This window comes from Bradyrhizobium sp. 132 (genome assembly GCF_023074185.1).
GTDB lineage: Bacteria > Pseudomonadota > Alphaproteobacteria > Rhizobiales > Xanthobacteraceae > Bradyrhizobium.
Genome location: NZ_JADPKY010000078.1, coordinates 56,408 through 169,659 on the forward strand (window position 1 = coordinate 56,408; position 113,252 = coordinate 169,659).

General features: G+C 63.7%; 104 protein-coding genes and 1 pseudogene (1 of these 105 cut by a window edge). 61 read left to right on the forward strand and 44 right to left on the reverse strand.

From position 1 onward, the window contains the following. Positions 1–25: 25 nt before the first annotated feature. The 4 genes from IVA74_RS12880 to IVA74_RS12895 all read right to left on the reverse strand — a co-directional run bounded on the left by IVA74_RS12880 (position 26) and on the right by IVA74_RS12895 (position 2,936). Positions 26–643 carry a TadE/TadG family type IV pilus assembly protein gene (locus IVA74_RS12880; protein ID WP_247343825.1) on the reverse strand — a complete coding sequence of 206 codons (618 nt, stop codon included), beginning with the start codon at positions 641–643 and terminating at the stop codon, positions 26–28. Between the two features lie 23 nt (positions 644–666). Beyond that, the gene (locus tag IVA74_RS12885; RefSeq protein WP_247343827.1) at positions 667–1,239 is read right to left on the reverse strand and encodes a TadE/TadG family type IV pilus assembly protein; all 573 of its coding nucleotides are present in this window, start codon (positions 1,237–1,239) and stop codon (positions 667–669) included. A 217-nt stretch (positions 1,240–1,456) separates the two neighbouring features. Beyond that, the gene (locus tag IVA74_RS12890) at positions 1,457–1,954 is read right to left on the reverse strand and encodes a pilus assembly protein N-terminal domain-containing protein (protein ID WP_247343830.1); all 498 of its coding nucleotides are present in this window, start codon (positions 1,952–1,954) and stop codon (positions 1,457–1,459) included. A gap of 154 nt (positions 1,955–2,108) precedes the next feature. Next, positions 2,109–2,936, reverse strand: coding sequence for a sterol desaturase family protein (locus tag IVA74_RS12895; RefSeq protein ID WP_247343833.1), 828 nt, complete (start codon positions 2,934–2,936; stop codon positions 2,109–2,111). 260 nt (positions 2,937–3,196) lie between these two features. Here IVA74_RS12895 and IVA74_RS12900 point away from each other — a divergent pair, with 260 nt between their 5' ends. The 10 genes from IVA74_RS12900 to IVA74_RS12945 all read left to right on the forward strand — a co-directional run bounded on the left by IVA74_RS12900 (position 3,197) and on the right by IVA74_RS12945 (position 12,116). After that, the gene (locus IVA74_RS12900) at positions 3,197–3,361 is read left to right on the forward strand and encodes a Flp family type IVb pilin (protein ID WP_011084259.1); all 165 of its coding nucleotides are present in this window, start codon (positions 3,197–3,199) and stop codon (positions 3,359–3,361) included. A 68-nt stretch (positions 3,362–3,429) separates the two neighbouring features. Next, the gene (locus IVA74_RS12905) at positions 3,430–3,576 is read left to right on the forward strand and encodes a hypothetical protein (protein WP_247343835.1); all 147 of its coding nucleotides are present in this window, start codon (positions 3,430–3,432) and stop codon (positions 3,574–3,576) included. Positions 3,577–3,698: 122 nt separating this feature from the next. Further along, a complete protein-coding gene (locus IVA74_RS12910) occupies positions 3,699–4,223 on the forward strand; it encodes a prepilin peptidase (RefSeq protein WP_247343838.1) in 525 nt (174 codons plus the stop codon). Positions 4,224–4,350: 127 nt separating this feature from the next. Beyond that, entirely contained in the window at positions 4,351–5,148 is a 798-nt protein-coding gene (cpaB, locus tag IVA74_RS12915) for a Flp pilus assembly protein CpaB (protein WP_247343841.1), read from the forward strand. Positions 5,149–5,159: 11 nt separating this feature from the next. After that, positions 5,160–6,635: a type II and III secretion system protein family protein gene (locus tag IVA74_RS12920; RefSeq protein WP_247344340.1), complete on the forward strand. Its 1,476-nt coding sequence runs from the start codon at positions 5,160–5,162 to the stop codon at positions 6,633–6,635. 17 nt (positions 6,636–6,652) lie between these two features. Next, complete coding sequence (locus IVA74_RS12925) at positions 6,653–7,390, forward strand: CpaD family pilus assembly protein (protein ID WP_247343843.1); 738 nt, start codon at positions 6,653–6,655, stop codon at positions 7,388–7,390. Continuing rightward, on the forward strand, positions 7,387–8,655 hold the full coding sequence (locus tag IVA74_RS12930) for an AAA family ATPase (protein WP_247343845.1): 1,269 nt from the start codon (positions 7,387–7,389) through the stop codon (positions 8,653–8,655). The genes IVA74_RS12925 and IVA74_RS12930 overlap by 4 nt, the downstream gene beginning before the upstream one ends. A 19-nt stretch (positions 8,656–8,674) precedes the next feature. Further along, the gene (locus IVA74_RS12935) at positions 8,675–10,138 is read left to right on the forward strand and encodes a CpaF family protein (RefSeq protein ID WP_247343848.1); all 1,464 of its coding nucleotides are present in this window, start codon (positions 8,675–8,677) and stop codon (positions 10,136–10,138) included. A 16-nt stretch (positions 10,139–10,154) separates the two neighbouring features. Beyond that, positions 10,155–11,132, forward strand: a complete 978-nt coding sequence (locus IVA74_RS12940) for a type II secretion system F family protein (RefSeq protein ID WP_247343851.1) — start codon at positions 10,155–10,157, stop codon at positions 11,130–11,132. A gap of 9 nt (positions 11,133–11,141) precedes the next feature. After that, positions 11,142–12,116, forward strand: coding sequence for a type II secretion system F family protein (locus IVA74_RS12945; protein WP_247343853.1), 975 nt, complete (start codon positions 11,142–11,144; stop codon positions 12,114–12,116). A gap of 67 nt (positions 12,117–12,183) precedes the next feature. Here IVA74_RS12945 and IVA74_RS12950 read toward each other — a convergent pair whose 3' ends face one another. From IVA74_RS12950 to IVA74_RS12960, 3 genes are all read right to left on the reverse strand, one after another. Next, positions 12,184–13,011: a tetratricopeptide repeat protein gene (locus IVA74_RS12950; protein ID WP_247343856.1), complete on the reverse strand. Its 828-nt coding sequence runs from the start codon at positions 13,009–13,011 to the stop codon at positions 12,184–12,186. A gap of 93 nt (positions 13,012–13,104) precedes the next feature. Continuing rightward, positions 13,105–14,607, reverse strand: a complete 1,503-nt coding sequence (locus IVA74_RS12955) for a metallophosphoesterase (protein WP_247343859.1) — start codon at positions 14,605–14,607, stop codon at positions 13,105–13,107. Positions 14,608–14,871: 264 nt separating this feature from the next. Then, positions 14,872–15,075 carry a hypothetical protein gene (locus IVA74_RS12960; RefSeq protein ID WP_247343862.1) on the reverse strand — a complete coding sequence of 68 codons (204 nt, stop codon included), beginning with the start codon at positions 15,073–15,075 and terminating at the stop codon, positions 14,872–14,874. Between the two features lie 202 nt (positions 15,076–15,277). On the opposite strand from IVA74_RS12960, the gene IVA74_RS12965 reads away from it, so the two are divergent. Both IVA74_RS12965 and IVA74_RS12970 read left to right on the forward strand, forming a co-directional pair. Continuing rightward, a complete protein-coding gene (locus tag IVA74_RS12965) occupies positions 15,278–16,651 on the forward strand; it encodes a leucyl aminopeptidase family protein (protein WP_247343865.1) in 1,374 nt (457 codons plus the stop codon). Beyond that, entirely contained in the window at positions 16,644–17,486 is an 843-nt protein-coding gene (locus tag IVA74_RS12970) for a C40 family peptidase (protein WP_247343867.1), read from the forward strand. Before IVA74_RS12965 ends, IVA74_RS12970 begins: the two co-directional genes overlap by 8 nt. 6 nt (positions 17,487–17,492) lie before the next feature. Here IVA74_RS12970 and IVA74_RS12975 read toward each other — a convergent pair whose 3' ends face one another. From IVA74_RS12975 to IVA74_RS13000, 6 genes are all read right to left on the reverse strand, one after another. Beyond that, a complete protein-coding gene (locus tag IVA74_RS12975) occupies positions 17,493–19,130 on the reverse strand; it encodes an ABC transporter ATP-binding protein (RefSeq protein ID WP_247343870.1) in 1,638 nt (545 codons plus the stop codon). Between the two features lie 4 nt (positions 19,131–19,134). Beyond that, positions 19,135–20,316, reverse strand: coding sequence for an ABC transporter permease (locus IVA74_RS12980; RefSeq protein ID WP_247343872.1), 1,182 nt, complete (start codon positions 20,314–20,316; stop codon positions 19,135–19,137). Next, positions 20,316–21,425 (reverse strand): microcin C ABC transporter permease YejB, encoded by a 1,110-nt coding sequence (locus IVA74_RS12985; RefSeq protein WP_247343874.1) that lies wholly within the window; start codon positions 21,423–21,425, stop codon positions 20,316–20,318. The genes IVA74_RS12980 and IVA74_RS12985 overlap by 1 nt, the downstream gene beginning before the upstream one ends. Positions 21,426–21,427: 2 nt before the next feature. Further along, a complete protein-coding gene (locus IVA74_RS12990) occupies positions 21,428–23,302 on the reverse strand; it encodes an extracellular solute-binding protein (RefSeq protein ID WP_247343877.1) in 1,875 nt (624 codons plus the stop codon). Positions 23,303–23,316: 14 nt separating this feature from the next. Then, complete coding sequence (locus IVA74_RS12995; RefSeq protein ID WP_247343880.1) at positions 23,317–25,218, reverse strand: extracellular solute-binding protein; 1,902 nt, start codon at positions 25,216–25,218, stop codon at positions 23,317–23,319. Between the two features lie 211 nt (positions 25,219–25,429). Continuing rightward, the gene (locus IVA74_RS13000) at positions 25,430–25,981 is read right to left on the reverse strand and encodes a cytochrome c family protein (protein WP_247343882.1); all 552 of its coding nucleotides are present in this window, start codon (positions 25,979–25,981) and stop codon (positions 25,430–25,432) included. 218 nt (positions 25,982–26,199) lie between these two features. Between IVA74_RS13000 and IVA74_RS13005 the strand changes: the two genes are divergently transcribed. Both IVA74_RS13005 and IVA74_RS13010 read left to right on the forward strand, forming a co-directional pair. Further along, a complete protein-coding gene (locus IVA74_RS13005; protein WP_247343885.1) occupies positions 26,200–26,940 on the forward strand; it encodes a 3-deoxy-manno-octulosonate cytidylyltransferase in 741 nt (246 codons plus the stop codon). Positions 26,941–26,961: 21 nt separating this feature from the next. Then, complete coding sequence (locus IVA74_RS13010) at positions 26,962–27,807, forward strand: prephenate dehydratase (protein ID WP_247343888.1); 846 nt, start codon at positions 26,962–26,964, stop codon at positions 27,805–27,807. 122 nt (positions 27,808–27,929) lie between these two features. Here the strand turns inward: IVA74_RS13010 and IVA74_RS13015 are convergent, their stop codons facing one another. Further along, positions 27,930–28,943, reverse strand: a complete 1,014-nt coding sequence (locus tag IVA74_RS13015; RefSeq protein WP_247343891.1) for an LLM class flavin-dependent oxidoreductase — start codon at positions 28,941–28,943, stop codon at positions 27,930–27,932. 387 nt (positions 28,944–29,330) lie between these two features. Between IVA74_RS13015 and metF the strand changes: the two genes are divergently transcribed. The 5 genes from metF (at position 29,331) to IVA74_RS13035 (ending at position 36,467) form a co-directional block, all read left to right on the forward strand. Further along, positions 29,331–30,251, forward strand: a complete 921-nt coding sequence (gene metF, locus IVA74_RS13020; protein ID WP_247344344.1) for a methylenetetrahydrofolate reductase [NAD(P)H] — start codon at positions 29,331–29,333, stop codon at positions 30,249–30,251. A 6-nt stretch (positions 30,252–30,257) separates the two neighbouring features. Continuing rightward, a complete protein-coding gene (gene metH, locus IVA74_RS13025; protein WP_247343894.1) occupies positions 30,258–34,115 on the forward strand; it encodes a methionine synthase in 3,858 nt (1,285 codons plus the stop codon). Positions 34,116–34,496: 381 nt separating this feature from the next. After that, positions 34,497–34,628 (forward strand): hypothetical protein, encoded by a 132-nt coding sequence (locus IVA74_RS40940; protein WP_256467615.1) that lies wholly within the window; start codon positions 34,497–34,499, stop codon positions 34,626–34,628. 56 nt (positions 34,629–34,684) lie between these two features. Continuing rightward, the gene (locus IVA74_RS13030) at positions 34,685–35,377 is read left to right on the forward strand and encodes a hypothetical protein (protein ID WP_247344346.1); all 693 of its coding nucleotides are present in this window, start codon (positions 34,685–34,687) and stop codon (positions 35,375–35,377) included. Positions 35,378–35,459: 82 nt separating this feature from the next. Next, complete coding sequence (locus tag IVA74_RS13035; RefSeq protein ID WP_247343898.1) at positions 35,460–36,467, forward strand: DUF3592 domain-containing protein; 1,008 nt, start codon at positions 35,460–35,462, stop codon at positions 36,465–36,467. A gap of 354 nt (positions 36,468–36,821) precedes the next feature. Here IVA74_RS13035 and IVA74_RS13040 read toward each other — a convergent pair whose 3' ends face one another. The 8 genes from IVA74_RS13040 to IVA74_RS13075 all read right to left on the reverse strand — a co-directional run bounded on the left by IVA74_RS13040 (position 36,822) and on the right by IVA74_RS13075 (position 48,163). Further along, entirely contained in the window at positions 36,822–37,451 is a 630-nt protein-coding gene (locus tag IVA74_RS13040; protein WP_247344349.1) for a glutathione S-transferase family protein, read from the reverse strand. Positions 37,452–37,841: 390 nt separating this feature from the next. Next, positions 37,842–39,344, reverse strand: coding sequence for a glycerol kinase GlpK (gene glpK, locus IVA74_RS13045; RefSeq protein ID WP_247343901.1), 1,503 nt, complete (start codon positions 39,342–39,344; stop codon positions 37,842–37,844). 255 nt (positions 39,345–39,599) lie between these two features. Next, positions 39,600–40,373 carry a glucose 1-dehydrogenase gene (locus IVA74_RS13050; protein WP_247343903.1) on the reverse strand — a complete coding sequence of 258 codons (774 nt, stop codon included), beginning with the start codon at positions 40,371–40,373 and terminating at the stop codon, positions 39,600–39,602. Between the two features lie 125 nt (positions 40,374–40,498). Beyond that, a complete protein-coding gene (pimD, locus tag IVA74_RS13055; protein ID WP_247343906.1) occupies positions 40,499–41,641 on the reverse strand; it encodes a pimeloyl-CoA dehydrogenase small subunit in 1,143 nt (380 codons plus the stop codon). 131 nt (positions 41,642–41,772) lie between these two features. Further along, a complete protein-coding gene (pimC, locus tag IVA74_RS13060) occupies positions 41,773–42,963 on the reverse strand; it encodes a pimeloyl-CoA dehydrogenase large subunit (RefSeq protein ID WP_247343909.1) in 1,191 nt (396 codons plus the stop codon). A gap of 16 nt (positions 42,964–42,979) precedes the next feature. After that, positions 42,980–44,167, reverse strand: coding sequence for an acetyl-CoA C-acyltransferase (locus tag IVA74_RS13065; RefSeq protein ID WP_247343911.1), 1,188 nt, complete (start codon positions 44,165–44,167; stop codon positions 42,980–42,982). Further along, positions 44,164–45,849 (reverse strand): dicarboxylate--CoA ligase PimA, encoded by a 1,686-nt coding sequence (gene pimA / locus IVA74_RS13070; protein WP_247343914.1) that lies wholly within the window; start codon positions 45,847–45,849, stop codon positions 44,164–44,166. The genes IVA74_RS13065 and pimA overlap by 4 nt, the downstream gene beginning before the upstream one ends. A 217-nt stretch (positions 45,850–46,066) precedes the next feature. Then, positions 46,067–48,163 (reverse strand): 3-hydroxyacyl-CoA dehydrogenase NAD-binding domain-containing protein, encoded by a 2,097-nt coding sequence (locus tag IVA74_RS13075; RefSeq protein ID WP_247343917.1) that lies wholly within the window; start codon positions 48,161–48,163, stop codon positions 46,067–46,069. A gap of 127 nt (positions 48,164–48,290) precedes the next feature. On the opposite strand from IVA74_RS13075, the gene IVA74_RS13080 reads away from it, so the two are divergent. From IVA74_RS13080 to IVA74_RS13120, 9 genes are all read left to right on the forward strand, one after another. Further along, entirely contained in the window at positions 48,291–49,157 is an 867-nt protein-coding gene (locus tag IVA74_RS13080; protein ID WP_247343920.1) for an IclR family transcriptional regulator, read from the forward strand. 66 nt (positions 49,158–49,223) lie between these two features. Further along, the gene (locus IVA74_RS13085) at positions 49,224–50,021 is read left to right on the forward strand and encodes an ABC transporter ATP-binding protein (RefSeq protein WP_247343923.1); all 798 of its coding nucleotides are present in this window, start codon (positions 49,224–49,226) and stop codon (positions 50,019–50,021) included. Next, positions 50,018–50,731 carry an ABC transporter ATP-binding protein gene (locus IVA74_RS13090; protein WP_007599709.1) on the forward strand — a complete coding sequence of 238 codons (714 nt, stop codon included), beginning with the start codon at positions 50,018–50,020 and terminating at the stop codon, positions 50,729–50,731. Before IVA74_RS13085 ends, IVA74_RS13090 begins: the two co-directional genes overlap by 4 nt. A gap of 12 nt (positions 50,732–50,743) precedes the next feature. Then, the gene (locus tag IVA74_RS13095) at positions 50,744–51,622 is read left to right on the forward strand and encodes a branched-chain amino acid ABC transporter permease (protein ID WP_247343927.1); all 879 of its coding nucleotides are present in this window, start codon (positions 50,744–50,746) and stop codon (positions 51,620–51,622) included. A gap of 1 nt (position 51,623) precedes the next feature. Next, positions 51,624–52,640: a branched-chain amino acid ABC transporter permease gene (locus tag IVA74_RS13100; RefSeq protein ID WP_247343930.1), complete on the forward strand. Its 1,017-nt coding sequence runs from the start codon at positions 51,624–51,626 to the stop codon at positions 52,638–52,640. A 31-nt stretch (positions 52,641–52,671) separates the two neighbouring features. Beyond that, the gene (locus tag IVA74_RS13105) at positions 52,672–53,907 is read left to right on the forward strand and encodes an ABC transporter substrate-binding protein (RefSeq protein ID WP_247343932.1); all 1,236 of its coding nucleotides are present in this window, start codon (positions 52,672–52,674) and stop codon (positions 53,905–53,907) included. 121 nt (positions 53,908–54,028) lie between these two features. Beyond that, positions 54,029–55,255, forward strand: a complete 1,227-nt coding sequence (locus IVA74_RS13110) for an ABC transporter substrate-binding protein (protein ID WP_247343934.1) — start codon at positions 54,029–54,031, stop codon at positions 55,253–55,255. A gap of 239 nt (positions 55,256–55,494) precedes the next feature. Further along, positions 55,495–56,724, forward strand: a complete 1,230-nt coding sequence (locus IVA74_RS13115; RefSeq protein WP_247343937.1) for an ABC transporter substrate-binding protein — start codon at positions 55,495–55,497, stop codon at positions 56,722–56,724. A gap of 185 nt (positions 56,725–56,909) precedes the next feature. After that, positions 56,910–58,193, forward strand: a complete 1,284-nt coding sequence (locus IVA74_RS13120; protein WP_247343940.1) for a glycerate kinase — start codon at positions 56,910–56,912, stop codon at positions 58,191–58,193. A 140-nt stretch (positions 58,194–58,333) separates the two neighbouring features. Here IVA74_RS13120 and IVA74_RS13125 read toward each other — a convergent pair whose 3' ends face one another. Then, on the reverse strand, positions 58,334–58,867 hold the full coding sequence (locus IVA74_RS13125; RefSeq protein WP_247343942.1) for a MarR family transcriptional regulator: 534 nt from the start codon (positions 58,865–58,867) through the stop codon (positions 58,334–58,336). A gap of 177 nt (positions 58,868–59,044) precedes the next feature. On the opposite strand from IVA74_RS13125, the gene IVA74_RS13130 reads away from it, so the two are divergent. From IVA74_RS13130 to IVA74_RS13140, 3 genes are read left to right on the forward strand one after another with little or no spacing between them, the layout of a single operon-like run. Next, positions 59,045–60,085, forward strand: a complete 1,041-nt coding sequence (locus IVA74_RS13130; protein WP_247343946.1) for a branched-chain amino acid ABC transporter permease — start codon at positions 59,045–59,047, stop codon at positions 60,083–60,085. A gap of 7 nt (positions 60,086–60,092) precedes the next feature. After that, positions 60,093–61,862, forward strand: a complete 1,770-nt coding sequence (locus IVA74_RS13135) for a branched-chain amino acid ABC transporter ATP-binding protein/permease (protein ID WP_247343949.1) — start codon at positions 60,093–60,095, stop codon at positions 61,860–61,862. Next, a complete protein-coding gene (locus IVA74_RS13140; protein WP_247343952.1) occupies positions 61,859–62,590 on the forward strand; it encodes an ABC transporter ATP-binding protein in 732 nt (243 codons plus the stop codon). Before IVA74_RS13135 ends, IVA74_RS13140 begins: the two co-directional genes overlap by 4 nt. 181 nt (positions 62,591–62,771) lie before the next feature. Here the strand turns inward: IVA74_RS13140 and IVA74_RS13145 are convergent, their stop codons facing one another. Next, the gene (locus IVA74_RS13145) at positions 62,772–63,392 is read right to left on the reverse strand and encodes a pyridoxamine 5'-phosphate oxidase family protein (protein ID WP_247343956.1); all 621 of its coding nucleotides are present in this window, start codon (positions 63,390–63,392) and stop codon (positions 62,772–62,774) included. A 120-nt stretch (positions 63,393–63,512) separates the two neighbouring features. Between IVA74_RS13145 and IVA74_RS13150 the strand changes: the two are divergent. Next, positions 63,513–64,411 (forward strand): annotated as a pseudogene (locus tag IVA74_RS13150) (LysR family transcriptional regulator). 158 nt (positions 64,412–64,569) lie between these two features. On the opposite strand, the gene IVA74_RS13155 reads toward IVA74_RS13150, so the two are convergent. Together IVA74_RS13155 and pobA are read right to left on the reverse strand one after the other, a co-directional pair. After that, on the reverse strand, positions 64,570–64,989 hold the full coding sequence (locus IVA74_RS13155; RefSeq protein WP_247343960.1) for a PaaI family thioesterase: 420 nt from the start codon (positions 64,987–64,989) through the stop codon (positions 64,570–64,572). A gap of 232 nt (positions 64,990–65,221) precedes the next feature. Beyond that, the gene (gene pobA / locus IVA74_RS13160) at positions 65,222–66,391 is read right to left on the reverse strand and encodes a 4-hydroxybenzoate 3-monooxygenase (protein WP_247343962.1); all 1,170 of its coding nucleotides are present in this window, start codon (positions 66,389–66,391) and stop codon (positions 65,222–65,224) included. Between the two features lie 215 nt (positions 66,392–66,606). Here pobA and IVA74_RS13165 point away from each other — a divergent pair, with 215 nt between their 5' ends. The 11 genes from IVA74_RS13165 (at position 66,607) to IVA74_RS13215 (ending at position 76,039) form a co-directional block, all read left to right on the forward strand. After that, positions 66,607–67,623, forward strand: coding sequence for a TRAP transporter substrate-binding protein (locus tag IVA74_RS13165; RefSeq protein ID WP_247343965.1), 1,017 nt, complete (start codon positions 66,607–66,609; stop codon positions 67,621–67,623). Between the two features lie 205 nt (positions 67,624–67,828). Further along, complete coding sequence (locus tag IVA74_RS13170) at positions 67,829–68,338, forward strand: TRAP transporter small permease (RefSeq protein ID WP_007599673.1); 510 nt, start codon at positions 67,829–67,831, stop codon at positions 68,336–68,338. A 2-nt stretch (positions 68,339–68,340) separates the two neighbouring features. Next, the gene (locus tag IVA74_RS13175) at positions 68,341–69,660 is read left to right on the forward strand and encodes a TRAP transporter permease (RefSeq protein ID WP_247343970.1); all 1,320 of its coding nucleotides are present in this window, start codon (positions 68,341–68,343) and stop codon (positions 69,658–69,660) included. 11 nt (positions 69,661–69,671) lie between these two features. Beyond that, complete coding sequence (locus IVA74_RS13180) at positions 69,672–70,133, forward strand: DUF3237 domain-containing protein (RefSeq protein ID WP_247343973.1); 462 nt, start codon at positions 69,672–69,674, stop codon at positions 70,131–70,133. A 44-nt stretch (positions 70,134–70,177) separates the two neighbouring features. Beyond that, complete coding sequence (locus IVA74_RS13185) at positions 70,178–70,366, forward strand: type II toxin-antitoxin system HicA family toxin (RefSeq protein WP_247343975.1); 189 nt, start codon at positions 70,178–70,180, stop codon at positions 70,364–70,366. A 5-nt stretch (positions 70,367–70,371) separates the two neighbouring features. Further along, on the forward strand, positions 70,372–70,770 hold the full coding sequence (locus tag IVA74_RS13190; protein WP_247343978.1) for a type II toxin-antitoxin system HicB family antitoxin: 399 nt from the start codon (positions 70,372–70,374) through the stop codon (positions 70,768–70,770). A 119-nt stretch (positions 70,771–70,889) separates the two neighbouring features. After that, the gene (locus tag IVA74_RS13195) at positions 70,890–71,699 is read left to right on the forward strand and encodes a crotonase/enoyl-CoA hydratase family protein (protein WP_247343981.1); all 810 of its coding nucleotides are present in this window, start codon (positions 70,890–70,892) and stop codon (positions 71,697–71,699) included. Continuing rightward, positions 71,696–73,579, forward strand: a complete 1,884-nt coding sequence (locus tag IVA74_RS13200; protein WP_247343984.1) for a feruloyl-CoA synthase — start codon at positions 71,696–71,698, stop codon at positions 73,577–73,579. The genes IVA74_RS13195 and IVA74_RS13200 overlap by 4 nt, the downstream gene beginning before the upstream one ends. Before the next feature lie 26 nt (positions 73,580–73,605). Then, positions 73,606–74,367, forward strand: coding sequence for an SDR family NAD(P)-dependent oxidoreductase (locus tag IVA74_RS13205; RefSeq protein ID WP_247343988.1), 762 nt, complete (start codon positions 73,606–73,608; stop codon positions 74,365–74,367). A gap of 10 nt (positions 74,368–74,377) precedes the next feature. After that, the gene (locus IVA74_RS13210) at positions 74,378–74,797 is read left to right on the forward strand and encodes a thioesterase family protein (protein ID WP_247343991.1); all 420 of its coding nucleotides are present in this window, start codon (positions 74,378–74,380) and stop codon (positions 74,795–74,797) included. 90 nt (positions 74,798–74,887) lie between these two features. Beyond that, complete coding sequence (locus IVA74_RS13215; RefSeq protein ID WP_247343993.1) at positions 74,888–76,039, forward strand: ABC transporter substrate-binding protein; 1,152 nt, start codon at positions 74,888–74,890, stop codon at positions 76,037–76,039. A 74-nt stretch (positions 76,040–76,113) separates the two neighbouring features. On the opposite strand, the gene IVA74_RS13220 is transcribed toward IVA74_RS13215, so the two are convergent. Beyond that, positions 76,114–76,842 carry a glutathione S-transferase family protein gene (locus IVA74_RS13220; RefSeq protein ID WP_247343996.1) on the reverse strand — a complete coding sequence of 243 codons (729 nt, stop codon included), beginning with the start codon at positions 76,840–76,842 and terminating at the stop codon, positions 76,114–76,116. Between the two features lie 38 nt (positions 76,843–76,880). Next, positions 76,881–77,186, reverse strand: coding sequence for a hypothetical protein (locus IVA74_RS13225; RefSeq protein ID WP_247343999.1), 306 nt, complete (start codon positions 77,184–77,186; stop codon positions 76,881–76,883). Positions 77,187–77,298: 112 nt separating this feature from the next. On the opposite strand from IVA74_RS13225, the gene IVA74_RS13230 reads away from it, so the two are divergent. Both IVA74_RS13230 and IVA74_RS13235 read left to right on the forward strand, forming a co-directional pair. Beyond that, entirely contained in the window at positions 77,299–77,997 is a 699-nt protein-coding gene (locus tag IVA74_RS13230; RefSeq protein ID WP_247344002.1) for a YafY family protein, read from the forward strand. Between the two features lie 5 nt (positions 77,998–78,002). After that, positions 78,003–78,326, forward strand: a complete 324-nt coding sequence (locus IVA74_RS13235; RefSeq protein WP_247344004.1) for a YkgJ family cysteine cluster protein — start codon at positions 78,003–78,005, stop codon at positions 78,324–78,326. A gap of 54 nt (positions 78,327–78,380) precedes the next feature. Here the strand turns inward: IVA74_RS13235 and IVA74_RS13240 are convergent, their stop codons facing one another. After that, positions 78,381–78,776 carry a hypothetical protein gene (locus tag IVA74_RS13240; RefSeq protein WP_247344007.1) on the reverse strand — a complete coding sequence of 132 codons (396 nt, stop codon included), beginning with the start codon at positions 78,774–78,776 and terminating at the stop codon, positions 78,381–78,383. 275 nt (positions 78,777–79,051) lie between these two features. Beyond that, entirely contained in the window at positions 79,052–79,399 is a 348-nt protein-coding gene (locus IVA74_RS13245) for a DUF3307 domain-containing protein (protein WP_247344354.1), read from the reverse strand. 403 nt (positions 79,400–79,802) lie between these two features. Here IVA74_RS13245 and IVA74_RS13250 point away from each other — a divergent pair, with 403 nt between their 5' ends. The 4 genes from IVA74_RS13250 (at position 79,803) to IVA74_RS13265 (ending at position 83,747) form a co-directional block, all read left to right on the forward strand. Then, positions 79,803–81,248: a TAXI family TRAP transporter solute-binding subunit gene (locus tag IVA74_RS13250; protein ID WP_247344010.1), complete on the forward strand. Its 1,446-nt coding sequence runs from the start codon at positions 79,803–79,805 to the stop codon at positions 81,246–81,248. A 262-nt stretch (positions 81,249–81,510) separates the two neighbouring features. Then, positions 81,511–81,729 (forward strand): hypothetical protein, encoded by a 219-nt coding sequence (locus tag IVA74_RS13255; RefSeq protein WP_247344013.1) that lies wholly within the window; start codon positions 81,511–81,513, stop codon positions 81,727–81,729. Between the two features lie 110 nt (positions 81,730–81,839). Next, positions 81,840–82,949: a cyclic nucleotide-gated ion channel gene (locus tag IVA74_RS13260; protein ID WP_247344016.1), complete on the forward strand. Its 1,110-nt coding sequence runs from the start codon at positions 81,840–81,842 to the stop codon at positions 82,947–82,949. A 12-nt stretch (positions 82,950–82,961) separates the two neighbouring features. Further along, complete coding sequence (locus IVA74_RS13265) at positions 82,962–83,747, forward strand: enoyl-CoA hydratase/isomerase family protein (RefSeq protein ID WP_247344018.1); 786 nt, start codon at positions 82,962–82,964, stop codon at positions 83,745–83,747. On the opposite strand, the gene IVA74_RS13270 is transcribed toward IVA74_RS13265, so the two are convergent. After that, positions 83,748–84,182 carry a DUF6157 family protein gene (locus tag IVA74_RS13270; RefSeq protein ID WP_247344020.1) on the reverse strand — a complete coding sequence of 145 codons (435 nt, stop codon included), beginning with the start codon at positions 84,180–84,182 and terminating at the stop codon, positions 83,748–83,750. A 17-nt stretch (positions 84,183–84,199) separates the two neighbouring features. Further along, positions 84,200–84,847 carry a glutathione S-transferase family protein gene (locus tag IVA74_RS13275; protein WP_247344022.1) on the reverse strand — a complete coding sequence of 216 codons (648 nt, stop codon included), beginning with the start codon at positions 84,845–84,847 and terminating at the stop codon, positions 84,200–84,202. A gap of 83 nt (positions 84,848–84,930) precedes the next feature. Here IVA74_RS13275 and IVA74_RS13280 point away from each other — a divergent pair, with 83 nt between their 5' ends. Both IVA74_RS13280 and IVA74_RS13285 read left to right on the forward strand, forming a co-directional pair. Continuing rightward, entirely contained in the window at positions 84,931–85,911 is a 981-nt protein-coding gene (locus IVA74_RS13280; RefSeq protein WP_247344025.1) for a YafY family protein, read from the forward strand. Between the two features lie 138 nt (positions 85,912–86,049). Further along, complete coding sequence (locus IVA74_RS13285) at positions 86,050–86,283, forward strand: hypothetical protein (protein WP_247344027.1); 234 nt, start codon at positions 86,050–86,052, stop codon at positions 86,281–86,283. A gap of 57 nt (positions 86,284–86,340) precedes the next feature. Here the strand turns inward: IVA74_RS13285 and IVA74_RS13290 are convergent, their stop codons facing one another. From IVA74_RS13290 to IVA74_RS13300, 3 genes are all read right to left on the reverse strand, one after another. Continuing rightward, positions 86,341–87,288 (reverse strand): fatty acid desaturase, encoded by a 948-nt coding sequence (locus IVA74_RS13290; RefSeq protein WP_247344030.1) that lies wholly within the window; start codon positions 87,286–87,288, stop codon positions 86,341–86,343. A 15-nt stretch (positions 87,289–87,303) separates the two neighbouring features. After that, the gene (locus IVA74_RS13295; protein WP_247344033.1) at positions 87,304–88,320 is read right to left on the reverse strand and encodes an alpha/beta fold hydrolase; all 1,017 of its coding nucleotides are present in this window, start codon (positions 88,318–88,320) and stop codon (positions 87,304–87,306) included. Between the two features lie 154 nt (positions 88,321–88,474). Beyond that, complete coding sequence (locus IVA74_RS13300) at positions 88,475–89,278, reverse strand: MBL fold metallo-hydrolase (protein ID WP_247344358.1); 804 nt, start codon at positions 89,276–89,278, stop codon at positions 88,475–88,477. A 180-nt stretch (positions 89,279–89,458) separates the two neighbouring features. Between IVA74_RS13300 and IVA74_RS13305 the strand changes: the two genes are divergently transcribed. Continuing rightward, a complete protein-coding gene (locus IVA74_RS13305; protein ID WP_247344037.1) occupies positions 89,459–90,658 on the forward strand; it encodes an MFS transporter in 1,200 nt (399 codons plus the stop codon). 47 nt (positions 90,659–90,705) lie between these two features. On the opposite strand, the gene IVA74_RS13310 is transcribed toward IVA74_RS13305, so the two are convergent. From IVA74_RS13310 to IVA74_RS13320, 3 genes are all read right to left on the reverse strand, one after another. Then, positions 90,706–91,713 (reverse strand): NAD(P)-dependent alcohol dehydrogenase, encoded by a 1,008-nt coding sequence (locus tag IVA74_RS13310; protein ID WP_247344043.1) that lies wholly within the window; start codon positions 91,711–91,713, stop codon positions 90,706–90,708. Positions 91,714–91,728: 15 nt separating this feature from the next. Next, positions 91,729–93,342, reverse strand: coding sequence for an acyl-CoA synthetase (locus IVA74_RS13315; RefSeq protein WP_247344045.1), 1,614 nt, complete (start codon positions 93,340–93,342; stop codon positions 91,729–91,731). Positions 93,343–93,456: 114 nt separating this feature from the next. After that, on the reverse strand, positions 93,457–94,224 hold the full coding sequence (locus tag IVA74_RS13320; protein WP_247344048.1) for an FCD domain-containing protein: 768 nt from the start codon (positions 94,222–94,224) through the stop codon (positions 93,457–93,459). A gap of 164 nt (positions 94,225–94,388) precedes the next feature. Here IVA74_RS13320 and IVA74_RS13325 point away from each other — a divergent pair, with 164 nt between their 5' ends. Beyond that, entirely contained in the window at positions 94,389–95,594 is a 1,206-nt protein-coding gene (locus IVA74_RS13325; protein ID WP_247344051.1) for an ABC transporter substrate-binding protein, read from the forward strand. 47 nt (positions 95,595–95,641) lie between these two features. On the opposite strand, the gene IVA74_RS13330 is transcribed toward IVA74_RS13325, so the two are convergent. Next, entirely contained in the window at positions 95,642–96,586 is a 945-nt protein-coding gene (locus IVA74_RS13330) for a helix-turn-helix domain-containing protein (protein ID WP_247344054.1), read from the reverse strand. A gap of 268 nt (positions 96,587–96,854) precedes the next feature. Between IVA74_RS13330 and IVA74_RS13335 the strand changes: the two genes are divergently transcribed. The 6 genes from IVA74_RS13335 to IVA74_RS13360 all read left to right on the forward strand — a co-directional run bounded on the left by IVA74_RS13335 (position 96,855) and on the right by IVA74_RS13360 (position 105,616). Continuing rightward, complete coding sequence (locus IVA74_RS13335) at positions 96,855–98,747, forward strand: AMP-binding protein (protein ID WP_247344057.1); 1,893 nt, start codon at positions 96,855–96,857, stop codon at positions 98,745–98,747. 41 nt (positions 98,748–98,788) lie between these two features. After that, a complete protein-coding gene (locus tag IVA74_RS13340; RefSeq protein ID WP_247344060.1) occupies positions 98,789–99,760 on the forward strand; it encodes an ABC transporter permease in 972 nt (323 codons plus the stop codon). 53 nt (positions 99,761–99,813) lie between these two features. Continuing rightward, complete coding sequence (locus IVA74_RS13345; protein ID WP_247344062.1) at positions 99,814–100,830, forward strand: sugar ABC transporter substrate-binding protein; 1,017 nt, start codon at positions 99,814–99,816, stop codon at positions 100,828–100,830. A gap of 75 nt (positions 100,831–100,905) precedes the next feature. Next, positions 100,906–103,029 (forward strand): SMP-30/gluconolactonase/LRE family protein, encoded by a 2,124-nt coding sequence (locus IVA74_RS13350; protein WP_247344065.1) that lies wholly within the window; start codon positions 100,906–100,908, stop codon positions 103,027–103,029. Beyond that, on the forward strand, positions 103,026–104,123 hold the full coding sequence (locus IVA74_RS13355; RefSeq protein WP_247344068.1) for a strictosidine synthase family protein: 1,098 nt from the start codon (positions 103,026–103,028) through the stop codon (positions 104,121–104,123). Before IVA74_RS13350 ends, IVA74_RS13355 begins: the two co-directional genes overlap by 4 nt. Continuing rightward, the gene (locus IVA74_RS13360; protein ID WP_247344070.1) at positions 104,120–105,616 is read left to right on the forward strand and encodes a sugar ABC transporter ATP-binding protein; all 1,497 of its coding nucleotides are present in this window, start codon (positions 104,120–104,122) and stop codon (positions 105,614–105,616) included. Before IVA74_RS13355 ends, IVA74_RS13360 begins: the two co-directional genes overlap by 4 nt. Positions 105,617–105,625: 9 nt before the next feature. Here the strand turns inward: IVA74_RS13360 and IVA74_RS13365 are convergent, their stop codons facing one another. The 3 genes from IVA74_RS13365 to IVA74_RS13375 all read right to left on the reverse strand — a co-directional run bounded on the left by IVA74_RS13365 (position 105,626) and on the right by IVA74_RS13375 (position 110,717). After that, positions 105,626–106,114, reverse strand: a complete 489-nt coding sequence (locus IVA74_RS13365) for a DUF2059 domain-containing protein (protein ID WP_247344075.1) — start codon at positions 106,112–106,114, stop codon at positions 105,626–105,628. A 32-nt stretch (positions 106,115–106,146) separates the two neighbouring features. Further along, positions 106,147–107,349 (reverse strand): OpgC domain-containing protein, encoded by a 1,203-nt coding sequence (locus tag IVA74_RS13370; RefSeq protein ID WP_247344078.1) that lies wholly within the window; start codon positions 107,347–107,349, stop codon positions 106,147–106,149. Between the two features lie 311 nt (positions 107,350–107,660). Next, on the reverse strand, positions 107,661–110,717 hold the full coding sequence (locus tag IVA74_RS13375) for an adenylate/guanylate cyclase domain-containing protein (protein ID WP_247344081.1): 3,057 nt from the start codon (positions 110,715–110,717) through the stop codon (positions 107,661–107,663). 300 nt (positions 110,718–111,017) lie between these two features. Here IVA74_RS13375 and IVA74_RS13380 point away from each other — a divergent pair, with 300 nt between their 5' ends. Next, entirely contained in the window at positions 111,018–111,512 is a 495-nt protein-coding gene (locus tag IVA74_RS13380; protein ID WP_247344361.1) for a hypothetical protein, read from the forward strand. A gap of 218 nt (positions 111,513–111,730) precedes the next feature. Here IVA74_RS13380 and IVA74_RS13385 read toward each other — a convergent pair whose 3' ends face one another. After that, positions 111,731–112,483, reverse strand: coding sequence for a glucose 1-dehydrogenase (locus IVA74_RS13385; RefSeq protein WP_247344084.1), 753 nt, complete (start codon positions 112,481–112,483; stop codon positions 111,731–111,733). Between the two features lie 94 nt (positions 112,484–112,577). On the opposite strand from IVA74_RS13385, the gene IVA74_RS13390 reads away from it, so the two are divergent. Beyond that, positions 112,578–112,889 carry a helix-turn-helix domain-containing protein gene (locus IVA74_RS13390; protein WP_247344087.1) on the forward strand — a complete coding sequence of 104 codons (312 nt, stop codon included), beginning with the start codon at positions 112,578–112,580 and terminating at the stop codon, positions 112,887–112,889. 143 nt (positions 112,890–113,032) lie between these two features. On the opposite strand, the gene IVA74_RS13395 is transcribed toward IVA74_RS13390, so the two are convergent. Continuing rightward, positions 113,033–113,252, reverse strand: the 3' portion of a protein-coding gene (locus IVA74_RS13395) for a DUF2326 domain-containing protein (protein ID WP_247344090.1). 1,535 nt of this gene lie beyond the right edge of the window; the window shows 220 of its 1,755 coding nt (coding positions 1,536–1,755); the start codon falls outside the window, past its right edge — the gene reads right to left on this strand; the stop codon is at positions 113,033–113,035.

The window sequence follows — 113,252 nt, forward strand, 5'->3', positions numbered from 1 at the left end:
GGCGGAACGCCCGGCCTTTTTTTCATTACAGGCAGGACGACGGTACACCGTTGTAAGGAACGCAGGTGACCTGGCGCGGCCGCGTGTAGGAGACATCGGCCAGCGTTACGCCCGACTTCAACACGTAGCCCACCGAAGGTGTGTAAAGGTAGCTCACCTCGCTGAGAATGAGGTAGGTCGACGGGACCAAGAGCGTCGGGGGGATCATCGACGTGACAATGTCGCCTTTCTTGTGGGCCGAGACCGTCAGCGTCGCCTGCGTTGCACCGCTCGCAATGGTGCCGCCCGTGCTCCAGTCAACCGTGGCAATGCTGTTCTTATCGATATGGATCTGCGAGATCGCGCCCTTCACGAGCGTAGCGTCGTAAGGCATGATCACCGATATGCTTGCCGTGAACGTGTCCTGCATGTTGCTATCGGCGAGCGTCGTTGACTGCGACGTCAAATCGGACAGAGTCCGTGCAATCATCGTGACTTTGCTTTTGATGGCCACGGCCGATGAAAATTCGACGGTGCCGAAGAACATCGCCAGCATCAGCGGCACGATGACCGCGAATTCAGTCGCCGCAACCGCGCGCCCGTCGGCGACGAAGTCCCGCACGCAGCTACGGGCTTTTCTCCAGATATTCGCAATCATCTGCATCGGTCCGCTCGGATCCATCTGTCTCAGAAGGGTTCATTCTTGAAGGCCGCTGTCGCCACCAGCAGCCGCTTGTTGCTGCAGCCCATGTTGAAGCCGAGCCCGGTGACGAAGAGCGGCCACTGATAGAACAGCCGCACCACGACGACCTGGCCAGCGGTCCCGGCACCGTACTGCACGCCGGTTGGGTTGAAGCTGCAGGAATCGCCATAGCTGGTGAGGCTCAGCGATCCGAAGCTGTTCGTGCTCACGACGTCGACGTAGAGCTTGGCGCAATCGAACAGCGCCGGGATCTGGTTACAAACGTAAGTCTTGAACGTCGTTTGCGAGCAGGGTGTGCTCACGCCGGATACCGCGCAGGCCGTCACTGAACCGGATTGCGCCTGACCGGTCAGCAACACGCGCGCGGAATTCTGCGCGACGGTCTCGAGCACCTGGCTCGCGAAGAACATCAGCGCCGACTCGATGATGGCGAACAGCAGCGCGAAGAAAACCGGCGCGACGAGCGCGAACTCGACGGCTGCCGAGCCACGGCGGCTGCCGCGAAACCGGCGTAATGCGGCGAGGAGCGTGAACCTCTTAGGCGCGGGCGATGGCATCAAATTCCCCAGCAGCGGCGATCATCTGCCCCATTCAGTAGCGGAAACTGATTGTTTAAGTGTTCAGGCGATCCGCACTCGGCGGCCCGGGCCGTTAAAGGCGCGTTAACCGCGAACGACCCGAGGCTCGGAGAGAGGACCTCACTCGCACGCGCGTGTCCGAGCGGGACGATCTTGCCCGGGCACGCCCGCCAATCGGTCTTGCTAGTTCGTCTTGCTAGTTTGTCTTGGCGCCCGCACCGGCACTGCCGCTGGCCGTGCTGCTCAACGAACCGGCCTGGCTCATCGTGTTGTTGAAGTAGACGTCGCTGTCGCCGAGCGTCACGCGACGCTGGCAAAGCGGCGCGCAGCTGTAGGACTCGCGCTCGATCCCGCGATAGACGGTGACGAGCCGGTCGCTCGGACCTTCGACCTGGATCTGGCGGTCGACCAGGATCTCGCCGCCCCGGTCGAGCGCGATGAAATTGGTGGCGCCATAGCCCTTTCCGGTCACGACGATCATGCCGCCGGGCTGGAGCGTGACGTCGGCGATCATGGGATTGCCGACCACGATGGTCGCCACCTTGCCGGGCAGCCGCACCAGCTTGGCCTGGTCGACATTGACGGCGATCGTATCGGCGGTCGGCTCGGCAAGTCCGGCAGCCGGCGATGCCAGCACCGCGGCCGCAACCAGAAGACAGACGCGCGCATGACGGCGCAGCAGTTGTTTACGCATACTCTTACCCCCGGGACGTCACAAACCGGCAGAAGCGATCAGATAGCAGCGGAGCCGGTGCCCGACGCGGCTAACCTGCCCTCAATTCGTGAACGTTCCGCAAATTCGCCGACTATTGTTTGAACGGACTGGCGTTTTGCGGCCCTCGAGGGCCCTAGTGGCGGAACGGATAGGCAAGCTGCCCTCCGATCTCCTTCGGCATGGTGGCTTCGTCCTTGCCGTAATCCTGCGGCAGTTCCCCCGCGGGCATGCGGAAGGTGCCGAACAGCACGTCCCAGATCGGGAACGTGCCGGCAAAATTGGTGTCGCCGCCCTCTTCGAGAGAGGTGTGATGCCAGCGGTGGAACACCGGCGTCGCCAGCAGATATTTGAACGGCCCGAAGGTCCAGTTCAGGTTGGCGTGCACGAAGGCCGAATGGAAGGTCGTGAACGGGGCGACCCAGATCATGACGTTCGGGGAAATGCCGGCCATCAGCAGCACGACGTCGACCCCGATCGTGCCGAGCATGAGATTGACGGGATGGAAGCGGGCCGCCGAAATCCAGCTTATCTCCTCCGAGGAGTGATGGATCGCGTGGTACTTCCAGAACCCGCCGCCGTGGAACAACCGGTGCAGCCAGTACAGCATGAAGTCGGACAGGGCCAGGAACAGCACGGCCTGGACCCAGAGCGGTAATAGCGACAGCGGGCCGTGGCCATTGTCGTAAAAGGCGATGAGCTCGTCGGCATCGTGGATGTTGAAGACGAAGCTCGCGCCGACGATCAGAAGTCCGATCCGCATGACGCGTGCGAACACCGGAACGAAGAACCAGTAGCAGATGTCCGTAACGATCTCCCGCTTGCGCCACCACGGCACGCCGGGATTGCAGGCCCAGAAATACTCGAGCACGGTGAAGACCACCGCCAGCGCGAAGGTCGTGGGGACCACTTTCGCGATGGTCTCGCCGAGCATCAGGGCGACTTGCATGGGCAGGCTCGACATCGTCGTCTCTCTTGCGAATTGCTGGTCCCACCTACGCGTACTCTCCTAAATTTAAGGGACGGTGAAGCCGGCACTGCGCTTGCTGCACATCCGCTTCCGGGACGAATTGCAGCTGCCGCCTTAAGGTGAAATTCACTCTGGCCAGCGGGAAGCGGGTTTGCCCGATCGAATTAACTCTACCGAAAGAGCTCGGATCTCATGGTCAGCGCGTCAAGCACAGCGCCGAACGAGGCGATCCCACCCCAGATGGAGTTATGTTCATGAAGAACCTGATTGCGCGTTTCGCGAAAGATGAATCCGGCGCCACCGCCATCGAATACGGCCTGATCGCCGCCGGCATCGCGCTGGCCATCATCACCGTCGTCAACAATCTCGGCAGCACGCTGAACACCAAGTTCACCTCGATCAGCACCTCGCTGAAGTAAGTGACCGACGAACGACGGCAAATGCCCCGGACCTCCGGGGCCTTTGTTTTCTAAGACGGTGAGTTCCAGTGGCGTTGCGCAAGTACAGAACCGATGCCGCGGTCGCGGCGAACGAGGCGGAGACGGCGCAGACCGGCTCGCCGGCCTATTGGATCTGCCTTGCGCTGCTGCTTGCGACGACCGCGCTCGCCGCGCGCATCGCCAGTCTCTGGTGAGCACGCGTTCGGCGGGTTGCACCCTTCGGGACTACGGCCGCCGTTGTCGGTTTGTTTAGCACTGCCGGATAGCATCCGGCGACGCCAGCTCCGCGCCAAAACCCAGGCCTCAAGACGCAGCCATGATCCTCGACCTTGCGCGCCTTCTGCTCTTCCCTGCCCTGATGGCGTTTGCGGCCGCGAGCGATCTCTTCACGATGACGATCTCGAACCGCGTGTCGCTGGCGCTGGTCGCCGGCTTTTTCGCGCTCGCTCTCGCCGGTGGCATGGCACCTTACGAGATACTGAACCATGTCGGCGCCGGCGCGCTTCTCCTGGTCGTGGCCTTCACCTGTTTTGCAATGGGCTGGATGGGCGGCGGCGACGCCAAGGTCGCCGCGTCGGTCGCGCTCTGGTTCGGCTTCGCGCAATTGATGGATTTTCTGCTCTACGCTTCGCTGTTCGGCGGAGCGCTGACGTTGCTCCTGCTCCAGTTCCGGCAATGGCCATTGCCATACGGGCTGGCGGGCCAGGCCTGGCTGGCACGGCTGCACGACAAGGAAAGCGGCATCCCTTACGGCATCGCGCTCACGCTCGGCGCGCTGATGATCTACCCGGAGACCGAATGGGTGAAGGCGATCGACCTCGCTCACCTCGCATTGCACTGAACGCATCGGGTAAAGCCGGCGTCAAGGCGATTTAGATACGCCTCATTAACCATGCTTTGACGAATAGCTGGTCAACTGCCGATTACAGCGACGGCAGCGTCGCGGCGTTTGGTGGAAAGTGAAGCGTATGAATAGGGCACGCATTGTCGTCCTGACGGTTGCCATTTGCGCCGGCGGTGTCGCCGCGTACTTGGCGAGCGGCTCGGACAATTCTGCGCCGCCTCCGGCTCCGGTCGCGCAGCTTCCGACGGTCGACGTCCTGGTGGCCAAGAACGACATCGGCCTCGGCCAGACCGTCAAACCGGAAGATGTGCAGTGGCAGACCTGGCCAACCGCGACCGCCAGCGCCACCTTTATCCGCCGCAATGAGCGCCCTGAGGCGGTAACCCAGGTCACCGGCTCGATCGCACGCGCTCCCTTCATCCAGGGTGAGCCGATGCGCGACCAGAAGCTGGTCAAGGCTGAAGGCTCCGGCTTCATGGCGGCAATCCTGCCCACCGGCATGCGCGCAATCTCGACCGAGATCTCGCCGGAGACCGGCGCAGGCGGCTTCATCCTGCCCAACGATCGTGTCGACGTGCTTCTGACTCGTCGTCTCAAGAACCCGGACCAGAACAACGGCGCGCCCGATGTCGTCACGTCCGAGATCATCCTGGCCAATGTCCGCGTCCTGGCCATCGACCAGGCACCCAAGGAGAAGGACGGTCAGAACGCGGTGGTCGGCAAGACCGTCACCCTCGAGCTCAACCCCGCGCAGACTGCGACACTCTCCGCCGCGCGCCAGAGCGGCACGCTGTCGCTGGCGCTGCGCAGCATCGTCGACGTCAAGATGAGTGAGATCACGCTCGATGAATCCGCGCAGAAGCGCGACGGCGTTTCCATCATTCGCTATGGCATCCCAAGCTCGACGGCGAAGGCACGATGAGGACTGTCGATATGGAATGCAGGGCAGATTTGACGACGATGCGAACCTCAATGGTCCGCGCCCTGTCGTTTTCGGCTGCCGTTGCGCTCGCGCTCAACCCGGTGCTGACCCCCGCGGTCGCTGCCGACTATCGCCCTGCGGCGCAGGCCGCGGCCGACGGTCAGATGAACGCGCGTTTCCTCTCGCTGGGCATCGGCAAGTCGATCGTGATCGACCTGCCGCGCGACATCAAGGACGTGCTGGTCGCTGATCCCAAGATCGCCAATGCGGTCGTTCGCTCGGCGCAACGCGCCTACATCATCGGCGCCGCGATCGGCCAGACCAACATCGTGTTCTTCGATTCCGCCGGCCAGCAGATCGCGGCCTATGACATCGCGGTCAAGCGCGACCTCAACGGCGTGCGCGCCGCGCTGAAGCAGGTCCTGCCCAATTCAGACATCCAGATCGACGGGCTAGGTGACGGCATCATCCTGACCGGCTCGGCGGCGAACCCGGCCGAAGCCCAGCAGGCCAACGATCTCGCCTCGCGCCTCGCGGGCGGCCCTGAGAAGGTCGTGAACTCGATCGTGGTCCGTGGCCGCGACCAGGTCATGTTGAAGGTGACGGTCGCGGAAGTCGCGCGCAGCATTGTCAAGCAGCTCGGCATCGACCTCACGGCCAACCTCAACTACGGCACCTCGGTCGTCAGCTTCACCAACGCCAATCCGTTCACGGCGCTCGGCCACAACCTCGTCGACGGCAACAACCTGACCACCAAGTTCGGCGCGACCCCGTCGGTGCAGGCCACCCTGCGTGCGATGGAAACCGCGGGCGTGATCCGGACGCTGGCCGAACCGAACCTGACCGCGATCTCCGGTGAATCGGCAACTTTCATCGCCGGCGGTGAATTCCCGGTGCCTGCGGGCTATGCGTGCGACCCAACCACGCATGTCTGTACCACCCAGATCAGCTTCAAGAAGTTCGGCATCTCGCTCAACTTCACCCCGGTCGTTCTCAGCGAGGGCAAGATCAGCCTGCGGGTGATGACCGAGGTCTCTGAGCTCTCAAACGAAAATGCGATCACGCTGTCCCAGGCCGTGACCTCGACGTCGGTCAACTCGCTGACGGTGCCCTCGATCAAGACCCGCCGCGCCGAGACCTCGCTGGAAATTCCCTCCGGCGGCGCGATGGCGATGGCCGGCCTGATCCAGCAGCAGACCAAGCAGGCGGTCAGCGGACTGCCGGGCCTGATGCAGCTTCCGATCCTCGGCACGCTGTTCCGCAGCCGCGACTTCGTCAACAACGCGACCGAGCTGGTCGTGATCGTGACGCCCTATATCGTTCGCGCCGTTGCGCAAAAGGACCTGTCGCGGCCGGATGATGGCTTCTCCGCGCCTGCGGATCCGCAGGCCGAGCTGCTCGGCAACATCAACCGCATCTACGGTGTGCCCGGCCGGACCGAACCGGCCAAAAGCTACCGCGGCACCTACGGCTTCATCACCGACTGAGGCGGAACGGGGACTTCATGAAGATCACAAGACCACCCCAGCTTCGCAGTCGCGCCATCCGCCTCGGTGGCGCGCTCGTCGGCATGGCGCTCGCCCTTGGCGGCTGCCAGCACGACGAAGCGGTCACGGGCTCGATTCCCGACGACTACAAGCAGCGCCATCCGATCGCGATCGAGGAGCAGAACCGCTCCATCGTCGTTTTCGTCGGCCATGCCCGCGGCGGATTGACCGCCGCCCAGCGCGCCGACGTGATGGGCGTCGCGTCGGCCTGGCTGCACGAAGGCACCGGCGCCATCCGGATCGACGTGCCGTCCGGCACGCCCAACGCGCGTCCAGTCGCGGAGACAATGCGTGAAATCCAGGCGATGCTGTCGGCAGCGGGCGTTCCGCCGCGCGGCGTCAACGCGCGTCCTTACCAGCCGGAAGACAAGCGTTTCCTGCCGCCGATCCGGCTCACCTATTCCAAGATCGCCGCGGTCGCAGGTCCCTGCGGCCTGTGGCCGGAGGACATCGGCCCCTCAATGAAGAACAAGAGCTGGTTCGAGAACAAGGACTATTACAATTATGGCTGCGCCTATCAGCGCAACCTCGCGGCGATGGTCGACAATCCATCGGATCTCGAGCAGCCGCGGCCGGAAACGCCGTCTTACACGGCGCGGCGCACTGCCGCGTTCGAGAAGTATCGCAAGGGATTGGCGACGGGCGTCGCCTATCCTGACGCCGACAAAGCCAAACTCAGCGACACCGGCAGATGATCAACTACGCTCGCCAGCCCCAAGAAGAGCAGTCTGAGGCATCTCTCCCCCCGATCGAGGAGCATATTGCGCCTGCGCCGCGCGTTTCCGTGCAGGCGTTCTGCGAGACCGTGGAAACGGCGGCCGCCGTGCAGTCGGCTGGCGAGGATCGCCGTCTCGGCAAGGCCCATCTTAAGATTCAGATGGGCGGTATGGCGGCTGCGGTCGAAGCCTACCGCTCGGCGCCCACGCCGAACGTGATCGTGCTCGAAAGTGACGGCCGCAGCGACATCCTGGGCGGGCTCGACCATCTCGCGACCGTCTGCGACGCCGGCACCCGCGTGGTCGTGATCGGCCGCATCAACGACGTCACGCTCTACCGCGAGCTGGTGCGCCGCGGCGTCAGCGACTACGTGCTTGCGCCAGTCGGCCCGATCGACGTCGTGCGCTCGATCTGCAACTTGTTCTCGGCGCCGGAAGCCAAGGCGGTCGGCCGTATCATCGCCGTGGTCGGCGCCAAGGGCGGCGTCGGCGCTTCGACCATCTCTCACAACGTTGCCTGGGCGATCGCACGCGATCTCGCGATGGACGCGGTCGTCGCCGACCTCGACCTCGCCTTCGGCACCGCCGGGCTCGACTACAACCAGGACCCGCCGCAGGGCATTGCCGACGCCGTGTTCTCGCCCGATCGCGTCGATACCGCCTTCATTGACCGCCTGCTGTCGAAATGCACCGACCACCTCAGCCTGCTGGCGGCGCCGGCGACGCTCGACCGGGTCTATGATTTCGGCACCGACGCCTTCGATGCCGTGTTCGACACGCTGCGCTCCACCATGCCCTGCATCGTGCTCGACGTCCCGCACCAATGGTCGGGCTGGACCAAGCGCGCCTTGATCGGAGCGGACGACATCCTGATCGTAGCAGCGCCCGACCTCGCCAATTTACGCAACACCAAGAACCTGTTCGATCTCCTGAAGGCCGCGCGGCCCAACGACAGACCGCCGCTCTACTGCCTGAACCAGGTCGGCGTCCCGAAACGGCCTGAAATCGCCGCGGCGGAGTTCGCCAAGGCGATCGAGAGCCAGCCGGTCGTCTCGATCCCGTTCGAGCCGCAGATCTTCGGCTCGGCGGCCAATAATGGCCAGATGATCGCGGAGATCTCGGCCAACCACAAGTCAATCGAGATGTTCCTTCAGATCGCCCAGCGCCTGACCGGCCGCAGCGAGACGAAGAAGCAAAAATCGTCCTTGCTTTCACCCCTGATTGAGAAGTTGCGGGGAAAATAGCCCCGCATGGAGTTGTTAAGTGTTCGGTAAGCGTAGCGGAACAGACACCGATACTCGGGCCCCGAAGCCCGGCGCCGTGGCGTCAGAGCCTGCCCAGGCTTCGGCGCCCGCCGTGTCGCGCGCGCCGCCGCCGCCGGCGGTCGCCTCGCCGCCGCTTGCCCCGGCGAAGCCTGCGCCGACCATGGAAGCCCGCCGCTCGGACAATTACTACGAGGTCAAGGCGACCATCTTCGGCGCGCTGATCGAAGCCATCGACCTCGCCCAGCTCGCCAAGCTCGATTCGGAGTCCGCGCGCGAGGAAATCCGCGACATCGTCAACGAGATCATCGCGATCAAGAACATCGTGATGTCGATCGCCGAGCAGGAAGAGCTGCTCGACGACATCTGCAATGACGTCCTCGGCTACGGTCCGCTGGAGCCGCTGTTGTCGCGCGACGACATCGCCGACATCATGGTCAACGGTGCCAATACCGTCTACATCGAGGTCAACGGCAAGATCCAGCGCACCGGCATCCGCTTCCGCGACAACCAGCAGCTGCTCAACATCTGTCAGCGGATCGTCAGCCAGGTCGGCCGGCGCGTCGACGAATCTTCGCCGATCTGCGACGCGCGGCTGGCCGACGGCTCCCGCGTCAACGCCATCGTACCGCCGCTGTCGATCGACGGCCCCACGCTCACCATCCGCAAATTCAAGAAGGATAAGCTGACGCTCGATCAGCTCGTCAAGTTCGGCGCGATCTCGCCGGAAGGCGCTGAAATCCTCCAGATCATCGGCCGCGTCCGCTGTAACGTGCTGATCTCCGGCGGTACCGGCTCGGGCAAGACCACGCTGCTCAACTGCCTGACCAACTACATTGAGCACGACGAGCGCGTCATTACTTGCGAAGACGCCGCCGAACTCCAGCTCCAGCAGCCGCACGTGGTGCGGCTGGAAACCCGGCCGCCCAACATCGAGGGCGAAGGCCAGGTCACCATGCGCGAGCTCGTTCGCAACTGCCTGCGTATGCGTCCCGAGCGCATCATCGTCGGCGAGGTCCGTGGACCCGAAGCTTTCGACCTGCTTCAGGCCATGAACACCGGCCATGACGGCTCGATGGGCACGCTGCACGCCAACAATCCGCGCGAAGCGCTGTCACGCTGCGAATCCATGATCACGATGGGCGGCTTTTCGCTTCCATCGCGAACAATCCGCGAGATGATTTGCGCCTCGATCGACGTCATCGTCCAGGCCGCGCGTCTGCGCGACGGCTCACGCCGCATCACCCACATCACCGAGGTGATGGGCATGGAAGGCGACACCATCATCACCCAGGACGTCTTCCTCTACGACATGGTCGGCGAGGATGCCAACGGCAAGATCATCGGCCGGCATCGCTCGACCGGCATCGGCCGCCCGAAGTTCTGGGAACGCGCCCGCTATTACGGCGAAGAGAAGCGCCTTGCCGCGGCACTCGACGCCGCAGAAGTGGCGCCCCCGACGTGAGGAAGTCAGCACGGCCATGAACATGCAGGTCCTCGCCCTCGCCTTCCTCGCTACCGCCGCCGTCGGCGGCCTCGCCTGGGTCTTCCTCTATCCAATGCTGTCCGGGGAACGGAAGGCGGAGAGCCGCCGCGCCTCGATCGCGCGCGCCGAGGCGCCCACGGCCCGCGCGGCCGAGAAGACGCAACGCTCGCGTCGCGAGCAGGTCGAGACCTCGCTCAAGGATCTCGAGGCGCGGCGCCAGCAGGAGAAGAGCGTACCGCTCAGTGTTCGCCTGTCGCAGGCCGGCCTCGACTGGGCGCCGCAGAAATTCTGGATCGTGTCCGCCGTCGTGGCGGGCGTGCTGTTCGCAGCCGCCCTGTTCATCGGCGGCGGCCTGCTCGGCGCCGCCGGCCTCGCCTTTGCCGGCGGCCTCGGTCTGCCGCGCTGGGGGCTGGGCTTTCTGAAGAATCGCCGCGAAGCCAAGTTCCTGAAGGCGCTGCCCGACGCCGTCGACGTCATCGTCCGCGGCATCAAGGCGGGCCTGCCGCTGTTCGAATCGATCAAGGTCGTCGCCGCCGACGCGCCCGAGCCGCTGCGCAGCGAGTTTCTGTCCATCATCGAGACCCAGGCGGTCGGCATGCCGCTCGGCGAGGCCTGCACGCGGCTCTACGATCGCATGCCGCTGCCCGAGGCCAACTTCTTCGGCATCGTCATCTCGATCCAGCAAAAGTCGGGCGGAAACCTCTCCGAAGCGCTCGGCAACCTCTCCAAGGTGCTGCGCGACCGCAAGAAGATGAAAGAGAAGATCCAGGCGATGTCGATGGAAGCCAAGGCCTCGGCCGGCATCATCGGCTCGCTGCCGCCGATCGTGATGTTCCTCGTCTATCTCACGACGCCGCAATACATCTCGACGCTTTGGACCCATCCCACAGGCCAGCTCATGCTGGTCGGCTGCGTCGTCTGGATGTCGGTCGGCATCATGGTGATGAAGAAGATGATCAACTTCGACTTCTGATGGTGCCTTATGGTAGAGTTCCTCGTTTCGAAACTTCACGACGTCCACTTCATGACGATGATGCTGGCGGCCGTCGCCGCCAGCGCCACCGTCTATTCGCTGGTGATGCCGCTGTTCGCCGGCGAAGGCCTTGCCAAGCGCATGAAGGCGGTGGCGAACGAACGTGAGCGCATCCGGCAGCGCGAGCGCGAGCGCCTTCACAAGAGCGAAAAGGTCTCGCTGCGCCAGACGCCGAAGCAACTCGTCTCGAAAGTCGTCGATGACTTCAACCTGACCAAATGGCTCGCGCAGGAAGCTGCGCGGGACAAACTCATCATGGCGGGCTATCGCGGCCAGGCGCCCTACATCACTTTCCTGTTCGCCCGCCTGGTGGCCCCGATCGTGTTGTTCGTCGGCTCGGTCGTCTACGTGTTCCTGATCGCGCATATGGAGCAGTCGATGCCGATCAAAATCGGCATCTGCGTCGGTGCGGCCTATCTCGGCCTTCAGGCGCCGATGCTCTTCCTGAGGAACGCGATCTCCAAGCGACAACTCTCGATCAAGCGCGCCTTCCCCGATGCGCTCGACCTGCTCCTCATCTGCATCGAATCCGGCATGTCGGTCGAGATGGCGTTCCGGAAGGTCGCGGTCGAAATCGTGGGCCAGTCGATCGCGCTGTCGGAGGAGTTCACCCTGACCACGGCCGAACTGTCCTATTTGCAGGACCGCAAGGTCGCCTATGAGAACCTCGCGCGCCGCACCGGGCTCGAGGGCGTCAAGTCGGTATGCCTCGCGCTCCAGCAGGCGGAGCGTTACGGCACCCCGCTCGGCCACTCCTTGCGGGTGATGGCGCAGGAAAACCGCGACATGCGCATGAACGAAGCCGAGAAGAAGGCCGCCGCCCTGCCGCCGAAGCTGACGGTGCCGATGATCCTGTTCTTCCTGCCTGTGCTGTTCGTCGTCATTCTCGGACCGACCGGCATCAAGATCTCCGCGATGCAATGACGCAAGACGCGGACCGCGCGGTCCGCGCGGTCCGCGGTTGTCTTCAGCATTGGAAAATCACGTCTGATCAGTCGGGCTGCCCGAGCGAGGCGACCGGAGTCCGCTTCGGGGTCCCGCGCGGGGCGGCGCTGCGGGTCAGCATTTCCTTGAGATAGGCGACATTGGCCGCGGCCTGGTCCGGCGGCAGGTCCGCCTTCACGATGGTCTCGGCTTCGGCGAAGCGGCCCTGGAGACCGACGACCAGACCGAGATTCTGCCGCACCCGCGTGCTTGCGCGCGGCGAGGCGTAGGCCTGTCGCAGCGCGTCTTCGGCCTTCGGCAGGTCTCTTGACAACATGTAGGACAGGCCGAGATTGGAGAGCACGCCGGCATCGCCCGGCGCGATCTTCAGCGCGCTCGCATAATAGGAACGCGCTTCCTCGTGACGACCCATCTGATCGAGCGCGGTACCCTGCACCGAGAGCAGGCGCCAATCCGGATTGTCGGGCGAATGCGCCTTCGACAGCACATCGAAGGCCTGCTGGAAATTTCCGTTGTCGGAGAGCGCGCGACCGTATTGGGCCATCAGCGCCTTGTTGCCGGGATTGGCGATGGTCGCCTGCTCGAGCACGGCGGCGGCCTGGGCGCGCTGGCCGTTGGCGCGCAAGGCCTGGCCGTAGGCGAGCGCCGCCTCGGCGTCCTTGGGATTGGCACGGTAGCGCTCGCCATAGACTTCAGCGGCGCGCGCGGGATCGGTGGGAGCGGCTTCCGCCCGCGGCCCGATCGAGCCCGTGACGTCGGAGAGTTTCGACATGGCCGTGCAGCCGCCGAGGCCTATGGCCACCGCCGCGACCAGCGAGGTAGACGCAAGAAGCCGGGCAAGACTGAACCGTTCGAGACTGAACCGTTGACGCATGACGCTTTGACTCTCGAGCCGATTGATCGAGCCGAACGCGCCAGCAATAGACTGTTAACCCTAACGGCCGGTTAACGCTCCCCGACCCGCCTGTCACTGCGGCGTCTGCGGCGGCACCTTGCCGCCGAGACCCGGATCGAGGCCGAGCGCCTTCGCCTGCTCGTTCAGGTCCCGCAGCAATTGCAGTCGTTGCTGCGCCTCGACCTCGACATCGATGCCCGGGCGCGCCACCCTCGGCAATTCGCGGCGAAGATCGTCGCGATTGACCAGACGCCTCGCGCGGAGCTCGTCGAGCTGAAAATCGTCGATGCCGAGCACATTGGCCGATTGCTCGACCAATCGGCGCAGCACCGATGTCACCACCGACGCCGCCTCGACGTCATGCTTGCACGCAGACCTCGGGAACTTGCTTTCGAGATCGGCCCAGGCGTGAGAGGTGACGAGATAGACGTGGAGCAAATTGGCCCAATCCACCTCCCCGTCGGCATAGAAGGCGCGGCGCAGCAGGAGCCGGCGGGCAAATGCTGTAACCTCATCCAGTTTCAGCGCCGTGCATGCGTCGATCTCGATGGCCGACTGGACGGCCGGGTCACGGAAAAAATCCCGCCCTGCCGGCAGCCTGACGACGCCGTGCGGCAGGTTCGAATCGAGCGGCCTGAAGACTCCGTCGTTGCGTGAGCGTGAGTAGCGGGCGATCGCGAAGCGATATTCCATACGGCCGGCATGGGACATCGGGCCGAAATGGATGACGTTGAAGCCGGCATCGTCACCGGCCCGTCCGGTCGATGACGGACAGGACAAGACGTAGATCGTGCGCCACAATGCTTCACCGCTCTCGCTCGACGTGGCACGCGGATCGGGGATCGAATAACGTGTCAGCCCCTCGACATGCCGGTGCCCGTGCAGAACCAGATCGACGTTGAGCGACGTCGCCGCTTCGAGGAAGGTCGCGGGCGCGGCGAGATACATCAGCGGCTCGTCGGGCACGCCGAGAAATCGCTTCCCCTCTCCGGTTGCCTGCGGTAGCGGATGATGGTGCAGCGCCAGCACACGCACGAGGTTTTCCGCCGGCTCGGCATAATCGGCGCGGCCGGCCGACCCAAGGCTGCCCGCAAGCTCGACGCTCAGCCGCGCGGAATCCGCAACCATGGCGTTATAGGCGCCCTCGTCCAATTTGCCGCTCGCGAGTGTCGTAATGCTGGCGCGGTTGGAATCGAGCAGCACCAGATCGAGGCCGGCCTGGCGGTAGTAGACGCTCTTCGAGGTGCGTGGCAGATGCAGGTAATCATAGACGTCGTGGCGGCCTGCACGCTGGCTCGGGCGCTTCACGTCGTGATTGCCGGCAATCGCCTGGATGTCGGTGAACAGCCCGGTCTGCCGGAAGGACGCAATGACGGCGAGCGCCTCGTCGAGCGCACGCGGCGTCGGGTCGTCCACCAGATCGCCCGTGATCATCAGGATGCGATCGGGAACGTCCGCGAAGTCCGCCATCCTCTCGCGAATTGCGGCATTGAGCGTCTCGATCGTCGCAAGCAGCCGACCCGTCCCGTCCAGATGCAGGTCGGAGATGTGTACAATAACAAACGATCTATCCATCTTGCGCCGCTTGTTTACAAATGCTGCGCCGCCCAAAAGATAAGAGAAATGCCTTCGCCGATCAGGTTCAGTCCGGTTTCAACCCGGGCCGTGATGAGCCAGGTGAGAATAAACTCTCGCTAGGTGCAGAATCGCACGACACAATCTAAAATATTTATCGATAATGCCACAACCGCAGCGCTAGTAAAGCCCTTGCGGCCACGCTCGCGTGAACGGCAGTTCTCCGCATGAGATACGAGCCCGCTGATGGCTTCGCTCGCCCGATCAATATTCGATGGCCATCCGCTTGCGGATTTCGTCGATGCGCTTGTCGAGCGCATCGAACCGCGCGTGAACGGAGCGGTCGTGGAGATAGAAGATGTAACCGCCGGCAAGGAACGCGAAGATCCAATGATGATGCTCGACATAGCCGAAAATCGCCTCGACGGCCTGGCCGATGAATGTGACCACGCTCCACACAAATTCCATTGCATTCCTCCCGGCCGGCTTGGTCGTCGGCCGCCGGATATCTCTTCACTTGACGGCCGTTGCCGGAACGTAGCATGGCCCTCCTGCTGCGAGTAGCGGATCGCCGAATGGTGAGCGCAAAGCTGATTGCAGCGGCGGCGAAACTCTGCGAAATCTCGTCCGTTCGTATGACCCGCTCGATCTGACGATCCGGACCCGCCAAATGCCTTCTGTCTTCGAGACGTCGCCCTCCGCCATCCCGATCACCTTCGTCACCAAGTCGAGCTGGGATCAGGTCGCCGAGACGCTGCCGCCGGCGCAACGCCGGTTCGCCACCGCGAGCGCTTTTACCGCAAAGCCGGGCGGCTACCTCGCGCTGCCAGCGCCCGACGGCACGATCGCGCAAGTGCTGTTCGGCCTCGAGGACGAAGGTGCAAGAGCGCCCGACCTGTTCCGGCCGGGCGCCCTGCCCGGCCTGTTGCCGCCGGGCATCTATCGCTTCGCCAATGCACCGCACGATGCACGGCTCGCCGCAGTCGCCTTCGCGCTCGGCAGTTATCGCTTCGCCCGGTACCGCAAGGCGGACCGCCCCGAGGTCCGCCTCGTGCCGCCCGACGGCGTCGACGCGGCCGAGATCAACCGCATGGCGGACGCTGCGACGCTGGCGCGCGACCTCATCAACACGCCGGCCAATGACATGGGGCCGGAGGAGCTGGCCACAGCCGCGCAAGATCTCGCCGCCGAATTCGGTGCAGACTTTGCCTGCACCATCGGTGAGGACTTGAAGACGAATTTTCCGCTCATCCACGCCGTCGGCATGGCCTCGGACCGCGCGCCACGGCTGATCGACATCGGCTGGGGCGACCCGGCTCATCCCAAGGTGACGCTGGTCGGCAAGGGCGTCTGCTTCGACACCGGCGGGCTCGATTTGAAGCCATCGAGCGGCATGCTGATCATGAAGAAGGACATGGGCGGCGCCGCCAACGTGCTGGCGCTGGCGCGCATGGTGATGGATGCGAAGCTCAAGGTCCGGCTGCGCGTGCTGATTCCGGCCGTGGAGAACGCGGTCTCGAGCAACGCCTTCCGCCCGCTCGACATCTTCACCTCGCGCAAGGGCATCACGGTCGAGATCGGCAATACCGACGCAGAGGGCCGCCTCGTGCTCGCCGACGCGCTGGCGCTGGCCGACGAAGAAAAGCCGGACCTGCTGATCGATCTCGGCACGTTGACGGGAGCGGCACGCGTCGCGCTGGGGCCTGATTTACCGCCCTTTTACACCAATGATGAGACGCTTGCCGCCGACGTCGCGCGATGTGCGGTGAAGGAGAACGATCCGTTGTGGCGCATGCCGCTGTGGCCGCCTTACGATGCGTGGCTGGACTCCAAGACGGCCACCATCACCAACGCACCGTCCGGCGGCTTTGCCGGCTCGATCATTTGCGCGCTGTTCCTGCAACGGTTCGTCGAGCAGGCCAGGAGCTGGCTGCATGTGGACATCTACGGTTGGACGCCGTCGGCGAAGCCCGCGCGCCCCGAGGGCGGCGAATGCCAGGCCGCGCGCGCGATCTACACATTGCTGAGCGAGCGTTATGCATGATCCGCGACTGACACCAATGCGGGGCGACCTCGCCGCGAAATATCTCGAAGGCAAGGTGAAGGCCGATCGCTTCGTCACGGGCGAGGAATACGAGATAGTCGAGGCGATCGCCCCCGTGCGCGAGCAACCGTCGTCGAACGCGATGCTGATGACACAAGCGCTACGCGGCGAACGCGTCACGGTCTACGATCGCGATGGCGAAGGCTGGGCCTGGGGTCAGCTTTCCGGTGATGGCTATGTCGGCTGGCTGCCGGATGCAGCGCTCATGAAGCCCTCGTCCGCCCCGACCCACATGGTCGGCGCGCTACGAACCTTTGCCTTCCCCGGTCCCTCGATCAAGCTGTCCCCGGCAGACACGCTGGTGATGGGATCGAAGATCGCGGTCGCGCGCGAGGACGGCAGCTTCGCTGTGACGCGCGACGGACAATATCTGCCCAAGGCCCATCTCGCCCCGCTTGGTCATCGCGAGCCAGATTTCGTCACAGTCGCCGAGCGTTTCGTCGGCACGCCCTATCTCTGGGGCGGCAAAAGCAGTTTTGGCATCGATTGCTCCGGTCTCGTCCAGGTCTCGCTGACATCGGCGGGCATCGGCTGCCCGCGCGACAGCGACATGCAGCAGGCCGGGATCGGCCGCGCGCTGGAGCCGCATGAGCTGAGCAAGCTGCAACGCGGTGATCTCATCTTCTGGAAGGGTCATGTCGCCATCGTCCGCGATGGCGCCACCATGGTCCACGCCAATGCGCATCACATGGCAACGGTGATCGAGCCGATCGAGCCGGCAATCGCAAGGATCAAGCAAGCCGGCAGCGAGATCACCGCGATCAAGCGGCTCTGACGGACGCTATGTCGCCGTCGACCCGTTCCCCGCCGTTTCCAGCCGGAACGCCGCCGCAAACAGCGCGCGGGTGTAATCCGTTTTCGGGTTCTTGAAAAGTTCAGAAGCCTGGCCTTCCTCGACCACCTTGCCGCCACGCATCACGATCAGATGGCTGGCGAGCGAGGCAACGACGCGTAGATCGTGCGAGATGAACATGTAGGTGAGATCGCGCCTGCGCTGCAACTCACGCAGCAGATCGACCATCTGCGCCTGAATCAGCATGTCGAGCGCGCTGGTCGGCTCGTCCAGCACGACGAAATCCGGCTCCAGCACCACGGCGCGCGCGATCGAGATGCGCTGGCGCTGGCCGCCGGAGAATTCATGGGGATAGCGGTGGCGAGTGTCTGCCTCCAGCCCGACGTCCTCGAGCGCCTTGACGACGCGCACCTCACGCTCCTCGTGCGAGAGCTTCGGCTGATGCACGGAGAGACCTTCGGCGACGATGTCGGCAACCGACATACGCGGGCTGAGCGAGCCGAACGGATCCTGAAACACGATCTGCATGTCGCGCCGGATGGGCCGCATCTCCTTGAAGCGCAGACCCTGGATATCTTTTCCCAGGAACACGATGCGTCCGTTCGAGGAGATCAGCCGCATCAATGCCAGTCCCAGCGTGGTCTTGCCCGAGCCGGACTCGCCGACAACGCCGAGCGTCTCGCCCTTGCGCACGGCGATGCTGACGCCGTCGACCGCCTTGATGTGACCGACCGTCTTGCGCATCAACCCGCGCTTGATCGGAAACCAGACTTTCAGGTCGTCGGCCGACATCACCACCGGCGCATCTGGCTGCGGCGGCGCTGGATCCGGCTTCGGTTCGGCGGCAAGCAGGTCGCGCGTATAGGGATGCTTCGGGCTTTTGAAGACCTGCTCGACCGGCCCCTGCTCGACAATCTCGCCGCCCTTCATGACGCAGACCTGGTCGGCGATGCGGCGCACGATGCCGAGATCGTGGGTGATGAAGAGCAGGCTCATGCCGAGCCGACCGCGGATCTCTGCGAGCAGCGTCAGGATCTGCGCCTGCACGGTGACGTCGAGCGCCGTGGTCGGCTCGTCCGCGATCAGGAGGTCCGGCTCGTTGGCGAGCGCCATCGCGATCATCACGCGCTGGCGCTGGCCGCCGGAGAGCTGGTGCGGATAGCTCTTCAGTCGCGTTTCAGGCTCGGGAATGCCGACCTGCGTCAACAGCTCCAACGTCCGCGTGCGCACCTCGGCATTGCTGGTCGGGTTATGGAGCTGGATGATCTCGCCGATCTGCGACTCGATCGTGTGCAGCGGATTGAGCGAGGTCATCGGCTCCTGGAAGATGATGGAGATGTCGCTGCCGCGAATCCCGCGCATTTCCCGCTCCGACTGGTCGATCAGCTCGCGTCCCTTGAAGCGGATGCTGCCCGAGGGATGCGAGGCGTTCGGATAGGGCAACAGCTTAAGGATCGAGAGCGCGCTGACCGACTTGCCGGAGCCGGACTCGCCGACCAGTGCGACGCACTCGCCGCGCTTGATCTGGAACGAGACCTTGTCGACCGCGAGCGTGGTGGCGCCGCCCTGGTGGAAGGCCACCGAGAGGTCGCGCACGGCAAGCAGGGGCTGGTTGATCGCGTCCATTGGTTTACCTGAACGTCTTGCGCGGATCGAAGGCGTCGCGCACGGCCTCGCCAATGAAGATCAAGAGCGACAGCATGATCGCGACCGAGAAGAAGCCGGAGAAACCGAGCCAGGGCGCCTGCACGTTGGACTTGCCCTGCGACAGCAGCTCGCCGAGCGACGGCGAGCCGGGCGGCAACCCGAAGCCGAGGAAGTCGAGGGCCGTGAGTGTCATCACCGAACTCGACACGATGAATGGCAGGAACGTCATCGTCGCGACCATCGCGTTCGGCAATAGATGCCTGAACATGATTACGGCGTTCGACACGCCGAGCGCCCGCGCCGCCTGGATGTACTCGAAATTGCGCCCGCGCAGAAATTCCGCGCGCACGAGTCCCACCAGCGACACCCAGGAAAACAACAGCAGGATGCCGAGCAGCACGAAGAAACCGGGCACGAGCACCGACGACAGGATCAGCAGCAGATAGAGCGAAGGGATCGCAGTCCATATCTCGATGAAACGCTGGAACAGCAGGTCGATCCAGCCGCCGAAATAGCCCTGCACCGCGCCGGCCGCGATGCCGACGACGGAGGAGACGATGGTCAGGCAGAGGCCGAACAGCACCGAGATGCGGAAGCCGTAGATCAGCCGCGCCACCACGTCGCGGCCCTGATCGTCGGTGCCGAGCCAGTTGTATTCCAGGTCGCGGCAGCTCTTGAGGCCCTTCTTCTCGACCACCGGCTTGCACTGCGCTTCCGTCAGCATCCAGGTTGGCGGCGACGGTGCCGGCGTCGGCAGATCGAGATTGTGGGTGTCGTAGGAGTAGCGGATCAGCGGCCAGACGATGCTGCCGCCCTTGTCCCTGATCAGCTTCTGCAAATAGGGATCGCGATAATCGGCCGCCGTTTCGAAGTCGCCGCCGAAAGTGGTTTCCGAATAGGTGATGACGGATGGCCAGTAGAGGCGGCCATCATATTTGATCATGAACGGCCGGTCATTGGCGATCAGCTCGGCGAACAGCGACACCACAAACAGGATCATGAAGAGCCAGAACGACCAGTAGCCGCGCCGGTTCGCCTTGAAATTCTGCCAGCGCCGCCTGTTGAGCGGCGACGGCACGAACGGTTTGCGCGTGATCGGCACGGCATTGCCGAGCGGCGACTTCGCAGTGGTTTCGATCGGCGTGGTGGGGGCGGCCAGCGTCATCAGACCTCCCGCGCCTCGAAATCGATCCGCGGATCGATCCACATATAGGTCAGGTCAGAGATGAGGTTGATGACGAGGCCGATGAGCGAAAAGATGAAGAGCGTGCCGAACACCACGGGGTAATCGCGGTTGAGAACGCTCTCGAAACTGAGCAGTCCCAGTCCGTCCAGCGAGAAGATGGTCTCGATCAAAAGCGAGCCCGAGAAGAAGGCGTGAATGAAGGTGCTGGGAAAACCCGCGATGACGATCAGCATCGCGTTCCGGAAGACGTGGCCGTAGAGCACCCGATTCTCGCTGCAGCCCTTCGCGCGCGCGGTCATCACGTATTGCTTGCGGATCTCGTCCAGAAACGAGTTCTTGGTCAGGAACGTCATGGTGGTGAATGCACCGAGCCCCATGGCGATGAGCGGCAGCGTCAAATGCCAGAAGTAATCGATGATCTTCCAGTACCAGGGAAATTGCGACCAGCCGTCGGAGGTCAGTCCGCGCAGCGGGAACCAGTTGAAGAACGAGCCCCCGGCAAACAGGATGATCAGGAGGATCGCGAACAGGAAGCCGGGAATCGCATAGCCGAGCACGAGCACGCTCGACGTCCAGGTGTCGAAGCGCGTTCCGTCCCTGACCGCCTTGCGGATGCCGAGCGGAATCGAGATCAGGTAGGTCAGCAGTGTCAGCCAGATGCCGAGCGAGATCGAGACCGGCAGCTTCTCCTTGATCAACTGGATCACGCTGACATCGCGGAAGTAGCTCTTGCCGAAATCGAAGCGGGCGAAATTCCACACCATCAGCGCGAACCGCTCGGGCGCCGGCTTGTCGAAGCCGAACTGCACCTCCAGCTTCTTGATGAAATCGGGATCGAGGCCTTGCGCGCCGCGATATTTCGAGTTGATGGCATCGCCGCCGGCCCCTAACTGCCCCGGGGCGCGCTGTGCAAAGTCGCTGCCGCCCGAAATGCGCGAGCTGCCGCCGGTGTCGGCGCCCGAGAGCTGGGCGATCACGCGCTCGACCGGGCCGCCCGGCGCGAACTGCACGACGATGAAGGAGACGAAGAGGATCCCGAGCAAGGTCGGGATCATCAGCAGGATGCGGCGGGCGATATAGGCGCTCATGGCTATTTCGCCTGTTCGAGCTTGGCGGCCTTGCCGCCATCGTGCCACCAGATATCGGGGGCACCGACGCCGTTGGCATAACGCGGCAGCTTCTGCGGATGGCCGAATTGGTCCCAATAAGCAAGCCGGTGCGTCTTGTTACACCATTGCGGCACCCAATAGCGGCCGGCTCGAAACAGGCGATCGAAGGCGCGGCAGGCCACGGTCAATTCTGCGCGGCTGTCAGCCGCCATGATTTTCTCGACCATCGCGTCGATGGCCGGGTTGGCGATCCCCGCCAGATTGTACGATCCCTTGGTTGCCGCGACCTGCGAGGAAAAGAAAGCGCGCATGGCATCACCCGGTGTCGCCGACATGCTGAAGCGCTGGATCGTGATGTCGAAGTCGAAATCCTCCTGGCGCGCCTTGTGTTGCACGGCATCGACGAGGCGCACGCTCGCTTCAATGCCGAGCGTCGCGAGATTCTTGATGTAGGGCGCATGGTGCGGCTGGAAGGAAGGCTCGTCCAACAGAAACTCGATCCTGAACACCTCTCCGTTCGGCAGCGTTCGCTTGCCGTCCTTGATCGGCAGGCCGGCGTCGCTGAGCAGTTGCTGCGCCTTGCGCAACAGACTGCGATCTTGCCCGGAGCCGTCGGAGACCGGCGGCGTAAAGGGCGCGGCGAACACTTCGTCGGGAATCTGGCCGCGAAACGGCTCCAGCAGCTTCAGCTCGTCCGGCGGAGGAGGTCCGTCGCTTGCCATGAGGTCCGAATTCTGGAACGGCGACACCGTACGGGCATAAGCGCCGTACATGATGGTCTTGTTGGTCCATTCGAAGTCGAAAGCATCGATCAGGGCCTCGCGCACGCGAGGGTCTTTGAATTTGTCGCGCCGCGTGTTGATGAACCAGCCTTGCGCACCGGACGGCGTGTCATCGGGCACGATCTCGAGCTTGACGCGGCCATCCTTCACGGCAGCGAAGTCATAGCGCGTGGCCCAGATGCGGGACGTGAACTCCTCGCGGTAGAGATAGTTCTTGCCGGTAAATCCCTCGAAGGCGACGTCGCGGTCGCGATAAAACTCATAGCGCACCACGTCGAAATTGTAGCTGCCGCGACAAGATGGCAGATCGACGGCCCACCAGTCCTTTACCCGCTCGAACTCGATGTAGCGATTGACCTCGAACTTCCCGACCTTGTACGGACCCGAGCCCAATGGCGTCTCAAGCGACGTTTCGTCGAAGGCGCGAGAGGCATAATACGCTTTCGAGAAGATCGGCAGGCTCGCCAAATAGAGCGGGACGTCACGCGCGCGTCCCTTGGCGAAGGTCACGACAAGCGTCGTGGCGTCGATCGCTTCCGCGCTAACCATGTCGCGCATCTGCACAATGATCAGCGGATGCCCCTTGGTCTTCAGCGCCGTCAAGGAAAACGCCGCGTCGTGCGCGGTAAGCTTGGTGCCGTCGTGGAATTTCGCCTCAGGCCGCATCGTGAAGCGATAGACCAGTTTGTCTGCCGATATATTTACAGACTTGGCGGCAAGCCCGTACATCGCGTCCGGCTCGTCGTTTGCGCGCACCATCAGCGGCGCAAACGTCATGTCCATGCCTTGCGCGCCGTCACCCTTCAGAATGAAGGCGTTGAGCGAGTTGAAGGTCTGGTAGGACTGGTTATACGCGCGCACCGACGGAATGAGGGAGAACGTGCCGCCTTTCGGCGCATCGAGATTGGCATAGTCGAAATGGTGGAAGTCGGCGGGGTATTTGAGGTCGCCGAATGCCGAGATGCCATGGACCTCGGCGGGCATCTCGGACGCTGTCGCGCCCCGGAGCCAGGAGGCGCTGAACGCGCCGCCTGCACCCAAGGCCAGCAGATGCCGGCGTGAAAGCTGCGCCATGCGAGAAATGCCCCTCACGACTTCTTTGCGATCCGCGCCGCCTTGTCCGCGTCGTACCACCAGATGAACGGGAAGCCGGACTGACCGTATCTGGGCAGCTCCGCCGGCCGGCCGAAGCGGTCCCAGCGCGCGGTGCGGACTTTCGAATAGGTCCATTGCGGCACGACGTAGTGATTCCACAGCAGCACGCGATCGAGCGCCTTGGTGGCCGCGACGAGATCGTCGCGACCCGTGGCGTAGATCACCCGCTCGATCAGCTTGTCGACTGCCGGATTCTTGATGCCGGTAATGTTGCGCGACCCGGCGATATCAGCCGACTTGGATGACCAGAATTCGCGCTGCTCGTTACCCGGCGACTGCGACTCGCCCCAGGAGTTGGTGACGACGTCGAAATCCCACTCTCTGGTCCTGTTCTCGTATTGGGTCGGATCGACCGTGCGCACGCTGACCGCGATGCCGAGCCGTTCCAGCGACGGCTTGTAGAACAGCGTGATCCGCTCGAAGCTCGGATCCGAGTTCAGCAGCTCAAGCGAGAACTGAGCGCCGGTCTTGACATCGATCAGCTTGCGGTCGCGCACCTCGTAGCCGGCTTCCTTGAACAGGCGCAGCGCCTCGCGCAGATTCTCGCGCACGGCTTCCGGACTGCCGCCGACCGGGTTGGTGTAGGCCGTGGTGAAGACTTCGGGCGGGACCTCGGCGCGGACGGTCTCGAGGATTTCGAGCTCCTTGCCCTGCGGCAGGCCGGTCGCCATGAGGTCGTCGATGCCGTCGAAATAACTGCTGATGCGCTTGTACTGACCGTAGAAGATCTGCTTGTTCATCTCCTCGAAGTCGAACGCATAGTTGAGCGCACGACGCACGCGGGGGTCGCTAAACTTGGCGCGGCGCAGGTTCGGCACGAAGGCCTGCATGACGCCCGAGCTGCGATTGGCGAACTCCTCGAGGATCACGCGCTTTTCAGCGACGGCCGGGAAGTCGTAGGCTGTTGCCCAGTTCTTCGCGCTGTTCTCGGTACGCCAATCGACCTGATCGGCCTTGAAAGCCTCGATCGCCACGGTGGCGTCCCGGAAATACTCGTAGCGCATCTCGTCGAAATTATTGCGGCCCACATTGGCGGCGAGATCGCGCCCCCAATAATCCTTGACGCGCTCCAGCGCGATCGACCGTCCGGCAACGAATTCCTTGATCCTGTAGGGGCCCGAACCGAGCGGCACTTCGAGCGTAGTGGCGGAAACGTCGCGCTTGCGACCCTGCGCGTCGGTCCCCTCCCACCAGTGCTTCGGCAAGACCGTGAGCTGCCCGACGATCTGCGGGAGTTCGCGGTTGCCCGGCGCGTCGAACACGAACTTCACCTCGCGCTCGCCGACCTTCTCGGCCTTCGTCACATGGCTGTAATAAGCCGAGTATTGCGGGTGATGCTTCTTGAAGGAATCGAGCGAGAAGATCACGTCGTCCGCGGTCACAGGCTTGCCGTCATGCCATTTGGCGTCGGACCGCAAACGATAGGTGACGAAGGAAAAATCGTCCGGGTGGCTGACGGCCTCGGCCAGCGCGCCGTATTCGGTCGAGACTTCGTCGAGCGAGGGCGTCGTGAGGGATTCGTAAATGAACGCAACAGCGCCGGCGACCTGCCCCTTCACACCGGAGACGACGATGTTGAAATTGTCGAATGTGCCGACGGCGATCTGGCGCGCGACGCCGCCTTTGGGCGCTTCCGGATTGACGTAGTCGAAGCGCTTGAATTCCGCGGGGTACTTGACCTGTCCGAACAGCGACAGCGCGTGACGCCAAGGAAGCTCACTGGCAGATTGCGCGTGCGCCACGCCAATGACGGGAATGCCCGCTACGGAACCGAGGGCGGGGAGGGCGGCGGCAGCAGTGCCGGTGAGCAGGAGATCGCGTCGGGTAATGGCCAAATCAACATTCCTGTCTTGAAGGAGGCTACTCCTTTAAGGTCCCAATATAGGCAAGGTTTCGACGGAATATGTTGCTTTTTCCTCATCTTGGAAGGCCGGACGGCCATCCGATGCGGCCAAACGCCCCGATAACGTTGCCGCGAGGCCCGGACACGGAAACGGCCAGGCTTTCCAGCCTGGCCGCATGGTTTAAGAAGGATTTTTTGACGCCTTACTTCGAGGCGGTCGGCAACGGTTGCGGATGGTCCGACAGCGAATTCAGATAGGCAATGACGTCGGCGCGCTCGGAATCCTTCGGAATGCCGGCGAAGCCCATCGCGGTGCCCGGGATGAAGCCCTTCGGGTTGGCGATGAACTTGTTGAGGTCGTCGAACGTCCAGGTGCCGCCCTTGGCCTTCATGGCGGCCGAGAAATTGAACCCGCGTCCTTCACCCCTGGGCTCGCCGACGATGCCAAAGAGATTCGGACCGACGCGGTTCGGGCCGCCCTTCTCGAAGGTATGGCAGGCGCCGCACTTCTTGGCGGCGGAGGCGCCCTTCTCGACCGAGGCGGTCTGGAGCAGCTTTTCGATCGGCTCGGAGGGGGCAGCGGCGGCGGCGCCTTCCTTGCCGTGGCCGGCGTCTTCCTTCACGGCGATCTCAAAGCCCGGCTTTTCCGGCATCTTGGGCGAGAACAGCGCACTCGCGGTGAAGCTCGTCACCAGCAGGATGAGACAGGTGCCGAGCACGGCACCGAGAATTTTGTTGAGTTCGAAAGAGTCCATTTCCGGCCAGGCCCCACACCGCAAGAAGAATTGGCGGCCAGGCGGCCGCCAGGACGAGCCTCGGGAGAATCAAACGTTCCCAATTGTTTCCCCGAGTTTTGCCATTGAGATATCGGTTTGCCCGGGGTCTGGCAACCCGTATAAGCGAGCGGGCTTCAGGCCCGTCCCCACCCCATTTCTCGGCGCGGAAAACGCCCCGTTTCCAGGCCCTTGAACCGATGATCAATCCCCGCATCCTGGTGCTGATTCCAGCCCGCATGGCCGCCACCCGCCTGCCCGGCAAGCCGCTCGCCGATATCGCGGGGCAGCCGATGATCGTGCATGTGATGCGCCGTGCCGAGGCCGCCGGGATAGGACGGGTCGCGGTCGCAACCGACACAGCGGAGATCGCTTCCGTGGTGACCGCCCATGGCGGCGAGGCCGTGATGACCCGCCCGGAGCACCCCTCCGGCTCCGACCGCATCCACGAGGCCATGCAGAAGCTCGATCCGGACGGCAAGGCCGAGATCGTGGTCAATCTCCAGGGCGATTTTCCGACCATCACGATCGACAACATCCGCGAGGTGATGCCGCCGCTGCAAGACCCCGTCGTGGACATCGCCACGCTGGCCTCGCAGATCCACACCGAGGAGGAGGACCTCGCGCCGAGCGTCGTGAAGGCGATCGGAACCTCGCTCGGCGGCAGGCGGATGCGCGCACTTTATTTCACCCGCGCCACCGCTCCGACCGGCGACGGACCGCGTTACCACCATATCGGCCTGTACGCCTATCGCCGCGCCGCGCTGGAGCGCTACGTCCGGCTTCCGCCTTCGCCGCTGGAATTGCAGGAGAAGCTCGAGCAGCTTCGGGCGCTTGAGGCCGGAATGCGCATCGACTTCACCATTGTCGATACCGTGCCCCGCGGGGTGGACACGCCGGCGGACCTGGAAACCGCGCGCAGCATCCTTTCCAAATCCTGAGCCGCTGTTACAAGGCCGAGCATGAGCAAGCTGAAAATCGCATTCCAGGGCGAGCCTGGGGCCAATTCCCACATCGCCATCGTCGAGGCCTATCCCGACGCAGAGCCGATGCCTTGTGCCACCTTCGAGGACGCGCTGTCGGCGATCTCGTCGGGCGAGGCCGATCTCGGCATGATCCCGATCGAGAATTCGGTCGCGGGCCGTGTCGCCGACATCCATCATTTGCTGCCGGCCTCGGGCCTCTTCATCATCGGCGAATGGTTTCTGCCCGTCCGTCATCAGCTGATGGCGGTGAAGGGAACCAAGCTTGCCGACATCAAGAGCGTCGAGAGCCATGTGCACGCGCTCGGCCAATGCCGGCGCATCATCCGCAAGCTTGGCATCAAGGGGATCGTGCACGCCGATACCGCCGGCAGCGCCCGCGACATCTCCGAGCGCAACGACAAGACCGTCGCCGCAATCGCCTCGCGCCTCGCCGCAAAGATCTACGGCCTCGACATTCTGGCTGAGGACATCGAGGACGAGGCCCACAACACCACGCGCTTCGTGGTGCTCGCGCGCGAGCCGAAATGGGCCGCCCAAAACTCCGGCCCGCTGGTTACCACTTTTGTGTTCCGGGTGCGCAATTTGCCGGCCGCCCTTTACAAGGCGCTCGGCGGTTTTGCCACCAACGGCGTCAACATGACCAAGCTCGAGAGCTACATGGTCGACGGCAATTTCTTCGCCACCCAGTTTTACGCCGACGTCGACGGCCACCCTGACGACAAGGGCCTTGCGTTTGCGATCGAGGAGCTGAAATTCTTCTCGCGCGAATTTCGCATCGTCGGCGTGTATCCGGGGCATCCTTTCCGGGCAACGATGGAATAGTTTCGTGTCCCGGACGCGCGAAGCGCGAGCCGGGATCCAGAGGCTGCGAAGCGGGCGCGATGGGCCCCGGCTCTGCAGCGCACCGCCGAAGGGCGCTGCGCTGCGTCCGGGGCACGAGAGCTTTATCCGGCCGCCTTAAGTCCAAACGCCTCCGCCAGCAGCGAATACGACTTCTTGCGCGCGTCGTGGTCGTACACGGCGGTGATCACCATCAACTCGTCCGGCTTGCTCGAATCGATCAGCGGCCGCAGCGTCTTTTGCACGGTAGCAGGGCTGCCGACGAACAGACGGGAGCGGTTGCGCCGCATCGAGGTGAGCTCGGAGTCGGTATAGGGATAGGCCAGTGCTTCCTCGACGCTTGGTAGCGGAAGATATTGACCGCGGTCGCGGCGCAGGCGGTTGAGATCGAAAGACGTGGCGAGCTTTTCGGCCTCCTCATCCGTGTCGGCCGCGATGACGGCGACTGCGAGGATCGCGCGCGGGCTCGCGCTCCAGGCCGAGGGCTGAAAACGATTGCGGTAGTGCACCATGGCATCGATCGCATCGTGGGACGCAAAATGATGGGCGAAGGCGAAGCCCATGCCGACCTGCGCGGCGAGCTCTGAGGAATAATCGCTGGAGCCGAGCAGCCAGATCGGCGGCAACGGCGTATCGTCGGGCATCGCGACGACGTTGTGGTAGGGATGGCCCGAGGGGAATTCCCGGGTCTGCCACAGGATCAATTCGTGCAGCCGCTCGAGGAAATCGTCGCCTTCGCGGCGATCGAGCCGGCTACGCAGCGCATAGGCCGTGGCGCCGTCGGTGCCGGGGGCGCGGCCGAGGCCGAGATCGATGCGGCCGGGAAACAGCGCCTCCAGCATCTTGAAGCGCTCGGCCACGACCAGCGGCGCGTGGTTGGGCAGCATCACGCCGCCGGAGCCGACCCGGATGTGCTTCGTCACCGCCGCGATCTGCCCGATCATCACGTCGGGCGCCGGGCTCGCGACGGAGGCGAGGTTGTGATGCTCGGCGAGCCAATAGCGGACATAGCCGAGCCCATCGACATGGCGCGCCAGATCGATGCTGTTGCGCAACGCCGCGGCGGGCTTTGTGCCTGTTGTGACGACGGAAAGGTCGAGGACTGAGAGCGGGATCATGGCGCGCTAACCTAGTGGAGAGCGGCGCGGCGGCAATGGGCAGGCCGCGCAGGTCTGACGTGCAGGCCGCGGGCCGGGACGCGGAAGCGGGTAGTTGGGACGAACGGCCTGCATATCATTTCGAATTCAGGCTGCCCACAGATCAAGCCAACCACCGAACTGCCCTTAACTTGCATCAAAATATTGATATATCGATGTATTTTACCATGAGCATAATTCCCACTATTCGACCATAAGGTAGAAAAACTCAGCCTAATACACATGAAGTGGGCCATTTCCCATCCACGATGGGCTGTCGATCAGACTGCCTTTGTCCTATCTTGGACATCCCAGGCTAGGGCTGACCGGCGCCAAAACCTGGTGAATAATCTGGAGTGAGTGGTGCCCATGACTGACGTGACGACGGCTGCCCACACCGACGGGCACGACGGGCACCTGAAGCGGCCTGCGATCTCCTTCGAGTTCTTTCCGCCCAAGACCGAAGATATGGAGCGCAATCTCTGGGACACCATCAACCGGCTGGCCCCGCTCGACCCGAAATTCGTCTCGGTGACCTATGGCGCCGGTGGCTCGACCCGTGAGCGCACCCACTCGACCATCTCGCGTATCCTGAAGGAAACCGCGCTGCTGCCGGCCGCGCATCTGACCTGCGTCGGCGCCTCGCGCGGCGAGATCGACGAGATCGTCGACCGCTATCACGAGGTCGGCGTCCGCCACATCGTCGGCCTGCGCGGCGATCCCGCAGGCGGCATCGGCACGCCCTATTCCAGCCATCCCGACGGCTACCAGACGTCCGATGCGCTCGTCGCCGGCATCAAGAAGCGTCACGCCGACATCGAGGTCTCGGTCTCGGCCTACCCCGAGAAGCACCCCGAGGCGCGCGACTTCGACGACGATATCGACACGCTGAAGGCCAAGGTCGATGCGGGTGCGACCCGCGCGATCACGCAGGTGTTCTTCGATAACGATCTCTACTTCCGCTATCTCGACCGCGTCCGCGCCCGCGGCATCAACATCCCGATTGTGCCGGGCATCATGCCCATGCACAATTTCAAGCAGGCGAGAGCCTTCGTCACCCGCGCCGGCACCTCCGTGCCGGACTGGTTCGCCGCGAAGTTCGAGGGCCTCGATGACGACGCCGAGACCCGCAAGCTGGTGGCAGCCACCGTCGCGGCCGGCCAGGTGCAGAAGCTCGCCAAGCACGGCGTCGACACCTTCCATTTCTACACCATGAACCGCGCCGATCTCGTGTTCGCGATCAGCCATTTGCTCGGCATCCGCGCCAAGAGCGCGCAGAAGGCGGCTTAAGACAACATGACCGTATCCACCTCTTCCAAGCGAACTGCCCTTTTGAACGCCGCGCGCGAGCGTATTCTCGTGCTTGACGGCGCCATGGGCACGATGATCCAGAACCTCCAGTTCGACGAGGCCGCCTTCCGCGGCGAGCGCTTCAAGAATTTTCATCGCGATTTGCGCGGCAACAACGATCTCTTGATCCTGACCCAGCCGCAGGCGATCGAGGACATCCACGCGGCGTATTTGCGCGCCGGTGCCGACATCGTCGCCACCAACACCTTCTCCACGACCTCGATCGCGCAGGCCGATTACGACCTCACCGACATCGTCTACGAGATGGCGCGCGGAGGCGCCCGCCTCGCCGGCAACGCGGCACGCCGCGTCGAGGCCGAGGACGGCAAGCCGCGCTTCGTCGCCGGCGCGATCGGACCGACCAACCGCACCGCCTCGATCTCGCCCGACGTCTCCAATCCCGGCTACCGCGCCGTCACGTTCGACGATCTGCGCAAATCCTATGGCGAGCAGATCAACGGCATGCTCGACGGCGGCGTCGATCTGCTGCTGGTCGAGACCATCTTCGACACGCTGAACGCCAAGGCGGCGCTCTACGCGATCGCCGAGATCACCGAGGAGCGCGGCATCGACATGCCCGTGATGGTGTCGGGCACCATCACCGACAAGTCCGGCCGCCTGCTGTCGGGCCAGCTGCCGGAGGCATTCTGGCATTCGGTGCAGCACGCAAAGCCCGTCACCATCGGCTTCAACTGCGCGCTCGGCGCGGAAGATCTGCGCGCGCACATCGCCGATATCGGCCGCGTCGCCGACACGCTTGTTTGTGCTTATCCCAACGCCGGCCTGCCCAACGAGTTCGGCCAGTATGACGAAACGCCGGAATACATGGCGCGCCTGATCGGCGAGTTCGCACGTGATGGTCTGGTCAACATCGTCGGCGGCTGCTGCGGCACCACGCCGGATCATATCGCGGCGATCGCCGCTGCGGTCGCGCCGCACAAGCCGCGCATCGTGCCGGAGATCGAGCCTCGCTTGCGGCTCTCCGGCCTCGAGCCGTTCATCCTGACCGACGCGATTCCCTTCGTGAACGTCGGCGAGCGCACCAACGTCACCGGCTCCGCCCGCTTCCGCAAGCTGGTCACCGCCGGCGACTACACCGCCGCGCTGCAGGTCGCGCGCGACCAGGTCGAGAACGGCGCGCAGATCATCGACGTCAACATGGACGAGGGCCTGCTCGACTCCGAAGCGGCCATGGTGACCTTCCTCAACCTCGTCGCCGCCGAACCCGACATCGCCCGCGTCCCCGTGATGGTCGATTCCTCGAAATTCTCGGTGATCGAGGCCGGTCTGAAATGCGTGCAGGGCAAGCCGATCGTCAATTCGATCTCGATGAAGGAAGGCGAGGAGAAATTCATTCACGAGGCCAAGATCGCCCGCCGCCACGGCGCGGCCGTCGTGGTGATGGCGTTCGACGAGGTCGGCCAGGCCGACACGTTCGCGCGCAAGACCGAGATCTGCAAGCGCGCCTACGACATCCTGGTCAACCGCGTCGGCCTGCCGCCGGAAGACATCATCTTCGATCCCAACATTTTCGCGATCGCGACCGGCATCGAGGAGCACAACAATTACGGCGTCGACTTCATCGAGGCGACGCGCTGGATCCGCAAGAATCTGCCGGGCGCGCACATCTCGGGCGGCGTCTCCAATTTGTCGTTCTCGTTCCGCGGCAACGAGCCGGTGCGCGAGGCCATGCACTCGGTGTTCCTGTATCACGCCATCAAGGCCGGCATGGACATGGGCATCGTCAATGCCGGGCAGATGATCGTCTATGACGACATCGATGCCGAATTGCGCCAGGTCTGCGAGGACGTCATCCTCAATCGCGATCCGGGCGCGTCCGAGCGTCTGCTGGCGCTCGCGGAAAAATTCCGCGGCAACAAGACCCAGACCAAGGAAGCCGATCTCGCCTGGCGCGAATGGCCGGTAGCGAAGCGGCTGTCGCATTCGCTGGTGCACGGCATCACCGAATTCATCGAGCAGGATACCGAAGAGGCCCGCAAGGCCTCGACGCGGCCGCTCGACGTGATCGAGGGACCGCTGATGGCCGGCATGAACGTGGTCGGCGACCTCTTTGGCGACGGCAAGATGTTTTTGCCGCAGGTGGTGAAATCCGCACGCGTGATGAAGCAGGCTGTGGCCTGGCTGATGCCGTTCATGGAAGAGGAGAAGGCGCGCAATCGCGCCAACGGCATCGACAGCGATGCAAAATCCTCCGCCGGCAAGATCGTGCTCGCGACCGTCAAGGGCGACGTCCACGACATCGGCAAGAACATCGTCGGCATCGTGCTCCAGTGCAACAATTACGAGGTCATCGACCTCGGCGTGATGGTGCCTGCCGCCAAGATCGTCGAGATCGTGAAGGCGGAGAAGGCCGACATCGTCGGCCTGTCCGGTCTGATCACGCCCTCGCTCGACGAGATGGCGTTCTTCGCCGGCGAATTGCAGCGCGAAGGCCTCAAGCTGCCGCTGCTGATCGGCGGCGCGACGACAAGCCGTGTGCATACGGCCGTGAAGATCGACCCGAGCTATCGCGCCGGCCCCGTGGTGCATGTCAACGACGCCAGCCGCGCCGTCGGCGTCGCCTCCGCGCTGCTCTCGCCCGAGAAGCGCGAGGCCTATGCCGCCGAGGTGCGTGCCGAGTACGCAAAAATCTCGGACGCGCATATGCGCGCGCAGGCCGACAAGAAGCGGCTGAAGCTGGAGGTGGCACGCAAGAACCGCGTGCCGGTCGATTTCGCAGCGAACAAGCCCGTGAAGCCGACCTTCCTCGGCACCAGAAGCTTCGACGACTACGATCTCGCCGAGCTCGTGCCCTATATCGACTGGACGCCGTTCTTCCAGACCTGGGAGCTCGCGGGCCGCTTCCCGGCGATTCTCGATGATGCCAAGGTCGGCGAAGTCGCGCGTTCGCTTTACGATGACGCGCGAAAAATGCTCGACACCATCGTCAAGGAGAAATGGTTCCGGGCGCGCGCGACCGTCGGCTTCTGGCCGGCGAACGCGCAGGGCGACGACATCGTGCTCTACGCCGACGAGAGCCGCACCAAGTCGATCGCGACGCTGCACACGCTGCGTCAGCAGCTCGAGAAGCGCGAGGGCCGTTTCAACGCGGCGCTGTCCGACTTCATCGCACCGGTCGGCACCGGTGTGCCCGATTATGTCGGCAGCTTCGTCGTCACTGCGGGGATCGGGGAGGATGTGATTGCCGACCGCTTCAAGATGGCGAACGACGACTACTCATCGATCCTGTGCAAGGCGCTGGCCGATCGCCTTGCGGAAGCCTTCGCCGAGCGCATGCATGCGCGCGTGCGCCGCGAGTTCTGGGCCTATGCCCCGGACGAGGCGCTCTCGACCGACGAGCTGATCCTCGAAAAGTACCAGGGCATCCGCCCCGCGCCCGGCTATCCCGCGCAGCCCGATCACACCGAGAAGGCGACGCTGTTCGAGCTGCTCGACGCAGAAAACACCGCCGGTGTGACGCTGACCGAGAGCTTTGCGATGTGGCCGGGCTCTTCCGTGTCCGGGCTCTATTTCGCGAACCCCGAGAGCTATTATTTCGGCGTCGGCAAGATCGAGCGGGACCAGGTCGAGGACTATGCCGTACGCAAGGGCATGAGCGTCGCCGAGACCGAGCGCTGGCTCGCGCCGGTGCTGAACTACATCCCGTCGCGGGAGGGCACCGACAAGACGTTTGCGGCGACACCCGCAAACGACGAGACGTCAAAAGACCTCGCCTCGCACCCGCCCGGCTGCACCTGCGCGGTGCATCTCGTCTGGCAGAAGAAGCGCGCGGGCGCGGGGTAGGCGCGCCCCTCAACTCAAAAACTGAAAAAACAACCCCATGCACAGTAGCGATGGGGTTGAAAAGCCTGAACATTTTTTTCCCTCCGGAGCGGCGGGCGGGGACGAGATCGTCGGCCGCGGCCAAGATCGCGACCGCAAGCACTGTTGCTCCGTCGGGCAAAACACCTGTAGCATTCCATCATCGCCAACCGCGCCAGTTTCGCACTCCGCGTTGCGGGCCCTCACGCCTCTGTGGCGTTGGCGGCTGCACGATCTCGCCTCTCCGGCTTTTTTCGCGCGGGAACCAGACAGTGTGAAGTCGTTCACTTGTCCACTCAACCTAGATTCGATAGCCTACCGGTCTGCTACCTTCAAACCGATGGTTTGCTCGGGATCGAACACATGAAGCAGTTCATTGCACTGTTCGTCGCCGCGATCGTTCTTGTCGTGCTGCCCACGATTGCCTCGGCGGACTGTCCGAAAGGCTACGTGCCATGCGGCGAGCGAAGTCAGTTGTGCTGCCCAGGCAAGTAGCAAGCCGCAAATGGCTTTGGCTTGGTAGCGGAGTTTTTGTCGCGATTGCCCTCGTGATGGTCTCGGTCTACGCCGGGTTCCCGCGAAAGAAGCAGACGATCACGGCCATCCTCTCCGAGACCGGATATTTCGAAGTGGTACCGCCAAGCACTTTTGGCGGCCCCGGCACGATCAACACGATCGAGTATCTGAGCAACGGCCGGCTGGAGCTGCATCCGACCTGCGACGTCGACCCTACACTGCTGACCGGCAAGATCCAGAGATCGCGGACCGTTGACCGGGACCTGAAGCAGTCGCTCGAGAAGAAGCTCGACGTGTCGGCCCAGGTCAGGGACAAGCTGTCGGCCGTCGCCGGGATGCAGCAGGTCGAGGCGGTCAACCTCAAGCTCGAGAATGCCAACATTCTGCTGATTTCCGACGAGTCGCTGATATCGACCCGGAACGCATTGCTGAAGGCCGAATGCGAGGACGCGATCACCCAGAACGTTTCGAGCGGCGCCGTCGTGTGCCAGACGCGGTCCGTGCTGGAGGCCGATGTCGTCTACGAGATCAAATATCGCAACGCGATTTCGATGGAGGAGAAGGCCAAGCTGACATCCGAGATCGCCGCGAAGCTCGATCTGGACGTACACGAGGGGGCGGACGACAAGGTGTCCGGCTCTCAACTGTTCTTCGGCATAAGATTGTCGCCAAATCCGATCGTCCTGAAGTCCGCGACGGGCGAGATCAAGCCCTGTACGCGGAAGTAGGATCGGCGCCGCACCCTGCCGTGAACGCAACGCGCGCTCGCTGCGACCAATGGCGGTCGCCGCCGAAGAGCAGGGGAATCGGATGCTGAACGCCCAACAATTGATGTGGACGCAGATTGCCGCCGGCATCGCAGTGCTGCTGTTTGGATTGACGCTGTTCAATCTGGTCCGCATGCGGGGCCGGATGCAGGCCGCGCGGAGCTGGGACAGGGTTGAGGGCATCATCACGGTCTCCCGGGTCGACCAGCCGGCGGCGCACGCCTCGGACGATCGGAACGACGCCAAGCCCATCATCCGCTATCGCTATCAGGCCGGCGGCCAGGAGCTGGAAAGCGACAAGATCTTTGTCGGCGGCCCCGCCATCACGACGAGGGTCCTGGCCGCAAAACTGACCGGACGCTATCCGGTCGGCGCCCATGTCGACGTCCATGTCGATCCGAAGCAGCCGACCGAGGCGCTGCTGGAGCCTGCTGCCGCGCAGAACGTCGCGGCACTGGTGGCGTTCACGATGGTGTTCGGCGTCATCGCCGCCACCCTGACCGCGCATTCGTTCGCAGGCCACGTGCTCTACGCCGACAATGGCGTTCCGCTGTTCGCGTTCGCGCTGCCGATCATCGTGCTCGTGGGCGGCGTGTTCTGCGTCGCCGAGTATGTCAGGACGCGCCGGCTGGCGAGCGCCAGCCTGCGCTGGCCGACCGCGTCGGGCAGGGTCACGCGCTGCGACGTGATCGAGGAAATCATCGAGGAGAAGACCGACCACGACAACAGACCGACGACTTCAAAGCTTGTACACCGCTATCAGGTCGACCTGCGCTACGCCTACAGGGTCGGCAAGCGCGACTTCATCGGCACCGAAGTCGATTGGAACGGCACCATGATCTCCGGGCTGCGCGAGGTCGCCGCAGAGGCCGCGGCGAAATATCGTCCCGGGCAGAGTGTGAAGGTCTATTACGATCCGGACCAGCCGGGACAAGCCGTGCTCGAGCCCGCAAGCCGGGAAGGTGCGCTGGGGTCGCTGATCGGTGCCGCCGTCTGCGCGCTCGTCGGAGGCCTTTTCCTGACAATCCTGATCAAAATTGGATTTGCGTAGCGGCGCCTCTCCCTTCGCCTCGTCCCGCTAGCGGCGGGGCAATCGCACATGACGTCTCAGCGGCGCCTGAGCGAGCGCCTCGTCCTTCGAGACGACCGCTTCGCGGCCTCCTCAGGATGAGGCTCAGCTGCATCCCTCTGCGTTGAAATGTTGCCGCATACTCATCCCTCATCCTGAGGGCCCGCCGCAGGCGGGCGTCTCGAAGGATGGCCGCAGTCGAGCTTCCAGGCATATGCTTCTTCATATGCACTTGCCCTGCCCGCAAGCGGGAGAGGGAGCCCGCTGCTGATGCTGCCGCATCATGCACGCCAAATGCAATTGCCCTGCCGCCCGCGGAGAGAGATTGAAAAAGGCTCACCCCTTCGGCGGCGCCAGCGGCTGCACGATCTCCCGGAACGGCGCCAGCGCCTCGCAAGCGTCGGCATGCGCCGACAGCGCCGGATAGCGCGCGACGTCGAACAGCTGCGGGTGCGCCTCGCGGGTGAAGCGGACGACGCAGGCCACCGCAACGTCGGCATGACCGATGCGATCACCCAGCCAGTTCGGCGTGGTCACCTTGGCGCGTTCGGCCTCCAGCACGCCGAGCACGTCCGCGATCTGCGCCTGGCAGCGCTCGACCCACAGCGTGAGCTGCTCCTTCCGTAGTACGCGCTCATAGAGCAGGCTGACCGCCTTGTCGCCCAGGCCGGAGGCGAGCGCGCAGATGCGCAGGTGCTTGCGCCGATCAGCGCCATCCCGCGGCAGCATCGCTTTCTCGAGTCCCACCAGCTCGTCGAGATAATCGAGAATGATCGTGCTCTCGATCAGCACCTCGCCGTCGTCGAGCACCAGCGTCGGCACGCGGCGCAGCGGATTATACGGCGCGATCTTGTCGGCATCGCCGAAGGTCGACCACGGCTTGTGCTCGAAGGCGAGCCCGTAAAGCCGGAGCGCAATCGCGACGCGGCGGACGAAGGGGGAGTCGTATTGGCCGATCAGGAACATGGCGGGACCTTTCGTCATTGCCGGGCTTGACCCGCCTGGGAGGCCGAAGCCCCTTCGACGCGGCGAAGGCCCCGCAATCCATCTTTCCCCAGATTAGGAAGCGATGGATGCCGGGATCAAGTCCGGGCATGACAGAGCTGGGCGCAGGTGCATGCATGATGACGCGATTTGCGATGTTAGTCCTTGGAGTCTCCGTGCTCGCCGCCACCACTGCTCACGCGCAGGACCGCCCGATCGGGTTCTCGACCCCGTCGAAAAACATCGCCTGCCAATTTTTCACCGATAACGGTCAGTGCGTCCTCCCGCGCCGGCGCGGTCATCTCCAGATGGGTGACGAACGGCAGCCGTCTTCCCGTTGGGCACATCGGAATAGCCGTCGGGGAGGATCACTCAGTCCCCCTCGTCGCTCGCCAGCACGCCCTTCACCGCGCGCGCCCAACCCGCGAGCTTGCGCTCCCTTGTCGCCTGGCTCATGTTCGGCTTGAAGCGATGCTCCAGCCGCCAGTTGTCGGCGAATTTGGTCGGCTCGGGATAGACGCCGGCCTGGAGGCCGGCGAGATAGGCGGCGCCGAGCGCCGTGGTCTCCTGGATCACGGGTCGGTCGACCGGTGCGTCGAGCAGGTCGGCGAGGCGCTGCATGGTCCAGTCCGACGCGGTCATGCCGCCGTCGACGCGGAGCACGACGCTTGCCGTTTCCGAGCTCGGCCAGTCGGCGCGCATCGCGGCCCAAAGGTCAAAAGTCTGGTAGCAGACGCTTTCCAGCGCGGCGTGGGCGAGCTCGGCCGGGCCGGTGTTGCGGGTGAGGCCGAACAGCGCGCCGCGCACGCGCGGATTCCAATAGGGCGCGCCCATGCCGACGAAGGCCGGCACGAGATAGACGCTCTGCATTGAGTCCGACTGATCGGCAAGAGGTCCGGTCTCGGCGGCGTGCTTGATGATGCCGAGGCCATCACGCAGCCACTGCACCGCCGAGCCCGCGACGAAGATCGAGCCTTCGAGCGCGTAGGTGCGTTTGCCGCCGAGCTGATAGGCGATGGTGGTGAGCAGCTTGTTCTTCGAGGCCACCGGCGTGGTGCCGGTGTTGAGCAGGGCGAAGCAGCCAGTGCCGTAAGTGGACTTCATCATGCCCGGTCGGAAGCAGGCCTGGCCGATGGTCGCGGCCTGCTGGTCGCCGGCGATGCCTGAGATCGCGATAGCGCCGCCGAACAGATCGGGCACGGTCTCGCCGAAGCGGGCGGAGGAATCTTTCACCTCGGGCAGCATCGAGCGCGGCACGCCGATGATCTCCAGCAGCTCGTCGTCCCACTGGCCGGTGTGGATGTTGAACAGCAGCGTACGCGAGGCGTTGGTAGCGTCGGTGGCGTGCACCTTGCCGCCGGTGAGGCGCCAGAGCAGGTAGCAGTCCACGGTGCCGAACATCAATTCGCCGCGCGCGGCGCGCGCCCGTGCGCCGGGGACGTGGTCGAGAATCCAGGCGACCTTGGTGCCGGAGAAATAGGGATCGATAATGAGGCCGGTCTTCTGCGAGATTACAGGCTCGCGGCCGTCTGATTTCAGCTTGGCGCAGATGTCCGCGGTGCGCCGGTCCTGCCAGACGATGGCACGATGCACGGCCTGGCCGGTGGCGCGGTCCCACACCACGGTGGTCTCGCGCTGGTTGGTGATGCCGATCGCGGCGATGTCTTTTGCGGTGATGCCGGCCTGCGCGATCGCATCGCGGCAGACCGTCACGGTCGAGGTCCAGATGTCTTCCGGCTCGTGCTCGACCCAGCCCGAGGCCGGAAAATGCTGCGGAAACTCCTGCTGTGCACGGGCGGCGATCGAGATGTCGCCGCGAAAGACGATCGCACGCGAGGAGGTGGTGCCCTGGTCGATGGCGAGGACGAAAGACATGGGAGCTACCTTGGTGTTTCCCGGTGACGGGTCATATGTCGCGCCAAAGGGAGCGGATTAGGACGGGAAGGTCAAGGCTGCCGGAATCGTCTTCACCTCGCCCAGCTTGCGGTCAGCTTGCGGGGAGAGGTCGGAATTCAAGCGCAGCTTGAATTCCGGGCGTGGGGGCCCGAACTCATCGCCAGCCGTATTCCTGGAGACAGCCGCTCACCCCGACGCTCTCCCCGCAAGAGCGGGGCGAGGGAGCAGACCGCTTTACACCGCCGCCGTCGTCACGCCGCCGTCGATGACAATGGTCTGGCCGGTCATGAAGCTCGACGCATCCGAGGCGAGGTAGGCGACTGCGCCCGCGATTTCGTCGGGTTCGCCGATGCGGCGAAGCGGGGTGGTGGCGGTGCGGCGTTTTAGATTCGCTTCGTCTTCCCACAGCGCGCGGGCGAAGTCGGTCTTGACCAGGCCGGGCGCGATGCAGTTGACGCGGACGCCTTTCGGACCCCATTCGCCGGCGAGCGAACGACACAGCGCGAAGTCGGCGGCCTTGGAGATGCCGTAGGCACCGATCACGGTCGAGCCGCGCAAGCCGCCGATCGAGGAGACGATGACGACGGAGCCGCCTCCACGCTCGGCCATTTGCGGGATCGCCAGCGCGGAGAGCCAGATGTTGCTCTTGACGTTCGAGCCCATGATCTTGTCGAAGGCCTCGTCGGTGATGTCGAGCAGCGGGCCGTAATACGGATTCACCGCGGCGTTGCAGACGAGGATGTCGATCTTGCCGTAATGTTTCGTGGCGCCCGCGATCAGCGCCTCGACCTCTTGCTTGCGCGCGATGTTGCAGGGGATGACGGTTGCATCGCCGCCGGCCGCATTGATGCCGTCGGCGACCTCCTTGCAGGCGTCGGCCTTGCGCGAGGAGACCACGACTTTTGCGCCGAGCTTTGCGAGCAGCTCGGCGGAGGAGCGACCGATGCCGCGGCTGGAGCCGGTGACCACGGCGACCTTGCCGGTGAGATCGAACGGGGTGTTTTTCATTGTCGCTGCTCCGTTGATTCCGTTTGCTTCGTCATTGCGAGCGCAGCGAAGCAATCCGGAATCTTTCCACGGAGAAAGCCTGGATTGCTTCGTCGCAAGAGCTCCTCGCAATGACGGCGTGGCGCTTAGATCAACCCGCCACCATCCGCGACGCGGCGCTGGTGGTAGTCGGTGTCGCCGAACGAGTTCTCGATCATTGTCAGGCGCTTGAAGTAATGACCGATCTTCGCTTCCATGGTCATGCCGATGCCGCCGTGGAGCTGGATCGCCTGCTGCCCGACGTACTTCAGCGACTTGCCGATCTGCACCTTGGCGGCGGCGATGGCGTTGGAGCGTTCCTTGGCGTCCTCGAAATCGGCCGCCATGGTCGCGAACATCGACATCGATCTTGCCTGCTCGGCGGCGACGAACATGTCGGAGGCGCGGTGCTGGAGCGACTGGAACGAGCCGATCGCGACGCCGAATTGCTTGCGCGTCTTGATGTACTCGACCGTGGTCTTCAGCGACTCGTCCATCAGGCCGACCGCCTCGGCGCAGAGCGCGACGCGGGCTTCGTCCACGACACGCTCGATCAGCGCGAGCGAATCGTCGGGATTGCCAAGCGCCGCATCAGCCCCGACCTCGACACCGGTGAAGGTGATGTCGGCGGCGTGCATGCCGTCCTGGGTCGGGTACGACTTCTTGGTCACGCCCTTGGCGCTCGCCGGGACCAGGAACACGCCGATGCCGCTCTTGTCGCGGCGCTCGCCCTTGGTGCGCGCGGTCACGATGAGGGTATCTGCGTTCTCGCCGTTGAGCACGACGAATTTTTCGCCGTCGATGACCCAACCGTCGCCCTTCTTCTTCGCCGTCGTGGAGACGTCGAAGAGATCGTAGCGCGAATTCTTCTCGAGCTGGGCAAACGCCAGCGTCTCGCTGCCGTCGACGATGCCGGGCACATGCGCAGCCTTCTGCGCATCGGAGCCGGCATGGCGCAGGAAGCCGCCGCCGATCACGACGGTTGCGAGATAAGGCTCGAGCACCAATGCCTTGCCGAGCGCTTCCATCACGATCATGGTCTCGACGCCGCCGCCGCCGAAGCCGCCATCGGCCTCCCCGAAAGGCAGACCGAGCAGGCCCTGCTCCGCGAGCTTGCCCCAGACGGCTTTGCTCCAGCCGCCCTTCTCCTTCATGTACTTCTTGCGGCTCTCGAAATCGTAGGAATCGGTCAAGAGGCCGTCGATGCTTTCCTTGAGAAGCCGTTGCTCCTCGTTCAGATCAAAATCCATGTTCTTTGCTCTCCCGGTATCGATTTCGTCATGCCGGCCTTGTGCCGGGCATCCACGTTCTTTCGGCCGCTAGGCGTGGATGGCCGGGTCAAGCCCGGCCATGACGGTGAGTGCGTGTTAATAGTGTACGATCAAAGCCCCAGCACCGCCTTGGCGATGATGTTGCGCTGGATCTCGTTGGAGCCGCCGTAGATCGAGACCTTGCGGTTGTTGAAATAGCTCGGCGCGATCTGGGCGGTCCAATCCATGGCTTCGTTCGAGCCGTCGTCGCCGTGCACGTCGTAGGGCGCGGCGAACGGGCCGATCACTTCCATCAGCAGCTCGGTGGTGGTCTGCTGGATCTCGGAGCCCTTGATCTTCAGGACCGAGGACGCCGGATTGGGCTTGCCCTTGCCGTGCTTGCCTTCGTCGGCGACGACGCGCAACTGCGTGAGCTCGAGCGCCTTGAGCTCGATCTCACAGGCCGCGAGCTTCTCACGGAAGGCCGCGTCCTGGATGATCGGCTTGCCGCCGGATTCGACCTTGGAGGCCAAGTCGCGGATGCGGCGCAGCCGCTCCTTGGAGACGCCGACCCGCGCGATGCCGGTGCGCTCATTGCCGAGCAGGAATTTTGCGTAGTCCCACCCCTTGTTCTCCTCGCCGATCAGGTTCTCGTAGGGAACCTCGACGTCGTCGAAGAACACTTCGTTGACCTCGACGCCGCCGTCGATGGTCTGGATCGGACGCACGGTGACGCCCTTCGACTTCATGTCGAAGACGATGAAGGAGATGCCCATCTGCTTCTTCGCGGTCGCGTCGGTGCGGCAGAGGCAGAAGATCATGTCGGCGTGCTGGGCGAGCGTGGTCCAGGTTTTCTGGCCGTTGATGATCCACTTGTCGCCTTTGCGCTCGGCTTTTGTCTTCAGCGAAGCGAGGTCAGATCCAGAACCGGGCTCCGAAAAACCCTGGCACCACCAGTCGTCGACATTGGCAATGCGCGGCAAATACTGCTTCTTCTGCTCTTCGTTGCCGAAGGTGTAGATCACAGGGCCGACCATGCTGACGCCGAAGGCGAGCGGCTGCGGCGCCGGATAGGACTGCAGCTCCTCGTTGAAGATGTAGTGCTGCACGGAGGTCCAGCCGGTACCACCATATTGCTTGGGCCAGTGGCTGGTGCCCCAGCCCTTCTTGTTGAGGATGCGCCACCACGTCACCATCTCGTCCTTCGAGAGATGGCGGCCCTCGACCAGCTTGCGCCGGGTATCCGGCGGCACGTTACCGCGGAAGAACTCCCGCACTTCCTCGCGAAACGCCTGCTCTTCTTTCGTGAATGCGAGATCCATCGGATCCTCCTGTGAATTACTGCAAAATCTCAAACAAGCCCGCTGCGCCCATGCCGCCGCCAACGCACATGGTGACGACCGCGTACTTCGCCTTGCGGCGGCGGCCTTCGATCAGGGCGTGGCCGGTGAGGCGCGCGCCCGACATGCCGTAGGGGTGGCCGACCGCGATCGCGCCGCCGTCGACGTTGATCTTGTCAGGGTCGATGCCGAGCTTGTCGCGGCAATACAGCACCTGCACCGCGAACGCTTCGTTGAGCTCCCACAGGCCGATGTCGTCGACCGTGAGGCCGTGACGCTTGAGCAGCCGCGGCACCGCGTACACCGGGCCGATGCCCATTTCGTCCGGCTCGCAGCCGGCGGAGACGAAGCCGCGGAAGATGCCGAGCGGCTTGAGGCCGCGCTTCGACGCTTCCTTGTCGCTCATGATGACGGAGGCGCTGGCGCCGTCCGAGAGCTGGCTGGCATTGCCGGCCGTGACCGAAAAACCTTCACCGCGCACGGCCTTGAGGCCGGCGAGGCCTTCGGCGGTGGTCTCGGGCCGCGGACCCTCGTCTTGCGACAGCGTCACGTCCTTGAACGAGACTGCGCCGGTCGCCTTGTCGGTCACGGCCATTTTGGTGGTGATCGGCGCGAGTTCGTCCTTGAACTTACCGCCCTGTTGCGCGGCCGCAGTGCGGCGCTGGCTTTCCAGTGAATATTCGTCCTGCTTCTCGCGCGAGATGCCGTAGCGCTTGGCGACGATTTCGGCCGTGTCGATCATCGGCATGTAGACCTCGCCCTTGATCTCGAGCAGCGCCGGGTCCTGGGCGTGGAAGCTGTTCATCTTGTCGTTCTGCACCAGCGAGATGGACTCGCCGCCGCCGCCGACCGCGATCTCGACGCCGTCAAAAATCACCGAGCGCGCGGCGAGCGCGATCGCCTGGAGGCCCGAGGCGCATTGCCGGTCGATGGTGGTGCCGCCAACGGTGACGGGCAAACCGGCGCGGAGCAGCGCCTTGCGCGCGATATTGCCTCCGGTCGTTCCCTGCTGCAGCGCCACTCCCATCACGACGTCCTCGAGCTCCTTCGGGTCGATCTTGGCGCGCGCGACGGCTTCGCCAATGGCATGGCCGAGCAGGGTCGCACCCTCGGTCGCGTTGAGCGCGCCGCGATAGGCCTTGCCGATCGGGGTGCGGGCGGTGGAAACGATGACGGCGTCGGTCAAGAGCGACCTCCTGATACAGATTGGGTGGCAAGTTGGGCGGATTGTGATGGTTTCTGCTGCTGACGCAACTCGTGGCGCGACAGCTTTCCGACCGGCGTGCGCGGCAGATCGTCGACGAATTCGACCTCGGCCGGCAATTCGTGCTTGCCGAGCTTGCCGGTGAGCTGCGCGCGCAGATCGTCGAGCGAGAACGGCTTTGCGTCCGGCTTCAGCTTGATGAAGGCCTTTGCGGCCTCGCCGCGGTACTGGTCGGGAATGCCGAGCACGATCACCTCGTGCACGCCGGCAATGGTGTAGATCGCCTGCTCGATCATCTGCGGATAGACGTTGAAGCCGCCGGAGATGATCATGTCCTTCTTGCGGTCGACCAGGAAGAAATAGCCGTCCGTGTCGACATAGCCGATGAGAAAGCGGCCGTCGGCAAAGGACTCCGCGGATTCCTTCGGCTTGTTCCAGTAGCCCTGGGTGACGTTCGGGCCCCTGATGCGGATCTCGCCGACTTCGCCCGGCGGCAGCACGTTCGTGGAATTGTCGAGCGAGACGACGTCGAGCTCGATGCCGGGCAGCATCAGGCCGATCGAGCCGGGCTTGTCGGGACCTGTGGGCGGATGGCCGGTGCCGGGCGAGCAGGTCTCGGTCATGCCCCAGCCGCTGCGAAGCTTCTTGCCGACCTTGCGCTCGAAGAAATTTGCGATCTCCACCGGAAGCGGCGCGCCCCCGGAGCCGATCGTCGCCAGCGAGGAAAAATCTCGCTTGTCGAGATCGGGAAGGGCTGCGATCGCGATCCACATCGTCGGCACGCCCGGGAAATAGGTCGCGCGCTTGATTTCGATGTCGCGCATTACTGCTTGGACGTCAAAACGCTGATGCAGCGAGATCAGATTGCCGCGGCTGAGCGAGGATAACAGCACGACGGTGAGCGCGTAGATGTGGAACAGCGGCAGCACGCAGATCACGCGCTCGATGGCATCGCCGCGCGTCGCGCGCGACCGCTTGCCCCAGACGTCGTAGATCGACACCGCGGAAGTCAGATTGCCATGGGTGAGCATCGCGCCCTTGGGCAAGCCGGTGGTGCCACCGGTATATTGCAGCAGCGCGACGTCGTCGGCCGTCACGGACGGCCACTGCGCCGGCGCGGTCGCGCCCTCGACGAAGGTCTTGAAGGTGACGATGCGGGGATCAACGGGGATCGCGGCCTGCGGCGTGCCGACCTTGCCCCAATTGTCGTCCTCGCAGACGACCAGGCGATCGATCAACCCCTTCTCCAGGAACTTCAGCGCGGTGGGCAGCAGCGCCGCGAGGTTGGACGTGACGAGCAGGCGCGAGCCGGAATCGGAAACCTTGTGAGTCAGCGCAATCTCGCCGTCGAGCGGGGAGAGATGCGCAACGCGCGCGCCGGCTTTCAGCGCGCCGAAGAAATTGACGGGGTGATCGGGCGAGTTGCCGAGGAACAGCGCGATGGAGGTGTTCTTGCCGCATCCGGCGCGCAGGAACGCCGCGGCGGCAAGCTCGGCCATTCCAGCGAGTTCGGTGTAACTGATCGGACGCTCCCGGAATTCCAGCGCGGTGCGCGGGCCATACTCGGCGGCGGCTTTTGCCAGCAGGTCAGGCAGCGAGCCCTGGACGATGGTGTCGTCCCAACGCACGCCTTCGGGATAAAACTGTTCGCCGGGATGGGTCATTTCACTTCGTTACTTTGCACTGCCTGAGCAGCGGTTCCACGTAAGGCGGGCACGGATGGAACGGGCTCCCTTCCCCGTTGCGGGGAAGGGTTGGGGAGCGGGGTAGCCACGCACATTGACCTCGCCCGGGGCTCCCTGCCTGACTGTCCCCCGCAAGGGGCGAGGGAACGGAGAGGGCGTCGCCCGGAGCAAATCATCGCGGCCACGGCCAATCCGATCAAGCCGCTTTCGACGCCGCCGCCAGCGAGGCGAAGGTCTTGCCTTCGGCCGCGAGCTTCTTCAGCAGCGGCGCGGGCTCGAGGCTGGGGTCGTTGGTCTCCCTGGCATAGAAGGAGAGACGATCGGCGATGTGCTTGAGGCCGACGGTGTCGGCCCAGAACATCGGACCACCGCGGTAGATCGGCCAGCCATAGCCGTAGAGCCAGACCACGTCGATATCGGAGGGACGCGCGGCAATGCCTTCTTCCAGGATCTTCGCGCCCTCGTTGATCATCGGGTACATCATGCGCTCGAGGATCTCGTCGTCGCTAACGATTCGCTTCTTGCGGCCCAAACGGACCAACGTCTCGTCGATCAGCTTCTCAACTTCGGGATCGGGCAGCGCCGAGCGAGAGCCGGCTTCGTACTTGTAATAGCCCTTGCCGGTCTTCTGGCCGAAGCGACCGGCTTCGCAGAGCGCGTCCGCGATCTCGGACTTGATGCCGCGGTCCTTGCGCGAGCGCCAGCCGATATCGAGGCCGGCGAGGTCGCCCATCGCGAACGGGCCCATCGGCATGCCGAACTTCGTCACCACGGCGTCGACCTGCTGCGGCAAGGCACCTTCGAACAACAGCTTCTCCGACTGCTTGCCGCGCTGGGCGAGCATGCGGTTGCCGACAAAGCCGTCGCAGACGCCGACCACGGCCGGCACTTTCGCAATTTTGCGCGCGATCGAGACAGCCGTCACAAGGGCGTCCGGCGCGGTCTTGTCGGCGCGCACGATCTCGCACAGTTTCATGACGTTGGCGGGCGAGAAGAAGTGCATGCCGAGCACGTCCTGCGGACGCTTGGTCGACTGCGCGATCTCGTCGATGTTCAGGTAGGAGGTATTGGAGGCGAGCACGGCACCCGGCTTGACGTATTGGTCGAGCTTGCCGAACACTTCCTTCTTCACCGCCATGGTCTCGAACACGGCTTCGATGACCAGGTCGGCGTCGCCGACGTTCTCGATGCCGACGACGCCGTTGATCAGCGCCATGCGCTTGGCGGGCGCATCCGCCGGGATGCCGCCGCGCGCCGCGGTCGCTTCCCAGTTCTTCTGCATGATGCCAAGGCCGCGCTTGAGCTGCTCTTCGCCGGTCTCGATCAGGGTGACGGGCACGCCGGCATTGGCAAACGACATCGCGATGCCACCGCCCATGGTGCCCGCGCCGAGGATGGCGACGCGGTTCACGGGCCGCGACTTGGTGCCTTCAGGCACGCCCGCGATCTTGCTGGCCTCGCGCTCGGCGAAGAAGGCATAGCGCTGCGCCTTGGACTGATCGCTGGCGACGAGCTTCAGGAAGCCCTCTCGCTCCTTCTTCAGACCTTCGTCGAACGGTAGGTCAATGGCGTAGCCGACGGCGTCGGCCGCCGCGAACGGCGCTTCCAGGCCGCGCGACTTCTTGGTCATGGCGGCGACCGCATTGGTGAAGATCGAGCGATCGGCCTTGGCCGCAGCGATCTTGGAATCGTCGTCACGCAGGCGGCGCAGCGGGCGCTTTTCGGCCAGCAGCTTTCGCACGAAGGCTTCGCCTCCGGCAGCCGGGCCCTCGACGATCTCTTCGATCAGGCCGTTTTTCAGCGCTTCCGCCGCACCGATCGGATCACCGCCGACGATCATCTTGACCGCAAGCTCCGGTCCGACCGCGCGCGGCAGGCGCTGGGTGCCGCCTGCGCCCGGCAGCAGGCCGAGCTTCACCTCGGGCAGGCCGAGCTTGGCTTCTTTCACGGCGACGCGAAAATGACAGGCGAGCGCGACCTCGAGGCCGCCGCCGAGTGCGGTGCCGTGGATCGCGGCAACGACCGGCTTCGGCGAGTTCTCGATCTCGGAAAGCACGTCGTTGAGGGCGGGCGGCTTCGGCGGCTTGCCGAATTCGGTGATGTCGGCGCCGGCAATGAAGGTGCGGCCGGCGCAGGTCAGCACGATGCCCTTGATCGCGGGATCGGCGATCGCGGCCTTGATGCACTCCAAAATACCGCCGCGAACCGCGGCACTCAGCGCATTGACCGGAGGGCTGTCGACCGTGACGATCCCGACTTCGTCATGACGCTCAAGCTTGACCACTTCGCTCACGGTGTCCCTCCTTGCTGGGGTAACTTTGTTTGATTTCGCATCGCGGAATTTAATTCCGCATCTTGACGGCAGGGTTATTTTGAAGCACGTGGCTTGTCAACGACTCCGCGCAAGAAGCAGATCAGGGATGAAGCGTACAGGAAAGAAGACCGCGACCGATCGGAATTTCGTCGTCGCGCTTTCCCGCGGACTAGACGTATTGCGCGCATTCCAGCCCAGCGACGGACTTCTTGGCAATCAGGAAATCGCGGCCCGCACCAACCTGCCCAAACCGACCGTTTCGCGGCTGACCTATACGTTGACGAAGCTCGGTTATCTGACGCCGGTTCCCCGCTTCGAGAAGTATCAGCTTGCGCCGGCTGCGATGGCGCTCGGCTACGCGGCGCTATCCAATCTCGGCGTTCGGCATTTGTCCGAACCGTTCCGCGAGGAAATGATGCGCGCGACCGGGGGAGCCGTCGCGATCGGTGGCCGCGACCGCCAAAGCATGATCTATTTCGGGCAGAGCCGCGGCAGCGAGACGGTCGGCGTTCAACTTGACGTCGGCTCCCGCGTGCCGATTGCAACCACCGCGATGGGCCGCGCCTATTTCTGGGCGCTGAACGACGACGAGCGTGCCGAATTGTTGCGCGATCTGCGCGAGCATTACGGCAGCCGCTGGCCCAAGATGCGCGACGGACTGGAACGTTCCGGCGAAACAATCGCAAAGCACGGTTTTGCGACTTCGGTCGGCGACTGGCATGACGACATCGGCGCCGCCGGCGTCGCGCTCAAGCTCAATGACGGAACCGGTCCCTACGCATTCAATTGCGGCGCGCCCGCATTCCGCTTCACGGAAGAGCGTTTGATCAACGACATTGGACCGCGTCTGCTTGCGATGGTAAGGAACATCGAAGCGGCGCTCGGGGGTCTGATGCCGCATTCCAAAAAAGACGTCAGCAAAAAGCTGAAATCAGGAGGAAAAGTTGCGCGTGTGGTCGAGGGGATCAGATAACCTTTGTGATCATCAGGAGCGGTTCGTATCGCCCCTTCGTCCACTCAACAGCGTGGGCGAGACGAGATGACGCAGGCACAGCTCGCGCAGGGGACATCGCCCCTGCTCGCGGTTCGCGACGTCAGCGTCGTGTTCGGCGGCATTGTCGCGCTCAACGGCGTGTCCTTCGACATGCACAAGGGCCAGATACTCGGCTTGATCGGCCCCAACGGCGCCGGCAAGACCACGCTCTTCAACTGCCTCTCCCGGCTCTATCAGCCGTCGTCCGGCGACATCCTGATGGAGGGCGCGAGCATCCTGAAGCGGCCGCCGCACCGGATCGCGGAGATCGGCATCGGCCGCACCTTCCAGAACGTGGCGCTGTTTCCGAACCTCTCGGTGATGGACAATGTCCGCGTCGGCACCCATGCCCGCACCTCCAGCGACATCATCAGTGACTCGCTCCGTCTCGCCTGGATTCGCCGCAGCGAAGCCGACGTCAACAAGAAGGTGCACGAGATCCTCGCCTATCTGAACCTCGAGGATGTCGCCCACACCGTCGTGTCCGGCCTGCCCTTCGGCACGCAAAAACGCGTCGAGCTGGCGCGCGCGCTTGCTGCCGATCCGAAGATCCTGCTGCTCGACGAGCCCGCCGGCGGCCTCAACCACGAGGAAGTCCACGTTCTCGGCGACCTCATTCGCCGCATCCGCGACGAGCGCCACATGACCGTGCTGCTGGTGGAGCACCACATGGGCCTCGTGATGTCGATCGCCGACCACGTCGTCGCGCTGAATTTCGGCAAGAAGCTCGCGGAAGGCACGCCGGCCCAGGTGCAGGCGGATCCCGACGTCATCAAGGCCTATCTCGGGAGCAAGGACCAATGACGACGCTGCTCAACGTCAAGGACCTGCGCGCCTATTACGGCCAGGTCCAGGCGCTTCACGGCCTGTCCTTCTCGCTCAGCGAGGGATCGCTGACGACGCTGTTAGGGGCGAACGGCGCCGGCAAGACCACGACGCTGCGCGCGATCTGCAACATGGTGCGCTCCACCGGCGGCATCGAGTTCGACGGCAAGCCGCTGAACAACCGCTCCACCGAGAGCATCGTGCGGTTCGGTATCGCGCATGTGCCGCAGGGCCGCGGCACCTTCACCACCATGACGGTGGAGGAGAACCTCCAGCTCGGAGCCATCACCCGCAAGGACAGCGCCGGCATCGTCTCCGACATCGAGCGGATGTATGCGCATTTCCCGGTGCTGAAGCAGCGGCACACCCAGCAGGCCGGCACGCTTTCGGGCGGCGAGCAACAGATGCTCGCGGTCGCCCGCGCCCTGATGCTGCGGCCGCGGCTGATGCTGCTGGACGAGCCGTCATTCGGCCTGGCGCCGCTCGTCGTGCGCGACCTGTTCGGCATCCTCGGCAAGATCAACCGCGAGGACAAGGTGTCGATCCTGGTGGTGGAGCAGAACGCCCAGCTCGCGCTCGAGCTCGCCGACCAAGCCTATGTGATCGAGACCGGACGCATCGTGATGTCGGGCAATGCCAAGGACATCGCGAACAACGAAGAAATCCGCAAATCCTATCTGGGCTACTGAGGAACCGGCACGATGGAGCTGTTCACCAACCAAGTGCTGGCCGGCATCGCCACAGGCGCGATCTACGCCTGCATGGCGCTCGCCGTGGTCATGATCTACCAGGCGATCGACCATCTCAACTTCGCGCAGGGCGAGATGGCGATGTTCTCGACCTTCATCTCCTGGCAGCTGATGCAATGGGGCATCCCCTATTGGGCCGCCTTCGTGATCACGCTGGCATTATCCTTCGTCGGCGGCATCGCGATCGAGCGCATTCTTTTCAAGCCGCTCGCCAAGGCGCCGGTGCTGACCAACGTCGCCGGCTTCATCGCGCTGTTCGCGATCATCAACTCCTCGGCTGGCCTGATCTGGGACTTCACCATCAAGCAGTATCCGACCCCGTTCGGTTCCTCGCCGTTCCTCGGCAGCCAGCTGATCTCGACCCACCAGGCCGGCATGATCGGCGTTACCGTGCTGCTGCTGCTCGGCCTCTACTTCTTCTTCCAGTATACCAAGATCGGCCTCGCCATGCGCGCCGCCGCCTCCGTGCCTGAATCGGCCCGGCTGGTCGGCATCAACACGAGTTGGATGATCGCGTTGGGCTGGGGCATGGCCTCCGCGATCGGTGCAATCGCCGGCATGCTGATCGCACCGGTCGTGTTCCTCGAGCCCAACATGATGGGCGGCGTGCTGATCTACGGCTTCGCCGCGGCGGTGCTCGGCGGACTGACCAGCCCGTTCGGCGCCGTGGTCGGCGGCTTCCTGGTCGGTGTCTTCGAAAACCTCGCCGGCACCTACATTCCCGGCGTCGGCAACGAGCTGAAGCTCCCGATCGCGCTCGCGCTGATCATCTCCGTCCTGGTCGTCAAACCCGCTGGCCTGTTCGGCCGGCACATCGTCAAGCGAGTTTGATATGAGCGCTGCAGAAGATGTCGTAACGGAAGCCCCGGCGATCGATGCGGTTCCGAAGCGGGCGATGACGCTGGGCACGGGCACCTCCCTGTTGGTGCTGGCGGTGCTGTTGATCGTGCCGGTGTTCGTCAAGAACTTCATCATCTTCCAGATGACGATGCTCCTGATCTACGGGCTGGCGGTGCTGGCCTTGAACATCCTGACGGGCGGCTCCGGCCAGTTCTCGCTCGGCCAGAGCGCCTTCTACGCCGTGGGCGCTTATACGTCGGCGGTGCTGATGGAGTACTTCAACGTCAACTATGCGCTGACAATTCCGATTTCCGCCGCAGTCTGCTTCGGATTCGGCTACCTGTTCGGCAAGCCGGCGCTGCGGCTGTCGGGCGTCTATCTCGCGCTCGCGACCTTTGCGCTTGCCACCGCGATGCCGCAGCTGCTGAAGCTGAACTTCCTCGAGCACTGGACCGGCGGCGTGCAGGGCCTCGTCGTCACCAAGCCGGACGCGCCGTTCGGGCTGCCGATGTCGCAGGACATGTGGCTATACTACTTCTCACTCGCCGTCGTGCTCGCGATCTACATCTTCTCGGTGAACCTGCTGCGCTCCCGCTCGGGCCGCGCCTTCATGGCGATCCGCGACAACGAGATCGCGGCCTCCTCGATGGGCGTCAACGTCGCGCTCTATAAGACGCTGGCCTTCGGCGTGTCCGCCGGCATCACCGGCGTTGCCGGCTCGCTTGGCGCCATCGCCGTGCAGTTCGTCGCGCCCGACAGCTACACCATCACGCTGGCGATCTCGCTGTTCCTCGGCATGGTCGTCGGCGGCGTCGGCTGGCTGCCCGGCTCGTTCGTCGGCGCAGCCTTCATCATCTTCGTGCCGAACATGGCGGAGGGCATCTCCAAAGGCCTGTCCGGCGCGGTATTCGGCGTACTGTTGTTCCTCGTCATCTACCTGGTGCCGCACGGCGCAAGGCAGATCGCGATCCTGGGCCAGCAACTCGTCGGCCGGCTCAGAAAGAACTGAAAACCCGTTGATTTAGCCAAGGAGACCCGAATTGCTTTTTGAAAGAACACTGCGAACCGCTGCGCTGGTCACGGCAACGGCGGTCATCACTCTCACCTCCGGCGCAGCACTCGCGCAGAAGAAATACGACACCGGCGCGTCCGATACCGAGATCAAGATCGGCAACATCATGCCGTACAGCGGCCCGGCGTCGGCCTATGGCATCATCGGCAAGACCGAAGAAGCCTATTTCAAGATGATCAACGACAAGGGCGGCATCAACGGCCGCAAGATCACCTTCGTCACCTATGACGACGGCTATTCGCCGCCCAAGGCCGTCGAGCAGGTCCGCAAGCTGGTCGAGAGCGACGAGGTGCTGGCCGTGTTCAACCCGCTCGGCACGCCCTCGAACAGCGCGATCCAGAAGTACCTCAACGCCAAGAAGATCCCGCAGCTGTTCGTCGCCACCGGCGCCACCAAGTGGAACGACGCGAAAAACTTCCCCTGGACCATGGGCTGGCAACCCTCCTACCAGAGCGAAGCGCAGATCTACGCGAAATGGCTGTTGAAGGAAAAGCCGGACGCCAAGATCGCGATCCTCTACCAGAATGACGATTTCGGCAAAGACTACCTCAAGGGCACCAAGGACGGCCTGGGCGCCAAGGGCGCGTCCATGATCATCATGGAAGAGAGCTACGAGGTCTCCGAGCCGTCGATCGACGGCCACATCGTCAAGATCAAGGCTGCCAATCCCGACGTGCTGTTGATCTACACGACGCCGAAATTCGCTGCCCAAACCATCAAGAAGACAGCCGAGCTAAGCTGGAAGCCGCTCCAGATCCTCACCAACGTGTCGATCTCGGTCGGCAGCGTGATGAAGCCGGCCGGCTTCGAGGCTGCGCAGAACGTGCTCTCGGCCGCCTACGCCAAGGACTCGACGGACCCGCAGTGGGCCAACGACCCCGGCATGAAGAAGTGGAACGAGTTCGTCGACAAGTACATGCCGGGTGCCGACAAATCCGACACCAGCATGGTCTATGGCTACGGCGCGGCGTCGACGCTGGCCAAGGTCCTAGAAATGTGCGGCGACGATTTGACCCGGGCCAACATCATGAAGCAGGCGGCCTCATTGAAGGATTTTGCTCCGGACACGCTGCTGCCCGGCGTCAAGATCAACACCAGCGCCACCGACTTCGCCCCGATCGCGCAGCTCCAGATGCAGCGCTTCAAAGGCGAGAAGTGGGAACTCTTCGGCGAGATCATCAGCGGCGACGTCGCCACGGAGTGATAGTCTGACGCAATAATCCAACGCCTCGAGAAGCCCCCGCGAGCAATCGCGGGGGCTTTTTGTTGACGTCGAGCGTCAATCTTGTTCAATGCGGCGCCGATCCAGCCGGGGTGGGAGAGAAATGACTGCTGTTCGATTTCAGGTTGCGGCCCTGTTGGCCGCATTCATATTGTGCACTGCGATGAGCGGCCCTGCACTGGCGCAGAAAAAATACGACAGCGGCGCTTCCGATACCGAGATCAAGATCGGCAACATCATGCCCTATAGCGGCCCGGCCTCCGCCTACGCGGCGATCGGCAAGGCCGAGGAAGCCTATTTCAACAAGATCAATGCCGAGGGCGGCATCCACGGCCGCAAGATCAAGTTCATCTCCTATGACGACGGTTATTCGCCGCCGAAGACGGTGGAGCAGGCGCGCAAGCTGGTCGAGAGCGACGGGGTGCTGCTGATCTTCGGCTCGCTCGGCACCTCCACCAACGGCGCCATCCGCAAATACATGAACGAGAAGAAGGTGCCGCAATTGTTCGTGGCGAGCGGCGCTTCGAAGTGGAACGATCCCAGGCAGTATCCCTGGACCATGGGTTGGCAGCCGAGCTATGCGAGCGAGGCGCACATCTACGCCAAGTACATCATGAAGGAGAAGCCGGACGGCAGGATCGGCGTGCTCTACCAGAACGACGATTTCGGCAAGGACTATCTGAAGGGGCTGAAGGACGGCCTTGGGCCCAAGGCCTCGATGATCGTGCTGGAGGAAGGCTACGACACGTCCGAACCGGCCATCGACGAGCACGTCGTGAAGTTGAAGGCCGCCGGCGCCGACATCCTCATCAGCATCACCACGCCGAAATTTGCCGCCCAGGCGATCAAGAAAGCGGCCGAGATCAACTGGCACCCGGTCCACATCATCTCCAACGTCTCGGCCTCGGTCGGCGGCGTGCTCGAGCTGGCGGGGCTCGAGATCTCGCAAGGCATCCTGTCGGCGAGCTACACCAAGGACGGCTCCGACCCGCAATGGAACGCCGATGACGGCATGAAGAAGTTCTATAACTTCCTCGCGCAATATGCTCCCACGGCCAACAAGCTCGATGCCGGCGTGGTGTTCGGCTATGCCGCCGCGCAGACCATGGTGAAGGTGCTGCAGATGTGCGGCGATGACCTTACCCGCGAAAACGTCATGAAGCAGGCCGCCAGCCTGAAGGATTTCGAGCCCGATACGCTCTTGCCCGGCATCAAGATCAACACCGCGCCGGACAATTTCGCCCCGATCGAGCAGCTCCAGATGATGCGATTCAAGGGCAAGAAATGGGAGCTGTTCGGCGACATCATCTCGAGCGATCCTGGCCATTGAGGCCGATCAACTCAAAATCGCGCTATTCAAATTAATCAATCAGCGGCGGTCGCAATTTTTCGCAGCGCACACGATCCCGCGGCCGCCTCTGACTACTAAAGAAGCAGCCCCTGCGACGCCGTCGCAGGGGCTTTCTGTTGAAGGCATCAGGTAAATCGTATTGAATTGCGGCCGCGTCACCAAAAACAAGCAACGCAAGAAAAGGAACGCACACACACCAAGAAAATAGGGAGATAGGAATGCCCGCTGTCACCGGCAAACTTGCGGCCGCGTCACTGGCGCTTGCGCTCATTGCGGCCTCGGCCTCCACTGCATCGGCCCAGAAGAAATACGATACCGGCGCGACCGATACCGAGATCAAGGTCGGCAACATCATGCCCTACAGCGGACCGGCCTCCGCCTACGGCATCATCGGGCGGACCGAAGCCGCCTATTTCAAGAAGATCAACGACGAAGGCGGCATCAACGGCCGCAAGATCAACTTCATCTCTTACGACGACGCCTATTCGCCGCCGAAGACGGTGGAGCAGGCGCGCAAGCTGGTCGAGAGCGACGAGGTGCTGCTCATCTTCAACTCGCTCGGCACACCGCCGAACTCGGCGATCCACAAATACATGAACTCGAAGAAGGTGCCGCAGCTCTTCGTCGCGACCGGCGCCACCAAGTGGAACGATCCGCAGAACTTCCCGTGGACGATGGGCTGGCAGCCCAACTACCAGAGCGAGACGCAGATCTACGCGAAGTGGCTGCTCAAGAACAAGCCCGACGCCAAGATCGCCGTGCTGTTCCAGAACGACGATTACGGCAAGGACTATCTCAAGGGCCTGAAGGACGGCCTCGGCGCCAAGGCCGCCTCGATGATCGTCATCGAAGAAAGCTATGAGACTTCGGAGCCGAGCATCGACAACCACATCGTCAAGCTGAAATCGACCGGCGCCGACGTCTTCATGAACATCACGACGCCGAAATTCGCAGCCCAGGCGATCAAGAAGAACGCCGAGATCGGCTGGAAGCCGCTGCACTTCCTCAACAACGTCTCTGCCTCCGTCGGCAGCGTGATGAAGCCTGCCGGCTTCGAGAACGGCCAGGATATTATCTCGGCCGATTATCTGAAGGACGTGTCGGATCCCGAATGGGCCAACGATCCCGGCATGAAGGACTTTCTTGCGTTCATGACCAAATACTTCCCCGACGGCGACAAGCTCGATAAGGGCACCATCGTCGGCTATGCCGTGGCACAGACGCTGGTCCACGTCTTGAAGCAGTGCGGTGATAATCTCACGCGCGAGAACATCATGAAGCAGGCCGCTGGCATGAAGAACTTCCGCACGGAGGCGCTGCTGCCGGGAATCCAGATCAACACGTCCCCGACCGACTTTGCGCCGATCAGCCAGCTCCGGCTCGAGAAGTTCAAGGGCGACAAGTGGGAGCTGTTCGGCGACGTGATCAGCGCCGACGTCGGCGGCTAGCCCCGACACGACAACAAGCCTCCTGCGAACTCTCGCAGGGGGTTTTTGCTTGCGCGCCGATTATGATCACGCGATTGCACAATCGAATGACGACAAAGCCCGCTTACGCTTTCGCGCCTGATGCGGTAGGCAGGTGAACGGCGCGTTTGCCGCCAGTCTTTCCTGTCCGCTCAAGGCCTTTCGTCATGACCGACCGACGCCCCCTGCTCCGCGCGCTCTACGACGCCGCCGTTGCCGCCGCCCATCCCAACACGGTGCTGGCGCCTCACTTGCGGCCCGCACCGAGGGGACGCGTGATCTGCCTCGCCGCCGGCAAAGGCGCGGCCGCGATGGCCGCGGCGGCAGAGCGGCATTATCTCGACACGCTCGGGCTCGCACCGGAGCGCCTCGTCGGCATCGCCACCACGCGCCACGGCTACGACGTGCCGACCCGCCGCATCCGCGTGGTCGAGGCCGGCCATCCCGTGCCTGACGAGGCCGGCCTGAAGGGCGCGGCCGATACCCTCGCGCTCGCAGGCGAGGCCGGACCCGATGACCTTCTCCTGGTGCTGCTCACCGGCGGCGGCTCGGCGAACTGGATCGCGCCTGTCGACGGCATCAGCTTCGCGCAGAAGCAGGCGGTCAACAAGGCGCTGCTCCGCTCGGGCGCACCGATCGGCGAGATGAATATCGTGCGCAAGCATCTGTCGCGGATCAAGGGCGGGCGGCTGGCGCGCGCCGGCAAAGATGCCTCCGAGATCGTCACGCTCGCGATCTCCGACGTGCCGCATGACGAGCCCTCCGCGATCGCCTCCGGCCCCACCGTGCCCGATCCGACCACGCTCGCTGATGCGCGCGCGATCGTGACCAGGTACAAGCTCGACATCGACGATGCCGTCCGCCGCGCGCTGGACGCCCCCGCCAACGAGAGCTGCAAACCGGGTGACGCCGCCTTCGCACGCGCGCATTTCGAATTGATCGCACGTCCGAAGCAATCGCTCGATGCCGCGGTGAAACTCGCGCACGAGGCCGGTTACGAGACCATCGATCTCGGCGCCGATCTGGAAGGCGAGGCCCGCGAGGTTGCCGCCGATCACGCCAGGCTGGCGCTTCAGGCCCGCGCGCAAGGCAAGCGCGTCGCGATCCTCTCCGGCGGCGAGCTCACGGTCACCGTGCGCGGCCAAGGGCGCGGCGGCCCGAACCAGGAATACGCGCTGGCGCTCGCCGACCTGTTGAAGGACACGCCAAACATCTCCGCGCTCGCCGGCGACACCGACGGCGCCGATGGCGGTGCCGGCAATTCCACCGATCCCGCCGGCGCGCTGATCGACGCGGCGACGTTCGCGAAGATGAAGGCGCAGGGGCTGCAGCCGCAGGCGTATCTCGCCAGCAACGACGCGACGACGTTCTTCGAGGCGACGGGCGACCTGCTGCTGCCGGGGCCGACGCTGACCAATGTGAACGACATAAGGGTGATTCTGGTCGACTGAGGCGCCTGCCCCAATCACGGCGTCATTCCCCGCGAAGGCAGGAAATCCAGTACGCCGCGACTTCTCCATCACCCACTACTGCCTCTGGAATACTGGATCGCCCGCCTTCGCGGGCGATGACAGCTGAGCCGACCGCCCCCTCAAAACTCGTTGGCGATCTTCGAGAGCATCCCGAGCAGCGCTTCGCGGTTGGAGGGGCCGAGCAGCTCGTTCAGCCGGGCCTCGTGCTTGGTGGCGACGAGCTTCTTGGCGCGGGCCAGCACCGCCTTGCCCTTGTCGGTCAGCACCAGGATGTGCGAGCGGCGGTCGTTGGTGGAGCGGATCCGCGCGCAAAGGTCGCGGCTCTCGAGATTGTCGAGCATGGCGACGAAATTCGGGCGCAGGATGCCGAGGGTGGAGGCGATCTCGGTCTGGTTACGGCCCGGATTTTTCTCGACCAGCAGCAGAACGGAGAACTGCGCGGGCGTGAGCTGAAGCGAGGCCATGCAGCGCAGGAAGTTCTCGAACACCTTAAGCTGCGCCCGCTTCAGCACATAGCCGAGCTGCTCCGAGAGCTCGCCGAGCTGGAGGGCTTCGCCGGGCCCCTGACCTTGCACCTCGGCCGCGTCTTTGCGGACCTTGGCCGGATCGGCGGGCTTTTCAGAGGACTTTTCGGAGGTTTTCGAAACGGTCATCGCCTCATGCTCGTAATCCCGCTAAGTTCGGGAGGGTCGTCCCGCCACCCTTGAAGTTATATTTGATAATTGTTATGGACCATATCAAATATCGTCAGCTTTTTTCAATGGCTGTGAGCGGACCGTCCACGACTATCAGGGGACCGGTCCTTAATCTTTGAGGGGGAGCGTCCGGTCTTGAATACCACCATCATGCTGTTCCTGCTGCAGGACGGCATCACCAACGGCGCAATCTACGCGCTGCTCGGCCTCGCGCTGGTGCTGGTGTTCGCCGTCACCCGCGTGATCCTCATCCCACAAGGCGAATTCGTCACCTATGGTGCGCTGACCTATGCCTCGCTGGCTGCGGGCCAGATGCCGGGTACGGCGAAACTCGCGCTCGCCCTGGGCATCGGCGCCTTCGCGTTCGACCTGTTCGCCGCGCGCAAGGCGCTGCACGGACGCCTGGTCCTGCGCAGCGTCCTCACCAACGTCGTGCTGCCGGCCATCGTGCTGGCGCTGACGGTCCACTACGCCGCTCAGAAGCCGCCGGTTGCGGTCTGCATCGCGCTGTCGCTGGTGATCGTGGCGATGATCGGCCTGTTTCTCTACCGCATCGCATTCCAACCGCTGGCGCACACCTCCGTGCTGGTGCTGCTGATCGCCTCGGTGGGCGTCCACCTCGCGCTTCAGGGATTGGGCCTTTTGTTCTTCGGCGCCGAGGGCCAGCGCGGACCTGCCGTACTGTCCGGCTCTTTCACCGCCGGCGCGCTGCGCTTCACCGGCCAGAGCATCACGGTCTACGGCATCACCATCGCCTTCATCGTCGGGCTGTGGCTGTTCTTCGGGCTGACACTTTACGGCAAAGCGCTGCGCGCGACCGCCGTGAACCGGCTGGGTGCCCGGCTCGTCGGCATCCGCACGACGCTGTCCGGGCAGATCGCCTTCCTGCTGGCGTCCGTCATCGGCGCATTGTCGGGCATCATGATCGTGCCGATCACGACGCTCTATTACGACTCGGGCTTCCTGATCGGCCTGAAGGGCTTTGTCGCCGCGATCATCGGCGGTCTCGTCAGCTATCCCCTCACCGCCGTCGCAGCGCTGTTCGTCGGCATCGTCGAGGCGTTCTCGTCCTTCTATGCCTCCAACTACAAGGAGGTGATTGTTTTCATGCTCTTGATCCCCGTGCTGCTGCTGCGCTCGCTCGCTGCCCCCGCGGTCGAGGAAGAGAAGGACTGACGCCAAGATGCAGAGCCGGCTCCCCATCCTCATCTTCGCGCTTCTCATGGCGGCGATCCCGTTCGTTCCGGGCATGCCCCCGTTCTGGATCGTGCTGCTCGACAATATCGGCCTCACCGCCCTCGTCGCGATGGGCCTCGTGCTGCTGACCGGCGTCGGCGGCCTGACCTCGTTTGGACAAGCGGCCTTCGTCGGCTTCGGCGCCTACACCACCGCGGTGCTGTCGACGGCCTACGGGATGTCGCCCTGGCTGACGCTGCCGCTGTCGCTGCTGGTCAGCGGGTTGCTGGCGGTGCTGCTCGGCCTCGTCACGGTCCGTCTCTCCGGCCACTATCTGCCGCTCGGCACGCTCGCCTGGGGACTCGGCTTGTTCTATCTCTTCAGCAAGCTGGAATTTTTAGGAAGGAACGACGGCATCTCGGCGATCCCGCCGCTGTCGATCGGCTCGTTCAAGATGCTCTCGCCCGGCTCGATCTATTACGCGATCTGGGTGGCCGTGATCGTCTCGGCGCTGCTCACGATGAACCTGCTGGACTCCCGCACCGGCCGCGCCATCCGCGCGCTCCGGCGCGGCCATGTCGCGGCCGAAGCATTCGGCGTGCACACGCCGCGGGCCAAGATGCTGGTGTTCATCCATGCCGCCGTGCTCGCCGGCCTCTCCGGCTGGCTCTACGCTCATCTTCAGCGCGCGGTGAACCCCACGCCGTTCGGCGCGCAGGCCGGCATCGAATATCTCTTCATCGCCGTGGTCGGCGGCGCCGGCTATGTCTGGGGCGGCGTCCTCGGCGCGGCGCTCGTCGTGGTCCTGAAGGAAGTGCTCCAGAGTTACCTGCCGCTGATCCTGCCGGGCTCCGGCCAGGTCGAAACCATCGTGTTCGGCATTATGCTGGTGGCGCTGCTCCAGCTCGCACCCGGCGGCGTCTGGCCCTGGCTGATGTCGTTCCTGCCCGAGCGCACCCGTGGCAAAAAGCCGGACACCTCCCTGAAACTGGCGCAGCGCGCCCGTTCGGCCGGCCAATCCGGCGTCCTGCTCCAGGTCGAGAAGGCGCGAAAGCAATTCGGCGGCGTGGTCGCGGTAAACAGCGTCTCCTTCGACGTCCAGGCCCGCGAGATCGTTGCGCTGATCGGCCCGAACGGCGCCGGCAAGAGCACGACGTTCAACCTGATCACCGGCGTGCTGTCGGCCACCTCGGGCTCGATCTCCGTGCTCGGCAACAAGGTCGACAAGGCGCCGCCTCAGGAGATCGTCAAGCTCGGCATCTCCCGCACCTTCCAGCACGTCAAGCTGGTGCCTGACATGACCGTGCTGGAGAACGTCGCGATCGGCGCGCATCTGCGCGGCCATTCCGGGCCGATCTCCTCGATGCTGCGGCTGGACCGTGCCGACGAGGCCAAGCTGCTCGCGGAAGCCGCCCGCCAGATCGAGCGCGTCGGACTTGGCGAGCAGATGCATCAGTTCGCAGGCGCGCTTTCGCTGGGACAGCAACGGATCGTCGAGATCGCCCGTGCGCTGTGCGTCGATCCGATGCTGCTGCTGCTCGACGAGCCGGCCGCCGGCCTGCGCCACATGGAGAAGCAGCGGCTCGCGACGCTGCTGCGGGAGCTGCGCGACGGCGGCATGAGCGTGCTGCTTGTCGAGCACGACATGGGCTTCGTCATGAACCTCGCCGACCGCATCGTGGTGCTCGATTTCGGCACCAAGATCGCGGAAGGAACGCCGGCCACGATCAAGACCAATCCCGAAGTGATCAAGGCCTATCTCGGAGTGGCGGCATGAGCGCGCTGTTGTCCGTCACCGACGCCCATGTGTCCTATGGCAAGGTCGAGGCGGTGCGTTCGGTCTCGCTCGAGGTCGGCCAAAACCAGATCGTCACCATCGTCGGCGCCAACGGCGCCGGCAAGACCACGCTGCTCTCGGCCATCATGGGCGTTTTTCCGCTGAAGGGCCGCGTCGCCTTTGCCGGCCAGGACCTCTCCCGGCTCGACATCGAGGATCGCGTCGCGATGGGGCTCGGTCTCGTTCCCGAGCATCGCGAACTGTTCGTGACCATGAATGTCGAGGACAATCTCGAACTCGGCGCCTTCAGGATCGAGAGAAGCAAGGCGAAAGCCTCGATGGAGCGGGTCTACACGCTGTTTCCGCGGCTGAAAGAGCGGCGCAAGCAGTTCGCCGGCACGCTCTCCGGCGGCGAGCAGCAGATGCTCGCGATGGGCCGCGCGCTGATGGGCGAGCCCAAGCTCTTGATGCTGGACGAGCCGAGCCTCGGCCTCGCTCCGATCATCGTCGCCGACATCTTCCGCATCGTCACCGAACTGCGTGCCGCCGGCGTCTCCGTGCTGCTGGTCGAGCAGAACGCGCAGGCCGCATTGAAGATCGCGGATCAGGCCTACGTGATGGAGCTCGGCGAATTCGTGCTCAGCGGTAAGGCCAGCGACATCGCCGCAAACGAGCGGGTGGCGGCGAGCTATCTCGGCTTCCAGCACGAAGGCGCGAGCGTGATCTGATTTCGCGGCCCTACTTCCCTTCTCCCCTTGTGGTAGAAGGTGGCGCGCAGCGCCGGATGAGGGGTTCTCTCCGCGAATTACAACGTGGGACCGTTGCATGCGGAGAGAGACCCCTCACCCGTCTCGCCGCTTTGCGGCGAGCCACCCTCTCCCACAAGGAGAGGGTAAGAAGCATCATTTTTCAGCTCACCTTCTCCCCCTTCAGGGCTGCCACCTCCGCCTCCAACTCCGCGATCCTTGCATCCCTTGCCGCCAGCGCAGCCGCAACATCGCCGGCGTCGAACTTCTGCGGGATGTGCTGCGGGCAGTTCGTGTCCCACGCTTCGATCTTGAACAGGATCACCTGCTCCGGCCGCGCGCGGTAGCCTTTCGGCATCAGGGACTGCGTCAGCGCGGCGTCGTCCTCGACCACGCGCGCCTCACCCCAGATCTTCACCCGGCGGCGATGGGCGTAGTCCATCACAAAGATGTAGGCCCTGGGATTTTCGGACACGTTTCCCTGCGTGATGTACTGCCGATTGCCGGCGTAGTCGGCGAACGCGAGCGTCTGCTTGTCCAGCACCTTCAAAAAGCCCTTCGGGCCGCCGCGGTGCTGAATGTAGGGCTGGCCATCGGCCGAGGCAGTGGCGAAATAAAAGCTGTTGGCATCAGCGATGAACGCCGCGAGGTTCTCGTCGACCTCGGTGCGCCAACCGCGCTGCTCGGCATGAGCATAGCCTTCGCGCGATCCTTTTCGGGTCTGGATCGATTTCACCGCCGGCGTGAATGCCACGTCGCTGGCGTAGGTGTGAGTTGCCGTCATCGGAACAGCTCCTGAAATCCCGGCGCATCTCTGCGTCTTCGGGACCTAAAATGGACCTTCCGGCTGCCCAAACAATCTGTCCGCTTGACACTTAATCGTTGCAATATATGCAATAATGAGATGGACCGCCTTGAAGCCATGCATGTCTTTGTCACCGTCGCCGATTTGCGCGGCTTTGCGCCGGCGGCACGAAAACTGCGGCTGTCGCCCTCGGCGGTGACGCGGCTAATCGCGGCGCTGGAGGAACATCTCGGCGCGCGGCTGCTGCAGCGGACCACCCGGCAGGTGGGGCTGACCGACGTCGGCACGCGCTATCTGGAACGCGCGCGTCGCATCCTCGCCGACGTCGAGGAGGCCGACGGCTCGGCGCGGGAGGAGCGCAACCGGCCGAGCGGACGTCTGGTGGTGTCGGCGCCGGTCGGCTTCGGCCGTCTCCATGTCGGGTCTGTCATGACCGCCTACCTCAAGCGTTATCCCGAGGTCGCCTGCGAATTGCGGCTGTCGGACAACCTCGTCAATCTCGTGGAAGATGCCGTCGACGTCGCGGTGCGGATCGGGCATCTCGCCGACTCGTCACTGGTCGCGCGCCAGGTCGGCGAGATGCGGCGGATCGTGGTGGCGACGCCGGGCTACCTGAAGCGCCATGGCGAGCCGAAGACGCCGGAGGCACTGCTCACGCACCAGACCATCGCGTTCGGTCCATCCGCCAGCTGGCGCTTCGTACTGGACGGCCGCGACATCGAGGTGACGCCGGAACCGCGCTTCGCCAGCAACAGCGCCGACGCCGCCCTGCAATATGCCGAGGCCGACGGTGGCGTGACGCGGGTGCTGGCTTATCAGGCCGCCGAGGGCTTGCGTCGCGGGCGGCTAAAGATCGTGCTGGCGAAATACGAGCAGCCGGCACTGCCGATCCACATCGTCTACCCGACCTCGTCTACCCGACCTCGCGCCTGCTCTCAGCCAAGGTGCGCGCATTCGTCGATCTCGTGGTGGAGACGGCGGAGTGGAGATTTGGGTGACGGTGCCTGTGTCCCGGACGCGCTGCAACGCGTAGCGTTGCTGTGCAGAGCCGGGACCCAGAGGGCCAGAGCGTGAGCCGCGGATGGATGGGCCCCGGCTCTGCAGCGCACCATGCCGCAAACGCGGCGCGCTGCACCGCGTTCGGGGCACGGAGACGTCACCCCTTCTTCGGCACGACGCGAAAGGTGCCGCTGGCGCGGGCGATCACGGCGTCGTCGGCCTTGACCAGGCTCTGCGCGAAACAGATCGTGCTGCCGGTCTTGATCGCCTCACCCTCGACCGCGAGCCATTGACCGATTTCGCCGGCACCGACGTAGTCGACCGACAGCGAGATGGTGACGAGCGACGTCGTCCAGCCCGTCGCTTGCGCGCAGCTGTAACCCATGGCGGCATCGGCCAGCGCCGCAATCAATCCGCCATGGATCAGCCCGCGCGCGTTGGTGTGCGGTGTCGCCAGCCGCAATCCCACGGTGACGCCCTTATCGGTCTTTCTGGAATAAAGCGGCTCCCACGGGTCGGTGAGGGGCGCTTTTCGGAAATGCGGCTCGAAGCCGGCGGGAATGTCGGTGCTGGTCATGTCTGGCTCGCGTCGTTGGCTGCCGCCATTGAACGCGATGTGGATGCCAGTTTCACCGCCTACAAAGTTTTAAACGGAATTTGCGCGAGTGTTTGAAACGAGCGGCACTGTCGCCCCACAACCACTGTCATCACTCGCGAAAGCGGGTGATCCAGTATTCCAGAGGCGGTGACGTGATACGGACTGGCCGCGGCGTACTGGATGCCCCTTCGCGGGGGCATGACAGCTATTTTCAAAACGGCAGCCCCACGTAATTCTCCGACAGCGAGGTCATCGCGGCATGCGACTGCGTGACGTAGTCGAGCTCGGCGAGCTGGATGCGGGCGCCGATGGTGCCGGTGTCGGGGAATTTGTGCAGCATCGAGGTCATCCACCAGGAGAAGCGCACGGCCTTCCAGACCCGCGCCAGCGCCTTGGCGGAATAGGCGTCGATCCCGGCGCTGGATTTCTCGTCGTAGAATTCGCGAAGCGCGCTCGACAGATAATGGGCGTCGCTGGCCGCGAGGTTCAGCCCCTTGGCCCCGGTCGGTGGCACGATATGGGCGGCGTCACCGCACAGGAACATCCGGCCGAAGCGCATCGGCTCGGCCACGAAGCTGCGCAAGGGCGCAATGCTCTTCTCGATCGAGGGTCCCGTGACCAGGCTGTCCGCAGCCTCCTGGTCGAGCCGGCTCTTGAGCTCGTCCCAGAAGCGGTCGTCGGGCCATTGGTCGACATGGTCGTCGAGCGCGCATTGCACATAGTAACGGCTGCGTTTGGCCGAACGCATGGTGCACAGCGCAAAGCCGCGGGCGTGGTTCGAATAGATCAGCTCGTGGCTGACCGGCGGGGTATCGGAGAGGATCCCGAGCCAGCCGAATGGATAGATCCGTTCGAACTCCTCGATCGCCGAGGCCGGAACGCTGGCGCGGCTGACGCCGTGAAAGCCGTCGCAGCCGGCGATGAAGTCGCAATCGATCGAGTGGGTGACGCCATCCTTGACGTAGGTCACGCGCGGGCGACCGCCGTCGAAATCATGCGGCTGCACGTCCTTGACCTCGTAAACCGAGGTGAGACCGGCGGCCTTGCGCGCATTCATCAGGTCGAGCGTGACCTCGGTCTGGCCGTAGATCGTGACCGTCTTGCCGGTCGCGGCCTTCATGTCGATACGGTGTCGGCGGCCGGAAAAGGCCAGCTCGATCCCTTCATGCAGCAGACCTTCGGCATGCGCCCGCGCGCCGGCGCCGATCTGGTCGAGCAGCGCGACTGTTCCCTCCTCCAGGAGGCCGGCGCGGATGCGGCCGAGCACATAGTCCGGGCTCTGGCGCTCCAGGATGACGTTGTCGATGCCGTAACCGCGCAGAAGTTGCCCAAGCAACAATCCAGCCGGCCCTGCACCGATGATTGCGACTTTTGTCCGCAATACTTGCTCCTCCCGATCCTGTAGGTTTTCGTCGCGGCTCGCTTGTCGCAGCCGTCCGCGCACGATAATTATATCATATAACGGTTGGGCAAAAGGGGAGTGCGCGGCGGCACGCCGCGCCAGTTCCGGCTTGAATGCGCCGGCTAATTAGATAACATGTTAATTAACGAGACCGGGCCATCGAAGCCCGCCGTCACAAGAGGGAGAGACACGTGATGAGGAAAGCCTGTCTGGCGTTGCTGCTGGCAGCAAGCGTGAGCCCTGCGCTCGCGCAGGACAAGACCTTCGACCTGAAGATCTCGCACTGGGTGCCGGCCTCGCACCCGCTGCAGAAATCGCTGGAGGATTGGGCCGCTGCGGTCGAGAAGGATTCCGGCGGCACCATCAAGGGCAAGGTGTTTCCGGCCCAGCAGATGGGCAAGGCGTTCGACCATTACGATATGGCCCGCGACGGCATCGCCGACGTCACCTACGTCAATCCCGGCTACCAGCCCGGCCGCTTCCCGATCATCGGGGCCGGCGAACTGCCGTTCCTGATCTCGGATGCCAAAGGCGGCTCGATGGGGCTCGACGCCTGGTATCGCAAATACGCCGAGAAGGAGATGAAGGACGTCAAGTACTGTCTCGCTTTCGTCCACTCGCCCTCCTCCTTCCACTCCCGCACCAAGAAGATCGTGATGCCGGAGGACGTGAAGGGCCTGAAGATCCGCCCGGCCCACGCCACCATGGCGAACTTCGTCACCTCGCTCGGCGGCACCAACGTGCAGTCCTCCGCGCCCGAAGTGCGCGACATCATCGAGCGCGGCGTCGCCGACGGCGTCACCTTCCCCTGGGGCTCGCTGGTGCTGTTCGGCATCGACAAGGTGACCAAGTACGACATGGAGGCGCCGCTCTACACCACGACCTTCGTGTTCGTGATGAACAAGGACAAGTACAATGCGATGTCCGACAAGCAGAAGGCCGCGATCGACAAGAATTGCACGATCGAGATGGCAGGCGTGGTCGGCGAGCACTGGGGCAAGTTCGAGGATGCCGGCATCGACAAGGTCAAGGCGGAATCCGGTCACGAGGTCTACAAGCTGACACCCGAGCAGACCGCCGCTTGGAAGAAGGCCGCCGAGCCGCTGGTCAAGACCTGGTCCGACGGCGCGAAGAAAGCCGGCGCCGATCCGGATGCTGCGCTCGCGGATCTGAAGGCATCGCTGAAGAAGTACAACGCGCTGGCGGAGTGAAGCTGGGCTGCGGCTGCGCACTCCCTGTACCTCTCCCGCTTGCGGGGGAGGTCGGCGCGAAGCGCCGGGTGGGGGCTCTCTCCACATCGGGATTATCGCCTGCGGAGAGACCCCCACCCCGACCCTCCCCCGCAAGCGGGAGAGGGAGCGCAGCTTGATCGCGGGCGCACCTCGAACTCGTCAAGCTTTTGAACAGGACCACCCCATGAAGCGCAGCTGGATGGATCGCGTTATCGATTCGATCGAATGGATCGCAGCGGCCTTCGTCGGCATCGTCGCGCTCGACATCTTCCTGTCGGTGCTGCTGCGCAACACGCTCAACTATGCGATTCCCGACAGTTTCGACATCGGCCGCATGCTGCTCGGCATCCTCATCTTCTGGGGCATCGCGGCGACATCCTATCGCGGCACCCACATCACGGTCGATTTGGTCTGGGGCAATGTCGGACCGCGCTACCAGCGCTGGATCGACGTGTTCGCAACCCTGGTGCTGCTGTTCGTCGTCACGGTGCAGACCTGGACGCTGTTCGACAAGGTCCGCGGCACCTACAACGACAACGTCCAGACCTTCGACATGCACATGCCGACCTGGCCGTTCTTCGCGATCGCCTGGATCGGCGACGTCTCGGCCGTGCTGCTAATCGCGATCCGCACTTACCGGCTGATCTTCCATCCCGAAGAGATGCACGACCCCAAGCTGAAGGCGACGGAATAATCATGAGCACCGATGCCGTCGCCGTTATCGGCTTTGTTTCCCTTTTCGCACTGATGCTGCTGCGCGTGCCCGTCGGCATGGCCATGGGCCTCGTCGGCGTCTCCGGCTTCACCTATCTCGTCGGCGCCACGCCGGCGCTGAAACTGGTCGGCCAGACCTCGATGCGCACGGTCACCGACTACACCTTCGGCGTCATCCCGATGTTTTTGCTGATGGGTTCCTTCGTCAGCAATTCCGGCATGAGCCGCGAGCTGTTCCGCGCCGCCAACGGTTTTGTCGGGCATCTGCGCGGCGGGCTCGGCATCGCCACCGTCGGCGCCTGCGGCGGTTTTGCCGCGATCTGCGGCTCGTCGGTCGCGACCGCCGCGACCTTCTCCGCCGTCGCCTACCCGGAGATGCGCCGCTTCGGCTATCCGCAGTCCTTTGCTACCGGCGTGATCGCGGCCGGCGGCACGCTGGGCGCGATGCTGCCGCCCTCCACTGTGCTCGCGGTCTACGGCATCATCACCGAGCAGGACATCGGGAAACTCTTCATCGCCGGCATCATCCCGGGCATCCTGGCGATGACCATGTACATGATCACGATCTTTCTGATCGGGTATTTCCGGCCCGACTTCCTGCCCAAGGGCAAGGTGCTGCCGTGGCGCGAGCGCTTTGCCGGCCTGAAGGACATCTGGGCGCCGGTGCTGCTGTTCGTGTTCGTGATCGGCGGCCTCTACGGCCTGCCCTATTTGCCGCGCTTCACCCCGACCGAAGCCGGCGGCGTCGGCGCTGCCGGCGCCTTCATCATCGGCGTGGCGACCGGCCGCCTCGACCGCGAGAAGATTTTGGCGTCGCTGCTCCAGGCCACCCGCACGGCGGCCGCGGTGTTCACCGTGCTGATCGGCGCCTTGATCTTCGGTTATTTCCTCACGGTAACGCAGACCCCGCAGAAGGTGACGGAATTCCTCACCGGCCTCGGCCTCGGCCCCTACGGCGTGCTGGCGCTGATCATGGTGATGTATCTCGTGCTCGGCTGCCTGATGGACGCCATGGCGATGATCATCCTCACCGTGCCGATCATCTTCCCCGTGATCATGCATCTCGGTTTCGACCCGATCTGGTTCGGCGTCATCATCGTGATGACCGTCGAGCTCGGCCTGATCCATCCCCCGGTGGGCATGAACGTCTTTGTCATCAAAAGCGTGGTGAAGGACGTCTCCTTCTCCACCATCTTCAAGGGCGTGATCCCGTTCGTGGCGACAGACCTCGTGCGCCTGGTGATCCTGATCGCGTTCCCGCTGCTGGCGACATGGCTGCCGACACGGATGATGGCGCATTGAAAGGCGAAGCGATGACCACACCGGCGCTGGAAACCAAATACGTCTTCACCATCACCGCAAAAATCGGCGACGTCGTCACCGCCGGCGAGACCGGCATCGGCGTTCGCCGCATCATCCCGATCCTCGGCGGCGAGGTGACGGGCGCGGTCACCGGTCGCGTGTTGCCGTTCGGGGCGGACTTCCAGACCATCCGCCCGAATGAGCTGATCGATCTCGAAGCGAAGTACGCCTTCGAAACCGACGACGGCGCCATCGTCTATGTCGAGAACAAGGGCATGCGCTTCGGCCCGGTCGAGCTGTTGCAAAAGCTCAAGCGCGGCGAACCGGTCGATCCAAAACTGATCTATTTCCGCACCGTGCCGAAATTCGAGACGGGGCATGAGAAGTACCGCTGGCTGATGGAGCACATTTTTGTGGGTTCAGCGGCACGGCATGCGGATCGCGTCGTGATCGACGTGCATCAGGTGATGTAAGTCAACGTTGACCACCGCCTGTTTAGTGTGTATAAATACACACCATGAGTAGTCGAGACATTATCTCGGCCCTTCACAAGGATGGGTGGGTGCAGGTGGCTCAAAAGGGCAGCCACGTCCAGTTCAGACATCCGTCGAAAAAGGGCCGCGTCACGGTCCCTCATCCGAAGCGAGACATCGCGCTCGGAACGTTGAAGAGTATTGAACAGCAATCAGGACTGAAGCTGAGGTAAGCGCCATGCGTCACTACATTGGTCTTATCCATAAGGATGCCGACAGCGATTTCGGCGTGTCGTTTCCGGACCTGCCCGGCGTCGTGACTGCGGGGACCACGCTCGACGAGGCGCGCGACATGGCCGAGGAAGCGCTGGCGTTTCACCTCGAGGGCATGGCGGAGGACGGAGTGGCTATTCCCGAGCCTTCGTTGCTCGAAGACATCATGTCGGATCCCGAGAACCGCTCCGGTGTCGCCATTCTGGTGTCGGTGAAGGATGACCAGCCAAAGGTCGTGCGCGTCAATGTCACTCTGCCCGGAGATGTCCTGGAGCAGATCGACAAGTATGCCGAGGCCCACGGCTATACGCGATCGGGCCTGCTTGCTCAGGCCGCGAAGAAGCTGATGACTGAAGCGGCCTGAGACGCTTCTGAACCTCGCCCCCTTATAAGGCGCCCTTTCACACAGCCCTTGGGGAGAGCTTCCCGTATTGACTCCTCCCGAATTCGTTATAGAACATAACTATTCTGACAAGGACGCAAATGACACAGGGAAACGCCGAAACCGCTGACGCGGGCGGCTCCGGGCTATTGAGGATCGAGCGGGCGGACCGGGTTTTGACCGTCGGCCTGAACCGGCCGGCCAAGCGCAATGCGCTCAACGACGGCATCATCCTGGAAATCGGCGAGTGTTTTGCGTCCCTGCCCGAGGATATCGGCGCGGTCGTCATCCACGGCATCGGCGACCATTTCTCCAGCGGTCTCGATCTCTCCGAGCTGACCGACCATGACGCCACCGGCGGCCTGCTGCATTCGCAGATGTGGCACCGGGTGTTCGACCGCATTCAGTACAGCCGCGTGCCCGTGATCGCGGCGCTCAGGGGCGCGGTGATCGGCGGCGGGCTGGAGCTCGCCTGTGCGGCGCATATTCGCGTCGCCGAGCCCTCGACCTATTTCGCCCTGCCGGAGGGGCAGCGCGGCATCTTCGTCGGCGGCGGCGGCTCCGTGCGGCTGCCGCGGCTGATCGGCGTCGCCAGGATGATGGACATGATGCTGACGGGGCGCGTCTATACCGCGACCGAAGGCGCCTCCTACGGCTTTGCGCAATATGTCACGGAAGCCGGCAACGGCCTCGGCAAGGCGCTGGAGCTTGCGACCAAGGTCGCCTCCAACGCGCCGCTGACGAATTTCGCCGTGCTGCAGGCACTGCCGATGATCGCGGAAGCCAATCCGCAGGCCGGCCTCCTGATGGAGTCGCTGATGGCAACGGTGGCGCAGAGCGACAAAGAGGCAAAACGCAGGATCCGCGAATTCCTCGAGCACAAGACCGCAAAGGTGAAGCCGAAATCATGAGCGCGCAGCCGTCCTCGTCCAGCATGGAGCGCGGCGCGAGCACTTCCCCGCTGCGGCCCATTTCGTTCGGCGATCCCGTCGTCAACATCGAGCGGCGCGACGACGGCACGATTTATCTGCGGCCAACACAGCCGCTCGGCGACTATCCGGTTCGTATCACCGACCGCCTGCATCATTGGGCGACGACCACACCCGACCGCGTCTTCATGGCCGAGCGTGAAGGCGGCCGCGGCTGGCGCAAGATCAGCTACGCCGAGCTGCTCGCCGCGAGCCGGCACATCGCCTCAGGCCTGATTGCGCGCGGCCTGTCGGCGGAGCGGCCGGTCGTCATCCTCTCCGGCAATTCGATCGACCACGCATTGCTCGCGTTCGGCGCGTTCTATGCCGGCATTCCGTTCTGCCCGGTGTCGCCGGCCTATTCGCTGGTGTCGAAGGATTACGGCAAGCTGTCCTATTTGATGAAGCTGCTGACGCCCGGCCTCGTCTTTGCCGAAGACGCCGACAAATTCGCCGACGCGCTCGCCGCCAATGTCTCGCTCGGCACCGAAATCGCCGCGTCTTACGGCCACGTCCCGGGCCGCGACGTGACCTTGCTCGCCGATCTCATGGCAACGCCGATCCGCGCCGATCTGGACGAGGTCCACGACAAGATCGGCCCCGATACGATCGCGAAATTCCTGCTGACCTCGGGCTCGACCGGCAACCCCAAGGCGGTCATCAACACCCAGCGCATGATCTGCGCCAACCAGGTGATGCTGCGCGAGACGCTCGCCTTCCTTAAGGACGAGCCGCCCGTCATCATCGACTGGCTGCCCTGGAATCACACTTTTGGCGGCAACCACAATATCGGACTGACGCTCTACAACGGCGGCTCGATGTATCTCGACGCCGGCAAGCCGGTGCCCGGAGGCATCGAGGAGACCGTGCGCAATCTCCAGGAGATTTCGCCGACGGTCTATTTCAACGTCCCCAAGGGTTATGAGTCGCTGCTGCCTTATCTGCGCGACGACCAGGGCCTGCGCGCAAAATTCTTCGACCGTCTGCATGCGATGTTCTTCTCGGGCGCGGCGCTGTCGCCGTTCGTCTGGAACAGCCTCGACGAGCTCGCCGTGAAGGAAAAAGGCTACCGCGTGCCGATGCTGACCGGCTTGGGTGCCACCGAGACCGCGCCGTTCTTCATGTCGGTCAACCCGCGCACCAGCCGCTCCGGCCATGTCGGGCTTCCCGTATCTGGCAACGACGCCAAGCTGGTGCCGAACAACGGCAAGATGGAAGTTCGTTGCAAGGGGCCGAATGTGATGCCCGGCTACTGGCGCCAGCTCGACATCACCGCAAAATCGTTCGACGAAGAGGGCTTCTACAAGCTCGGCGATGCGCTCAAGCCTGTCGATCCCGATGATTTCAACGCCGGCTTCGATTTCGATGGCCGCATCGGTGAGGATTTCAAGCTCGGCAGCGGCACCTGGGTCAGTGTCGGCCCCTTGCGCGCGCGCTTGGTTGCCGCCTGTGCGCCGCTGGTGCGCGACGTCATCATCGCCGGCATCAACCGCGACGAGGTCTCCGCACTGGTCGTGCTCGATCTCGACGGCTGCCGGCTGATCAACCCGACGCTGCCGGCCGACGATCTCGTCGTCGCGAGCCGCGACCGGCTGGTGCGCGAAGCTCTCCGCGAACGGCTGACCCGTTTTCTCGGCGAAGCCACCGGCTCCTCGACGCGGATCACACGCGCGATCCTCATCGACACGCCACTCTCGATCAACAAGGGCGAAGTCACCGACAAGGGCTCTATCAACCAGCGCGCGGTGCTCGAGCATCGCAGCCTCCTGATCGAAGAGCTCTACGCTGCCAATCCATCGGACCGTGTGATATCGGTCGGCTAAGAAGTCATCGCTAGAGGGAGAACGCCATGTTGTTGAAGGATCAGGCTGTCATCGTCACCGGCGGCGCGTCGGGACTTGGCGCGGCGACCGCGCGAAAGCTGGCTGCGCAGGGCGCCAAGGTCGCGGTGTTCGATCTCAATGCCAAGCTCGCCGAGACTGTCGCCGCCGAGATCAAGGGCGTGGCCGTGGCTTGCGACGTCTCTGATGCCGCCTCCGCGGAAGCTGCGATCGCGCAGGCGACCAAGGCCCATGGACCCGCGCGCGTGCTGGTCAATTGCGCCGGCATCGGCGTTGCCAAGCGCGTCGTCGGCCGCGACGGCCCGATGGCGCTCGCCGATTTCGACAAGGTGATCAAGGTCAATCTGATCGGCACCTTCAACATGCTGCGTCTTGCCGCAACCGAGATGTCCAAGCTCGAGCCGCAGGCAACCGGCGAGCGCGGCGTCATCATCAACACGGCGTCCGTTGCGGCCTATGACGGCCAGATCGGGCAGTCGGCCTATTCGGCCTCGAAGGGCGGCATCGTCGGTATGACGCTGCCGATCGCGCGCGAGATGGCGCAGTTCGGCGTCCGCGTGCTGACGATTGCGCCCGGCCTGTTCCTGACCCCGCTGCTCGCCAACCTGCCGCAGGAAGCCCAGGACTCACTCGCCGCCGCGATCCCCTTCCCGCGCCGGCTCGGCCACGCCGACGAGTTCGCGGCACTCGCCCTGCACATGGTCGAGAACTCCTACCTGAACGGCGAAGTGGTGCGCCTCGACGGCTCGCTGCGCATGGCGCCGAAATAGGGCGCGACATATGTTCGTGAACCGGCGCGACGTACAGATCCAGTGGGGCGACTGCGACCCCGCCAACATCGTCTATTACCCGCGCTATTTCGCGATGTTCGACGATTCGACGTCGACCCTGTTCGAGGTCGCCGGCTTCTCCAAGCAGGATTTGGTCAAAAAATACGGCCTGGTGGGTATTCCCATGGTCGACACGCGCGCCAAGTTCTACATTCCATCCACTTATGGCGACTGGATCACCATCGAAACGAAGATCGAGAGCATCAAGCGCTCGAGCTTCGAGGTGAAGCACAGCGTCTACAAGGGCGAGGCGTTGGCGATCGAGGGTTTTGAGACCCGCGTCCTGGTCGGCCGCGACCCCGTTAACCCCGACAAACTGAAATCGGCACCGTTCCCTGCGGAAATGCTAGCCAAATTCACGGGGAGTTAGGTCGGGAGCTAAATCGCCACATCACCCAAAGAGGGGGCTGAATTACCCCCCGATTTCTGCTTTCAAAGAAACACATAAAGGGAGGAATAGATGAAACGCTTTTACCTGACCGCTGCCGTCACCGCGGCCGCGCTTGCGCTGCCGGCCCTGCCCGCACTGGCCCAGACCACCGAGATCACCATCGGCATCACCACGACCACCACCGGCCCGGGCGCGGCGCTGGGCATTCCCGAACGCAACGCGCTGGAGTTCGTGCCGAAGGAAATCGGCGGCGTGCCGCTGAAGGTGATCGTGCTCGACGACGGCGGCGATCCCACCACCGCGACCACCAACGCCCGCCGCTTCGTCACGGAATCCAAGGCCGACATCATCATGGGCTCGGCGCTGACGCCGCCGACCATCGCGGTCTCCAACGTCGCCAACGAAGCCGGCATCCCGCATTTCGGCCTCGCACCTTTCCCGATCACACCAGAGCGCATGAAGTGGTCCGTGGCGATGCCGCAGCCGATTCCGATCATGGGCAAGGTGCTCTACCAGCATATGAAGTCGAAGGGCGTGAAGACGGTCGGCTATATCGGCTATTCCGACTCCTACGGCGACCTCTGGTTCAACGACTTCAAGGCCCAGGGCGTGCCGATGGGCATGACCCTTGCGGACGAAGAGCGCTTTGCACGGCCCGACACCTCGGTGACCGGACAGGTGCTGAAGCTCGTCGCCGCCAATCCCGACGCGATCCTGGTCGGCGCCTCCGGCACCGCGGCCGCACTGCCGCAGACCGAGCTGCGCGAGCGCGGCTATCAGGGTCTGATCTACCAGACCCACGGCGCGGCCAGCATGGATTTCATCCGTATCGCGGGCAAGGCCGCGGAAGGCGTGCTGATGGCTTCGGGCCCGGTGATGGACCCGGAAGATCAGCCGGATGAAGCCGCGACCAAGAAGCCGGGCCTAGCGCTCAACTCGGCCTACGAAGGCAAGTACGGCCCGAACAGCCGCAGCCAGTTCGCCGGCCATTCCTACGATGCTTTCGAGATCCTGAAGCGCGTGATCCCGACGGCGCTGAAGACGGCCAAGCCCGGCACGCCGGAATTCCGCGAAGCAATCCGCCAGGCACTGCTGTCGGAGAAGGAAATTGCTGCAAGCCAGGGCGTCTACAATTTCACCGAAAAGGACCGCTACGGCCTCGACGACCGCTCGCGCATCCTGCTGACGGTGAAGAACGGCAAGTACACGCTGGTGAAGTAGCGCGACGATAGTTTCGAGACAACGAGAGCCGGTCCAATGGGCCGGCTCTTTTCATTTGCGATCCTTGAGCGGCCTCAGGCCGCCTGACGCAGCGGGGTCCAGGCGAATTCCGGATAGTAATTGTCCATCATCCGGTCGACATAGGCGGTGAGATTCGGAAATCCTTCGGCGCGACGGCGCAGTCCGGATTCGAAGAACGGCGTCAGGATGCCGGCCAGCGCGCCGAAGGCAGTGGCATCGACGCCGCTGGGCTTGTTGCCCATCAGATAGGACTTGTCGCCGAGCTGCACCGAGAGCGCAAACAGCGAGCGCACGGCGAGATCGACGTCCTCATCGGGCGCGTGGCGGCCGAGGCCGGAGAGCAGATAGTTCTCGGCGACACGGAATTGCGCGTCCTCGCGTAGCTTCTCGCGAGCGTGCTCCGGCGCGCCGTCGAAGAAATGCGCAGGCCCCTTGGCGAAGTTGACCGGATCGACCCAGCGCGCCCCGACGAGCGCAAAATAAACGTGATGCTCGATCATGCGCTCGAATGCCCAGGCCTGTGCGCGCTCGGCAAGCGACAGGCCGGCGTCGAAATCGAAGCCATAGCGGCGCTCGATATGGGCGCGGATGAAGGTGGAATCCGCCACAGCCTCGCCGCCATCGTCGATGAAAGGCAGCTGCCCCTTGGGAGAGGCGGGCGGCATCGCCCGCTCCTTCCGGTAGGGCAGTCCCGCCATCTTGAGCTGCACCTCCGTCTTGGTGACGAAGGGGCTGATTTCCGGCAGGCCGAAGCCGGTGCCAAAGCCGTAAAGCGTGATCATGAAGGCTCTCCTGAAGCGACCGAAAGAGTTGAGGGAACTTAACCGCCGGCTGCTGCCACCATGGTGGCAGCAGCCGTGATATCTTCGGCGAAACGGGCTCCTCGCCAGGCGCGGGCCATGACATGACGGACCAGCGCGTCCGCAGCCTGGACCAACGAGCGAGCCACCACGGTCGCGAGCGCAAGGCGGAGATCGATGACCATGAGATCAAGCGATACAAGGCGGCTGGACGCCCATGCGTACCAGGCTCGGATTTGCCAAGGCTGGACTCTCCAGGGCCGGGCCTGCGAAGGCTGGGTCCGCCACAGCGCAGCGGCCGGGCCGAAATGGGTTGGAATGATCATGGACAAATCCTCTTCAGTCGACGCGTTGTCCCGGTATAGAACTCCCCTGCTGCCAACATCCTGTCAGCAGCCGCGCGCCGCCTTCTGAAAAAACAAGCACAAGAGACCCCTCATGAGACGCGCCGACCGGCTGTTTCAAATCATCCAGGTGCTGAGGCGCACGCGTAAGCCGCTGACTGCGGACGCCATCGCGTCCGAGCTCGAGACATCGAAGCGCACGATCTATCGCGATATCGCGACGCTGATCGGCCAGCGCGTGCCGATCCGCGGAGAAGCCGGCATGGGCTACATCCTGGAAAAGGGTTTTGACCTCCCGCCTTTGATGCTGACACCCGAGGAGATCGAGGCGGCGGTGCTGGGCGCGCAATGGGTCGCCGGCCATGCCGATCCCGCGCTGGCGCGCGCGGCTGAAGATTTGATGGCCAAGATCGCGGACACCGTCCCTGAGCGCCTGCGTCCCTTTGTGCTGGAGCCGGCAAGCCGCGCACGGCCGAGCTGGAACAGGGAGCCGGACCGCCTGGACATGGTGCGCACGCGCACCCAGATCCACGAAGGCAGGAAGATCATGCTGCGCTATCGTGACGAGCAGGGCCGCGCCAGCGAGCGCATGATCTGGCCGATTTCGGTCGGCTATCTCGAAGCCGTGCGCCTGCTCGCGGCTTGGTGCGAGCTACGCGGCGACTTCCGCAGCTTCCGCACCGACCGCGTGGTGGATGCGAGCTATCTCGAGGACAGATATCCGGAGCGGCGCGACGTGCTGCGCGCGAAATGGCGGCAGAGCCTGGTCTGGGGTCCGCCAAAGGACACGTGACGACGATGGACGAGAACTCCCCCATCGACCTGTCGAACTGCTGCCAGAGTTGCGGCGCCTGCTGCGGCTATTCGGCGAACTGGCCGCGCTTCTCGATCGAGAGCGACGAGGAGCTTGCCGCGATTCCCGAAACGCTGGTCAACGACCGCCAGTCCGGCATGCGCTGCGAGGGCGATCGCTGTTCGGCGTTGCAGGGAGAGATCGGAAAGCAGACCGCATGCGGCATCTACCAGGTGCGGCCGGAGGTCTGCCGCACATGCATGCCGGGCGACGCCGAATGCGCGATGGCGCGGCGGAAATTCGGGCTGCCGATTATCGCAAACGCATGATCCGGAAAAGTGTGCAGCGGTTGTCCGTCAAGATCATGCGCCAGCAAATGAGGCTTAGGCCGGAACGGCTTCGCTGATCTCGTCGTCGATCTCATCGTCCAGCGGTGCGAGCACCGAGAGCGGCTTGGTCGACAGCGTGATCGGCTTGCGGCCACCCGACGACGGCGAGGATTTCGCCGCGCCTTCGCGCGCCAGCGCGTAGAGCGTCGAGCCGACGCGGCCGCCGCTCTCGATCAGGTCGCGCTCGTTGCAGCTGCCTGCGATCGCGACTGCCAGCGAATGCAGATGGCTGCGGCGATAGCAGAACAACGCCAGCATGGCGCGGACCTCAGGGGTAACAGTCTCAACCAGCCTCGGCAGACCGCTCGCATTGGCGCGATACATCTCGCCAAGGAGTTCGTCGCGGACCGGGCAGAAATCGCTTTCAAAGGCGTCGCGGCTTGAAAACATTGCAGTTCTCCCTCGTGGGGGAAGATGCAGTGCAATTCTCTAATGAAAGGTTAACCACGCTGCCCGGTAGTCACCCGGGGTCCTTGCGCCCTGACCGCGTATCAGAGGGCCGGAAAGGGTTTTCTCCGTGGACATCCTTCGAGACGCCCGCCTCCGGCGGGTCCTCAGGATGAGGCCGGTTTCTGCTGAAAGATTCTCACCCCTCATGATGAGGAGGCGCGAAGCGCCGTCTCGAACCATGCAGGCCCGACAGCCACTCCAGAGGGCCGCCGGCCTCAGTTCGCCGCCATGAAGATCGACAGGCCGAAGCCGGTCAAATGGTGCAGGGCCTGGTCGACACCGATCAGGGTCCAGAACCAGGGATGCGCAAGGTCGACACCGAAATTGGCCGAGACGAGGCCCTTGGCGCGGTCGATCGTGATGTGGATCACGAAGTCGATCAACGCCACAAACCAGAATTTCGGCGCCACGATCAGGATCAGCGGCAGCGCAACCGCAAGGTGAATCAGGCAATGCACCAGGAGCGGCAGGGCCCAGCCGTGCTTCTGGTCCTTGCCTTGCGCCATCCAGGCGGTCTGCAGAACGAAATCGGCGATGATGTGCTTGAAGGTGAGCAGCAACATCCAGCCAATGAGCGCTTCGACCGGAACCGCCGATGACAGGGATGGAAACGACAAAGCTGACGCCCTCATTGACGTGAGAAGAAGAATTGGAGCGTGCAGCGCAACCTCTTCCTGGACCGGTCAATTCGCCGGGACTTGCGATTTATGACATTTCCCGCGGCGGAATGCAGCCGGGGGAACCGGAAAATCGCCAACTGTGGCAAACTGGTGATAGGATGACCAATGGCCGCGGCCGAGTTGAGTAAGGTTACCTTCGGCTCGAAATTTGCTTTCCGCGACCTGCGCGCTATCATTGTCAGTAGAATATCGTTCCTTTTTCAGACGTTTACGAATTACGGGGCGTCCGCAGCGATCCACTTCCGCGAGCCGGCCGCCGTTGGAAGAATAAGGCCAGAGTGCTGCCATGAGTACTGAGGGCCCTACCTCGTCGCCGATCGAGCCACCGCCCCGGCGACCCAAGGTGATCAAGACCAATCAGCAGCAGGTCTTCCTCTACGTCGTGCTGACCCTGCTGTTGTCGCTTGCCACCGTCTGGGGCGGCCGCGCGCTGGTGCACAATTCGGAGACGCTGATCTTTGCCGTCGGCGCCCCCAACAGCGACGAGGCGCTGTTCGCGGCCAAGCTTGCCGCTGTCCTGAAGAACAACACCTCGCGCTTCCGGATCAAGATCGTCAACAACGCCGACAACGCCAAGGCGATCGCCCAGTTCGACCGCAAGCAGGCCGACCTCGCCGTGCTGCGCACCGACGCCAAGGTGCCGCTGCGGGCACGCACGCTCGCGATCCTCGAGCACGATCTCGTGCTGCTGCTCGGGCCCGGCAACAAGAAGATAAAGTCGCTCGCCGAGTTGAAGAAGAAGAAGGTCGCCGTCCTCGCCGACAACGTAGCCTCGCTCGCCTTCGTCCGCGGCATCCTCGACGTTCCCGATGGTCCGGACGCGGCGAAGATCCAGATGGCGCCGCAGGGCGCAACGCTCGACAAGCTGTTCGCCCCCGCAAGCGGCTTTGGTGCGGTCGTCGCCATCGTCCACGCCTCGAAGGCGGTGCGGGACAAGGCCTATGAGCAGGTCGCCAAGCGCGGCGGCTTCACACTGAACGCGATTGACGAGGCGAAGGCGCTGGCGCGCAAGATCCCCGGCATTTCCAGCGAGACGCTGACGGCGGGCACGCTGTCTGCATCGCCGGAAATTCCCGACGACGATCTCGACACGATCGGGCTCGAATGGCTGCTGGTGACGCAATCAAAGATGTCGCCGGCCGCCGCGGGCGAGCTGGCGCGCACCGTCTACGAGAACAAGTCCGCACTCGGGCTCGACAGCGGCTTTGCCAGCCGAATCGAGCCCGCCTCCGTCGAGAAGGACGCCTTCGTGATGGCGCATCAAGGCGCAGCCGACTACATCAACGACGACACCAAATCGTTCATGGATAAGTACAGCGACCTGATGTATCTGGGCGCTGCCGCGCTCAGCGTCATCGGCTCGATCTTCGCCGCGATCTACGCCAAGATCACCCGGATCGCGCCGGAGAAGGCCAGCGAACTCTCGACCGCCATCCTCGACATCGGCGAGCGGATCGAGCACGCCCATTCGCTGGACCAGCTCGAATGTCTCCAGGACGAGCTGGAAGGCATCTTGCGCGGCGCGGTGATCGGCTTGCGGGACGGTACGATCAGCACCGACGGACTCGACACCTTCAAGCTCGGCTACGAATTCGTCCGCGACGAGATCGGCATGCGTCGCGATTACCTCAAGCGCCATGCCGGCGAGGGCGAGAAGGCCACTCAGGATGGGGCCCTTCCCCAGCACGACGAGAGCAACATCGTGGTGGTGAAGACAGCTCAGAGTGCCTGACCTGTGGAAGCTCGCCCGCGGCCATCCTTCGAGACGCCCGCCTGCGGCGGGCCCTCAGGACGAGGATGAGTATGCGGCAGCACATTTCAACGCAGATGGATGCAGCTGAGCCTCATCCTGAGGAGGCCGCGAAGCGGTCGTCTCGAAGGACGAGGCGCTCGCTCAGGGGCCGCTGAGACGTCATTCCCCTACGCACGACCGGGGGTCCGGGAACCGTCTCCGTCCACAACCGTTGCCTCCCGGATACAACCGGAGACCGCGCATGCGTGCACTCCTCATCATCTTCCTGCTGGGAATGCTGACGGCAGTTGGTTATTTCGCTTATTCCGCGATGACGGTCGGGGGCGAGCCGATCCCGACAGAAGGCTATGTGGCGCTGGCGCTGGGGGCCGGGTTTTCCGTTGTTGTCGGCGTAGGCTTGATGGTGCTGCTGTTCTTCAGCAGCCGTCGCGGCTACGACGAACCGCCGCATTTCAGGTAACGGCTCGCGGAACGGCAGGCCGCTCTCGTTGACGGCCTCGGCCCGGGCAGGCACTTTGGCACCGAGGTTCCAGCCGGGACCGCAACGCACAAACCGAGCCGCCTTTCCGCATGTCCAAGCCGCTGATCTCCGCTCTGGCCCAGTTCGCGGCCGCCACGGCCGGCCGCAACATGACCAGGGCAGCCTATGTGGCGGTCGGCGTCGGCGTGCTCGGCATGGTGCTGCTGACGGTCAATCCGGCCTATGAGACGGCGCATCGCTGGGTCGATGCCCTGCTTTGGACCTGCCTCGTCTACTTCGTGTTCGAATGGGTGGTCCGGCTGCGCCATATGGCGCGACAGGGGCGCCTCGCACTCTACATGTCCTCTTCCGCCGGGCTGGTCGACGCGCTCGGGGCTCTCGCCGTGCCGGCCGCGCTGATTGTCGGGCTCGAGCCGATGACGGCGTGGCTGCTCAGCGTGCTCTGGGTGTTGAAGGTGGTGCCGGGCATTCCCGGCCTGCGGCAGCTCCGCCGCGTGCTGGTGCTGGAATCGGGGCCGCTGGTCAGCGTGCTCGTGATTTTCCTGATGGTGGTCTTCCTGGCCTCGGTCGCCGAATATTTCCTGGAGCGGGACGTGCAGCCCCAGACTTTCGGCAGCGTGCCGGCCGCGCTGTGGTGGGCTGTCGCAACTCTGACGACGACCGGCTATGGTGACGTCGTGCCGGTGACGCCGCTTGGCCGCATGGTGGCCGCGCTGGTGATGATCTCCGGCCTCGGCGTGTTCGGTCTCTGGACCGGTATTTTGGCCACCGGCTTTGCCGCAGAGACCCGGCGCGACAATTTCCTCAAGACCTGGGAATCCGTCAGCAAGGTACCGTTCTTCGCAGCGCTCGGACCGGCGGCCATCGCCGACGTCACCCACATGCTGCGGACCATGGAGCTGCCGGCGCGCACCATGATCATCCGCAAGGGTACGCAGGGCGACTGCATGTATTTCATCGCCGCCGGCGAGGTCGAGGTCGACCTGCCCGGCAAGAAGGTGCAGCTCGGCGACGGCGCCTTCTTCGGCGAGATGGCGCTGCTCGGCAACAATTTGCGCGGCGCCAACGTCTCGACCACCAAGGTGTCGCGGCTCCTGGTGCTCGACCTCGTCGACTTTCGCGTGCTGATGGCCCGGCACCCAGATCTCGCCGAGACCATCGACACGGAAGCAAAGCGCCGCGCGCTCGAAAACAAATAACAGGAGACAAGAATGTCGGACATCACCGACGCGGCCTCTGGCCCCGTGCTCGAAATCATGGGCGCACGCGCCACCATCCGTCTCAACCGGCCCAAACATCTCAACCGGCTCCAGGCCGAGGATCTCGGCGAGCTGGTGAAATTGTTCGACCGGATCGAGGCCGATCCCGATATCCGCGTGCTGGTGCTGACCGGCACCGGGCGCGCCTTTTCCGCGGGCTATGATCTCAACTCGGTCGCCGAGCGCGCGGTCAGCGCGAACGAGCAGCAGAGCGCGGGCTCCGCCTTCGAGATGGTCGTCAACCTGCTGGAGGACCTCGGCGTGCCCTCGATCTGCCGGCTCAACGGCGGCGTCTATGGCGGCTCGACCGACCTCGCGCTTGCCTGCGATTTCCGCATCGGCGTCGACACCGCCGAGATGTTCATGCCGGCGGCACGGCTCGGGCTGCATTATTACAGGAGCGGCATCAAACGCTACGTGACGCGGCTCGGCCTCGACAATGCGAAAAGACTGTTCCTGACCGCGCAGAAGATCAGCGCGCCGGAGATGCTGCGGATCGGCTATCTCACCGCGATGGTAGCGGTGGAATTTTTGGATGAAGAGGTCGACAAGCTCGCCAGCATCCTTGCCGGCAACGCGCCGCTGGCGATGCGCGGCATGAAGCGCGCGATCAACGAATTCGCCCGCGGCGAATTGGATGAGCAAGCCGCCGATCAGCGCCACCGCGACAGCATGCGCGGTGACGAGATCAAGGAAGGCATCAAGGCGTTCGCGGAGAAGCGACCGCCAGAATTCTGATTACGCCCGCTTCGACCGCATCGCGCGCACCTGCGTGAGCTTGGGATCGCGGACAAGCTCCTGGTAGCGTTTGCTGTCGATGGCGTAGATCGCGATCCGGCCCTCGCTATCGGCATGAACGCCCCAGCCGAAGCGCTTGCCCAGGCTCGACGCCCTCATGCACGCCTGCCCCCGGGAGAAGAACGCTTCACGGGCCGCATGCTTCTCCGTTTGCGTCGCCTTCACAGCGAGCTCGCGTCCCGGCGCAGACGTCGCGAAGATCACGTCGTCGGACGTGTATTTATAGGGTGCCTTGGCGATCATCAGATATTGCAGGCACGCCACCGTCGGCTTTCCCGCGCGCAGCGGCGGCTCCTCGCCAGTACGCGCGAGACAGTCTTCGGCAACCCGGATGAAGGTGTTGAAGCAGTTGGTCGTGTGCATCTGCGTCGTCATCCGCAACCCTGGATCACTCATCCCCCAGCAGCCGCCGCGGCATGCTGCGCCGCCATCTCGGCATCGGCCGCAGTGATGCGCTGGAACGCAGGCCGCGAGGTCATGCGTTCGGCATAGCGGACGAACACGTCCTTCTTCGGCACGATGCCGAACATCATGGTCCAGCTGAACGCGACACCCCACAAGACATCTGCGGCCGTCATGCGTTCGCCGAGCAGATACGGCCCGTTCGACAGCTGCGCCTCGAGCGCACCCAGCATGGTGTCATAATCGGCATAGGGCGACTGCGTGATCGGCGCCGGCTCGCGCTGCATGAACTTGTCGATCAGGGCCGGCTCGAACGAAGCGCCGTAGTAGGCGATCCAGCGCAGATAAGGGCCGCGCAGCGGATCGTTCAGCGCGGGCGTGAGCCCTGCCTGCGGAAACAGATCGGCGAGATAGATGGTGATCGCGACCTGCTCGGTCACGAGCTGCCCGCCGTGGCCGATCGCCGGCACCTTGCCGAGCGGATTGATGGCGAGATAGGCCGACTTGCGCTGCTCGCCGGCCTTCATGTTGAGGAGATGGAGATCGTAGGGCGCCCCCAGCTCCTCCAGCAGCACGCGCGTGCCGGTGGCGCGGCTTTGCGGCGAATAATACAGCGTGATGCGGTTCGAATCGGTCATGGCAGGTCTCCATCTGGCCGGCTGGCGATGGCCTTGTAGCGGACCATACCTGACATCTTGTGTCAGGTATGGTTTAAGGGATCATGCGCGCGAGCCGGATGCTGTCAATCCTCACCACGCTCCAGGCCAAGGGGCAGGTCACTGCGCCCGATCTCGCGGAGGCCTGCGAAGTCTCGGTGCGCACGATCTATCGCGACATCGACGCGCTCTCGGCCTCCGGCGTCCCCGTTTATGCCGACCGCGGCGCGGAGGGCGGCTATCGCCTCCTCGACGGCTATCGCGTGCGGCTGAACGGCTTGTCGCAGAGCGAGGCGGGAGCGCTGTTCCTGACCGGATTGCCGGGCCCGGCCGCGGCGCTCGGGCTCGATGCCGCGATGATCGCCGCGCAGAACAAGCTGATGGCAGCGCTGCCCGCCAATTTGCGCGAGGATGCCAGCCGGATGCAGGAGCGCTTTCATCTCGACGCGCCGGGCTGGTTCGGCGAGGCGGAAGAGCCAAAGCATCTGCGCACCATCGCCGGCGCGGCTCTGCGCGGGACGCTGATAAAAATCCGCTACCAGAGCTGGCGCGCCGAGAAGCAGCGCCGCGTCGCGCCGCTCGGCCTCGTGCTGAAGGGTGGCAGCTGGTATCTCGCAGGTCTGGTCGACGGCAGCGTGCGCACCTATCGCGTCGCGCGCGTGCTCGACTGCACGGCGCTCGACGATCACTGCGAGCGTCCCGCCGATTTCGATCTCGCGGCCTATTGGCGGGATGCAACGCTGCGCCTCGAGGCCGAGATGCATCCCAATGTCGCGGTCGTCCGGCTATCGCCCTTCGGCGTCAAGCTGCTCGACGCGCTGAGCCAGCCTTACGTCAGGGCGCGTACGCAGCTTGAAGACACCGCCGATGCAGACGGCTGGCGCATTGCCAGAGTGCCGACCGGAAAGACGTCATGGCACGCTGCGGCCGAATTGTTGCGGCTCGGGCCCGAGGCCGAAGTGCTGGAGCCGGCCGATCTGCGCGAGAAGATGGCGGAGCTGACGCAGGCGATGGCTGCGCGCTATCGCGCGGCGCGGAAAACATGACGGCGGCGTAGCCCGCCGCGACCGACGAAACACTCCTGAAACACGATTCTCCGCTCGCGGCATGAACGCATTCGCGTTTCGGCTCGACCGAGATGCAGGGACACAACATCGGCCCTTGCGCCACACTGGAGAATGAAAATGTTTCGTAAGCTTGCACTTGGTCTGATCGCTGCCGGCTCGCTCGGCGTTGCCGCTCTCGCGCCGACCGCCGCGTCGGCCCATGGCTTCCATCATCACTGGGGTCCCGGCTGGGGCTTTGGCGGCATCTATGTCAACACCGGCGTCAACAATTGCTACCAGCAGCGCGTCATCCAGACCCGCCACGGCCTGCGCGTCCGCATGGTGAATGTCTGCGCCTACGGCGCCTATTGATTGATCGCCTCCACGACAAAGCTCCGGTCGCGGCGCGACCGGAGCTTTGCGTTTGCGCTAGCCGGCCTGCCGCTGCCGGCGAAACCAGGCCCAGGTCTCGCGCGTCGTTCTGATGTACCCGCGGCCACGATAGAGGATTTCGCCGTCGACGATCCCGTTCAGCTTCGGCAGCGCGTGAAAGGGAATCGAGGGATAGGCGTGGTGCTCGACGTGATAGGGCATATTCCACGTGAACCATTTGACAATCGCGCCGGTATAGGTGGTGCGGGTATTCTGGAAAGCGCTGCGGGTGCGCTCGCAGCCGGTGTGCTCGGCATAGAGATACGGCCGCAGGAAGAGTTGCCCGATCATCAGCGGAACGATCCAGACCCAGAGCAGCAGTGCCGACGAGAACCAGAGCGACAGCACGAGCAGCAGCGCATAGAGTGCGACATAGGCACGCGCCTCGGTCACGATGATGGCGCGCCTGTTCTCGGGGATCCAGGGCACGACGACCTTGCCGGTGACGGCATGGCCGAACATCAGCCAAACGCGGCCGACGACCTGAAGCAGGCCGCTATAGGCGAGCGCGAGCTGCGTGTCGGACTTCGGCTTCACGCCGACGACCAGCTCGGGATCCTTGTCCGGATCCTGGGTGTAGCGGTGATGGTCCCAGTGGAACAGGCAGTAATATTCGTAAGGCAATCCGATGATGAAGCCTGAGAGATAGCCGACCGCGAGGTTGAGGCCGCGGCTTCTGAACGCGGTCTTGTGCGCGGTCTCATGCACCGCCATGAACAGGAAGGCGACGAAATAGCCCTGCACGACCACCAGTGGGAGCGCCCAGAGGACGCCGTATGTCGCGGTAACCTTCCATATCAGCGCGCCGACCAGCGTGATCAGGCCGTAATGGCAGAGGCTGCGCGCTGCGCCCTGGAAATTGGAGCGCGACGACAATTCGCGCAGCATCGCCGGTGACAGCGGCTTCAGGCGATGGCCGGACTCTGAAACGGCTGCGTCGCTCATGATCGGATGCCTGCCCTACTTGCCGAGGAGTGTTGCAATCTCGGCCTTGATGAAGGCCTGATCGCGCGGATTGTTGACGGGGTTGCCGGCGCGATGGCCGTGCAGCGACGGGATCGGATGCAGCGCCGCTGATTTCGCATTGACCAGCCGGCCGAGTTCGTCCTCGTTGTCGCGGACGTCGAAATAGCGATCGACCGCGCCCGGCATCAGCAGCATGTGCGCCTTGACCGCACCGAGCGCGCGATCGAAATCGCCGTCGAATGCGGTGCAGCGGCTGACGTCGCCGTTCTGCCAGATGCCGATCTGGGCCAGGAGATCGTTGGCGTCGCGCCGGGCAAACGCCGGGTCCCATGCGCGGACGAGATAATCGTCCAGCGAGGCGAAGCCCGCTTCGCGCCAGATCTCGTCGCGATAGAAACCGTGCGACATCGCCCAACCCGCGTAGACGCGCCCCATGGCGCGATAGCCCGCGACAGGCTTCTCGACGAAGCGACCGTCGCGGAAGGCCGGATCGGCGGTCAGCGCGGCCTTCACGCTTTCCAGGAAGACGTAATTATAGGGCGCGCAGCGGGCACTGCCGCAGACAACAGCCGCGCGCTCGACCATATCGGGATGCAGCGCCGCCCAGTGATAGGCCTGCATGCCGCCCATCGACCAGCCATAGACCAGGGCAAGCTTGGAGATGCCGAACCGCTCGGTGAGCAACCGGTGCTGAACCGCGATGGCATCGTGATAGGTCATGATCGGGAACGACGCCGCCGTATTCGACGGCGAGGACGACAGGCCGTTACCGAACAGGTTCGGGATGACGATGAAATAACGTGTGGGGTCGAGCACGCCGTCAGGGCCGATCAGCCACTCGGTGTCGGTGTGCTGCGCGCTGAACGAGGTCGGATAGAGAATGACGTTGTCTTTGGCGGGGCTAAGCCGGCCGTAGGTCTTGTAGGCGAGCTGGAGCAAAGGGAAGACGGCGCCGGACTGGAGCGTGACGTCGCCAGCCTCGAAGATCTCGTAGTCGCGGTCCGCCGTCATGCGTCCAACTCCCGCTCGCGCGCCAAGCGCGCCGCCAAAACGGCGATGCATCGATCATGCCGTTCCCGCAGACGCATCGTTGCGCCACACTTAATAACTGTACTTATAGTCCATTTATTATGGACCGGCAAGGTGAATCCGATCGCGCGGCGGCTCAGGCGATGGCCGCCAGATAGCGCGCGACAGACGCCGCGAATGCGACCTTGGCGCCTGCGGCGATGTTGCGGCCCCACCACGCACCGTAGATGCGATCGAACGCCAGCGGCTCGACCGCAGCCGCAATCCGTCTTACCGCCGCGGCATTGAGTGGCATGTAGTTCGGATAGGAGTACATGAAGCTGACGAAGCGGCGATCCATCGTCACCTGCGCGATATCGCCGGTGAGCAGCGCACCCCTGCCGCCCGCACCGCGCGCATGGTGCAGCATGGTGGCACCGGCGAAATGACCGCCGGTGCGCTGGAGCAGCACATCGTCGGAGATACGATGGCTTTCACCGGTCCAGTGCACGATCGATGAATGTGGACGCGTCACCCATTGGCGATCATCGGCGTGCAAATAGACCGGCACCCCGCCGAACGCCTCGCTCCAGTCGGCCAGCGCGCCATAGTAATGCGGATGCGAGATCGCAATCGCCTTCAGCCCGCCGAGTGACCGCACATGCGCGATCGCCTCCGGCGTCGCCAGCGGTACGCAGTCCCACATCAGGCAGCCGCCCGCGAGCGGCACCAGCAGCGCGCGCTGGCCGATGGCAAAGCTTGGCTCGAGCGCGATGCCGGTCAGGCCGAGATCCTCGCGCCAGACCAGGCGGTGACGTTCTCCGAGCGCCTCGCGCGTGAGGAAAGTTTGCCCCTTCCAGCCGACGAATTGCCGTTCGTCCTCGCAAATCGGACAGGACGGGGGCGGATTTTCGCCGTCCGGGAATTGCGCGCCGCAGGTTTCGCAGGTCCAGAGGGGCATGATCATGATCCAGAACGAGACCGGAACGGCGCGAGGCAACATTCCCGTCCTCAATCGCAGGCGCGGCCGGAACCAACGCGCTGAGCGCAGGTTACTTTCTGGTCCGCCCCGGCGCAATTGGCCGGCCGTCAGTCTTGCACGAGACCATAGTCGGTTGGCAGCAATACGTTCAGCGTCTCGATGACATCGCGCCCCGCCCCGTCCCGCCTCTGGCCGCTGTTCGCAGTCAACTTCTTCATGGCCGACATGCAGTCGGGCATCGGGCCGTTCGTCGGTGTGTTCCTTCAGGAGCGCGGCTGGGCGAGCGGGCTGATCGGCACCGCGATGACGATCGGCAATGTCGCAGGCATGCTGGTCACGACGCCGATTGGCGGGTTCATCGATTCCAGCCGCAACAAGCGCCTGTGGGTGGTCATCCCCGGCATCTGCGTGGTGCTTGCGTCCGCGATCATCCTGATCTCGCAGAATTTCTGGGCGGTGACGTTCTCGCAGGTCGCACAATCGCTGGCGAGCGCCGCGATCGTGCCGGCCGTCACAGGTATCACGCTCGGCATCGCGAAACAGAGGGGATTCAATGCACTGAACGGCCGCAACCAGGCGTTCAACCATGCCGGCAACATGGTCGGCGCGGCGCTGTCGGGCTATCTCGGCTATCAATTCGGCTACGTCTCGGTGTTCGTGCTGGCCGCCGCGTTCGGCGCCATCGCGATCGCCTGCGTGCTGATGATACCGGCCAAGACGATCGACGACCGCGCCGCGCGCGGCAGCAAGGAGGATGACCCCGACAGCCAACCGGATGCGCTCACGATCCTGCTCAAGCACAAGGCGCTGCTCGTCCTTGCGCTGGCTCTCGCCCTCTTCCATCTCGGCAATGCTGCGATCGTTCCGCTTTACAGTCTTGCGGCGGTGGCCGACGGACAGGCCAACGGCCCGAGCTTCGTCGCCACCACCGTGGTGATCGCACAGGGCGTGATGATCGTCACCTCGCTAATCGCCATGAAGGTCGCGAGCAAGCGCAATTACTGGCCCGTCATTCTCGTCTCCTTCATGTTCCTGCCGATCCGCGGCGTGCTCGCCTTCTTCGTTACGGGATGGTGGGGCGTCGTGCCGATGCAGGTGCTCGACGGTATCGGCACCGGGCTCCAGACGGTTGCCGTCCCCGGCATGGTCGCGCGCTCGCTCAACGGCACCGGCCGCATCAATCTCGGCCAAGGCGCCGTCATCACCGTGCAGGGCGTCGGCGCGAGCCTCAGTCCCGCCCTCGGCGGCTGGATCGCGCAATGGATCGGCTATGGCCCGACCTTCCTGCTGCTCGGCGGCTTCGGGCTCGCGTCGATGGCGCTGTGGCTGGCGTTCGGCGCGGCCGTGAAGAAGTATTGAGAGCGTCATTGCGGGACGAGCGCTCGCTCCGACGCCCCAGCGCATTCCTAAGAGAACTCCACCACGATCTTGCCGAAATGGCCACCCTGCTGCATCAGCCGCAGCGCGTCGGGCACGGCGTCGAAGCCGAACACGCGGTCGATCACGGGCTTCATGCCATTGCGACCGATCGCAGCACTCATACCTTCGAACATGCGGCGGCTGCCGACAGACAGACCAATGACGTGCAGGTTCTTGGAAAACAGGCTCGGAATCGCGATCTGCTGGGAGAAGCCTGTGAGCACGCCGATCACCAGGATGTTGCCCCCGACCCGCGCCGCCTCGAGCGATTGCGCAAAAGTATCCTTGCCACCGACCTCGACGACATGATCGACGCCGCCACCGGTCCACTCCGAAGCCGCCTTGCCCCATTCGGGCACCGAACGATAGTTGATGGTGTGATCCGCCCCGAGCGCCTTGGCACGTTCGAGCTTCTCGTCGCTTGACGAGGTCACGATCACGCTCGCACCGGCGAGCTTTGCGAATTGCAGCGCAAAGATCGACACGCCGCCGGTACCCTGCACCAGCACCGTGTCACCGGGCTGCACCTTGGCCTCCTCGAACAGCGCGCGCCACGCCGTGAGCCCGGCACAGGGCAGCGTCGCCGCTTCCCGGAAAGACAGATGCAACGGGATATGGGTGACGCCCTCGGCGTCGAGCACCATGACCTGCTGAAGCACGCCGGGCCGCGTGCCGCCGAGCGCATAGCGACGGCTGGTGGCCGACACCTTCCCGTCGATCCAGGATTGGAAGAACATCGGACAGACGCGATCACCCACCGCGACGCGGACAACGCCATCACCGACGGCGATCACTTCGCCGGCGCCATCCGAGAACGGGATCAGCGGCAATCTGGTGACGCCGCCCTTCCCCTGCACCGTGAGCAGGTCGCGATAATTCACAGATGCCGCCCGCATGCGCACCGCGACCTGCCCCGCGCCAGGTGTGGGCTCGGGCAGATCGGCCAGCTGCAGGCCCTCGATCGACCAGTCACGCGCAACTTGCCAGGCTTTCATGGCGATCCCTCCGCCTCAGGTGCCAAAATTTGTTTGGATCGCCTTGTCGAGCGTCTCGCCCCCGACGAAGCGCTGGCGCAGCTCGCGCTTGAGTAGCTTGCCGCTCGGGTTCTTGGGCAAGGCATCGACGAAGATGACGCGCTTGGGCACCTTGAAATGCGCCATCTGGCCGGCGCAGTGCTTGATGACGGAATCTTCGTCGAGCTTCTCGCCGCTCTTGACCACGACGATGGCAGTCACCGCCTCGATCCAGCGCGGATCGGGCAAGCCGACGACGGCGACTTCGGACACCGCGGGGATGCGATAGACCATCTCCTCGACCTCGCGGCTGGCGACGTTCTCGCCGCCGGTCTTGATCATGTCCTTGACGCGATCCACCACGGTGATGTGGCCTTCTTCATCGACGATGGCGAGGTCGCCCGAGTGAAACCAGCCGCCGGAGAACGCCGCCGCCGTCTTGACGGGGTCGTTGTAATAGCCGGAGAGCAGATGCGGCGAGCGGTGCACGATCTCGCCGACCTCGCCGATCTTGACGTCCTCCATCGACGTGGTGACGACTCGCGTCTCGACATTGAGCACGGGCTTGCCGGCCGAGCCCGCCTTGCGCAGCTGGTCCGCAGGACCCAGCACGGTCGCGAGCGGCGCTATCTCGGTCTGGCCGTAGAAATTCCAGAACTTGACGTTGGGCAGGCGGCGCTGGAGCTCGAGCAACACCTCCACCGGCATGATCGAGGCGCCGTAATAGCCCTTCTGAAGCGTCGACAGGTCGGCCTTGTCGAAGTTCGGCGAGCGCAGCATCGCGATCCAGATCGTCGGCGGCGCGAAGAAGGACGTGATCTTGTGCGCCTGGATCAACGACAGAATGTTGTCGGCGGTCGGCTTGCCCGTGATCACGCCGGAGGCGCCGAGATAAATTTGCGGCCCCAGGAACACGTCAAGCTGCGCGCAGTGATAGAGCGGCAGCGCGTGCAGGAATTTGTCCTCCACGCTCATGCCGCCGTCGATGATGCAGCTGACATATTGCCACATCACGGCATCATGGGTCAGCATCGCGCCCTTGGGCAGGGACTCCGTGCCGCTGGTGTAGACGATCTGAGCGAGATCGCGGCTGTCGACGGACGCCTCCAGGAACGAAGCGTCGGGGCTGAGGAGATCGTCGAAGGTGGTGAGGCCCGCGGGCGCCGTGGCCGGATCCTCGCCCGGCAGCCAGATCGTCTTCTCGACCGCACAATCCCTGGCGCTTGCGGCGCGCGCGGGCTCGACGAAATCAGGACCGGCCGCGAGCACCTTTGCGCCGGAGCCCTTCAGGATGAAGTTGATCTCGTCCGGATTGAGCATGAAGTTGATCGGCACCAGCACCGCGCCGATCCGGGCCACCGCGAACCGGAGCGCCGCAAAGGCGTGCGAATTGCGCGACAGCACGGCGAGGCGGTCGCCCTTCTTGACGCCGAGGCCGAGCAGACCGCGGCTGAGCCGGTTGCAGATCGCGTCCATCTCGGCAAACGTCCAGCTCACATTGCCACAGCTCACCGCAAGCCTGTCCGGCTCGCGGCCCGCCGAACGGCGCAGAAGATCGCCGATGGAATGCTCGCGGGCCTTCGAGATGGTGGCTACGATGTCGCCGGTCATGTGTCCCTCCGTGTGATGTCTTTTTTTGCTGGATTTTGCTTGAAGTCTTGCGGCTTGTCTTTTCTTGCGCATGATCCTCCCGGAAAACCGCTCCACACTTTTCCGGATTATGCGCTATCTGCGTCGGACCGCTTGCGCGTGCTCCATGTACATATGCTCGACGGAACGGTCGAGCGAAGCGATCTTCTCGAAACCGCGCCGCCAATCCTGCAAGTGCCGGCGCGTCCAGAGCACGCCCGCCTCGCGGTCGCGGCGCTGGATCGCCTCGATGAGATGGCGATGCGCGGCGACGAGGCGCGGGCCACCTTCGGCCACACCAGCGACGATCATCTCGGTGGTCGGATAGAACAATTGCGCGGCCGGCTCACGCGCGAGCTGGAGCACGCGGTTCTGCGAGGCCTTGGCAACCAGCACGTGGAATTCGGCATCGCATTCGGCAAGCATCGCGGGATCGCCGACCACGGCCTCGCTGCGCACGAGGTTATCGGCGAGCTCTGCGAGGTTCTCCTCCGTCGCCCGCTCCACCGCGCCTTCGATGCTCGCCACTTCGAGCGTCATCGAGGCCTCGTAGAGCTCGCGGAAAGTGACCTCGTGCAGCACAAGCGCGCGACTGAGACGGCTCGCGAGCTTGGTGTAGCGTGGCAGGCAGGCATGCAGCCGTCGCGAGGAATCGCGGCTGATCAGCCCGCCCTCCTCCAGCACGCGAATGCCTTCGCGAATGGTCGAACGGTTGACGCCGAACTGGCGCACCAGATCGTGCTCGGTGCCGATGGGATCGCCCGGCTTGATGCGGCCATTGACGATCTCGCGCTCGATGGCGTCGGCGACCTTCTGATAGGCGGGCGCGACATCGATCGGACGGAAGAGCGGCGCGAGAGGCAAATCTGGCTCCAATGGCGTTTGTCGGACAAACTATAGGAACGGCGGTGGGCGCGTCAAACTGCGTCATTCGCGCCGACGATGCAACAAATTGACTCCTGAGGAACCCGCCTCTAACTTTGTCGGACAAAGGGACAGCATAGTCCCGCTCAAGAGGAAACGTATCCATGAGACCTATCGCAGCATTCGTGTCTGCGGCCGGCTTGCTGTCGGCTGCCCTGATCACCCCCACCTCCGCCCAGCAGGCGCCGCTCAAGATCGGCGTGCTCTCCGACTTCTCCTCGGTCTATTCCGACATCGGAGGCCAGGGGAATGTCGAGGCCACCAAAATGGCGATCGAGGATTTTGGCGGGCAGATGTTCGGCAAGCCGATCGACATGGTCTCTGCCGATGTGCTGAACAAGCCCGACGTCGCCTCGACCATCGCGCGAAAATGGTGGGAGACCGAAGGCGTCGACATGATCATCGACCTGCCGACATCGGCCACTGCGCTCGCGGTGATGGAGCTGTCGAAGCAATACGAGAAGATCATGATCGTGACGGATGCCGCGAGCTCCGACATTACCGGAAAGTCCTGCTCGCCCTACACTGCGCACTGGACCTACGACACTTATTCCAACGCGCACACGGTCGGCAGCGCCATCGTCAAGAACGGCGGCGACAGCTGGTTCTTCCTCACCGCCGACTATGTATTCGGCCATTCGATCGAACGCGACACCGGCGACGTCGTGAGGGCCGCCGGCGGCAAGGTGCTCGGCAGCGTCAAGCATCCGCTCAACACCGCGGACTTCTCATCCTTCCTGCTCCAAGCCCAGGCCTCCAAGGCCAAGATCATCGGGCTGGCGAACGGCGGCGGCGACACCATCAACGCAATCAAGCAGGCCGGTGAATTCGGCATCGTCGCCGGCGGCCAGAACCTGGCTGCGATCGTGATGTTCATCTCCGACGTGCACAGCTTAGGGCTAAAGCTCGCGCAGGGACTGATCATCACCGAGGCCTATTACTGGGACCTCAACGACAAGACCCGCGCCTTCGGCAAGCGCTTCATGGAGCGCGTCAAGCGCATGCCGACGATGAACCAGGCAGCGACCTACAGCGCGACGCTGCATTACCTGAAGGCGGTGCAGGCCGCAGGCACAAAGGACACCAAGACGGTGATGGCCAAGATGCGCGAGCTGCCGGTGAAGGACGCCTTCACGGACAACGGCGTCTTACGCGAGGACGGCCGCATGGTGCACAGCATGTACCTGTTCCAGGTGAAGAAGCCCGAGGAATCGAAAGGGCCTTGGGACTATTACAAGCTGCTCGCCGAGGTGCCTGCCGACCAGGCCTTCCGTCCACTCAAGGACGGCGGTTGCCCGCTGGTGAAGTAATGCTTTCGCAACGACCGACCTGCATCGCCTCGCGCGGTGCAGGTCCTTTAGCGCCGTCGCAAGTCGGATGGGCTGTGCCCGAACTTCCTACGAAAGACCGTGCTGAAGTACGACGAGCTGCTGAATCCCAACTGATAGGCAACTTCGGTGATCGACAGGGAGCGCAACTCGGGACGGGTCAGGACGTCGTAACAGCGCTGCAGCCGGCGATCCAAAATCCATTCGGACACCGAGACATCGGTGAGCCGGAAGAGATAATGCAGATGCCTGAGCGAGACGCCGTTGTTCTTTGCGACCTTCTCGAGCGACAGGTCCGCGTCCGTGAGGTGCGTCTCGATCCAGGCTTTGACCGAGCGCAGACGGGCCTGCTGCGCGCCGGCATCCTCCGAGAATTCGTCCCGGTCGCCCATGTCGAGCGCGAGCGCCAGCACGTCCATCAGCTCACCGCCGAGCCGGGTCCTTACGGTCTCATCCAGCGGACCTCCTTGCGCCGCGAGCGTGGCGCAGAACTCGGCGGCAATCCGTCCGAGGCCCCGGCTCGTCGCCATCGTCGTGACGACAGGCAGGCGTCCGTCGCTGAAGCGCGCCGAGAATTCCTGGCGCGGAATCTCGAGGTAGAGCGATCGCACCTTGCCGATGCACTCCAGATCATAGGCCTCCGAGGCCGAGAAGATCGCGCCCATACCGGGATTCGAGAGCAGGGTCTGGCCGGCCTGGAGGACGTTGACCCGGCCCTGCTGGACGAACTCGACGTAGTAGCAATCCTTGTCGAGCTTCGCGATATGCCGCTCGCGTCGGGATATGCGCTGTTCGGACAGCAGTACGTCTGTCATCGTAACTGCGCCGAACCGCGCCTCGCGAATGAAGCCGTGGTAGTCGGATCGCTCCTCGGCATTTACGTCGACATGGACGTAGACATCGCAAATAGCGCCTTGCCACGCAGCGTAGCGCTTGGACGGCTCCAGATCGTCTGTCGAAAATACGAGGTTCATCGTCGGCCCATCCATTGCGAGGCCAGGATGAACGTCGTTTGTGCATCGCACAAGTCGGCCAGGCAAAGAGATTCTAGATGGCCGCCGTCTGCGCGCAAGACCGGTTTGCGCGGAGAAGCAAAAGCTTTGCGCTCCGGAGCAAGCCGCCTCCGGGCATGTGGCCTATGAAGAACAAAAAACGGACAACGAAATAGGCGGGAAACGTTCGCTTGCATCAGGTCAGATCAACCGCTGCACAATCTGCCGTGCCGCTTGAATGGCGGTGCCCGTGAGCAGCGCGTTGCCGATCACGACGCGGTTCACGCAACCGATCAAGGCCATCGCCGATATCGAAGCGCTGGAGCGGCGGTCTTACGATTCTCTCGTTCCTGCCCGCAATCTCCATCATCTCTTCGAAGCAACGGCGCGCCTGCATCCTGATCGGCCTGCGCTAACGGTTTTGACCAAAGGCTCGCGCGAACCGGGCGACGTCACGCTGACGCATCGGCAGTTGCTCGCGGAAATCGCCCGCGCGGCAAACCTGTTCCGGTCGCACGGGATCAACCGGAATGGCGGAACGATCGCGTTTCTCTGTCCGATCCTTCCGCAGCTATTCCCGGCGCTGCTTGGCGCCCAAATCGCGGGCGTCGCCAGCTCGATCAATTTTCTCCTGAACGAAGATGCGATTGCCGACCTGCTCGAGGCACAGAACGCAACCGTGCTGGTCGTTGCTTCCGAAGCGGCCGATCGCGCGATCTGGACCAAAGCAACTAACGTCGCGAAGCGCGTCCCGTCACTCAGAACGATTTTCGTGCTTGGCAAGGATAGCCGCTCGATTGGCCACTTTCTGAGCTTCGATGAGGCGATCGCAGGTGCGCCGGACATTCTCGAATTCCAGCCGTCGACAGACCGCCAAGCCGTATGCGCACTCTTCCACACCGGCGGAACGACCGGAAGACCGAAGCTCGTGCGCCTGACGCATGGAAACCAGATCCATGCCGCCTGGAGCTTTGCGCAGGTTCACGGATTGGACGAGCTAGATGCCGCCGTGAATGGCTTTCCGCTGTTTCACGTCGGCGGCACGATGACACTCGGTCTGTCCATTCTCGCAGCCGGCGGCCATGTCATCATTCCCTCGCCGTACGCTCTCAGAAGTCCGGATGCGATCCGCGATTATTGGCACACCGTGGAGCGCTTCCGCGCAACCATCGTCAGCGGCGTGCCGACGTCGATTGCCGCGCTTGCCGAGGTGCCGATCGGATCCTCCGATATCAGCTCGGTTCGAATGGCCCTCACCGGCGGGGCCGTGGCTCCGAAGGCCATCAGCGAGAGGTTTCAGGCGCGAACCGGGATTACCTTGTTCGAGACCTATGGCATGACGGAAACCGCAGCAGCGATCGCGTTCAATCCCGGCCGCGGGACACCCATACAGGGCAGCGTAGGATTCAGGGCGCCATTTGCGAGGACCAGAATCGTTTCTCTGGCCGATGCCGACCTGAAGCAAGACTGCCCGCCGCTCACCAGCGGCCTCGTCCTCGTCAGCGGACCGCAGGTGTTTCCCGGATACATCGACCCCCGGCACAACAAAGGCGTGCTGACCGACGACCAATGGATCGTCACCGGCGATGTCGGATATCTAACCCCGGATCAGCGCCTGGTGCTGACCGGCCGCGAGAAAGACCTGATCGTGCGCAGCGGTCACAACATCGACCCTGCCGCAATCGAGGATGTCGCGAACGCCGCCTTCCCCGGCGTGCAGATAAGCTCGGCCGTCGGCATGCCGGACGCCTATGCCGGCGAGGTCCCGATTCTCTTCGTGGTGCCGTCTCCGGGGCAGACGATCGATCTGCCGCAGCTGCGCGAGCATCTCGAACGCAACGTCAATGAACCTCCTGCGCGGCCGAAGCGGGTCGTGCTGCTCGAAGCGCTGCCAGTCACCGCCGTCGGGAAGATCTTCAAGCCCATGCTTCGTGACCTCGCCGTACGGGAGAAGGTCAGGACCGAGCTCGACCGCATCTTCAGCCCGGACACCGCGGCAAACATTCTCGTCGAGAGGGACGCCAGGCTGAACACACTCGTCCACATCTCGGTGGACTCCAATGATCAGGAACGGGCTAAGGTACTTGCCGAAAGCCTGGCGACGCTTCCACAAACCTATCGCATAGAGACCCGATCGTCCTGACGGACCCACAGAGGCCGAAGTCGAAGAAAGGCAAAACGGGGATGAAACGCTTTCGGTTCAATCAGCAAGAGATCGTCTTCGCCGTCTTCGCGCTGCTGTTCCTCGTTTTTTCGATCTTCCTGCGCGGCTTTCTGACCGCCGACAACATGCTGACGCTGCTCCAGAACGTGGCGGTGCTCGGCATACTCGGCCTTGCCATGGCGATCGTCGTGATCGGACGCGGCATCGACATCTCGCTGATCGCAGCCCTCGCGGTGCCGCCGGGGCTGGTGCTGCAGATGGTGCAGAACGGTCATTCGCTGCCGGCCTCGCTGCTGGCCGCAGTGCTGCTCACGATTGCCTTCGGCCTCATCAACGGCTGGCTGATTGCCTATGCGGAGGTCCCCTCGCTATTTGCGACACTCGCAACCGGCCTGCTGCTCGCCGGGCTCGGGCAGACCGCATTGTTTCAGCTCGACGTCGTGCAGTGGAGCCCCGGCATGGACGGCTTCGAGCGGCTCGGACAAGGCACCATCCTCGGCATTCCAACATCAATCGTGATGTTCGCGCTCGCCTGTATCGCAGTCTCTTTCCTGCTGCGCCAGACGCGCTGGGGAGCCTATATCTATGCAATCGGCGATAACCCTTACGCCGCGCGTGTCACCGGCATTCCCTCCCGGCCGATCATCGTGCTGCAATATGTCGTCGCCGCCCTGATCGGCTGCTTTGCCGGTCTGGTAATGGCCGCATCCGTTAATTCAATGCCGACCCGCATCTTCAACTCGACGCTCATCTACGACGTCATCCTGGTCGTCGTGCTTGGCGGCATCGGGCTATCCGGCGGCCGCGGCGGCGTGCTGAACGTCGTGATCGGCACGCTCGTGATCGGCACGATGCTCAACGGCATGACCATCATGGACATTTCCTACGCCGGACAGAATCTCATCAAGGGCGTGGTCCTGCTGCTCGCCGTCATCACGGACTCTTTCTTGAATCCGCGCAACGAAGAAACGGCACAGCAAGGCGACATCTGAACGACCCAACGAGAACGACAACGAGAACGACAACTATAACCGAGGAGGAAGCAATGAAACATTTCGGCAGCCCGACAAAGGCGACCGTGGCCGCACTGGGTCTCGCGGCAATGACCGTACCGGCCCTGGCCCAACAGGGCCTGGACGAGCCGTTCCAGAAGCCGTTCAAGGAAGCCCTGGCCGGCAAGACCGTAGCCTATGTTCCGGTTGCCATGAACTTCGACCTCACCGAAGGCTGGTATGCCGGCCTGAAGAAGGAGCTCGAACCGTTCGGCGTCAAGTTCGTGATCCGCGATGCCAACTGGAATACCAATGCCGGTGCGCAGGCCGTCACGTCGCTGATCTCGGAGAAGCCGGCGGTGATCGTGGTCCAAAATCCGGACGTGCAGACCTACGCCAAGCTGCTGCAGCGCGCCGAGAACGAAGGCATCTACGTCATCCAGATCAACATGGGCTCGGCCTACCGGAGCTCGGCCTTCGTCGGCGCCAACTGGGTCGAGATCGGCGAACGCCAGACCGAAGCCGTGGTCAAGGCCTGCGAGGGCAAGTCGAACAAGGTTGCGATCATCCAGGGGGCGCTGTCGGCGGCAGCGAGCGCCTATACGCTGAAAGGCGTCGAGAACGTGCTCGCCAAGCATCCCGAGGTCAAGGTGGTGTCCAGCCAAGCCGCCGATTGGGACGCGGCCAAGGCCAAGGCGATCACGCAAACGGTGCTGAAGCAGAATCCCGATCTCTGCGGCATCGTCGGCTTCTGGGACGGCATGGATATCGGCACCGCGGCGGCCGTCAAGGAAGCAGGCCTCACCGGAAAGGTGTTCGTCGCCACCTCGGGCGGCGGCGAGCGCAAGGGCGCGTGCGAGCTGGTGAAATCAGGCGCGTTCGACCTCGACATGAGCTACGACGTACCAACCCAGGCCGCGCAGATGGCCGGCACGATCAAATGGCTGCTGTCCTCGGGCGTCAAGCCCGGCTCGATCAAGGGCTCAGAATACACGACGTTGATTCCGATCACCAAGGAGAACGCCGATAGCCAGATGGCCTGCTGGAATCTCAGCGACCTCAAGAAATAATCCCACGACACCAGACCCAAGCGTCCCGGGCCGCTTCGCGCCCGGGACGTCGCTCGAAATTTGCAAGGTCCTGGAATGCCGATGCGCGATACCCTGACGAGCCTACGTTACCGCTACTGGCCTGATCATCTGCTCGGTGAAATTCTGTCCAAGCGATGGACCGAGACAGCCATCCCGGTGATCCTTCTCCTGATCATTGGCCTCGCGCTCAGCCGATCCATCGACAATTTCCTGTCGCCGGCGAGCCTCGCCGACACCGCGCGCCAGGCCGGAGAGATCGGCTTCATCGCGCTCGGGCTGGCGCTGGTGGTCATCGTCGGCGGAATCGATCTTTCCGTCGGTTCAATCTTCGCGCTAACAGATTTCTGCGCCCTCTATCTGCTCGACGTATTGGGCTGGCCGGTGCCGGCGGTGGTCGCCGCGACGCTGCTCTGCGGCGCGCTGCTTGGTGCCGTCAATGGTGTGCTGATCGGATATCTGCGGCTACGGGCCTTCATCACCACGCTGATCACGCTGATCATCTACCGCTCGGCCTACGATCTCCTGATCCAGCGCTATTCCAACGCGATCGCGTCGTCCCTTCCCGACATTCCGTCCTGGGATTTCATCGGCGGCGGCAGTGTCTTCGGCTTTCCGACCGTGGCGCTCGTCTATATCGTGATCGCCATCTTCGGTCATATCTTCATGACGCGGTTGCGTCCGGGCTGGCACATCACCGCGATCGGCGGCTCGCGCCGTTCGGCTTACAATTCCGGCATTCCCGTCCGCCGCACCATTGCGCTCTGCTACGTCGCGAGCGGTGTGCTGACCAGCATCGGCGCGCTGTTCTTCGCGTCCCGGCTCGGCACCGTCGGCGGCGACATCGGCGTCGGACTTGAGGTGATCGTGGTGACCGCAACGGTGCTGGGCGGCATCACGCTCGGCGGCGGCAAGGGCTCGGTGGCTAAATCAGCCGTCGGGGTGCTGATCGTACTCCTGATCACCAACGGCCTGACGACCATGAACGCGCGCGGCGGCGTCAACCGGATGGCGCTCGCCGGTATCCTGCTTGTCGCTGCCATGGTCGATATCCGCTGGCAGAAGAACCGCACACGCATCATCAGCAAAGTCTATGTCGCGCCCACTTATCACGCGCTGCCACCGCCCCCACCGACCGAAATCGGGCAAGGCGGCCCGTTCGAGCAGAACGACAAGCTGCGTAACGTCGAGCTGATCGGCCTCGGACGGATCGAGGCACCCGAAGACGTCATCCTCGATCGCCACGACAATCTCTATGCGGGTTCGCGCCACGGTGACATCATCCGCTTTCTCGCACCGGACTATCAGAAGATGGAGGTGTTCGCCCATATCGGCGGCCAGCCGCTCGGCATGGCCTTCGACCGCGAGGACAACCTCTACATCTGCATCGGTGGCATGGGACTCTATCGCGTCAGGCCCGACGGAACGGTGGAAAAGGTGACCGACGAGACCAACCGCAGCATGCGCTCGGTCAACGACGACAGCCGCCTGCGGCTCGCCGACGATCTCGACATCACCGACGACGGCCTCATCTTCTTCTCGGAGGCGACTGTGCGCTACGAGATGGACGAATGGCCGATCGACGGCCTCGAGGCGCGCGGCAACGGACGCATCATTTCCTACGACACCAAGACCGGCACGACACGCACGGAGCTGCGCGGCCTCAAATTCCCGAACGGCATCTGCGTCGCCAGCGACGGCCAGTCGATCCTGTTTGCCGAAACGTTCGGCTGCTCGATCAAGCGCTATTGGTTCGCGGGACCGAAGAAGGATGCCATCGAGGTGGTGATGGACAATTTGCCGGGCTACCCTGACAACATCAACCTGGCCTCGGATGGCAATTACTGGCTGGCGCTGGTCGGCATGCGCAGCCCCTCGCTCGACCTCGCCTGGAAAATGCCTGGCTTCCGGCGACGCATGGCCAAACGCGTGCCCGTGGATGAGTGGCTGTTCCCCAACATCAACACAGGCTGCGTGGTCAAGTTCAACGAGCAGGGCAAGATCGTCGAATCGCTCTGGGATCTGCGCGGCGAAAACCATCCGATGATCACCTCGATGCGCGAGCATCGCGGCTATCTCTATCTGGGCGGCATCCTCAACAACCGGATCGGCCGCTACAAGCTCGACAACGCCGATCCGAACTTCGTCCAATACGACAAGAGGTGGGGAAAGCAATCGTGATCGCGGCTGTCAGGGAGTTCGCCAACCGCTTTCTCGGGCGGGGCGACGCCACCATCACCGTGCCGTCCTTTGACGGCGCATTGAAGCCCAACCAGAAGCTGGAATCGGCGGAGATCTTGCTGACCTGCGAAGCGCCCGAGGACATCGCCACCGATGGAAGCAAGCTTTTCATTGCGGATGGTCCGCGCTTGATGCGCCTGGATGGCGTCTCGGCATTAGAGGTCCGTAGCTTCGATCGGCCTATCTCGGCCCTGTGTACTCTTCCCGGCGGCGGCCTCGCAGTCGCGCTCGGAGGGCGCGAGGTGCATCTCTACGCAAACGCTGCGGCCGAGCAGCCAGGCACGACGTTTGCCGATAGCGCGTTCAACGCCATCAACGCGCTCGCGCTCGCGGACGACAATACGCTCATTGCGACTGACGGCTCCACAACATGCGGCGTCGACGACTGGGCGCGCGACCTGATGGAGCTCAACCGGAGCGGCCGCGTGTTCAGGCTGGATCCCGGCAGCAAAGCCGTGACGCCGCTGGCGCAAGGGCTCGGCCATGCCTTCGGCGCTTGCGCGCATGGCCATGGCGTGCTGGTCAGCGAGAGCTGGCGTCACCGCCTCGTCCTGGTGGCGCCGGGCGCTGCACCGCAGACAATGCTTGCTCACCTTCCCGTCTATCCATCGCGGCTGGCGAAGGCCTCGGGCGGCGGCTACTGGCTGACGGCCTTCACCGCGCGCACCCAGCTCATCGAGTTCGTGCTGCGCGAGCCGGCCTACCGGCGACGGATGATGGCCGAAATCGATCCAGAGTACTGGGTCGCGCCGCGCCTGCGCTCCGGCCTCTCGTTCAAGGAGCCGATGCAGGGCGCGCATATCAAGACCATGGGCGTGATCAAGCCGTGGGCGCCGCCGCGCTCCTATGGGCTAGTCATCCGGCTCGACGCCGACGGCCAGCCGCTTTACTCGCTGCACAGCCGGGTCGACGGCGTCAATCACGGCGTCGTTGCGGCGATCGAGATGGGCGACGATCTCGTCCTGATCGCCAAGGGGCCGGGCCGCGTCCTGAGATTGCCCCTCGCCGGCCTTGCCGAGGAGTTTGGTTCATGAGCGACATCATGCTCTCGCTGCGCAAGGCCACAAAACTCTACGCCGGCGTGCCCGCCATCAACGGGGTCGACTTCGACCTCCGCCGCGGCGAGATTCACGCACTGGTCGGCGAGAACGGCGCCGGCAAGTCGACCCTGACCAAGGTGATGGCGGGCGTGGTGACGCTGACCTCAGGCGCCATGACGGTTGACGGCGTCGACGTCGCACCGAGGACGCCGCTGGAGGCGCGCAATCTAGGCATCGCCATGGTGTTCCAGGAGAACAGCCTGGTGCCGACTATGACGGTCGCGCAGAACCTGTTTCTTGGGCAGGAGCAGTTTTACAACCGCCTGCGCGGCATCTACATCGCCGCACAACAGTTCTTGCAATCGCTCAATTTCGACGTCACGCCGACTGCGACCGTGAGCGGCCTTGGAGCTGCCAAGAAGCAAATGGTGGAGATCGCGCGCGCGGTTCTGCACCGCGCCAAGGTCATCATCTTCGACGAGCCGACCGCATCGCTGACGCCGGAAGAGAAGAAATACTTCTTCGACCTCGTCCGTGATCTCAAGAAGCGCGGCGTCTCGATCGTCTTCATCTCGCACGCCCTCGAAGAGGCCCTGCTGCTCGCCGACCGCATCACGGTACTGCGCGACGGCAAGCATGTCGTGACCGACGACGCCGCAAAATTCGACCGTGCCGCAATCGTGCAGGCCATGGTCGGACGCGACCTTTCCAACACGCTCTACGGCGCAAGGAAAAGTAACGTGCGGCCGGCCGGTGCGCGCGTGCTCACGGTGCAGAACTTGAAGATGGCGCCGATGGTGAAGAACAATTCACTGTCGGTGTTCGCGGGACAGATCACCGGCGTGTTCGGCCTGGTCGGCGCGGGGCGCACCGAAACCTTCAAGATCGTCTCCGGCGTGCTCAAGCGCGACTTCTTCCACGGCGGAGAAATCCTGCTGCACGACAAGCCGGTGCGCTACCGGGTACCGGCGCCGGCGGTCAAGGCCGGCATCGCCTATGTCACGGAGGATCGCAAGGTCGAGGGTTTCTTCGAGACGTCCTCGATCGCGCGCAACATTTATCTCGGCCTGCTGTCGAAATTCCCCAAGGGCCGCATGATGCTGTCGCGGCGGGAAACCGAGACGGTCGGCAAGCGCTGGATCAAGAAACTTGGGGTGCGCGCCATCGGCGACCACGGCAAGGTGGTCGAGCTCTCCGGCGGCAATCAGCAGAAGGTCGTGATCGCAAAATCGCTGGTGCAGGAGCCGGACCTGATCATCTTCGACGAGCCGACGCGCGGCGTCGACGTCGGCGCCATCGTCGAGATCCACGAGCTGATCAACCAGCTTGCCGACGAGGGCAAGGCGGTCGTGGTCATCTCGTCCTATCTGCCCGAGATCATGGCCCTTTCCGACCGGATCCTGGTCTCACGCCAGGGCAAGGTTGTGGAGGAATTCTCCGCGCAGGACGCGACTGAGGAGAGGATCATGTACGCGGCTATCCACTGAGAGAGCTGTCTACAGCTTGTGCCCCTTCTGGCGCAGCGCCTCGATCAGGCGCTGCTTTAACTCGTCGGCAGCCTTCTGGCTGACGGCCTGGCCGATCTGCGCGCTTGCCTGCGCCAGCGCATCGGACTTCTCCAGAAACTTCTTCCCGGCCGGCTGGGCATAGAAGGCCTCGATCTGGCGCAGCTCGTCGATGCTGAAGCCTTGGGCATAGAGGGCGGCGACCTGGTCGACCATCGAGGTCAGCGCCGGGGTGTAGATCTCGGAGCCGGGTGCCGTCATCGCGTCATAGTCGCGCTCGATCTCCGGCCTGTCCTGCGCGACCACGGGCCGGAGCTTGAGCAGAAGCTGCGGCAACAGCGCGCGATATTGATCCGCGATCTTCAAGGTGACCACGAGCTTGCGCGCCGCGCTCATCGCCTCCGGCGAGGGTGCTTGGGCCGCGGCGTCACTGATCAGGAGCAGGAGGGCGCCGGCGATCGTCAACAAACGTCTGGACATGAACCTCTCCACGAGATGCAGGCTGGCGATGCTCAACGACCGGCAGTTGCCGCCGGCGCGGTCTGCAATGTGGCGTCGGCCTCCTCGACCTCCGTCACCTTCACGAACAGGTTCGGCACTCGTCTGGCCCGGTCGAGCAGCCAGGCGGCTGCGATCATGATGATGATGCCGACGGCGGAGACCGCGAGCTGCTCCCAGACGCCCTTGGTGTATTGCGTCAGGATCCAGTGCGCCGAGAACGACAGGAATACGCCCAGGCAGAAGATCGGCAGCGAATGCCGGCCACACAGGATGACGGGCCTCAGCCAGGGCCCGTGCAGCGCCCGCCATTTGCGCGAGACGAATTGCGTCACCCACATCGCCAGCGCCAGGAAATGCGTGAAGCGCAGCATGTCGAGATCGGTCTTGTCGATCGGGTAGATCGCCTTGATCATCCATTTCGGGACCAGGGCTTCGAGCGCAGGGACATGCCAGGTCATCACGATCAGCAGCGCGAAGGCGAGCCAGGCCACGGCCAGCCCCATCGCCGCTTTCGACCACACCCATGTCGCGACCTTGTCGATCTGGCCGATGCCGCACCAGGCCGCAAACACGAACATCAGCTGCCAGCAGAACGGGTTGAAGTACCAGGTCGTGCCGGGCGGATAGGAGGCGACGTTCCAGTCGAACCAGCGCGACAGCGCATAAAGCACCACCGACGTCGCGAGTGTCAGGTTCGGCCGGCGCACCAGGCACCAGACGATGAAGGGCGCGACGAACACCAGCGTGATGTAGAGCGGCAGCACGTCGAGATTGACCGGCTTGTATTTCAAGAGGATCGCCTGGCCGATCAGCTCGTCCGGATGCGACAGGAAATTGAACACGTTGAACTCGTGCTCGTACATCGGATTGTCGAAGCGGCGCGCGGTGCGGGCGATCTGCGCCGTGAACAGCAGGAACAGCATGATGTGAGCGACATACATCTCGGCCGCGCGCCGCCACAGCCGCTTCAGCGCCGCGAGAAACCAGCCGCCTGCGACGATCGGGCCGTAGATCCAGCCGACCAGATAGCCGGAGATGAAGACGAAAAACTCCGCGGCGTCGCTGAAGCCGTAATTGCGCAAGGTCAGCCAAGCCACGACGTCGTGCGGGATGTGGTCGAGGAAGATCATCCACAATCCGATGCCGCGGAAGAGATCGAGCCGCAAATCGCGTTCGACCGGCGCAAGCAGCGCTGACTGGTCCCGTGTGATCATGGCCCCGCCTCGTTCAGTGGGCGTCGCGCCGTCGCGGCGCCGGAAAATCGGATGCTAAAAAACTTGAATCGAAATGTCGCCTGCCCCTGCGGCTAGGACCGACGGTAGCCGACCTTGCTGTGCGCGCAAGAGGCTTTCATCAAAGCGAGCCGCACAAGCATGCCGTCTCTGCGTTGCACAATGGGAGACCCTTCAAAAAAAGGCGAAAACAACCCCATGCACAGTAGCTAAACCCTCGCGTCGCCTGCCGAATTTATTTGACGCGTCGGGCAGATTTCGGCTGCGGCGGCCGATCCAACCGGGAGCAGAGTTCAGGTCAGCTCGTCGTCCCGCGCCACCATCTCGTTCAGCATCGCCTCGGCCTTGTGCTGGAGCGGCAGCGCGCCGCTCTCAGTGACGATCGCGATCGTCGCGCGCAGGGCCGCAAGGATGGCCGCACGGGCCTCTGCAGTCGACGGCGGCGTCACCACGGCCTCGCCGAACAGGGCCTCGGCTTCCAAGCCGGAAAACCCCTGCTGCCGCGCCGTGTTGCGCGCCTCGCGCAGCATGTTCTGCGCGGCCTGGATGTCGCCGAGGCGGTGGGTGGCGAGCGCAAGGTAGATCGAGCTACGCAGCACCGCCGAGGTATAGCCGACCGCCTTCGCCTCCTCGCGCGCTTCGGTCAGCATGCCGCGTGCCCGGTCGAACAGCCCCTGCTCCAGATAGGCCATGCCGAGGTGACAGCCGAGCACCGGCACGAACAGCCGGATGCCGTGCTTTTGCGCAAGGACAAAACCGTCTTCGAGAATAGCCGCGGCCGCGGCCGGCTCGTTTTGGCCAAGCTTCAGCCACCCGCCGCTATAGGCGGCGGCGACCCGGTCGTAGGGCCGGGCCGTCTCCTCCGCGATCGCTGCGGCCTCGCGCTGGAGCTGCTCGGCGGCATCGAGCTCGCCCATGACGGTGTGGGTGAAGCTCTTCATCATGCAGCAGAGAAGGAGTGTGTATTTGGGGGGAGTTCCGAAGGGCGCACTCGCTTCCGGCCCCATGAGATGGGCACGGGCTCGCGCGATAGTCCGCTCCGCCTCGCGATAGCGCCCGGCAAGAAAATAGGCCTGCCCGAGATTGTATTGCGCAAGGTTGCGCCAACCCGGGTTGCCGGACTCTTCGGCAAGACCAACGACCTCCTCGCCAAGAGTAACGGCCTCCGTAGGCGTCCCATAGAAGTTCTGCCCACCCGCCATGACCGTCTTGGCGGCAACCCTTCTGCCGACATCATCGATCTCGCTGGCCCGTTGGTCAGCTTCCTTTCCCAGATCGACCCACTCGGCAACCCGACCGGACCAGATGAACGCCATGCGCGCCTCCATCCGGAGATCAATGGCATTCGTCTCCCTCGAACTCGTTATTGGCGTCTTATCGAGTGAACTCATCGCGGTCCGGAAGTAGTCGACCGCGTCTGCATATGCCGAGCGCAAAAGACACTTCTGTGCGGCGCTTCTTCCGTAGTCGAACGCCTTGGGCCAGTCCTTGGCACGCATCGCGTGGTAACAGAGAGCGTCAGGATCATCTCTCAATATTTCGTCGCTCTCGAATGCCGCAAGAACGCGCGCATGTACGCTCTCGCGGACCTTTTCGACCATCGACTCGTAGGTCACCTGGCGAACCATCTCGTGTCGAAACTCAAGCGAGTCCGCGATGTCGCTATCGATCTTGACCAGCAGCTCGGCCCGATCGAGCGCTGCAAGGCAGTCCCGCAGGGCGTCTTCGGGCAAGTCCGAGACTCTCCGCACGACGGCTTCGCTCGATCGCGGCCCCAATGCGGCAGCGACCTGCAAAACCAGGCGCTCCTGCCTCGACACCCGATCGAGTCGCGCCGCAATCACACCTTGGATACTTGTGGGGATACCCAGCTCTTCTATAGGACGCACCAGGGCCAGATCACCCCACTGGCCGCGAAGTGTGCCGTTATCCTTCAGACCACGGCAGACCTCCTCGATGAACAGCGGAACGTTGGCCGTGTGAGAGATGATCCGGTTCTTCAAGCCTGCATTCGTCACGGACGTGCCGAGCATGTCGGCCAACATGGCCATTCCGGATTCATCATCCAATGGCCGCATCGCGATCACTTCTGCATGACAACGCGCGATCCATTCCGGCATTCCGTTCGGCCTGCTCGTGAGGAAAACGAACAGATTCGGCACCTGCAGCGACGCTATGGCGGCAATAACCGTGTCGCTGGCTCGATCAACCCAGTGCAGATCCTCGATGAGAAGAACGGTGCCGTTATGGCGGGCTACGCCTTCCAGGATTGCGCAGCTTGCCTCCGAAATCGCCCGTCCCCGCGCGTAGGGCTCCAATTCGCTCCAACGCGGATCGGAAATGGGCAAATCCAGCACCGCGTCGATTGCAAACTGATGGACCGGCGACAATTCCCTTCGAGGGTCTGCCAGGCGGTCTGAGTCCTTGGAGACTGCCTCCAGGAGAGAAAGCACCAGTCGCTTCAGGGTGCTAAATGGCGCGCCCTGAAGATTTGGGCTGCACTCGACGTCGAGCAACCGCCAGCCGTCAGCCCTGAGTCCCTGCGCAAATTCGTGCGCAAGCCGCGACTTTCCAATGCCCGCATCACCCATCAGCAGAACAGTCTGCCCGCTAGTGACAACCTTCTCCGCAGCGCGCCATAGCAGCGCCCGCTCCGTCGTCCGATCGACAAATCGGGAGACGCTACGAGCGCGTCGCACCCGCCAGCTCGAAAGATCGCTCGCTCCAATGATCCGATAGACCGGCAGAGCTTCGTTGAAGCCGCGCAGGGTCTTGCGGCCAAGAAAATCAAAGCGGACATGCCCGTCCGCAAGCTTCTGGCAGGCTTCGGACACGTAGATCTGGTTCGCCTCGGCTGCCGTCTCCAGCCGCGCGGCCAGATGCTGGGCGGCGCCGCCGATCTCGTAGACCTTCGAAAATTCGCTGGCGACCATGTAGGCAACGACATGGCCGGAGTGCAGACCGACCCGGACCTGGAGCCCGGGATCCCCCAAACTGCCGACGCGCCGGACCAGCTCGATCGCCGCATGGCAGGCAAGGGGCGCATGGTTGTCGTCGGCGATCGGAGCGCCAAAGACTGCAGCCAGCCCGTCTCCCAGCTCCTTGCTGACGATGCCGCCAAACTGGCGTACCGCGGCCCTCATGGCCGCCAGTGCCGGCTCGAGGCGCGAGACAGCCTCCTCCGGCTCCAATTCGGCAACAAGACCTGTCGAGTCTATGACATCGGCACGAAGAATCGTCACAAACCGACGTTCGCTGTCGGGATCGACCCGCTGACGCACTGCGGCCCCGCATCTGGAGCACCAGCTATCGTCCGGACCGATTGCAGACTGACACGTGAAGCAATTCATTCCTGCGCCTCAGAGGTCGCGGCCATTCTGTCGACCAGAATCCGCGAGCAACTCTCGATAAGAATACCTGTCGAAAACAGCTTAGCAATCGCGCTTGCTCCTCACCGTTAGCGGGGCACGGTGCGGTTGGCGATCTGGACGAAACTCAGTCCTGAGTGGTAGCGTAAGCAAATCCCAACAAAGATGGGGCACATATTTCGACGGCGCGAGGATTGGCCAAGCTGACCGGCGTCGCTGGAGTTGTACGTATTTTCGCAAAGCCAAGAACATAAAGCCAAGAACATATTGAAGGAAAAGGCGATGGGCTCAAGAACATATACCGGGGCTTCATTCAAAGATTTGATGAACGAGAATTATTTCCCGCTGGAAAACATGCAGCGGAGCGTGGACATCCTCAAGGCGTCCCCGGACATCCACCTGCCGACGCTGGAATACGGCCAATACCACCTGATCTTGACGCCGCCAGACAGATGGCCAGAGGGAAGCGCTGCGTACTGGCACAAGGAAAAGGGCCGGGCTCGCGTCGACCTCAGCACCCAGCCTAACACGATCCCCTTGTCCAGCGACGAGCCGGGCGTGATCCCCTTGACGCGATGCGATCTGCTCGATGCCTGCGTCCGGAAATGCTTCAACTCCGAGCCGCCGATCCCGATGAAGACGAAGATCGTCACGCACAAGGCGAGCGACGCCTATGCGCACCGGCATGAGATCCGGCTGGAGTGGGAGTATCGCGATGGCGAGGACAAGGCGCCGACGCTGCTCTATCTGACGATGGTTTGTCCGCACAGACCCTGATCATCGGACGCATTCGACGCGACAGAATGGCTGTCATCACCTCCCGCGCGCCCCACAGGCACGCGGGAGGTGATGATTCTACGCCCGCTCGCCGAGGCGGCCATCGGGCCTGGTCGGGGCCGACGGGAAGGCAATTACGCAGTTCTGAGCTGCCTTGAGCTCCGCGCAAAAAAATGGCCCGCGCGAGACGGGCCATTTCCTCATGTAAACCGACAAATTCAGCGAAGGCCGCCGGTGACGTGAAGTGTCTCGCCCGTGATGTAAGAGGCTTCGTCCGAAGCGAAGAAGGCCACCGCGGCGGCGATCTCCTCGACCTTGCCGATGCGGCCAAGCGGGGTTGTGGATTCGATCCAGTTGCGCATGTCGCCCTCGTGCAGGCCGGCCGACACGACGCCTTCGGTGGCGATCATGCCCGGATTGACGGCATTGACGCGGATCTTGCGCGGCGCCAGCTCCTTCGACAGCACGGAGGAGATCGCGTCCACCGATGCTTTCGTCGCGGTATAGACGGCGGTGTTCGCCGGCGCGATGGTCGATACGCCGGAGCTGATATTGATAATGCTTCCGCCATTGGGGTTGAAGTGCTTCGACGCTTCACCCGAGACCAGCAGCAGGCCAAGCACATTGAGGTCGAAATGCTTGTGGAAATGCTCAGGCGTGATGGCCTCGAGCGGTGCGAACTCGTAAACGCCCGCGTTGTTGACGAGGATATCGATCGCACCGAACGCCTTCACGGTTTCCGCGACCACACTTTTCACGTCCTTGGCGTCGGCCAAATTGCCGTGGACGGCGACCGCTTTGCCGCCCTTGGCGAGGATGGCGGCGACGACGCGGTCGGCGGCCTGCTTGCTGGAGCTGTAATTGACGGCGACCGCCGCACCCTCGGCCGCAAGCCGGGCGGAGATTTCGGCACCGATGCCTTTGGATGCGCCGGTCACGAGCGCAACTTTTCCTTCGAGTCTCTTGGTCATCATATATCTCCATGATCCGGCACGACGCCGATATTCAATAGTTCAATACTAGTGAACTATTGAATGAGTTCAAGGGAGGTGCTATATTTTAGGCATGGTGCAGTTCGTTCACCCATCGCGGGGCGAGATCACACTGGCCGGGGTGCTAGGCGCGCTTGCGGATCCTATGCGGCTGCGAATCGTCAAGAGCTTGGCCGCGCAGAGCGATTGCATGTCGTGCACCGAGGCGGCGCCTTGCCCCGACATGGCGAAGTCGACCCTGTCGAACCATTTCCGGATCCTGCGGGAGGCCGGCCTGATCCGGACGTCCAAGCAAGGCGTCCAGCACCGCAATGTCCTGCGCGAGGACGACATCAATGCGCGGTTTCCGAAGTTACTCAAGATGATCCTGAGCTATCCGGACTGAGGGCGTTCGCCTACTCTTGGTCGGGGATTACAGTCACCGACAAGCGATTACGGTGCAATCAACTCTGACGGCGCATTAGCATTAAAGTGCACTGTCACCGTAACTCCTCGGTTCCAAACGACAGGGGGTTTTTCCGTTTAGGGCTACTTCGCTTTGTACCGGAAACCCAAAAGGCTTCCTGACGGATCAGTGTCAGTCAGCACAAGACGGATATAATCGTGGGCCTCAAACTCGGCGCTGAAATCGTCCGTTGGCAGCGCATCCGAATTGAGTGTGAGGATGTATTGAAAGCCGTATTTCTCGCTCATCTGCACCGCGAGTTCGATAGCGTGTGCTCGCTGCCGAGGATCGACACCATCAAAA

What these genes read in the sequence shown, in the direction of transcription:
- IVA74_RS12880 (WP_247343825.1), bottom strand. Translation starts at nt 643, where the DNA reads ATGCAGATGATTGCGAATATCTGGAGAAAAGCCCGTAGCTGCGTGCGG.
- IVA74_RS12885 (WP_247343827.1), bottom strand. Translation starts at nt 1,239, where the DNA reads ATGCCATCGCCCGCGCCTAAGAGGTTCACGCTCCTCGCCGCATTACGC.
- IVA74_RS12890 (WP_247343830.1), bottom strand. Translation starts at nt 1,954, where the DNA reads ATGCGTAAACAACTGCTGCGCCGTCATGCGCGCGTCTGTCTTCTGGTT.
- IVA74_RS12895 (WP_247343833.1), bottom strand. Translation starts at nt 2,936, where the DNA reads ATGTCGAGCCTGCCCATGCAAGTCGCCCTGATGCTCGGCGAGACCATC.
- IVA74_RS12900 (WP_011084259.1), top strand. Translation starts at nt 3,197, where the DNA reads ATGAAGAACCTGATTGCGCGTTTCGCGAAAGATGAATCCGGCGCCACC.
- IVA74_RS12910 (WP_247343838.1), top strand. Translation starts at nt 3,699, where the DNA reads ATGATCCTCGACCTTGCGCGCCTTCTGCTCTTCCCTGCCCTGATGGCG.
- cpaB (WP_247343841.1), top strand. Translation starts at nt 4,351, where the DNA reads ATGAATAGGGCACGCATTGTCGTCCTGACGGTTGCCATTTGCGCCGGC.
- IVA74_RS12920 (WP_247344340.1), top strand. Translation starts at nt 5,160, where the DNA reads ATGGAATGCAGGGCAGATTTGACGACGATGCGAACCTCAATGGTCCGC.
- IVA74_RS12925 (WP_247343843.1), top strand. Translation starts at nt 6,653, where the DNA reads ATGAAGATCACAAGACCACCCCAGCTTCGCAGTCGCGCCATCCGCCTC.
- IVA74_RS12930 (WP_247343845.1), top strand. Translation starts at nt 7,387, where the DNA reads ATGATCAACTACGCTCGCCAGCCCCAAGAAGAGCAGTCTGAGGCATCT.
- IVA74_RS12940 (WP_247343851.1), top strand. Translation starts at nt 10,155, where the DNA reads ATGAACATGCAGGTCCTCGCCCTCGCCTTCCTCGCTACCGCCGCCGTC.
- IVA74_RS12945 (WP_247343853.1), top strand. Translation starts at nt 11,142, where the DNA reads ATGGTAGAGTTCCTCGTTTCGAAACTTCACGACGTCCACTTCATGACG.
- IVA74_RS12950 (WP_247343856.1), bottom strand. Translation starts at nt 13,011, where the DNA reads ATGCGTCAACGGTTCAGTCTCGAACGGTTCAGTCTTGCCCGGCTTCTT.
- IVA74_RS12955 (WP_247343859.1), bottom strand. Translation starts at nt 14,607, where the DNA reads ATGGATAGATCGTTTGTTATTGTACACATCTCCGACCTGCATCTGGAC.
- IVA74_RS12960 (WP_247343862.1), bottom strand. Translation starts at nt 15,075, where the DNA reads ATGGAATTTGTGTGGAGCGTGGTCACATTCATCGGCCAGGCCGTCGAG.
- IVA74_RS12965 (WP_247343865.1), top strand. Translation starts at nt 15,278, where the DNA reads ATGCCTTCTGTCTTCGAGACGTCGCCCTCCGCCATCCCGATCACCTTC.
- IVA74_RS12970 (WP_247343867.1), top strand. Translation starts at nt 16,644, where the DNA reads ATGCATGATCCGCGACTGACACCAATGCGGGGCGACCTCGCCGCGAAA.
- IVA74_RS12975 (WP_247343870.1), bottom strand. Translation starts at nt 19,130, where the DNA reads ATGGACGCGATCAACCAGCCCCTGCTTGCCGTGCGCGACCTCTCGGTG.
- IVA74_RS12980 (WP_247343872.1), bottom strand. Translation starts at nt 20,316, where the DNA reads ATGACGCTGGCCGCCCCCACCACGCCGATCGAAACCACTGCGAAGTCG.
- IVA74_RS12985 (WP_247343874.1), bottom strand. Translation starts at nt 21,425, where the DNA reads ATGAGCGCCTATATCGCCCGCCGCATCCTGCTGATGATCCCGACCTTG.
- IVA74_RS12990 (WP_247343877.1), bottom strand. Translation starts at nt 23,302, where the DNA reads ATGGCGCAGCTTTCACGCCGGCATCTGCTGGCCTTGGGTGCAGGCGGC.
- IVA74_RS13000 (WP_247343882.1), bottom strand. Translation starts at nt 25,981, where the DNA reads ATGGACTCTTTCGAACTCAACAAAATTCTCGGTGCCGTGCTCGGCACC.
- IVA74_RS13005 (WP_247343885.1), top strand. Translation starts at nt 26,200, where the DNA reads ATGATCAATCCCCGCATCCTGGTGCTGATTCCAGCCCGCATGGCCGCC.
- IVA74_RS13010 (WP_247343888.1), top strand. Translation starts at nt 26,962, where the DNA reads ATGAGCAAGCTGAAAATCGCATTCCAGGGCGAGCCTGGGGCCAATTCC.
- IVA74_RS13015 (WP_247343891.1), bottom strand. Translation starts at nt 28,943, where the DNA reads ATGATCCCGCTCTCAGTCCTCGACCTTTCCGTCGTCACAACAGGCACA.
- metF (WP_247344344.1), top strand. Translation starts at nt 29,331, where the DNA reads ATGACTGACGTGACGACGGCTGCCCACACCGACGGGCACGACGGGCAC.
- metH (WP_247343894.1), top strand. Translation starts at nt 30,258, where the DNA reads ATGACCGTATCCACCTCTTCCAAGCGAACTGCCCTTTTGAACGCCGCG.
- IVA74_RS40940 (WP_256467615.1), top strand. Translation starts at nt 34,497, where the DNA reads ATGAAGCAGTTCATTGCACTGTTCGTCGCCGCGATCGTTCTTGTCGTG.
- IVA74_RS13030 (WP_247344346.1), top strand. Translation starts at nt 34,685, where the DNA reads ATGGTCTCGGTCTACGCCGGGTTCCCGCGAAAGAAGCAGACGATCACG.
- IVA74_RS13035 (WP_247343898.1), top strand. Translation starts at nt 35,460, where the DNA reads ATGCTGAACGCCCAACAATTGATGTGGACGCAGATTGCCGCCGGCATC.
- IVA74_RS13040 (WP_247344349.1), bottom strand. Translation starts at nt 37,451, where the DNA reads ATGTTCCTGATCGGCCAATACGACTCCCCCTTCGTCCGCCGCGTCGCG.
- glpK (WP_247343901.1), bottom strand. Translation starts at nt 39,344, where the DNA reads ATGTCTTTCGTCCTCGCCATCGACCAGGGCACCACCTCCTCGCGTGCG.
- IVA74_RS13050 (WP_247343903.1), bottom strand. Translation starts at nt 40,373, where the DNA reads ATGAAAAACACCCCGTTCGATCTCACCGGCAAGGTCGCCGTGGTCACC.
- pimD (WP_247343906.1), bottom strand. Translation starts at nt 41,641, where the DNA reads ATGGATTTTGATCTGAACGAGGAGCAACGGCTTCTCAAGGAAAGCATC.
- pimC (WP_247343909.1), bottom strand. Translation starts at nt 42,963, where the DNA reads ATGGATCTCGCATTCACGAAAGAAGAGCAGGCGTTTCGCGAGGAAGTG.
- pimA (WP_247343914.1), bottom strand. Translation starts at nt 45,849, where the DNA reads ATGACCCATCCCGGCGAACAGTTTTATCCCGAAGGCGTGCGTTGGGAC.
- IVA74_RS13080 (WP_247343920.1), top strand. Translation starts at nt 48,291, where the DNA reads ATGAAGCGTACAGGAAAGAAGACCGCGACCGATCGGAATTTCGTCGTC.
- IVA74_RS13085 (WP_247343923.1), top strand. Translation starts at nt 49,224, where the DNA reads ATGACGCAGGCACAGCTCGCGCAGGGGACATCGCCCCTGCTCGCGGTT.
- IVA74_RS13090 (WP_007599709.1), top strand. Translation starts at nt 50,018, where the DNA reads ATGACGACGCTGCTCAACGTCAAGGACCTGCGCGCCTATTACGGCCAG.
- IVA74_RS13095 (WP_247343927.1), top strand. Translation starts at nt 50,744, where the DNA reads ATGGAGCTGTTCACCAACCAAGTGCTGGCCGGCATCGCCACAGGCGCG.
- IVA74_RS13100 (WP_247343930.1), top strand. Translation starts at nt 51,624, where the DNA reads ATGAGCGCTGCAGAAGATGTCGTAACGGAAGCCCCGGCGATCGATGCG.
- IVA74_RS13110 (WP_247343934.1), top strand. Translation starts at nt 54,029, where the DNA reads ATGACTGCTGTTCGATTTCAGGTTGCGGCCCTGTTGGCCGCATTCATA.
- IVA74_RS13115 (WP_247343937.1), top strand. Translation starts at nt 55,495, where the DNA reads ATGCCCGCTGTCACCGGCAAACTTGCGGCCGCGTCACTGGCGCTTGCG.
- IVA74_RS13120 (WP_247343940.1), top strand. Translation starts at nt 56,910, where the DNA reads ATGACCGACCGACGCCCCCTGCTCCGCGCGCTCTACGACGCCGCCGTT.
- IVA74_RS13125 (WP_247343942.1), bottom strand. Translation starts at nt 58,867, where the DNA reads ATGACCGTTTCGAAAACCTCCGAAAAGTCCTCTGAAAAGCCCGCCGAT.
- IVA74_RS13135 (WP_247343949.1), top strand. Translation starts at nt 60,093, where the DNA reads ATGCAGAGCCGGCTCCCCATCCTCATCTTCGCGCTTCTCATGGCGGCG.
- IVA74_RS13140 (WP_247343952.1), top strand. Translation starts at nt 61,859, where the DNA reads ATGAGCGCGCTGTTGTCCGTCACCGACGCCCATGTGTCCTATGGCAAG.
- IVA74_RS13145 (WP_247343956.1), bottom strand. Translation starts at nt 63,392, where the DNA reads ATGACGGCAACTCACACCTACGCCAGCGACGTGGCATTCACGCCGGCG.
- IVA74_RS13155 (WP_247343960.1), bottom strand. Translation starts at nt 64,989, where the DNA reads ATGACCAGCACCGACATTCCCGCCGGCTTCGAGCCGCATTTCCGAAAA.
- IVA74_RS13165 (WP_247343965.1), top strand. Translation starts at nt 66,607, where the DNA reads ATGAGGAAAGCCTGTCTGGCGTTGCTGCTGGCAGCAAGCGTGAGCCCT.
- IVA74_RS13170 (WP_007599673.1), top strand. Translation starts at nt 67,829, where the DNA reads ATGAAGCGCAGCTGGATGGATCGCGTTATCGATTCGATCGAATGGATC.
- IVA74_RS13175 (WP_247343970.1), top strand. Translation starts at nt 68,341, where the DNA reads ATGAGCACCGATGCCGTCGCCGTTATCGGCTTTGTTTCCCTTTTCGCA.
- IVA74_RS13180 (WP_247343973.1), top strand. Translation starts at nt 69,672, where the DNA reads ATGACCACACCGGCGCTGGAAACCAAATACGTCTTCACCATCACCGCA.
- IVA74_RS13185 (WP_247343975.1), top strand. Translation starts at nt 70,178, where the DNA reads ATGAGTAGTCGAGACATTATCTCGGCCCTTCACAAGGATGGGTGGGTG.
- IVA74_RS13190 (WP_247343978.1), top strand. Translation starts at nt 70,372, where the DNA reads ATGCGTCACTACATTGGTCTTATCCATAAGGATGCCGACAGCGATTTC.
- IVA74_RS13195 (WP_247343981.1), top strand. Translation starts at nt 70,890, where the DNA reads ATGACACAGGGAAACGCCGAAACCGCTGACGCGGGCGGCTCCGGGCTA.
- IVA74_RS13200 (WP_247343984.1), top strand. Translation starts at nt 71,696, where the DNA reads ATGAGCGCGCAGCCGTCCTCGTCCAGCATGGAGCGCGGCGCGAGCACT.
- IVA74_RS13205 (WP_247343988.1), top strand. Translation starts at nt 73,606, where the DNA reads ATGTTGTTGAAGGATCAGGCTGTCATCGTCACCGGCGGCGCGTCGGGA.
- IVA74_RS13210 (WP_247343991.1), top strand. Translation starts at nt 74,378, where the DNA reads ATGTTCGTGAACCGGCGCGACGTACAGATCCAGTGGGGCGACTGCGAC.
- IVA74_RS13215 (WP_247343993.1), top strand. Translation starts at nt 74,888, where the DNA reads ATGAAACGCTTTTACCTGACCGCTGCCGTCACCGCGGCCGCGCTTGCG.
- IVA74_RS13220 (WP_247343996.1), bottom strand. Translation starts at nt 76,842, where the DNA reads ATGATCACGCTTTACGGCTTTGGCACCGGCTTCGGCCTGCCGGAAATC.
- IVA74_RS13225 (WP_247343999.1), bottom strand. Translation starts at nt 77,186, where the DNA reads ATGATCATTCCAACCCATTTCGGCCCGGCCGCTGCGCTGTGGCGGACC.
- IVA74_RS13230 (WP_247344002.1), top strand. Translation starts at nt 77,299, where the DNA reads ATGAGACGCGCCGACCGGCTGTTTCAAATCATCCAGGTGCTGAGGCGC.
- IVA74_RS13235 (WP_247344004.1), top strand. Translation starts at nt 78,003, where the DNA reads ATGGACGAGAACTCCCCCATCGACCTGTCGAACTGCTGCCAGAGTTGC.
- IVA74_RS13240 (WP_247344007.1), bottom strand. Translation starts at nt 78,776, where the DNA reads ATGTTTTCAAGCCGCGACGCCTTTGAAAGCGATTTCTGCCCGGTCCGC.
- IVA74_RS13245 (WP_247344354.1), bottom strand. Translation starts at nt 79,399, where the DNA reads ATGTTGCTGCTCACCTTCAAGCACATCATCGCCGATTTCGTTCTGCAG.
- IVA74_RS13250 (WP_247344010.1), top strand. Translation starts at nt 79,803, where the DNA reads ATGAGTACTGAGGGCCCTACCTCGTCGCCGATCGAGCCACCGCCCCGG.
- IVA74_RS13255 (WP_247344013.1), top strand. Translation starts at nt 81,511, where the DNA reads ATGCGTGCACTCCTCATCATCTTCCTGCTGGGAATGCTGACGGCAGTT.
- IVA74_RS13260 (WP_247344016.1), top strand. Translation starts at nt 81,840, where the DNA reads ATGTCCAAGCCGCTGATCTCCGCTCTGGCCCAGTTCGCGGCCGCCACG.
- IVA74_RS13265 (WP_247344018.1), top strand. Translation starts at nt 82,962, where the DNA reads ATGTCGGACATCACCGACGCGGCCTCTGGCCCCGTGCTCGAAATCATG.
- IVA74_RS13270 (WP_247344020.1), bottom strand. Translation starts at nt 84,182, where the DNA reads ATGACGACGCAGATGCACACGACCAACTGCTTCAACACCTTCATCCGG.
- IVA74_RS13275 (WP_247344022.1), bottom strand. Translation starts at nt 84,847, where the DNA reads ATGACCGATTCGAACCGCATCACGCTGTATTATTCGCCGCAAAGCCGC.
- IVA74_RS13280 (WP_247344025.1), top strand. Translation starts at nt 84,931, where the DNA reads ATGCGCGCGAGCCGGATGCTGTCAATCCTCACCACGCTCCAGGCCAAG.
- IVA74_RS13285 (WP_247344027.1), top strand. Translation starts at nt 86,050, where the DNA reads ATGTTTCGTAAGCTTGCACTTGGTCTGATCGCTGCCGGCTCGCTCGGC.
- IVA74_RS13290 (WP_247344030.1), bottom strand. Translation starts at nt 87,288, where the DNA reads ATGAGCGACGCAGCCGTTTCAGAGTCCGGCCATCGCCTGAAGCCGCTG.
- IVA74_RS13295 (WP_247344033.1), bottom strand. Translation starts at nt 88,320, where the DNA reads ATGACGGCGGACCGCGACTACGAGATCTTCGAGGCTGGCGACGTCACG.
- IVA74_RS13300 (WP_247344358.1), bottom strand. Translation starts at nt 89,278, where the DNA reads ATGCCCCTCTGGACCTGCGAAACCTGCGGCGCGCAATTCCCGGACGGC.
- IVA74_RS13305 (WP_247344037.1), top strand. Translation starts at nt 89,459, where the DNA reads ATGACATCGCGCCCCGCCCCGTCCCGCCTCTGGCCGCTGTTCGCAGTC.
- IVA74_RS13310 (WP_247344043.1), bottom strand. Translation starts at nt 91,713, where the DNA reads ATGAAAGCCTGGCAAGTTGCGCGTGACTGGTCGATCGAGGGCCTGCAG.
- IVA74_RS13315 (WP_247344045.1), bottom strand. Translation starts at nt 93,342, where the DNA reads ATGACCGGCGACATCGTAGCCACCATCTCGAAGGCCCGCGAGCATTCC.
- IVA74_RS13325 (WP_247344051.1), top strand. Translation starts at nt 94,389, where the DNA reads ATGAGACCTATCGCAGCATTCGTGTCTGCGGCCGGCTTGCTGTCGGCT.
- IVA74_RS13330 (WP_247344054.1), bottom strand. Translation starts at nt 96,586, where the DNA reads ATGAACCTCGTATTTTCGACAGACGATCTGGAGCCGTCCAAGCGCTAC.
- IVA74_RS13340 (WP_247344060.1), top strand. Translation starts at nt 98,789, where the DNA reads ATGAAACGCTTTCGGTTCAATCAGCAAGAGATCGTCTTCGCCGTCTTC.
- IVA74_RS13345 (WP_247344062.1), top strand. Translation starts at nt 99,814, where the DNA reads ATGAAACATTTCGGCAGCCCGACAAAGGCGACCGTGGCCGCACTGGGT.
- IVA74_RS13350 (WP_247344065.1), top strand. Translation starts at nt 100,906, where the DNA reads ATGCCGATGCGCGATACCCTGACGAGCCTACGTTACCGCTACTGGCCT.
- IVA74_RS13360 (WP_247344070.1), top strand. Translation starts at nt 104,120, where the DNA reads ATGAGCGACATCATGCTCTCGCTGCGCAAGGCCACAAAACTCTACGCC.
- IVA74_RS13365 (WP_247344075.1), bottom strand. Translation starts at nt 106,114, where the DNA reads ATGTCCAGACGTTTGTTGACGATCGCCGGCGCCCTCCTGCTCCTGATC.
- IVA74_RS13370 (WP_247344078.1), bottom strand. Translation starts at nt 107,349, where the DNA reads ATGATCACACGGGACCAGTCAGCGCTGCTTGCGCCGGTCGAACGCGAT.
- IVA74_RS13375 (WP_247344081.1), bottom strand. Translation starts at nt 110,717, where the DNA reads ATGAATTGCTTCACGTGTCAGTCTGCAATCGGTCCGGACGATAGCTGG.
- IVA74_RS13380 (WP_247344361.1), top strand. Translation starts at nt 111,018, where the DNA reads ATGGGCTCAAGAACATATACCGGGGCTTCATTCAAAGATTTGATGAAC.
- IVA74_RS13385 (WP_247344084.1), bottom strand. Translation starts at nt 112,483, where the DNA reads ATGACCAAGAGACTCGAAGGAAAAGTTGCGCTCGTGACCGGCGCATCC.
- IVA74_RS13390 (WP_247344087.1), top strand. Translation starts at nt 112,578, where the DNA reads ATGGTGCAGTTCGTTCACCCATCGCGGGGCGAGATCACACTGGCCGGG.